97 protein-coding genes and 2 pseudogenes (2 of these 99 cut by a window edge) are annotated in these 115,343 nt (G+C 55.0%); 69 read left to right on the top strand and 30 right to left on the bottom strand.

What is annotated here, in order from left to right; genetic code table 11:
• From LEP6406_RS0205850 to LEP6406_RS0205835, 5 genes and pseudogenes are all read left to right on the top strand, one after another.
• Positions 1–644 carry the 3' portion of an IS5 family transposase gene (locus LEP6406_RS0205850; protein WP_027268711.1) on the top strand. It extends 151 nt beyond the left edge of the window, so 644 of the gene's 795 nt are visible here — the last part of the coding sequence; its start codon lies off the left edge, out of view; it ends in the stop codon at positions 642–644.
• Positions 645–699: 55 nt separating this feature from the next.
• A pseudogene (locus LEP6406_RS34675) lies at positions 700–1,188 on the top strand (serine/threonine protein kinase); the annotation flags it as partial.
• Between the two features lie 84 nt (positions 1,189–1,272).
• Complete coding sequence (locus LEP6406_RS0205845; RefSeq protein ID WP_263971242.1) at positions 1,273–4,236, top strand: ATP-binding protein; 2,964 nt, start codon at positions 1,273–1,275, stop codon at positions 4,234–4,236.
• Between the two features lie 25 nt (positions 4,237–4,261).
• On the top strand, positions 4,262–5,206 hold the full coding sequence (locus tag LEP6406_RS30940) for an IS630 family transposase (protein WP_027268884.1): 945 nt from the start codon (positions 4,262–4,264) through the stop codon (positions 5,204–5,206).
• Between the two features lie 16 nt (positions 5,207–5,222).
• Entirely contained in the window at positions 5,223–7,268 is a 2,046-nt protein-coding gene (locus tag LEP6406_RS0205835) for a GAF domain-containing sensor histidine kinase (RefSeq protein ID WP_008316546.1), read from the top strand.
• A gap of 91 nt (positions 7,269–7,359) precedes the next feature.
• On the opposite strand, the pseudogene LEP6406_RS30935 reads toward LEP6406_RS0205835, so the two are convergent.
• Together LEP6406_RS30935 and LEP6406_RS35590 are read right to left on the bottom strand one after the other, a co-directional pair.
• Positions 7,360–7,505 (bottom strand): annotated as a pseudogene (locus LEP6406_RS30935) (transposase); the annotation flags it as partial.
• Complete coding sequence (locus LEP6406_RS35590; RefSeq protein WP_225886663.1) at positions 7,490–7,588, bottom strand: transposase; 99 nt, start codon at positions 7,586–7,588, stop codon at positions 7,490–7,492. The gene LEP6406_RS35590 and the pseudogene LEP6406_RS30935, both read right to left, overlap by 16 nt.
• A gap of 310 nt (positions 7,589–7,898) precedes the next feature.
• On the opposite strand from LEP6406_RS35590, the gene LEP6406_RS0205825 reads away from it, so the two are divergent.
• The 12 genes from LEP6406_RS0205825 (at position 7,899) to LEP6406_RS0205765 (ending at position 20,146) form a co-directional block, all read left to right on the top strand.
• A complete protein-coding gene (locus tag LEP6406_RS0205825) occupies positions 7,899–8,564 on the top strand; it encodes an SDR family oxidoreductase (RefSeq protein WP_008316547.1) in 666 nt (221 codons plus the stop codon).
• Between the two features lie 371 nt (positions 8,565–8,935).
• Positions 8,936–10,288: a nicotinate phosphoribosyltransferase gene (locus LEP6406_RS0205820; protein WP_008316549.1), complete on the top strand. Its 1,353-nt coding sequence runs from the start codon at positions 8,936–8,938 to the stop codon at positions 10,286–10,288.
• 66 nt (positions 10,289–10,354) lie between these two features.
• Positions 10,355–10,759: a four helix bundle protein gene (locus LEP6406_RS0205815; RefSeq protein ID WP_008316551.1), complete on the top strand. Its 405-nt coding sequence runs from the start codon at positions 10,355–10,357 to the stop codon at positions 10,757–10,759.
• A 33-nt stretch (positions 10,760–10,792) separates the two neighbouring features.
• Positions 10,793–11,482: a nicotinate-nucleotide adenylyltransferase gene (locus tag LEP6406_RS0205805; protein WP_081748028.1), complete on the top strand. Its 690-nt coding sequence runs from the start codon at positions 10,793–10,795 to the stop codon at positions 11,480–11,482.
• Positions 11,443–12,189: an NUDIX hydrolase gene (locus LEP6406_RS0205800; RefSeq protein ID WP_008310223.1), complete on the top strand. Its 747-nt coding sequence runs from the start codon at positions 11,443–11,445 to the stop codon at positions 12,187–12,189. The genes LEP6406_RS0205805 and LEP6406_RS0205800 overlap by 40 nt, the downstream gene beginning before the upstream one ends.
• 38 nt (positions 12,190–12,227) lie before the next feature.
• Positions 12,228–13,232: a DNA-methyltransferase gene (locus tag LEP6406_RS0205795; RefSeq protein ID WP_008310221.1), complete on the top strand. Its 1,005-nt coding sequence runs from the start codon at positions 12,228–12,230 to the stop codon at positions 13,230–13,232.
• An 87-nt stretch (positions 13,233–13,319) separates the two neighbouring features.
• Positions 13,320–13,985: a hypothetical protein gene (locus tag LEP6406_RS0205790; protein WP_008310219.1), complete on the top strand. Its 666-nt coding sequence runs from the start codon at positions 13,320–13,322 to the stop codon at positions 13,983–13,985.
• Between the two features lie 40 nt (positions 13,986–14,025).
• Entirely contained in the window at positions 14,026–15,834 is a 1,809-nt protein-coding gene (locus tag LEP6406_RS0205785) for an NAD+ synthase (RefSeq protein ID WP_008310218.1), read from the top strand.
• 42 nt (positions 15,835–15,876) lie between these two features.
• Complete coding sequence (gene proS / locus LEP6406_RS0205780; protein ID WP_008310217.1) at positions 15,877–17,688, top strand: proline--tRNA ligase; 1,812 nt, start codon at positions 15,877–15,879, stop codon at positions 17,686–17,688.
• The gene (locus tag LEP6406_RS0205775) at positions 17,685–18,485 is read left to right on the top strand and encodes an LmeA family phospholipid-binding protein (protein WP_008310216.1); all 801 of its coding nucleotides are present in this window, start codon (positions 17,685–17,687) and stop codon (positions 18,483–18,485) included. The genes proS and LEP6406_RS0205775 overlap by 4 nt, the downstream gene beginning before the upstream one ends.
• A 107-nt stretch (positions 18,486–18,592) precedes the next feature.
• The gene (tadA, locus tag LEP6406_RS0205770; RefSeq protein ID WP_008310215.1) at positions 18,593–19,069 is read left to right on the top strand and encodes a tRNA adenosine(34) deaminase TadA; all 477 of its coding nucleotides are present in this window, start codon (positions 18,593–18,595) and stop codon (positions 19,067–19,069) included.
• Positions 19,070–19,489: 420 nt separating this feature from the next.
• The gene (locus LEP6406_RS0205765) at positions 19,490–20,146 is read left to right on the top strand and encodes a lysophospholipid acyltransferase family protein (RefSeq protein WP_008310214.1); all 657 of its coding nucleotides are present in this window, start codon (positions 19,490–19,492) and stop codon (positions 20,144–20,146) included.
• A 106-nt stretch (positions 20,147–20,252) separates the two neighbouring features.
• Here the strand turns inward: LEP6406_RS0205765 and LEP6406_RS0205760 are convergent, their stop codons facing one another.
• Positions 20,253–23,060: a cation-translocating P-type ATPase gene (locus LEP6406_RS0205760; protein WP_008310213.1), complete on the bottom strand. Its 2,808-nt coding sequence runs from the start codon at positions 23,058–23,060 to the stop codon at positions 20,253–20,255.
• 403 nt (positions 23,061–23,463) lie between these two features.
• Between LEP6406_RS0205760 and LEP6406_RS0205755 the strand changes: the two genes are divergently transcribed.
• The 7 genes from LEP6406_RS0205755 to LEP6406_RS0205725 all read left to right on the top strand — a co-directional run bounded on the left by LEP6406_RS0205755 (position 23,464) and on the right by LEP6406_RS0205725 (position 30,053).
• Positions 23,464–23,676, top strand: coding sequence for a hypothetical protein (locus tag LEP6406_RS0205755; protein WP_008310212.1), 213 nt, complete (start codon positions 23,464–23,466; stop codon positions 23,674–23,676).
• 379 nt (positions 23,677–24,055) lie between these two features.
• Positions 24,056–25,225, top strand: a complete 1,170-nt coding sequence (locus LEP6406_RS0205750; protein ID WP_008310211.1) for a pyridoxal-phosphate-dependent aminotransferase family protein — start codon at positions 24,056–24,058, stop codon at positions 25,223–25,225.
• 398 nt (positions 25,226–25,623) lie between these two features.
• The gene (rnc, locus tag LEP6406_RS0205745) at positions 25,624–26,400 is read left to right on the top strand and encodes a ribonuclease III (RefSeq protein WP_225886433.1); all 777 of its coding nucleotides are present in this window, start codon (positions 25,624–25,626) and stop codon (positions 26,398–26,400) included.
• Between the two features lie 80 nt (positions 26,401–26,480).
• Entirely contained in the window at positions 26,481–27,533 is a 1,053-nt protein-coding gene (locus tag LEP6406_RS0205740; protein ID WP_008310209.1) for a Gfo/Idh/MocA family protein, read from the top strand.
• A 509-nt stretch (positions 27,534–28,042) separates the two neighbouring features.
• Positions 28,043–29,014, top strand: coding sequence for a 3'(2'),5'-bisphosphate nucleotidase (locus tag LEP6406_RS0205735; RefSeq protein ID WP_263971139.1), 972 nt, complete (start codon positions 28,043–28,045; stop codon positions 29,012–29,014).
• On the top strand, positions 29,011–29,598 hold the full coding sequence (locus LEP6406_RS0205730; protein WP_225886423.1) for a GNAT family N-acetyltransferase: 588 nt from the start codon (positions 29,011–29,013) through the stop codon (positions 29,596–29,598). Before LEP6406_RS0205735 ends, LEP6406_RS0205730 begins: the two co-directional genes overlap by 4 nt.
• A gap of 35 nt (positions 29,599–29,633) precedes the next feature.
• Positions 29,634–30,053 (top strand): Alr5209 family pentapeptide repeat protein, encoded by a 420-nt coding sequence (locus tag LEP6406_RS0205725; RefSeq protein WP_008314585.1) that lies wholly within the window; start codon positions 29,634–29,636, stop codon positions 30,051–30,053.
• 110 nt (positions 30,054–30,163) lie between these two features.
• On the opposite strand, the gene LEP6406_RS0205720 is transcribed toward LEP6406_RS0205725, so the two are convergent.
• The gene (locus LEP6406_RS0205720) at positions 30,164–31,522 is read right to left on the bottom strand and encodes a pentapeptide repeat-containing protein (protein WP_008314583.1); all 1,359 of its coding nucleotides are present in this window, start codon (positions 31,520–31,522) and stop codon (positions 30,164–30,166) included.
• Positions 31,523–32,005: 483 nt separating this feature from the next.
• Between LEP6406_RS0205720 and LEP6406_RS0205710 the strand changes: the two genes are divergently transcribed.
• A complete protein-coding gene (locus LEP6406_RS0205710; protein ID WP_008314582.1) occupies positions 32,006–33,538 on the top strand; it encodes a site-2 protease family protein in 1,533 nt (510 codons plus the stop codon).
• 7 nt (positions 33,539–33,545) lie between these two features.
• On the opposite strand, the gene LEP6406_RS0205705 is transcribed toward LEP6406_RS0205710, so the two are convergent.
• A complete protein-coding gene (locus tag LEP6406_RS0205705) occupies positions 33,546–34,307 on the bottom strand; it encodes a metal ABC transporter ATP-binding protein (protein ID WP_263971138.1) in 762 nt (253 codons plus the stop codon).
• A 77-nt stretch (positions 34,308–34,384) separates the two neighbouring features.
• Between LEP6406_RS0205705 and LEP6406_RS0205700 the strand changes: the two genes are divergently transcribed.
• Positions 34,385–35,503 (top strand): metal ABC transporter solute-binding protein, Zn/Mn family, encoded by a 1,119-nt coding sequence (locus LEP6406_RS0205700; RefSeq protein WP_008314579.1) that lies wholly within the window; start codon positions 34,385–34,387, stop codon positions 35,501–35,503.
• A gap of 94 nt (positions 35,504–35,597) precedes the next feature.
• On the opposite strand, the gene LEP6406_RS0205695 is transcribed toward LEP6406_RS0205700, so the two are convergent.
• Both LEP6406_RS0205695 and LEP6406_RS26730 read right to left on the bottom strand, forming a co-directional pair.
• Entirely contained in the window at positions 35,598–36,140 is a 543-nt protein-coding gene (locus tag LEP6406_RS0205695) for a pyridoxamine 5'-phosphate oxidase family protein (RefSeq protein ID WP_036028191.1), read from the bottom strand.
• A gap of 160 nt (positions 36,141–36,300) precedes the next feature.
• Complete coding sequence (locus LEP6406_RS26730; protein WP_051463623.1) at positions 36,301–37,443, bottom strand: S-layer homology domain-containing protein; 1,143 nt, start codon at positions 37,441–37,443, stop codon at positions 36,301–36,303.
• A gap of 381 nt (positions 37,444–37,824) precedes the next feature.
• On the opposite strand from LEP6406_RS26730, the gene LEP6406_RS0205685 reads away from it, so the two are divergent.
• A complete protein-coding gene (locus LEP6406_RS0205685; protein WP_008314574.1) occupies positions 37,825–40,551 on the top strand; it encodes a DEAD/DEAH box helicase in 2,727 nt (908 codons plus the stop codon).
• Positions 40,552–40,579: 28 nt separating this feature from the next.
• On the top strand, positions 40,580–41,539 hold the full coding sequence (locus tag LEP6406_RS0205680) for a bestrophin family protein (protein ID WP_008314573.1): 960 nt from the start codon (positions 40,580–40,582) through the stop codon (positions 41,537–41,539).
• A gap of 360 nt (positions 41,540–41,899) precedes the next feature.
• Here the strand turns inward: LEP6406_RS0205680 and LEP6406_RS0205675 are convergent, their stop codons facing one another.
• Positions 41,900–44,062, bottom strand: coding sequence for a S9 family peptidase (locus LEP6406_RS0205675; protein WP_008314571.1), 2,163 nt, complete (start codon positions 44,060–44,062; stop codon positions 41,900–41,902).
• A gap of 300 nt (positions 44,063–44,362) precedes the next feature.
• On the opposite strand from LEP6406_RS0205675, the gene LEP6406_RS30005 reads away from it, so the two are divergent.
• The 3 genes from LEP6406_RS30005 to LEP6406_RS33525 all read left to right on the top strand — a co-directional run bounded on the left by LEP6406_RS30005 (position 44,363) and on the right by LEP6406_RS33525 (position 55,781).
• Positions 44,363–46,957: a CHAT domain-containing protein gene (locus LEP6406_RS30005; RefSeq protein WP_008314569.1), complete on the top strand. Its 2,595-nt coding sequence runs from the start codon at positions 44,363–44,365 to the stop codon at positions 46,955–46,957.
• A 335-nt stretch (positions 46,958–47,292) separates the two neighbouring features.
• Positions 47,293–55,524 (top strand): PAS domain S-box protein, encoded by an 8,232-nt coding sequence (locus tag LEP6406_RS32680; protein WP_051463622.1) that lies wholly within the window; start codon positions 47,293–47,295, stop codon positions 55,522–55,524.
• 113 nt (positions 55,525–55,637) lie between these two features.
• Positions 55,638–55,781, top strand: coding sequence for a hypothetical protein (locus tag LEP6406_RS33525; RefSeq protein WP_193364913.1), 144 nt, complete (start codon positions 55,638–55,640; stop codon positions 55,779–55,781).
• A 397-nt stretch (positions 55,782–56,178) separates the two neighbouring features.
• On the opposite strand, the gene LEP6406_RS0205655 is transcribed toward LEP6406_RS33525, so the two are convergent.
• Complete coding sequence (locus LEP6406_RS0205655) at positions 56,179–56,853, bottom strand: response regulator transcription factor (RefSeq protein ID WP_008314566.1); 675 nt, start codon at positions 56,851–56,853, stop codon at positions 56,179–56,181.
• A gap of 327 nt (positions 56,854–57,180) precedes the next feature.
• Between LEP6406_RS0205655 and LEP6406_RS0205650 the strand changes: the two genes are divergently transcribed.
• The 11 genes from LEP6406_RS0205650 to brnA all read left to right on the top strand — a co-directional run bounded on the left by LEP6406_RS0205650 (position 57,181) and on the right by brnA (position 67,905).
• Positions 57,181–57,699 (top strand): globin family protein, encoded by a 519-nt coding sequence (locus LEP6406_RS0205650; protein WP_008314564.1) that lies wholly within the window; start codon positions 57,181–57,183, stop codon positions 57,697–57,699.
• Between the two features lie 70 nt (positions 57,700–57,769).
• Positions 57,770–58,258: a globin family protein gene (locus tag LEP6406_RS0205645; RefSeq protein ID WP_008314562.1), complete on the top strand. Its 489-nt coding sequence runs from the start codon at positions 57,770–57,772 to the stop codon at positions 58,256–58,258.
• Positions 58,259–58,565: 307 nt separating this feature from the next.
• Positions 58,566–59,396 carry a phycobilisome linker polypeptide gene (locus tag LEP6406_RS0205640; protein ID WP_008314560.1) on the top strand — a complete coding sequence of 277 codons (831 nt, stop codon included), beginning with the start codon at positions 58,566–58,568 and terminating at the stop codon, positions 59,394–59,396.
• Positions 59,397–59,579: 183 nt separating this feature from the next.
• Positions 59,580–60,362, top strand: a complete 783-nt coding sequence (locus LEP6406_RS0205635) for a HEAT repeat domain-containing protein (protein WP_008314559.1) — start codon at positions 59,580–59,582, stop codon at positions 60,360–60,362.
• 68 nt (positions 60,363–60,430) lie between these two features.
• The gene (locus LEP6406_RS0205630) at positions 60,431–61,039 is read left to right on the top strand and encodes a HEAT repeat domain-containing protein (RefSeq protein WP_008314557.1); all 609 of its coding nucleotides are present in this window, start codon (positions 60,431–60,433) and stop codon (positions 61,037–61,039) included.
• Between the two features lie 27 nt (positions 61,040–61,066).
• Complete coding sequence (locus LEP6406_RS0205625; RefSeq protein ID WP_008314556.1) at positions 61,067–61,804, top strand: phycobilisome rod-core linker polypeptide; 738 nt, start codon at positions 61,067–61,069, stop codon at positions 61,802–61,804.
• A gap of 68 nt (positions 61,805–61,872) precedes the next feature.
• Positions 61,873–62,790, top strand: a complete 918-nt coding sequence (locus LEP6406_RS0205620) for a transposase family protein (protein ID WP_008314553.1) — start codon at positions 61,873–61,875, stop codon at positions 62,788–62,790.
• A 248-nt stretch (positions 62,791–63,038) separates the two neighbouring features.
• Positions 63,039–65,738: a PAS domain S-box protein gene (locus LEP6406_RS29995; protein WP_263971137.1), complete on the top strand. Its 2,700-nt coding sequence runs from the start codon at positions 63,039–63,041 to the stop codon at positions 65,736–65,738.
• 469 nt (positions 65,739–66,207) lie between these two features.
• A complete protein-coding gene (locus LEP6406_RS0205610) occupies positions 66,208–66,930 on the top strand; it encodes a Uma2 family endonuclease (RefSeq protein WP_008309751.1) in 723 nt (240 codons plus the stop codon).
• A gap of 462 nt (positions 66,931–67,392) precedes the next feature.
• Positions 67,393–67,602: a DUF2283 domain-containing protein gene (locus LEP6406_RS26705; protein ID WP_008309752.1), complete on the top strand. Its 210-nt coding sequence runs from the start codon at positions 67,393–67,395 to the stop codon at positions 67,600–67,602.
• Between the two features lie 105 nt (positions 67,603–67,707).
• Positions 67,708–67,905: a type II toxin-antitoxin system BrnA family antitoxin gene (gene brnA / locus LEP6406_RS35585; RefSeq protein WP_027268873.1), complete on the top strand. Its 198-nt coding sequence runs from the start codon at positions 67,708–67,710 to the stop codon at positions 67,903–67,905.
• A 47-nt stretch (positions 67,906–67,952) separates the two neighbouring features.
• Here brnA and LEP6406_RS0205595 read toward each other — a convergent pair whose 3' ends face one another.
• Positions 67,953–68,513, bottom strand: coding sequence for a Uma2 family endonuclease (locus tag LEP6406_RS0205595; RefSeq protein ID WP_008309753.1), 561 nt, complete (start codon positions 68,511–68,513; stop codon positions 67,953–67,955).
• 238 nt (positions 68,514–68,751) lie between these two features.
• Between LEP6406_RS0205595 and LEP6406_RS0205590 the strand changes: the two genes are divergently transcribed.
• The 3 genes from LEP6406_RS0205590 (at position 68,752) to LEP6406_RS0205580 (ending at position 70,410) form a co-directional block, all read left to right on the top strand.
• The gene (locus LEP6406_RS0205590) at positions 68,752–69,045 is read left to right on the top strand and encodes a nucleotidyltransferase family protein (protein WP_008309754.1); all 294 of its coding nucleotides are present in this window, start codon (positions 68,752–68,754) and stop codon (positions 69,043–69,045) included.
• Positions 69,042–69,398, top strand: a complete 357-nt coding sequence (locus LEP6406_RS0205585; protein ID WP_008309755.1) for a HepT-like ribonuclease domain-containing protein — start codon at positions 69,042–69,044, stop codon at positions 69,396–69,398. Before LEP6406_RS0205590 ends, LEP6406_RS0205585 begins: the two co-directional genes overlap by 4 nt.
• 358 nt (positions 69,399–69,756) lie before the next feature.
• Positions 69,757–70,410, top strand: a complete 654-nt coding sequence (locus tag LEP6406_RS0205580; protein ID WP_008309756.1) for a CHAT domain-containing protein — start codon at positions 69,757–69,759, stop codon at positions 70,408–70,410.
• A 26-nt stretch (positions 70,411–70,436) separates the two neighbouring features.
• Here the strand turns inward: LEP6406_RS0205580 and LEP6406_RS0205575 are convergent, their stop codons facing one another.
• Together LEP6406_RS0205575 and gghA are read right to left on the bottom strand one after the other, a co-directional pair.
• Positions 70,437–70,979, bottom strand: a complete 543-nt coding sequence (locus LEP6406_RS0205575) for a Uma2 family endonuclease (RefSeq protein WP_008309757.1) — start codon at positions 70,977–70,979, stop codon at positions 70,437–70,439.
• A gap of 212 nt (positions 70,980–71,191) precedes the next feature.
• Entirely contained in the window at positions 71,192–73,759 is a 2,568-nt protein-coding gene (gghA, locus tag LEP6406_RS0205570) for a glucosylglycerol hydrolase (RefSeq protein WP_008309758.1), read from the bottom strand.
• A 355-nt stretch (positions 73,760–74,114) separates the two neighbouring features.
• On the opposite strand from gghA, the gene ggpS reads away from it, so the two are divergent.
• From ggpS to LEP6406_RS0205545, 5 genes are all read left to right on the top strand, one after another.
• Positions 74,115–75,614 (top strand): glucosylglycerol-phosphate synthase, encoded by a 1,500-nt coding sequence (gene ggpS, locus LEP6406_RS0205565; RefSeq protein WP_008309759.1) that lies wholly within the window; start codon positions 74,115–74,117, stop codon positions 75,612–75,614.
• 196 nt (positions 75,615–75,810) lie between these two features.
• Entirely contained in the window at positions 75,811–77,520 is a 1,710-nt protein-coding gene (locus tag LEP6406_RS0205560) for a glycerol-3-phosphate dehydrogenase/oxidase (protein ID WP_008309760.1), read from the top strand.
• 161 nt (positions 77,521–77,681) lie between these two features.
• A complete protein-coding gene (locus tag LEP6406_RS0205555) occupies positions 77,682–78,668 on the top strand; it encodes an NAD(P)H-dependent glycerol-3-phosphate dehydrogenase (protein WP_008309761.1) in 987 nt (328 codons plus the stop codon).
• A gap of 158 nt (positions 78,669–78,826) precedes the next feature.
• A complete protein-coding gene (locus LEP6406_RS0205550) occupies positions 78,827–79,612 on the top strand; it encodes a DUF4230 domain-containing protein (protein ID WP_008309762.1) in 786 nt (261 codons plus the stop codon).
• A gap of 58 nt (positions 79,613–79,670) precedes the next feature.
• Positions 79,671–80,462 carry a glutathione S-transferase family protein gene (locus tag LEP6406_RS0205545; protein WP_008309763.1) on the top strand — a complete coding sequence of 264 codons (792 nt, stop codon included), beginning with the start codon at positions 79,671–79,673 and terminating at the stop codon, positions 80,460–80,462.
• Between the two features lie 47 nt (positions 80,463–80,509).
• Here the strand turns inward: LEP6406_RS0205545 and LEP6406_RS35025 are convergent, their stop codons facing one another.
• The 3 genes from LEP6406_RS35025 to LEP6406_RS0205535 all read right to left on the bottom strand — a co-directional run bounded on the left by LEP6406_RS35025 (position 80,510) and on the right by LEP6406_RS0205535 (position 83,430).
• Positions 80,510–80,899 (bottom strand): transposase, encoded by a 390-nt coding sequence (locus LEP6406_RS35025; protein WP_225886661.1) that lies wholly within the window; start codon positions 80,897–80,899, stop codon positions 80,510–80,512.
• A 113-nt stretch (positions 80,900–81,012) separates the two neighbouring features.
• Complete coding sequence (locus LEP6406_RS35020; protein ID WP_225886422.1) at positions 81,013–81,507, bottom strand: IS110 family transposase; 495 nt, start codon at positions 81,505–81,507, stop codon at positions 81,013–81,015.
• Positions 81,508–81,951: 444 nt separating this feature from the next.
• On the bottom strand, positions 81,952–83,430 hold the full coding sequence (locus LEP6406_RS0205535) for a YcjF family protein (RefSeq protein WP_008316947.1): 1,479 nt from the start codon (positions 83,428–83,430) through the stop codon (positions 81,952–81,954).
• 147 nt (positions 83,431–83,577) lie between these two features.
• Here LEP6406_RS0205535 and LEP6406_RS0205530 point away from each other — a divergent pair, with 147 nt between their 5' ends.
• Entirely contained in the window at positions 83,578–83,901 is a 324-nt protein-coding gene (locus LEP6406_RS0205530; RefSeq protein ID WP_008316949.1) for a nucleotidyltransferase family protein, read from the top strand.
• The gene (locus tag LEP6406_RS0205525) at positions 83,888–84,223 is read left to right on the top strand and encodes a HepT-like ribonuclease domain-containing protein (protein WP_008316950.1); all 336 of its coding nucleotides are present in this window, start codon (positions 83,888–83,890) and stop codon (positions 84,221–84,223) included. Before LEP6406_RS0205530 ends, LEP6406_RS0205525 begins: the two co-directional genes overlap by 14 nt.
• A gap of 130 nt (positions 84,224–84,353) precedes the next feature.
• Here the strand turns inward: LEP6406_RS0205525 and ctpC are convergent, their stop codons facing one another.
• The 3 genes from ctpC to ctpA all read right to left on the bottom strand — a co-directional run bounded on the left by ctpC (position 84,354) and on the right by ctpA (position 88,592).
• Complete coding sequence (gene ctpC / locus LEP6406_RS0205520; RefSeq protein WP_008316952.1) at positions 84,354–85,643, bottom strand: carboxyl-terminal processing protease CtpC; 1,290 nt, start codon at positions 85,641–85,643, stop codon at positions 84,354–84,356.
• A gap of 410 nt (positions 85,644–86,053) precedes the next feature.
• Complete coding sequence (locus LEP6406_RS26695) at positions 86,054–87,340, bottom strand: HD domain-containing protein (protein WP_008316954.1); 1,287 nt, start codon at positions 87,338–87,340, stop codon at positions 86,054–86,056.
• Positions 87,330–88,592 carry a carboxyl-terminal processing protease CtpA gene (gene ctpA / locus LEP6406_RS0205510; RefSeq protein WP_027268870.1) on the bottom strand — a complete coding sequence of 421 codons (1,263 nt, stop codon included), beginning with the start codon at positions 88,590–88,592 and terminating at the stop codon, positions 87,330–87,332. Before ctpA ends, LEP6406_RS26695 begins: the two co-directional genes overlap by 11 nt.
• Before the next feature lie 805 nt (positions 88,593–89,397).
• Here ctpA and petB point away from each other — a divergent pair.
• From petB to infC, 4 genes are all read left to right on the top strand, one after another.
• A complete protein-coding gene (petB, locus tag LEP6406_RS0205505) occupies positions 89,398–90,066 on the top strand; it encodes a cytochrome b6 (protein WP_008308771.1) in 669 nt (222 codons plus the stop codon).
• Positions 90,067–90,152: 86 nt separating this feature from the next.
• Positions 90,153–90,635: a cytochrome b6-f complex subunit IV gene (petD, locus tag LEP6406_RS0205500; protein ID WP_008308774.1), complete on the top strand. Its 483-nt coding sequence runs from the start codon at positions 90,153–90,155 to the stop codon at positions 90,633–90,635.
• A 187-nt stretch (positions 90,636–90,822) separates the two neighbouring features.
• Positions 90,823–91,254 (top strand): ATP-binding protein, encoded by a 432-nt coding sequence (locus LEP6406_RS0205495; RefSeq protein WP_027268869.1) that lies wholly within the window; start codon positions 90,823–90,825, stop codon positions 91,252–91,254.
• 131 nt (positions 91,255–91,385) lie between these two features.
• The gene (infC, locus tag LEP6406_RS0205490) at positions 91,386–91,907 is read left to right on the top strand and encodes a translation initiation factor IF-3 (protein WP_081748025.1); all 522 of its coding nucleotides are present in this window, start codon (positions 91,386–91,388) and stop codon (positions 91,905–91,907) included.
• Between the two features lie 105 nt (positions 91,908–92,012).
• Here infC and LEP6406_RS0205485 read toward each other — a convergent pair whose 3' ends face one another.
• Positions 92,013–93,830: a DUF1565 domain-containing protein gene (locus LEP6406_RS0205485; RefSeq protein WP_008308779.1), complete on the bottom strand. Its 1,818-nt coding sequence runs from the start codon at positions 93,828–93,830 to the stop codon at positions 92,013–92,015.
• Between the two features lie 62 nt (positions 93,831–93,892).
• A complete protein-coding gene (locus LEP6406_RS0205480) occupies positions 93,893–95,002 on the bottom strand; it encodes an alkene reductase (protein ID WP_008308781.1) in 1,110 nt (369 codons plus the stop codon).
• A gap of 72 nt (positions 95,003–95,074) precedes the next feature.
• On the opposite strand from LEP6406_RS0205480, the gene LEP6406_RS0205475 reads away from it, so the two are divergent.
• From LEP6406_RS0205475 to LEP6406_RS0205460, 4 genes are all read left to right on the top strand, one after another.
• On the top strand, positions 95,075–95,392 hold the full coding sequence (locus tag LEP6406_RS0205475) for an ArsR/SmtB family transcription factor (protein WP_008308783.1): 318 nt from the start codon (positions 95,075–95,077) through the stop codon (positions 95,390–95,392).
• Positions 95,389–96,180: an SDR family NAD(P)-dependent oxidoreductase gene (locus tag LEP6406_RS0205470; protein WP_008308785.1), complete on the top strand. Its 792-nt coding sequence runs from the start codon at positions 95,389–95,391 to the stop codon at positions 96,178–96,180. Before LEP6406_RS0205475 ends, LEP6406_RS0205470 begins: the two co-directional genes overlap by 4 nt.
• Before the next feature lie 296 nt (positions 96,181–96,476).
• Positions 96,477–97,742 carry a DUF790 family protein gene (locus LEP6406_RS0205465; protein ID WP_317133870.1) on the top strand — a complete coding sequence of 422 codons (1,266 nt, stop codon included), beginning with the start codon at positions 96,477–96,479 and terminating at the stop codon, positions 97,740–97,742.
• Between the two features lie 118 nt (positions 97,743–97,860).
• Complete coding sequence (locus tag LEP6406_RS0205460; RefSeq protein WP_008308787.1) at positions 97,861–98,232, top strand: response regulator transcription factor; 372 nt, start codon at positions 97,861–97,863, stop codon at positions 98,230–98,232.
• Between the two features lie 94 nt (positions 98,233–98,326).
• On the opposite strand, the gene hisS is transcribed toward LEP6406_RS0205460, so the two are convergent.
• The 3 genes from hisS to LEP6406_RS0205445 form a co-directional block, all read right to left on the bottom strand.
• Entirely contained in the window at positions 98,327–99,613 is a 1,287-nt protein-coding gene (hisS, locus tag LEP6406_RS0205455) for a histidine--tRNA ligase (RefSeq protein WP_008308788.1), read from the bottom strand.
• Complete coding sequence (locus tag LEP6406_RS35445) at positions 99,610–100,050, bottom strand: hypothetical protein (protein ID WP_008308789.1); 441 nt, start codon at positions 100,048–100,050, stop codon at positions 99,610–99,612. The genes hisS and LEP6406_RS35445 overlap by 4 nt, the downstream gene beginning before the upstream one ends.
• Positions 100,051–100,112: 62 nt before the next feature.
• Complete coding sequence (locus LEP6406_RS0205445) at positions 100,113–100,400, bottom strand: photosynthetic electron transport-dependent transcriptional regulator PedR (protein WP_008308790.1); 288 nt, start codon at positions 100,398–100,400, stop codon at positions 100,113–100,115.
• Positions 100,401–101,183: 783 nt separating this feature from the next.
• Here LEP6406_RS0205445 and LEP6406_RS0205440 point away from each other — a divergent pair.
• Together LEP6406_RS0205440 and LEP6406_RS0205435 are read left to right on the top strand one after the other, a co-directional pair.
• A complete protein-coding gene (locus LEP6406_RS0205440) occupies positions 101,184–101,747 on the top strand; it encodes a DUF4168 domain-containing protein (protein ID WP_008310571.1) in 564 nt (187 codons plus the stop codon).
• A gap of 7 nt (positions 101,748–101,754) precedes the next feature.
• The gene (locus LEP6406_RS0205435) at positions 101,755–102,711 is read left to right on the top strand and encodes a DMT family transporter (RefSeq protein ID WP_008310570.1); all 957 of its coding nucleotides are present in this window, start codon (positions 101,755–101,757) and stop codon (positions 102,709–102,711) included.
• Positions 102,712–102,871: 160 nt separating this feature from the next.
• Here LEP6406_RS0205435 and LEP6406_RS0205430 read toward each other — a convergent pair whose 3' ends face one another.
• On the bottom strand, positions 102,872–103,933 hold the full coding sequence (locus LEP6406_RS0205430; RefSeq protein ID WP_008310569.1) for a tetratricopeptide repeat protein: 1,062 nt from the start codon (positions 103,931–103,933) through the stop codon (positions 102,872–102,874).
• A gap of 329 nt (positions 103,934–104,262) precedes the next feature.
• Here LEP6406_RS0205430 and LEP6406_RS0205425 point away from each other — a divergent pair, with 329 nt between their 5' ends.
• The 3 genes from LEP6406_RS0205425 (at position 104,263) to LEP6406_RS0205415 (ending at position 107,071) form a co-directional block, all read left to right on the top strand.
• Positions 104,263–105,333 (top strand): CAF17-like 4Fe-4S cluster assembly/insertion protein YgfZ, encoded by a 1,071-nt coding sequence (locus tag LEP6406_RS0205425; RefSeq protein WP_008310568.1) that lies wholly within the window; start codon positions 104,263–104,265, stop codon positions 105,331–105,333.
• Positions 105,334–105,456: 123 nt separating this feature from the next.
• Positions 105,457–106,317, top strand: coding sequence for a hypothetical protein (locus tag LEP6406_RS26690; protein ID WP_008310567.1), 861 nt, complete (start codon positions 105,457–105,459; stop codon positions 106,315–106,317).
• 328 nt (positions 106,318–106,645) lie between these two features.
• Positions 106,646–107,071 (top strand): hypothetical protein, encoded by a 426-nt coding sequence (locus LEP6406_RS0205415; RefSeq protein ID WP_008310566.1) that lies wholly within the window; start codon positions 106,646–106,648, stop codon positions 107,069–107,071.
• 2 nt (positions 107,072–107,073) lie between these two features.
• Here the strand turns inward: LEP6406_RS0205415 and LEP6406_RS0205410 are convergent, their stop codons facing one another.
• Positions 107,074–108,177, bottom strand: coding sequence for a hypothetical protein (locus LEP6406_RS0205410; protein ID WP_008310565.1), 1,104 nt, complete (start codon positions 108,175–108,177; stop codon positions 107,074–107,076).
• Positions 108,178–108,566: 389 nt separating this feature from the next.
• Between LEP6406_RS0205410 and LEP6406_RS26685 the strand changes: the two genes are divergently transcribed.
• The 4 genes from LEP6406_RS26685 to LEP6406_RS26680 are packed head-to-tail and all read left to right on the top strand — an operon-like array spanning position 108,567 to position 111,990.
• Positions 108,567–109,469, top strand: coding sequence for a tetratricopeptide repeat protein (locus LEP6406_RS26685; RefSeq protein ID WP_008310564.1), 903 nt, complete (start codon positions 108,567–108,569; stop codon positions 109,467–109,469).
• 4 nt (positions 109,470–109,473) lie between these two features.
• Positions 109,474–110,742, top strand: a complete 1,269-nt coding sequence (locus LEP6406_RS0205400) for an urease accessory protein UreH domain-containing protein (RefSeq protein ID WP_008310563.1) — start codon at positions 109,474–109,476, stop codon at positions 110,740–110,742.
• Positions 110,705–111,454: a hypothetical protein gene (locus LEP6406_RS33520; protein WP_008310561.1), complete on the top strand. Its 750-nt coding sequence runs from the start codon at positions 110,705–110,707 to the stop codon at positions 111,452–111,454. Before LEP6406_RS0205400 ends, LEP6406_RS33520 begins: the two co-directional genes overlap by 38 nt.
• Positions 111,451–111,990, top strand: coding sequence for an alpha/beta hydrolase (locus LEP6406_RS26680; protein WP_008310560.1), 540 nt, complete (start codon positions 111,451–111,453; stop codon positions 111,988–111,990). The genes LEP6406_RS33520 and LEP6406_RS26680 overlap by 4 nt, the downstream gene beginning before the upstream one ends.
• Positions 111,991–112,041: 51 nt before the next feature.
• Here LEP6406_RS26680 and devC read toward each other — a convergent pair whose 3' ends face one another.
• The 5 genes in view from devC to LEP6406_RS35140 are tightly spaced (at most 59 nt apart) and all read right to left on the bottom strand, a layout consistent with a single transcriptional unit that may run on beyond the window.
• On the bottom strand, positions 112,042–113,223 hold the full coding sequence (devC, locus tag LEP6406_RS0205385) for an ABC transporter permease DevC (RefSeq protein ID WP_008310557.1): 1,182 nt from the start codon (positions 113,221–113,223) through the stop codon (positions 112,042–112,044).
• Positions 113,224–113,228: 5 nt separating this feature from the next.
• The gene (locus LEP6406_RS0205380; protein WP_008310555.1) at positions 113,229–113,759 is read right to left on the bottom strand and encodes a hypothetical protein; all 531 of its coding nucleotides are present in this window, start codon (positions 113,757–113,759) and stop codon (positions 113,229–113,231) included.
• 9 nt (positions 113,760–113,768) lie between these two features.
• Positions 113,769–115,016, bottom strand: a complete 1,248-nt coding sequence (locus LEP6406_RS0205375) for an AAA family ATPase (protein WP_027268862.1) — start codon at positions 115,014–115,016, stop codon at positions 113,769–113,771.
• Positions 115,017–115,075: 59 nt separating this feature from the next.
• The gene (locus tag LEP6406_RS32675) at positions 115,076–115,213 is read right to left on the bottom strand and encodes a hypothetical protein (protein ID WP_155834635.1); all 138 of its coding nucleotides are present in this window, start codon (positions 115,211–115,213) and stop codon (positions 115,076–115,078) included.
• Positions 115,210–115,343: the 3' portion of a DUF3067 family protein gene (locus LEP6406_RS35140; protein ID WP_315874570.1), read on the bottom strand. The gene runs 355 nt beyond the window's last position; only the last 134 of its 489 coding nucleotides appear in the window; its start codon lies off the right edge, out of view; its stop codon occupies positions 115,210–115,212. The genes LEP6406_RS32675 and LEP6406_RS35140 overlap by 4 nt, the downstream gene beginning before the upstream one ends.

Raw genomic sequence — 115,343 nt, 5'->3', positions numbered from 1 at the left:
AGTGGCGGTGCTTACCCCATGATTTCCCGAAGGCCAAAACGGTCTACCATTATTTTCGCCAATGGCGCAATGATGGGGTGTGGGAACACATCAATCACCGATTGCGGGAGTTGGTGCGGTTAACGGAGGGGCGCGAAGCGTCTCCCAGTGCAGCGGTGATGGATAGTCAGTCGGTGAACAGCGATGTCTACATTTCGGAGTCGGTCGGCTTCGATGCAAACAAAAAGGTCAAAGGTCGGAAGCGAAACGTGGTGGTCGACACAATGGGTTTAGTGCTGATGGTTGTGGTTACCGCAGCGAGTCTCCCTGAGCGGGATGGCGCACGAAAGGTGCTAGAAAAAATGCATCAGGTTAGTCAGTGGTTCACTCGCCTGTGTGTCATTTGGGTTGATGGGGGATATAGCGGTAACGATTTCATGAAAGAGATCATGGACCGCTTTCGATGGGTGATTGAGGTGATCAAGCGCCCCGACTGTGCGCAGGGATTTGTGCTGTTACCCAAGCGGTGGGTGGTGGAGCGCACATTTGGCTGGTTTACTTTTTGCCGCCGCTTGAGTAAAGACTATGAGCGCCTACCAGAGACCGCTGAGGCATGGATTTATGTGGCCAATATTCGAGTCATGTTAAGGCGACTAACGTGCTAATTCATACCTACATTCCAGCTTTTCAGACACCCTCTTAGGGACATATCTTCAGTTACAGCCCCTAGATTGGAAAGAGGTACTGGACATCACCCTCCAATTGGCAGATATTCTCCACGGACTCAGCCAACATCGGGTGGTGCATAAAGACATCAAACCCGCCAATATTCTGATTCATCCCGAGTCAAAGCAAGTCAAACTCATTGACTTCAGTATTGCATCCCTATTGCCCAAGGAAACTCAGGAGATTCAAAACCCCAATGTTTTAGAAGGAACCCTGTCCTATATCGCGCCCGAACAAACCGGACGGATGAACCGGGGTATTGATTATAGGGCTGATTTTTATTCCCTGGGTGTAACGCTGTATGAGCTATTGACAGGAACGCTACCCTTTATCGCCGCCGATCCATTGGAACTTGTGCATTATCACATGGCAATGTTGCCCGTCCCTGTTGATCAAGTGAATGCAGCGGTGCCCGGAATGGTGGCAGCGATCGTCACAAAACTGATGGCGAAGAATGCGGAAGACCGCTACCAAAGTGCGCTGGGACTCAAGCATGATTTACAACAATGTTTAACCCAGTGGCAGAAAACAGGGGCAATCGCCCCGTTTGAATTAGGAGAACGGGATGTGAGCGATCGCTTTCTGATTCCCGAAAACCTCTATGGACGGGAAACCGAGGTGCAAACCCTACTCCAGGCATTTGATCGAGTTGCCGAAGGCACTTCGGAACTTATGTTGGTAGGGGGATTTTCGGGAATTGGCAAAACAGCGGTGGTCAATGAAGTCCACAAGCCTATCGTGCGTCAGCGCGGCTACTTTATCAAAGGTAAATTCGATCAATTCAACCGCAGTATTCCCCTATCAGCCTTTGTCCAAGCCCTGCGAGATTTGATGGGGCAACTCCTTTCAGAATCCGATACTCACATCGACCGCTGGAGGACCAAAGTTCTAGCAGCCGTAGGTGAACATGGTCAAGTTTTAACAGAGGTCATTCCTGAACTAGAGCAGATCATTGGCAAGCAAACCCTCGCTCCAGAATTGTCGGGCAATGCTGCACAAAATCGCTTTAATCGACTGTTTCAACAATTCATTCAGGTCTTTACCACTGTCGAGCATCCCCTAGTATTATTTTTAGATGATTTACAGTGGGCAGATTTGGCCTCGCTCCAATTGTTGAAATTGTTGATGGAAAACGGTGGTCACCTGTTAGTGATAGGAGCCTATCGAGATAATGAAGTATCTTCAACTCATCCATTTATCGCAACAGTAGAAGAACTCAAAAAAGACAAAAAAACGATTCACACTATTACCCTAAAACCCTTGTCATTTGATGACACAAATGCTCTGATTGCGGACACCCTACACTGTCCCTTTGACCTAGCAGAACCATTAACTCAACTTGTCAATCGCAAGACTCAAGGCAATCCTTTTTTCACCACGCAATTCCTCAAATCCCTGCACGAAGATGGGCAGATTCACTTTGACCAAAGCCGCCGCTATTGGATCTGCGATATGGCTCAGGTGGATGCCCTTACTCTCACTGATGATGTGGTGGAGTTTATGGCAGACCAGTTACAAAAACTACCGCCCGAAACTCAATCGGTTTTGAAGCTAGCAGCTTGTGTGGGTAATCAATTTGATCTGGCGACCCTAGCCATTGTTTCAGAGCAGGAACCTCAGCAGGTTGCAATCGCCCTGTGGGAATCCTTGCAGGAAGGGTTGGTGATTCCAACCAGCCGCATGTATCAGTTCTTCCAATCCAATCAAGCCGAACACCTTCATAAAGAACAGGATGTCAATCTAACCTATTGCTTTTTGCACGATCGCGTTCAACAAGCGGCCTACTCCTTGATTCCAAATGATCAAAAACAGGCAACCCACCTCAAGATTGGACGATTGCTATTAAGGAGCGCATCTCAGGTAGAGCAGGAGGAAAGGATTTTTGATATCGTCAATCATTTGAATGCCGGGATTGAATTCATTACATCTTTAGAAGAACGTCATCAGTTTGCTGAACTCAATCTCCTAGCTGGGCAGAAAGCACGCTCATCTACAGCCTATGCTGCGGCTGCACAATATTTTCGTACTGGAATTAGTTTGCTCACAATCGAGAGCTGGAAAAATCATTATTCCCTTACTTTATCGCTCTATGAATCTGCGGTCGAAGCTGAATATCTGGACATTAATTTTACTGAGGCACAAACTTTAGCCAATGTGGTCTTGCAGCACACGACTACCTTGCTCGATCGCGTCAAGATTTATGAACTACAAATTCAGATGTATATGGCTCAGGCAGAAATGCCCAAAGCTCTTGAAGCTGGGATTTTAGCACTGGATCTGTTGGGTATTGACTTAGATCAGGCTCCGTCTCTACTAGAGATCAAACTACCTACGATGGCAGAGATGGAATGCTTGCCAATGATGACGGATCCTAATCAGCTTGCAATTCAGCGTATTTTGATGGCCCTTTTCCCATCTGCATACACGACTCAGCCAGCCCTTCTGCCATGCATAGTGACCAAGATGATTGCCTTGAGCCTAGAACATGGTCAAGCTTCTGCCACCGCCAGCGGTTACATCTATTACGGTCTTTTGTTGTGTGGACTTGAAGAACATCTGGATACAGGCTATTACTCTGGATTGCTAGCCCTCAAAACAGTAGAGCGATTTTCTGCAAAAGAACTAGAGTGCCGAGTTAACAATCTATTTAATAGCTTTATTAAACCCTGGAAACAGCCAATTCGAGATACGGTTGATCCATTGGCACGAGCTAGCCAAATTGGATTTGAAACCGGAGATATTGAGTATGCTAGTTATGCCGCAGCTCACGGCTGCACACACTATTTTCTGGCAGGAGAGCCACTAAAACAAGTCCAAGATAAACAGTTTATTGCGCTTGATATTCTTCTACAAACCAAGCAAGATCATGCAATTTACAACGCCAAAGTTTGGCAGCAATTAGTTTCCAACTTGCTTGGCGAAGCACTTGATCCTATGCAGTTGTCAGGTCGGTATTTCGACGAATTAAAGCTTTTGCCAACCTTCTGTTCAGGTAACGATCGCACATTGCCATTCGCAGCTTACGTTGCGAAGTGCATTCTTAATTATTTGTTTGAAGAGTATGCAGGTGCTGCTTATTATGCAAGTCAGGCCACTAATTACTTGGATGCGGTGCCTGGGTTTATTACAGTTAGCACCCATAATTTCTATTATTCCCTTGCCCTGCTCACTCAACATCATAATTTGCCTCGGACGGAAAGTAGCCCTGAAAAAGCCTCACAGCAAGAAATCTCAAATGTGTTGCAGCAGGTTAATGTCAACCAAACCCATATGAAGCTGTGGATGTCTAATGCACCCGCCAACTTTGAACATAAATACAACTTGGTGGAAGCAGAAAAGGCAAGACTGCTCCAGGACTGGCTGTTAGCTGTTGATCTTTACGATCGGGCGATCGCTGGAGCTAGCGCCAATGGGTATATTCAGGAAGAAGCTCTTGCCAATGAACTGGCGGCCAAGTTCTATCTAGAATGGGGTAAGTCCCGTATTGCGCAGGACTATATAGCGGATTTCACAAAGATGTGGTACGAATAGCGGGTAGAAAAAGCGCGAGGAGCCGATGAAGGCCTACAGCACCGATTTGCGACAGAAGATTATTGAGACCTATGAGAACGAGCGCATTTCGCAGCGCCAGTTAGCCCAGCGATTTCGAGTGACTCTAAGTTTTATCGTGAAACTGCTGAAGCAGTATCGGGAAACGGGTGAGCTTGCCCCCAAGACCAGTCCTGGGCGACCGAGGGAACTGGATGAGGCGCAGATGCAGGGGGTTCAAGCCTTCGTTGAAGCGAACCCTGATCTGACCTTAGATGAGCTTCGCGCCGAAGTGGCTCAACAGTATGGGGTGACGGTGAGTCGATCCACGATGTGTCGGGTGATGAAGCGGCTTCAGTTCACCCGTAAAAAAAAAGCCCTTCACCCCAGTGACAAGGTGAGTGATCGGGTACAGCGGTTGCGAGGGGAGTACTGGGATGAGATTCGAGACATCCGAGTTGAAGACTTGGTGTTTATCGATGAGTCGGGGATTAATCTGGGGTTGATTCGGTTGTTTGCCTGGGCGCTGCAAGGCCGACGAGCCTATGGAGAACAGCCCAAGCGGGGGAAGAATGTGTCCCTGGTGGCAGGGTTAAGCTTGGCTGGGGTAGTGGCTTCGGCGGTGATTTTAGGAGCCTTTGACGGCTTGAGTTTTGAGGCATTTGTGGCCACTCGCCTGGTGCCCAACCTTTGGCCAGGGGCCTGTGTCGTGATGGACAACTGTTCCATTCATAAGGACGACATGATTCGGGAGTTGATTGAGGCCGCAGGGGCACGTCTGGTATATCTGCCGCCCTATTCGCCGGACTTCTCGCCGATTGAGAACTTTTGGTCAAAGCTAAAGTCAATTCTCAGGGCACTGGGGGCACGGACTTATCAAGCGCTATCAGAAGCCCTTGAAATAGCCTTTGAGGACATCTCTGAAGCGGACATTAAAAGCTGGTTCACCCATTGCTGCTATTGTGCCGCATAATTATGAAATCCGCTATATGACCCAAGCCTACTACGGCTATGCTCGTTGGGGAGCTAATGCAAAAGTTGCCGATCTGGAACATCGCTACCCGCATTTACTAACCCCCATCTTGCAACAAATAAACCCTTCCCTTTCCATTCATGAAACCGTCTTTGCCACAGGAGATATTACGCCTACTCAATCTAGTTCTAATTCCAATTCTAGTTCTAATCTTGTCAGTTCGCTAGATTTAGCCACTATCCTAAAAGCCTCCCAGACTCTTTCTAGCGAGATCAAACTTGATAAACTATTGGCATCATTGCTCTCTATCGTTCTTGAAAATTCTGGAGCGAGTAAATGTGTGTTGATGCTCCTGCGAAATAACCACCTACTAATAAAAGGTTTAATAATTGCAGGATCTGATCCTGTTGTCTTACAGCGTCTTCCTGTTGAAGATAGCCAGGATATTATTCCCCTAAAGCTAGTTCATAGAGTCGAGCATGATAGTCGAACTTCCGTATTAATAGACGCTAGTGCAGATCCAACTCTCGCCAGCGATCCCTATGTCATTCTTCAGCAGCCTAAAAGTGTTCTGTGCAGCCCCATCTTGCATCAAGGAAAGCTTATAGGCGTTTTATACCTAGAAAACAATTTGGTTAAGGGAGCATTCACAGAGGATCGCGTTGAACTCCTCAATCTGCTGTGTGCTCAAGCTGCCATCTCCTTGGAAAATTCTCGGCTATATGAACAATCACAACAATACTCTCAGCAGCTAGAGAACTCTCTGATGGAGTTGAGAGCCGCAGAGTCTAGCTTGCGAGCATCTCAGAAAAGGCTTCAGTTGTTAGTTCAACAAACTCCCCTTGCGATCATTGAGTGGGATGTTAATCAGCAAATTACTAGCTGGAACCCAGCAGCAGAAAGAATATTTGGTTATACCCAAGAAGAGACTCTGGGTCGTCAAGTACAATTTCTTGTCCCTGAAAAAAATTGGGTCGAATTCGCCAAAATAAACTCCGATCTTCTATCGCAACAGGGTGGCCATCACAATATCAACGAAAACATCACAAAAGAGGGCAAGATAATCTTTTGTGCTTGGTATAACAGTCCACTTGTAAATGAGGATGGCAAATTAATTGGAGTGGCGTCGCTAGTAGATGACATTACCGAGCGCAAAATAGCTGAGATCAAGCTTCAGCAACAGGCCGAAGAATTGGAAGCTGCATTGAGTAATTTGAAACAAGCTCAACTCCAAATGGTGCAAGCGGAAAAAATGGCATCTCTGGGAAATCTCGTTGCTGGGGTCGCGCATGAAATTAATAATCCCATCGGCTTTCTCAATGGCAGTATTAACAACGCTAAGGAATATGCGCGAGATTTGCTCGGACATCTTGCCCTTTATCAGCAACATCATCCTAATGCCGCCGCCCCGATTCAAGACAAGGCTGAAGATATTGATCTGGCGTTCCTAAGTGAGGACTTACCGAAGCTTCTGGAATCAATGAAGGGTGCCACCGATCGCATCAAAGGTATTAGTACTAGCCTACGCACCTTTTCCCGTGCGGATACCGATTGCAAAATCAAGGTCAACTTGCACGAAGGAATTGAGAGTACCCTGCTGATGCTCAAATATCGGCTCAAAGCAAATGAGTATCGGCCTACTATTCAAGTAATTCGAAACTACGGGGAGGTGCCATCTATCGAATGTTTTCCTGGGCAGCTAAACCAGGTTTTCATGAATATTTTGGCAAATTCTATTGATGTTTTTGATGAATCTGCTCAGGGATTTTCCTTTAGGGATTTAGAGGCCCAGCCTCAGATCATCACGATTCAAACCACAGCGTCAATAGCAGAGAATATTGTGGAAATTGGCATTCGTGATAATGGTGCTGGGATGTCAGAAGATGTGAAATTCAAAATATTTGATCATTTATTTACAACTAAAGGGATGGGCAAGGGAACAGGATTAGGATTGGCGATAGCCCGTCAAATTGTGGTAGAAAAACACGATGGGACATTAGAAGTTCATTCAGAGTTAGACCAAGGCACTGAGTTCTATATTCGGCTACCGATAGTGGATTGAGAAGCTAATTCTGCATAATCTGTATGACAATAAGGGTGTAGAGGCAAAATCGCCTCTTCCGGTCTGGTTATGCTGCTTTAAGCGGAAATGCTCACGGCAACAAACCTCTTAACTTGAAATTGTCGAAATTAGAAAAGCCATAACCCAATTGCTTAATCAACTTAAGCTTGTTATTTATTCCCTCTACAACCCCGTTGTTATTCTCAGTTCAAAGTATGATGTCAATTCATCAAACCATGGAATCGATCTGCGACTACCGTCGCATTCGGCATCATCTCTTCGACCAAACTCTGGTAGGGTCTCCACAGGTCTATGCTCACCCCTTTAATCCCCGCAAGGCCCACTGTCAATAGGGCATAGGTGTTCTCTGGCCTTGGCAATGCTTGCAAAGGCTGGCAGTAGTTCTGAGCCAGGTTGATGCACTTCAGACTTGAACTTGCGCACTTCACCCCTTCCTAGCGTTTCTTTCTCTCTCCACTTCTCGCCCTCAGGGGCTCTTTCCCATGTCTAGGTCGGAAGAGCCGGACGTTTCAAAGCCTGGAACGAACAAGGGGCTTAAGCCCCTTGTCCTAATCTGGATGGGCAACTGCTATAACGCTTAGAAATTTCCAAGGAGATCTAGAAAAAACCATGGCAACGTATCTGGTGACGGGGACCAATCGTGGCATTGGCTACGAGTACTGTAAGCAACTCCAGCAACGGGGCGATCGCGTTATCGCCATCTGCCGTACCCCCTCTGAGGATCTAAAAAGACTGGGGGTACAAGTTGAGCCCGATATTGATATCACTGATGACGAATCCATTGCCGTTCTGGTGCAGCGTCTCCAGAACACAGCCTTAGATGTGCTGATCAATAACGCTGGGATTTTCGAGCGGGTCACCCTCGACGGGCTAGATGTTGACAGTATTCGCCGCCAGTTTGAGGTCAATGCCCTCGGCCCCCTGCGCCTAACCCAGGCGCTGCTGCCCAATCTCCAGGCGGGGTCCAAGGTGGTGCTCATGACCAGCCGCATGGGATCCATTGCCGACAATACCTCCGGTGGCTCCTACGGCTACCGCATGTCTAAGGTGGCCCTGTCTATGGCGGGTAAATCCCTCTCCCATGATCTCAAACCTCGGGGCATTGCCGTCGCCATCCTGCACCCAGGGTTGGTCCAAACCCAGATGACGGGGTTCACGGCAAGCGGCATTACCCCCACCCAGTCCGTCACCGGACTTCTGGAGCGTATTGATGCCCTCACCCTGGAAAACAGCGGCACCTTTTGGCACGCCAACGGAGATGTGCTGCCCTGGTAGGTGCACTGCCCTGCGGCCCATTAGCACCACCCCATGAGGGAGTCGTGACTAGGCAGGGGTCGGTAAAGTTGGTTTTCACCAAAAATAGGTGCGAGTTTTCCTGCTGTTATTTCAGCATTCAGACCTACCTTGGCCGACCAGACTGTCCCGTATAAATTGCCTGGAATCGATAGCGGTTCTCACTCGGGTTAATTATAGACAAGGGGCTTAAGCCCCTTGTCCGCCGAGTCCCATCAAGTTGAGGTGACCTCATACATTAGGGAACCGCTATAGATGGGCAACCGCCAAAAAACTGTCAGAAAAATTGGTTTCCCACTTTACTTGGCAAGTATTTATGGTTAAAATAACCATAAGTCACAGGAGGACTTGCCATGCCGACGCCGCCCCTGCTGAGCGCCCCAGAGGATTACAGCCTGCTGACGGATCTGTACCAGATCACTATGACCGCCTGCTATGTCGGGGAAGGGTTGGATCAGCGCCGTGCCAGCTTTGAACTCTTTGCCCGTCGTCTGCCGGAAAATTTTGGCTATATCATCGCCGCTGGCCTAGCCCAGGGGTTGGAATTTCTAAGCCAGTTCCAAATCCGCGATCGCCATTTAGCCGCTCTAGAGGCCACGGGCATTTTCACCCAGGCTCCCCCAGCGTTCTGGTCTCGATTACGCGGGGCCAAGTTCACCGGAGATGTGTGGGCCGTCCCGGAAGGCACCGCCGTCTTTGCCAATGAGCCCCTGCTGCGGGTAGAAGCACCCCTGTGGCAGGCCCAGATGGTGGAAACCTATCTGCTAAATACTCTGAATTATCAAACTCTGATCGCGACCCGCGCCGCTCGTTTACGGGATGTGGCGGGTCCCGAGGCACAATTGCTGGAGTTCGGCACCCGGCGGGCCTTTAGCCCCCAGGCTGCTCTCTGGGCCGCACGGGCCGCGATCGCGGGGGGCTTTGATTCCACTTCTAATGTCCTCGCTGCCCTCACCCTAGGCCGCAAACCAGCAGGCACCATGGCCCATGCCCTGGTAATGGCGATCGCCGCCACCCAGGGCAGCGAAACCGATGCCTTTGACGCATTCCATCGCTACTTTCCCGGTGCGCCCCTGCTCATCGATACCTATGACACCATCGCCGCTGCTCGCCGCCTCGCCACCCAGCACCAGAATGGTCGCAGCGCCCTAGCCGGGGTCCGCCTCGACTCCGGCGATCTGGTCAGCCTCTCCCAGCAGGTGCGGGAACTACTTCCCGGCGTCCCCATCTTCGCCAGTGGAGATCTGGACGAGTACGAGATCCAGCGGCTGAAACAGGCCGGAGCCTGCCTCGACGGCTACGGCCTCGGCACCCGATTGGTGACAGGTACCCCCGTCAACGGCGTTTATAAATTAGTGGACATCGACGGCATTCCCGTCATGAAGGAGGCCCATAACAAAACCACCTACCCCGGATGCAAGCAGATTTTTCGCCCCGCCGACCTCAACCAAGGCGACACCCTAGGGCTGATGACAGATAGTCCCCCGGCCAATACCACACCCCTACTCCAGCGGGTTATGCACAATGGAGAACAATTGTCGCCACCGGAGGATTTAGCCACCATCGCCCAATGCACCACCCACAGCGTCCAAGCCCTACCCCCCGCTGTTCGCGCTATCACCGCACCCACTGTCTACCCGGTGGAGATTTCCCCGGCGTTGGCGGCGCTGCGGGAGAGGACGGGACGTAGGGTATTGGGGTATTAGGGTATTGGGGCGTGGGAAGTGGGCGAGTAATGGGGTGGGGTATTGGGGTGTTAGGGAGGGAAGGGAGTGGGTGAGTTTATTCGACAACACCAAGACTTGAAAGTCTACAAAGTCGCTTTTGCGGCAGCTATGACAATCTTTGAAGTCACTAAAACATTTCCCAAGGAGGAAAAATACTCACTAACCGATCAGATCCGTCGATCGTCTCGTTCTGTCTGTGCCAATATTGCCGAGGCTTGGCGAAAACGGAGGTATGAGGCCGCCTTTGTCTCCAAACTTAGTGATTCTGAGGCAGAAGCGGCTGAAACCCAAACCTGGCTCGAATTTGCCCATCATTGTCACTATTTGAGTCCAGAGGCATCCGCAGATTTGATCCAGACCTATGACCAAATTCTGGCCATGATAGTCACCCTGATTCGAAATGCTTCCCACTGGTCAACCCCTGCCACTAAATCCACAAAAAAACCGTGACGACTTCACCCCCCACCCCGCCAATGCCCCACCATCACCCCTCCTCTAGCCACATCAACGACATACCCCACTCCCCCACTCCCCCACTCCTCCACTCCCCCACCCCCCCACTCCCCCACTCCCCAAATCGCCCTCTTCGGTACCAGCGCTGATCCCCCCCACCGGGGCCATTGTGAAATCCTGCGATGGCTGGCGACCCAGTTTGACCATGTGGCGGTCTGGGCTTCGGACAATCCTTTTAAGGAGCACCTCAGCCCTTTGGGCGATCGCGTTGCTATGTTGCGGTTGATGATTCGGGATATCCCAGCATCGCCGGGACGTATTGCCCTAGATGAGAGTCTGAGCGATTCCCGGACCCTGGTGACGGTCCAGCGGGCTCAGTCAAAATGGCCGGGGGCAACGTTGACCTTGGTCGTGGGTTCGGACCTAGTGCGGCAATTGCCCAAATGGTACGGTGCCCAGGAATTGCTGGCCCAAGTGGAGGTGCTGGCAATCCCGCGCCCTGGTTTTACCCTAGCGGAGGATGATTTGATGGAGGTGCGTCGTCAAGGGGGAAAAATTGCGATCGCGGATATTCCCAAACAATTCGACATATCCTCCAGCTATTTTCGTCAAACTGACGACGCAGAGGCGCTGCCCACAGCCGTCAGAGCCTATATCCATCAAAAAAATCTATATCCACCATGCCCGGAAAACTCCAGAGAAAAACAGCCGACCCATTAGAGGAGGATGCCCTTGCAGACTTCAAGGTCGGGGTGGATAACGTCATCTTCTCGGTGGATACGGACCAAAACCGCCTGCTGGTGCTCCTGGTAATGCGCCATCAAGAACCCTTTGTGGGCTACTGGAGTTTGCCAGGAACGTTAGTACGCCAGGGAGAATCTCTAGAGGATGCTGCCTACCGGGTGCTATCGGAAAAAATTCGGGTCAGCAATCTCTATCTGGAACAGCTCTATACCTTCGGTGGTCCCGATCGGGATCCCCGCGAAGGCCGCGATGCCTATGGGGTGCGCTATCTCTCGGTGAGCCACTTTGCCCTGGTGCGCTTTGCGGAGGCAGAGTTAATTGCCGATGGGGTCAGTGGCATTGCCTGGTATCCCCTCAGCCGGGTTCCTCGCCTCGCCTTTGACCACAACGAAATCCTTAACTATGGCTACCAGCGCCTCCGCAACAAACTGGAATACAGCCCCATCGCCTTCGATGTATTGCCAGAGGTATTCACCCTCGGGGATTTGTACCAGCTATACGTGACGGTATTGGGGGAAGATTTCTCCGATTATTCCAACTTCCGTGCCCGATTGCTGAAGCTGGGCTTTCTGGAAGACACGGGCCAGAAAACCTCTCGCGGTGCCGGTCGCCCCGCCAGTCTCTATCGCTTTGATGCTGCGGCCTTTGAGCCCCTCAAAGACAAACCTATGGTGTTTATTTAACTGTCTTTCAAAACTCCTAACCCAAAGCCCTCAATACCATGAAAGATCGCGCCCCTAGAAATCGTACCCTTACTCTAGAACCTGATGAATTCAGGAAGTTATCACAACGTCTAGTCAAACTTCATCAAAAAGTTGCTCTAGCAGAGATTCTAAATAAAACTCTTTGCCAAGATTTATTGGAAACGTTGAACTATTTGCCTCGAAACTTTGTAGATTTAATGATAATTGATCCGCCCTATAATCTTAACAAGAATTTCAATGGCAGAAAATTCAAGCAGTTAAATGACGAGGAATATGCTGCCTGGTTCGACACCTGGATTTCCCAATTGAAATCTCTACTCAAACCCAACGCCTCAATTTATGTCTGTGCCGACTGGCTAACTTCAGCCGCCCTTTATCCGGTATTAAAACAACACTTCCAGATTAGAAATAGAATTACTTGGGAACGAGAAAAAGGGCGAGGTGCTAAACAAAACTGGAAAAACACCTGCGAAGATATTTGGTTTTGCACGGTAACTAATGACTACTATTTTAACGTTGAAACGGTTAAGCTTAAACGCAGAGTAATCGCTCCCTATAGAACGGATGAAGGTAAGCCGAAAGATTGGGAAGAAACGGAAACGGAAAAATACCGTCTTACCCATCCGTCTAATCTGTGGACGGACATTACCATTCCCTTCTGGTCAATGCCAGAAAATACTGATCATCCCACTCAAAAACCCGAAAAACTCATCGCCAAGCTGATCCTAGCCAGTTCTGAACCTAATGCTGTGGTTTTTGACCCGTTTCTCGGCAGTGGTACTACGTCAGTAGTAGCCAAAAAGCTGGGGCGAAATTTTGTCGGCGTTGAGATTGAGGAGGAATATTGCTGCTTGGCAGAAAAACGTCTAGCTTTGGCGGATTTGGATGCCAGCATTCAAGGTTATTCAGATGGTGTATTTTGGGAGCGTAACTCACTTTCAGATCAAAACAACTCCAAGAAAAATATATCCTCTAGCACTCAACAATCGTCTTTGTCGGAAACACAAATGAGTTTACTATAGAAATCCGAATTGATTCTTGAAGCTAGATTGTTTGTGCAGACAAGATCCCTGTACTACAGATTTTTGCAATTCACAGAGAATCTCTATATGAAACCAACATTTTACTACGGTGGCCATTATCGTGATTTAGCCCTTCAAGTAAAAGATTATTTAAATGATCAAGCTGATTTTCTTTCAATCGAAACTGTCAGAAGTACAAGGACAGCAGGAGATGCCTTGGAAGGCATGATAGCCGATGTATTTAACGACTTTTTAGGAGATTTTTGCCAAGAATATTCCAGGGATTTCTCCAGGAGGGCTATGGCAGACTTGGCCTTCATAGACTCAGAAAATTTTTATACGATTGTCGATGTTAAGACCCATAGGGAAGGGACTGAATTCAATATGCCAAACCTTACATCTGTAGAGAGAATTTCTAGATTTTATGAAAGCAAGACAAATGTATTCTCGTTATTGATGGTCAAATACAAGGTTGAAAGCTTACAAGTAGTTGTCACGGATGTTAAATTTGCTCCAATTGAGTTCCTGGATTGGAGCTGCTTAACTATCGGGGCATTGGGCTGGGGTCAAATTCAAATTAAAAATTCAAATAACATCCAAATTGTGCATGGCTATTCACGAAAGCAGTGGATGCTTCATTTATGCGATCTATTGATGAATATTTTTTATCCTGGAGAGATTCTCAAAATTGAAGGGCGTGTCGGTCGATTTGAACAGGTCAGGCAATTTTGGCTTGACCAACCTGATACTTGAAGTATGGCGTTATTACCACCAATAATTTTACGTGTAAGTTATGTGTAAAGTGAACATCGCGATCGCACAACTCAACCCCGTCATCGGTGACCTGCCCGGTAATGCCGAAAAAATCCTGGTGGCGGCTCAGGTGGCGGCAGATCAGGGCGCACGGCTGATGCTAACGCCAGAACTGTCTCTCTGCGGTTATCCCCCCCGCGATCTACTGCTACGACCGGGTTTCATTGATGCCATGGGAGCAACGTTAGCAGATCTAGCTCAACAACTACCGGACAACTTGGCGGTTTTAGTCGGTTTTGTGGAGCGCAATCCCGAAGCGGAGAATCACGGCGGCAAGCCCCTATTTAACAGCATGGCGTTACTGGAGAAGGGATGGGTACAACAAATTTTCCATAAGCAACTGCTGCCCACCTACGATGTCTTTGACGAAGACCGTTATTTTGAACCCGGTCGTCAGGTGAATCATTTCTCCCTCGCCATTGAGGCAGGGAAGACCCTGCACATTGGCGTCACCATTTGCGAAGACTTGTGGAATGACGAGCAATTTTGGGGCCAGCGCAAATATCCTACCAACCCCATCGCAGCCCTTGCGGATTTGGGAGTGGATGTGGTGGTGAACCTGTCTGCCTCCCCCTTTACTGTGCAAAAACAGGCTACCCGCGAAGCCATGCTAGGCCACAGCGCCGCCCGTTTCGCCGTGCCCATTCTCTACACCAATCAAGTGGGAGCCAATGACGATTTAATTTTTGACGGTAACAGCGTCGCCGTTAATCGGTCTGGAACCGTGGTTGGGCGCGCCCGTACCTTTCAGCCAGACCTGCTGACCTTGACCTACGATCCCCGCCGCCAGGATTTACAGGCTGGAAGCATAACCCCCGCGATCGCCGATGCCAACGCCGAACTCTGGTCTGCCCTGGTGCTGGGGGTGCGGGACTACGCTCAAAAATGTGGCTTTACCCAGGCGGTGATTGGCCTCAGTGGCGGCATTGACTCAGCTCTGGTAGCCGCGATCGCAACCGTGGCCCTCGGCCCCAACAACGTCTTGGGGGTGCTGATGCCCTCCCCCTACAGTTCTGACCATTCCCTCAGCGACGCCCAAGCCCTGGCAGAGAACCTGGGCATCCACCACCAAACCTTGGCCATTGGGGAACTGATGACGGGCTACGATCGCACCCTTGATCCCCTATTCGCAGGTACAGCCTTCGGCGTAGCAGAGGAAAATATTCAGTCCCGAATTCGCGGCAACCTACTCATGGCGATCGCCAACAAGTTCGGACACCTGCTCCTTTCCACAGGCAATAAGTCCGAGATGGCCGTAGGCTACTGCACCCTCTACGGCGACATGAACGGTGGCCTCGCCGTGATTGCTGACGTACCCAAAACCCGTGTCTATGCCCTCTGCCAGTGGCTCAACCAGTCGCAGGCTGGAGCCGAGATCCTACCCTTTCCCTTGCCTAGCACCCCTGTTACTCCGGTAATTCCCCCCAATATCCTCACGAAACCTCCCAGCGCTGAGCTAAAACCGGGCCAGATGGATCAAGATTCCCTCCCCAGCTATGAGGTGCTGGATGATATCTTGGACCGCTTGGTGAAGGGCCACGAATCGGTGACAGATATCGTGGCAGCAGGCCATGATCCCGAGATCGTAGATCGGGTCATTCGCTTGGTGTCCCGCGCTGAGTTCAAGCGCCGCCAAGCTCCCCCGGTATTAAAGGTCACCGATCGTGCCTTTGGCACGGGTTGGCGGATGCCCATTGCCAGCCGCTGGCATCTCCCCACTACCCCCCCCAAGCCCCCAGTTTCCAAGGATCTAGGCTTGCCGCCGTGCAAAACCAGCCCTTCCCGGTAGACTGATTTGAGATGTAGCTTTGGCCAAAAGGACACGGAATCCATGCGACTGTCTCAGATGCTCTTTGTGACCCTGCGGGAAGATCCCGCCGAGGCAGAAATTCCCAGTCACAAGTTACTGTTGCGGGCGGGCTACATCCGGCGCATTGCCAGCGGCGTCTACGCCTACCTACCCTTACTATTGCGGGTGCTGAACAAGGTCTCCGCCATTGTCCGGGAAGAAATGAACGCCACCGGAGCCCAGGAATGTCTGCTACCCCAACTTCAGCCAGCGGACCTGTGGCAAGAGTCAGGCCGCTGGGATACCTACACCAAGGCCGAGGGCATTATGTTCTCCCTGGTGGATCGACGGGAACAGAAGATGGGCCTTGGCCCCACCCACGAAGAGGTGATCACTGCCGTAGCGCGGGAGATGATCCGCTCCTATCGCCAGTTGCCCCTGCATCTGTACCAGATTCAAACCAAGTTTCGCGATGAGATTCGGCCCCGCTTTGGCCTGATGCGGGGCCGGGAGTTCATCATGAAGGACGGCTACTCCTTCCACACTGACGCCGAGAGCCTGAAGCAGACCTACGACGAGATGTATCGAGCCTACAGCACTATCCTGCGGCGCTGTGGCCTTGCCTTCCGAGCGGTGGAAGCAGATTCTGGAGCCATCGGCGGCTCTGGCTCCACGGAGTTCATGGTGCTAGCGGATGCTGGTGAAGATGAGGTGCTGTACACCGAGGATGGCCAATACGCCGCCAACGTGGAAAAGGCGGTGTCCCAACCCCCCGAGGCCGTGGCCTCCCCCTTCACCACCTTTGAAACCCTAGAAACCCCCAACACCCCCACAATTCAAACCCTGGCGGACTTCCTCAACTGCTCCCCCACTCAGATTGTCAAGAACGTCCTCTATCAGGTCGCCTACGACAATGGCAAAACGGTGCTGGTGTTGGTCAGCATCCGGGGAGACCAGGATGTGAATGAGGTGAAGCTACAAAACGAACTGGTGAAGCTGGCTCCCCAGTACGGGGCAACGGCGGTGCTAGCCCTGATGGTGCCCGATGGGGAAGCCCAGGCCAAGTGGGCGACGAAGCCTCTGCCCCTGGGCTACATGGCCCCTAATTTGGGAGATGATTATATTCAAGCGGGGCTGGCGGGGATTGAGCCCAAATTTCTGCGGCTGGTGGATGAAACCGCTGTAGACCTGACCCACTTCGTCACCGGGTCGAATCAATCCGGCTACCACACCGTCGGCGGCAACTGGAATCGGGACTTTCCTAAACCCAAAATCACGGTGGATGTGCGCAAGGCCCAGGCGGGCGATCGCGCTTTGCACGACCCCAGCCAAACCCTACAAACGGCGCGGGGGATTGAGATTGGCCACATTTTCCAATTAGGGACCAAATACTCCACTGCCCTGGGGGCCACCTACACTAATGAGGCGGGGGAAGAAAATCCCTTGGTGATGGGATGCTACGGCGTCGGTGTCTCCCGGTTGGCCCAGGCCGCCGTGGAGCAGTCCTACGACAAGGATGGCATTGTCTGGCCCATTGCGATCGCGCCCTACCAAGCCATTGTGGTGGTGCCCAACATTGGCGATGCCACCCAAATGGCCGCCGCTGAGCAGCTATACCAAGACTTGAACGCAGCGGGCATTGAAACCCTGCTGGATGATCGCGACGAGCGGGCCGGGGTGAAGTTTAAGGATTCGGAGCTAATCGGCATTCCTTTCCGGATTGTCACCGGGCGATCGCTGAAGGAGGGCAAAGTAGAGGTGGTAAAGCGGGCCACCAAGGCATCTCAAGATCTCGCCTTGGCGGATGTGGTACCCACCTTGCAGGGCTGGATTCATGAGGCATTGACCCAGTGATTGAACTCTTCACCATTGTCCTGTCAGGGCTGTTTACCCTGGTGTCCCCCGTCGGCATCGTGGCAGATCACGTCGCTGAGGGGCTAATTCGAGAACGCCTTGTCCGGGCAGATTTTCTCGACGTGCGCATCGACAACGCCCCCAACTTCCAGATTTTGCAGGGCCGGGTAGAGCGGGTGCGGCTGGCAGGACGAGGAATCTATCCGGTGCCAGAGTTACGCATCGACATCATTGATGTAGAAACCGACCCCATCGACATTGACCTACCGGGGGTGCAGCAGGGTCGCCTCGCCCTGGATGCGCCGATTCAATCCGCCGCCCACTTGGTCCTGAAACTGGAGGATCTCAATACCCTGCTCCAGTCACAACGGGTCCAGCAATTATTGGACCAACTACCCTTTAGCCTACCGGGCCAGGTGGGAGCCCGAGAGGCAGACCGCTACCGCCTCACCAATCCCCAATTAGAATTCCTGGGGGGCAATCGCATCCGGGTACGGGTGGATTTGCAAGATCAAGTACTCCAGGAAGCTATTGAAGCCACGGTGGAGTCGGGTCTAGAGGTCGTTGAGGGCCATCGTCTGGTTTTGGTGGACCCTTTGGTAGCGGTAGAGGGTCAACCCGTGCCCCGGCAATTGATCAATCGGTTTGTGGAAGGGGTACAGGACCAACTCACCCTCAAGCAACTGGTCGATCTGGGCATCACGGCGCGAGTGTTGCAGTTTGAAATTACGCCTGAAGCCCTGGATCTGGCGGTATTTGTGCGTGTCGATCCCGACTCTCCCCTTCTGAATCCCTAGGCGCGGCATAAGTGCAGATCATCTCATGGGGGGTGTATAGCCTAACGGCATTCAAGAAAGGGGTAGGGGCGCGGGGCTCCGCGATCAATACAGAATGAGGCTTTTCAATGACTGACGCGACTCTACTGCGACACCAGCGATGGATGGCGCTAGCCCTGGATCTCGCTACCCAGGCGGGAGAGGCGGGGGAGGTGCCCGTGGGGGCGGTGGTGGTAGATGCTCAGGATCGGATTTTGGCCCAGGCGGCTAATCGCCGGGAAACGGATGGGGATCCCACCGCCCATGCCGAGGTGTTGGCGCTGCGGGCGGCGGGACAGTCCCTAGGCCATTGGCACCTGGCGGGCTGTACCCTTTATGTCACCCTAGAGCCCTGCCCCATGTGTGCCGGGGCGATTATCCTCAGTCGTATCGGCCTGCTAGTGTACGGTGCAGAGGATGCCAAGGCGGGGGCGGTGCGATCAGTCCTGAATCTACCGGACAGTGCCGCCTCTAATCATCGACTGGCGGTGTTGGGGGGGATTTTGGGGGTACCCTGTGGGCAACAGTTGCAAACTTGGTTTGCCCAGCGGCGCAAGGAATGCTAGACCGGGGAAACAGAATGCGCTTTCTAGAGTCAAGATCACCATCCCTCAGGGTGAGGAAGATAAACCGCAGTTCTGTCGAGGAGGGGTTTCGGGAAAATACTGGGACACGATACCATCAAGGGCAGTCAGCGGGAGCTGGAAAAACAGTAGCCCAGGACACCCTGCCAACTGTCCTGTCCAGAGACCATCAGTACGGGCTTTTCCCTACCCTGAAGGAGTAGCCGCCACAGCCCATCTCAGTCGTTGGGGAGTATTTCACAGGCAATGGTCGCGAAACTCACACTACCTCTTACCTCTGTGTCCAAGACACAATCTCACCAGACACAATCTCACCCGAAGCCGTCAGACTCCCACTCGTCCACGACCTCCCGCTGTTCTCCCTGGCTCACCCCTCTAATTTATTTTCTGGGGAGACGCTTGGTGTTGCCCACCTACTTTGGTCGCATCACCATTTCCGGTCAAGACAACTTACCTACTCAGGGACCAATCATCCTTGCTCCTACCCACCGCTCCCGCTGGGATTCCATCCTCTTGCCCATGGCGGTAGGGCGTCCGGTGACGGGGCGTGATCTCCACTTCATGGTCACTTCCGATGAGGTTCAGGGTATTCAGGGCTGGTTTATTCGGCGCTTGGGGGGATTCCCGGTTAATACCCGTCATCCCACTATTTCAAGTTTGCGCCACGGTATTGATCTGATGCGGCGGCGGGCGATGCTGGTTATCTTCCCCGAGGGCGATATTTTTCGGGATGGTCAGATCCATCGGCTGAAGCCTGGTCTGGCGCGAATGGCGGTACAGGCGGAGTCGATGCCGGAGCGTCTAGGGGTGAAAATTGTACCGGTGGGAATTCACTATAGCGATCCTTCGGTGGGCTGGGGTACCCATGTGGATGTCTCTATTGGCAAATCCCTGGATGTGGCCGCCTATCTCCAGGATCAACTGCCTTGCGATGGTCTCAAGGTGGCGGCGGCGGCCCTCACGGCGGATCTGACAATTGCTATTACGGATGTGGTTGCCTCCCAACGTCAGGCCCATCAAGATTCTCGGAAATGTGCGATCGCACCCTCCCGACATTAGAGGCTGTTTTAAAAGTCAAAGTCACATTTGTCATTCCGAGAGTAGCAAAGCGGAAGGAGGAATAGTGACGCCAGAGTGACGCCAGAGAACTGTGGCGTCACTATCTTTAGTTTTGAGGATTGAGATGGTTGGCGAGGAGCGCTACCAACGTCATGGGCAGTGCCGCCCCGATACAGATCAGCAGTTGTAGCCCATCCAAAGGCGTCGTCAAAAATAGGAAGTTCATCACCCCCCACTGACTGAAGATGAACTGAAATGCGATCGCGGCTAGAATGCCATAGCCAATGGCAGAGGCATCCCCCCAGGGTACCGCCACCCCCCGCATCTTAGCGACCACACTGTCCCAAAACTGGCTGATGCTAAAGAGATAGATAATCCGCCCCGCTACTAGCGCCTGGATAGCCATAGTGCGGGCCAGGGCTAGGGTCTGCTCCCGTTCCGCACCTGTTCCCATTAGGTCAGGGGCAATCCAGCCCATACTACCTGCACTCTGCCAGACCCACTCGAACATGCCGAAAATCAAAATCCAGTTAAAGAGAGAAATTAACCCAATCCGCTTAAGCAAATTTTTGGATAGCAACGGCTGATTGGGTAGGCGGGGGGGGCGCTGCATCAAGGTGTGGGATTTAGGCTCAAAGGCCAACGGCACCGTCATGGCAATGGAGTTCACCATATTGAGCCAGAGGACTTGCAGAGAGAGAATCGGCAACATATCCCCCCGTCCGATCAGCACACTGAGCAAAATGGTCATGGACTCGCCACCATTTACCGGCAGGATAAAGGCGATCGCCTTCATCAAGTTGCGGAAAACAGCACGTCCCTCCTCCACCGCCGCCTCGATAGAGGCAAAATTATCATCCGTCAAGATCATGTCAGCGGCTTCCTTGGCCACCTCAGTTCCGGCCTTCCCCATGGCGATACCAATGTCCGCCTGTTTCAGAGCCGGGGCATCATTCACCCCATCCCCGGTCATTGCCACTACGTGGCCCTTGAGCTGAAGTGCTTCGACGAGGCGCAGTTTTTGTTCCGGTGCCACTCGGGCAAAAACTGCGCCGTCCTGCACCGCATTGGCGAGCTCGGATTTGTTTTGGGTGGCGAGGTCTTTGCCCGTAAAGGCGAGGATGGGGTCTTCGCTGCTGAGCCCCATGCGCTGAGCAATGGCCGCCGCTGTCACCCGGTGATCTCCAGTGATCATCTTCACCTGGATACCCGCTGACTGACAGGCGCGCACCGCTGCAACCGCTTCGGCCCGAGGAGGGTCGATCATGCCCTGGAGGCCCAGGAACACTAACCCCGTTTCCAGATCGCCATGGTCTACTTGATCCTGCTCAAGGGGCTTGGTGGCAAAGGCTAGCACCCGCAGTCCCCGAGAGGCCATCCGTTCCGCCTGCGTTAGGATGTGGTCTCGATCTACGGGAACTTCTGCCCCGTCCGCCATTAAGATCCGTTCACAGCGAGCCGAGATCGCTTCCGTAGAGCCCTTAACCAACAGGACTCGACCCTCTGGCCCCCGATGCAGGGTGGCCATGTACTGAAACTCAGACTCGAAGGGTAGGCTATCCAGTCGGGGATAGGTCTGCTGCAACTCGGCTCGGTCAAAGCCCGCCTTACGGGCCGCCACTAGCAACGCCCCTTCTGTCGGATCTCCCACAACCACCCATTGCCCTGCTTTATGTTCTAGTTCTGAGTCGTTGCAGAGCATTCCAGTGTGCAAACAACGGACTAAGGGAAGGGGTATGTGTTCGGGGGGAACGGTTTCCTCTTCGCCGTCGCGCACCTCACCAATCGGGGTATACCCCTCTCCGGTAAGAGAATAATGGTGCCCACCGGCAAAAAGGCTCTGCACCGTCATTTGGTTTTCCGTCAGGGTTCCGGTCTTATCGGAGCAGATGACGGTAGCGCTGCCCAGGGTTTCCACTGCTGGAAGTTTCCGGACGATGGCGTTACGGCGGGCCATACGGGAGACGCCAATGGCTAGGGTAATGGTCACCACCGCTGGTAGTCCCTCGGGAATGGCACTGACCGCTAGGGCTACTGCCGCCTCAAACATCTCAATGGGGGAGTTGCCATAGCCGAGGCCGATGACAAAGGTAAAAGCAGCAACGCTGAGGATGATGTACAGCAGGGTTTTGCTGAAGCGATCAAATTTGCGGGTCAGGGGGGTGACGAGAGTGGTGCTTTCGTCCATCAGCTTGGAGATTCGCCCCGTTTCGGTTTGGAGCCCGGTGGCGATTACCCAACCTTCCCCTTGGCCAAAGGTGACAAAACTCCCGGCGTAGGCCATGTTGTGGCGTTCCGCTAGGGGCGTGTCTTCGGGCAGGCACAGATTCGCCTGCTTTTCCACCGCTACGGATTCTCCGGTGAGGGCCGATTCGTTTACTTGGAGATTGCGGCAGCGCACTAGGCGTAGATCTGCGGGCACTTTGTCGCCGGAGGTGAGGAGTACGATGTCTCCCGGCACTAGATCCCGTGAGGAGACTTGCATCATTTGGCCATTGCGGCGGACCATGGCGTCGGTTTCTACCGCTGAGGCTAAGGCCGCGATCGCACTTTCTGCCTTAGATTCCTGCACAAAGCCAATAATGGCGTTGATGACGGTGACACCCCAGATCACCCCGGCATTGACCCATTGCCCCAGCAAGGCTTTGATCAAACCCGCCACCAGCAGGATGTAGAGCAAGGGTTGATTGAATTGCAATAGAAACAGCAGGATGGCAGGCTTACTGGCTTTGCCCTTCAGTGCATTGGCCCCATAATGGCTGAGGCGGGCTTGGGCCTCTTCACTAGAGAGCCCCACCTGCGATCGCACATCTAGCTTTTGAGCGATCGCCTCAGCTTCTAAATGGTGCCAGGGCATCGGTGGACTCGATGGGTCTAAGGATAGGAGTGTCTCTGATTTCCGACCACTGTCCATAGATCTTTCCTGATGAAGCGTCATGTATTTACTGCCGTCCTAGTCTTGCTCAGGCTAGTTTCCCAGGGTATCTGTCCCCGTACTCCCGCTACCACTGGCCCCATTGTTAGAGCGATCTCACCGGATGCCCTCTATCCCAGGGACGAATTCCTTCCCCAAGGGAAAACGTTATGTATGATACAAAATACAACTCTCCCAGATTATGCGGATATTCTAGGGACAAGCGCGAAGTGAAGGACAGAAAACCTGGGACATCCCCGAGGCAACTTGATCTAGATCACGAGTACCCTCAGATCTAGATCTCCAAGCAGTTTTGGGGATATCACGTAGCTCTAGGGCTACCCCCAGTATGATCACTGAAGATCGGTCATTGTGATCTCTCACCATCAGGATGTAACTCAAGATGTCAGTCTTTACCTACTCCTCAATGGACAATACTCCCAACCATTACAACTGGCGCTTACCCAAGCCCAGTGCCCAAGCTAAACTTCAGCCCCTCGACATGAATGCCATGGACGAATTGTTTGAAGCACTTGGCGATCCTCAGGACTTGGAGAAAACCAAAGCCCCAGCCCTGAGTTCCACCGAGTGGCCCCATCCTCCCCAATTATTTTGATCGTCCCTGCCCTCTGGCGAAGCTGGGCTTGGATTTAGACAACGTTATAGTCTCGATAGTCTCGGCTGGGTGCCACTCTAAATTCCCCCAACATCCAGAGACTTTGGCGCTGCAACCCCCTCAGCACGGCATTGGGTTGCTCTGCCCTCAAGCCACTCTGGTGAGCTTTTCGAAATAGTAATTTTGATTTAGTAGAGACTTGAGGACTGTTTAAGCTGGATTCAGAGTATGAGACGATATCTATCAGCGATCCTGCATGAGCTTTAAGCAAGCGTCTTCGCGGGTTACGCTTCGCTTCACCCACGCTACGAATGCCTTCAAAAATTAAATAGGATTGCCATACCACCTCACGGGTTAAAACATCGCAAAATTTAACATTATGCCCTCAATTCTATCTCGCACTACCCCTACTATCAACACCGCCCACCGCAGTTCCCTCGCCCCTCTTGTGGTGCCTGAGCGCCTGCTGCTAGGCCCTGGCCCCTCCAATGCCGACCCAGTAGTGGTGGCAGCCATGGGCCACCAGCCCATCGGGCATCTTGATCCCGCCTATCTGACCATGATGGATGAGGTGCAGACCCTGCTGCGCTACGCATGGCAGACCAGCAACGAGCTGACCTACCCGGTGCCGGGAACTGGATCCGCCGCGATGGAGGCTACCCTGGCAAACGTGGTAGAACCGGGCGATCGCGTTTTGGTCGGCGTCATGGGCTACTTTGGCCATCGCTTAGTAGATATGGCCAAGCGCTACGGTGGTGATGTGCGCGCCATTCACCAATCCTGGGGACAGGTGTTTAGTCTGGAGGCCCTTCGCGCTGCCTTAATCGAACACCGTCCGGCTGTACTAGCCCTGGTCCACGCCGAAACCTCTACTGGAGCACGGCAACCTTTGGAGGGGGTCGGTGCCCTCTGCCGAGAATTTGACTGCCTGCTGATCGTCGATACCGTCACCAGCTTGGGGGGGGTGCCCATTTTTCTGGATGAATGGCAGGTAGATCTCGCCTATAGCTGTAGCCAAAAGGGGTTGAGCTGTTCCCCTGGGGTTTCCCCCTTCACACTGGGGGCACGGGCGGAGGAAAAGCTGGCCCGTCGCAAAACCCCTGTGGCGAACTGGTACCTGGATGCCAACCTGCTGCGAAAGTATTGGGGCAGCGATCGCGTTTATCATCACACTGCCCCCGTCAATCTCACCTACGGCCTGCGGGAAGCCCTGCGCCTGCTAGCGGAGGAAGGGCTAGAAGCCCGTTGGCAGCGCCATCAGAGCACCGCTGAACTGCTCTGGGCGGGTTTGGCAGATCTAGGGTTGTCCTGTCATGTAGAAGAAGAATTTCGCTTGCCGACCCTAACCACCGTCCGAGTGCCCGCCGGGGTAGATGCTAAGGCTATTGCCCGTATGCTGCTGACAGAGCACAACATCGAGATCGGTGGTGGTCTTGGTGACCTAGCGGGTCAGGTCTGGCGAGTGGGGCTGATGGGGGCTAATAGCCACCCCGATCGGGTTGAAACCTTGCTGACGGCCCTAGGCCAGGTGCTCCACAGCAACCACTAGGGCGTGGGGATAATTAATGGGGAAACCCTTGCGGGGTAGGTATGATCACGCCTACCCTAGGGAATCAAGCTAGGGGCTGTAACCGCCCCATAACCAGGAATCTGGTTTTGATTGTCCACAGCCCCTCGTACTGCCTGGTGGAAATAAGCTTACGATTCTGCCGCACCAGCCCAACATTTTCCGGTCCCCTCGCCCCCTGGGAGAGGGCTAGGGCTTCGGCGTGAGCTCAGCCGAACGGTGAGGGGCCGAGGTGTGCCACGATGAAACGGTCAGAGTATTTACGCCGCCCAGTACTAGTCCTCTGCGGCAGAAATAGGCTTGCTATTCTGCCGCGCCCGTCCAACCTGTTCTAGTTCCCTACCCTCTTCCGCCCTCCCCCAGCAGGGAATTGAGTCCTGTTGCCCGATGCCATGATTGCCCCTAACTCCACAGACTTCCTGCTCGATCCGCCCCTATATCTACGGCGTTGCCTTGCCCGCCTCGGACTCCCCGAGACGGTGGCAATTAAGTGGGACTTGCTCGATCAAGCCCTTACCCACGTATCGGTGTCAGCCACCCGCAATAACGAGCAGCTAGAGTTCCTAGGGGATGCGGTACTGCGACTGGCGGCGGCAGAGTTTCTCATGGAGCGCTACCCCGATGCCTCCGTCGGGGAACTGTCGGCATTGCGATCGCACCTGGTTAGCGATCGCATTTTGGCAGAGTTAGCCGAGCGCCTGGGGCTAGAACCCTTTCTGCAAATTTCCGCCAGTGCCGAGGGCGATCAGGCCGCCCGTCCTGCCCGCCTTGCGGACATGATGGAGGCGATCTTGGCGGCGTTATACCTAAGCCAAAACAACCTCAGCTTGGTGCGTCCTTGGCTCGACAACTACCTAGAACCCATGGCCACGGCCCTGCGCCAAGACCCCACCCGCCAAAACTACAAGGCGGCTTTGCAAGAACTCACCCAGGCCCACTACAAAACCCTGCCCCTTTATCAGGTCACCGAAGTCAGCCAAATCCACGGTGATGACCATCGTTTTCGGGCCGAAGTCTGGTTTCAAGACCAATGCTGGGGCACGGGCAAAGGCCGTTCCATAAAGCTGGCCGAACAGGCCGCAGCCCAGGTCGCCTATACCGCCATGCAATCTGGCAGCCCGCTTGGGCCAGATTCTGATCTTAAGACCCGAGACTAGGACCGAAAGTAGGGCGAAAAGTTAAGCGAAGCGCGCTAAGGTGAGTCCTGACATAGAAAATCACCACTAGGGACAGCACTATGGGCGATCGCGTGCGGCTGGCGGTATTTGGCGTCGGACGTTGGGGTGTCAATCTACTGCGGAATTTTCTCCACCTGCCGGATGCAGAAGTCGTGGCAGTGGTAGATCCCCGTGCCGATCATCTGGCCACAATCCGCGATCGCTTTAACCTAGATGCCGCCATCCATCTCAGCACCGACGGGGCCGCAGTCATGGCCCTGCCCACGGTGGATGCCGTCGTCATTGCGACCCCCGCCACCAGCCATTACCCGTTGATCGTCGCTGCCCTGACTCAAGGCAAACACGTTCTTGCAGAAAAGCCCCTGACCCTAGAAGCCGAAAGCTGTGAAGCCCTCTACGCCCTAGCCCAAACCCACCAGCGCCAACTGGTGATTGACCATACCTACCTATTCCATCCCGTGGTTGAGCAGGGGCAGACAGTGGTGGCGGCTCACCGCCTAGGGGCATTGCGCTACGGCTACGCCGCCCGCACCAACCTGGGTCCCGTCCGGCCCGATGTCGATGCCCTGTGGGATCTGGCCATCCACGACATTGCCATCTTTAACCACTGGCTAGGGGAAACCCCCCAAACCGTTGCAGCCCAAGGGCAAGTCTGGCTCCAGCCCCAGGCCCCCAATCCCCACTTTCCCCAAGGACTAGCGGATACAGTGTGGGCACGATTGCAGTACCCCAGCGGCGTCCAGGCTACGATACATCTGAGTTGGGCTAACCCTGACAAGCAACGGCGACTTTGCCTAGTGGGCGATCGCGGCACCCTAATCATGGATGAGCTACAACCAGACCCATTGGTATTACAACAGGGACAGTTTGAACCCAGCGGCGACGGCTACTTTCTGCCCACCTCTCTAGACCGGACGGTGATCTCCGTCCCTGCCGGTGAACCCCTCCAGCAGGTCTGCCAACACTTTCTCACCTGTGTCCAAACCCAGACCCCCAGCGATCGCTCCGGGGGCGCGGTGGCCACAACCTTGGTTAGAACCTTGCAAGCCCTCTCCCAGTCTCTACAGGCCAACGGTGTCCCAGTTGCCGTAACCCCTAGGACTGAAAGGTAGAAGGCAGAGGGCAGAAGGCAGAAGGCAGAAGGCAGAAGGCAGAAGGCAGAAAGGGAAGTCTATGTCACATATAGCGGTTCTCACTCGGGTTAAGTACAGGCAAGGGGCTTAAGCCCCTTGTTCGCCAAAGTGTCATTAAGTTGAGGTGTACCTCATACATTAGGGAACCGCTATATAGCGGTATTGATCTCAATCCAGTACGCCTACGGTAGAGGCACACGGCTGTGCGCCCTCAGGAATGTACGTAATCCATCTGCATATCGCTATAAGGGTTCCTGCTTTAGTAAATGGGTGGTTTTGGCGCTGCCCCCTCACGCCTAGTACAGCGTCAAGACTAAAGATTAGGGTACTCGTAGATTGGGTGAAACGAAGGGTCACCCAACAGCAGTGGGCTAGGTTGGGTTCCGCTAGCGCTGAACCCAACCTACCAATTGAGGATTGACAGAGCACTGGGGTAATTAACAGAGATTACCAACTAGGACAGGGGTAAACTAGGGCTGACCTTTTAAGTGGTAAAGATATCCATGGCCTATGAGCAAGAGCGGGCAGTAGCGGTAGAGGCCGTCATCCTGGCTGCCAAACTGTGTGAAGCGGTGCGGCGGGATATGGTGCCCGAGGCGATGGAAAAGTCTGATAACAGTCCAGTGACCGTGGCGGACTATGGCTCCCAGGCGATCATTTGCTGTGCCTTAGCAGCGGCATTTGGGGCCGACCCGGTGGTGGGGGAGGAGGATGCCGCTGATCTGCGTCAGCCAGAGATGGCCAGTCGCTTACAGCAGGTTACGGCCTTCGTCAAAGCCCACATTGCGGAAGCTACCCCCGACCTTGTGGCTCAGTGGATTGATCACGGCAATGGCAATGTGGGCCGACGCTTTTGGACCCTAGACCCCATTGATGGCACTAAGGGCTTTCTCCGGGGTGATCAATATGCGATCGCATTAGCCCTGATTGAAGATGGCGACTTGAAGGTGGGGGTCCTAGGCTGCCCTGCCTTGGCCTTTGGGGAAGGGGATCCTGGACTGCTATTCGTGGCGGTGCGCGGAGAAGGCACCACGATGCAATCCCTCAGCGATGGTCCAGCCCAGCGCATTCACGTAGTACAGCCAGGGGATACGGAGCGACTGCGGTTCGTAGAAAGCGTAGAAGCCAACCACGGCAACCAGGCCCAACAGCAGGCGGTCGCCAAGGCGGCAGGCATCACTCAAGCCTCAGTCCGCATGGACAGTCAGGCCAAGTACGGGACCGTCGCCGCTGGAGAAGCAGCTCTCTACCTGCGCCTCCCCTCCCCCAAATATCCGGACTATCGGGAAAAAATTTGGGATCACGCCGCTGGTGCCATTGTGGTGGAAGAGGCCGGGGGCAAGGTGACCGACATGCACGGTAAGCCCCTGGATTTCTACTCCGGCGTCAAAATGATGGACAACCGAGGTGTGGTCGTTAGCAACGGAGCCATCCACGCATCGGTGCTATCTGTCCTTTGACCCCACTGCCCGCTATGGCCCAGATTCGTCCCGCCGCTGAACCAGACCTGCCCGCTATTCTGGCAATCTACAACCACGCCATTCTCCACACCACCGCCGTCTACGACTATGCGCCCCACACACTAGCCATGCGTCAGGATTGGTATCGGGCCAAAGTGGCGGCTGGGTTGCCGGTGCTGGTGGCAGAAACGGGGGACCAAGTGGTTGGCTTTGGTTCCCTGAGTCCCTTTCGGGCTTGGGCCGCCTACAAATACACCGTGGAAAATTCCATCCACATTGCCTCCGCAGCCCAAGGGCAGGGCCTCGGAGGGCAGATGCTAGCGGCCTTGGTGGCAGCGGCTGAGGCGAGGGATTATCATGCCATTGTGGCGGGCATTGACGCCGATAATGCTGTGAGCCTGCACCTCCACCGTCGCCAAGGCTTTGAGGAGGTCGCCCACCTGCGCCAAGTCGGCTATAAGTTTGGGCGCTGGTTGGACTTAATCTTTATGGAACGACTGCTCAGTACGCCTGATGATCCGACGGAACTGACGGGCACTACACTGGCAACAGGACTGACAACAGGACTGACAACAGGAAAATAGTGCGTCATCAAGATGATGGCGGAATGGGATAGCAGATGGCAGATATCCAGGTGAATACCAATCAACCCATGGATGATGGCGTGATCACCACGACCAAGGCCCTATTGCGGGCCTATAGTGCCGGTGAACGAGCCTTTACGAATGCGGCGCTGGCGGCGGTGGAACTCATTGGCGCAGATTTGAAGGGGTCAGACCTGAGCTATGCCGACCTGCGGGAAGCTAAGCTCAATCGATCCAATCTGCGGGGGGCAGATCTGAGCTATGCCTGCCTGCGGGAAGCGGATTTAACTGAGGCGGATCTGCGAGGGGCAATGCTGATCGGGACCGACTTGCGGGAAACTCAGTTGGCAGGGGCGATGCTTCAAGATGCGGATTATGATCCCAAGGAGACTCATTTTCCTAAGGGCTTTGATCCGGTTCAGGCTGGCATGAAGTGCGATCGCGCCCCAGGTTAACCCCTTCCCTGAAGGTCTTCCTATGACATCCCATTCAAGCCAGTCCTTCAAGGCAATGTCCATGACGGCTGTGCGCCCAACGCATCGGAGCCTATGGACAGAATGTGGTCTCAGGAGTCCAAGCAGTTGGGGATGCCGTCACAGCCACCGGGAATGGTCTGGCGGGTGGCTTCTCCACCCCAGCGGCAACAATATTGGCGTTGTTCCTCCGATAGGCGCTTGACCTGGAAGAAATTGGCCCCTTCTACCACTGCTCCAGTGTGGGCTCCTGTCCCGTAGTCGGGCAACTCGGTGCGGCTACGGGGAGAGGCTGTTTCGATAGAGCCGTAAAACAGCCGTGTATTCATCAGGTCAGCTTGGTTGAGCAGAGCGCAGTAGAGGATGGCGCGGCTGAGATCGGCGCGGGCTAGATCGCAGCGGCTGAGGTCAGCTCGTACGAGGTTGGCTTCACTCAGTTCAGCCCAGCGCAGATCGCTACCTGCCAAATCAGCCCCCGCAAGGACGGTATTTAGGTCAATCACCCGGACACCCTGGGCACGGTCTTCGGCATAGCCCCCTTCGCCGTCCAGAATGGGGCGGCCTAGGTGCCGGTCGCGCTTCAAGGGCGTCAGCAGTTTTGACCGCGATAAAAAGCGAATAACTTTGGCCTTGCCGGAAGCGTCTACGCTGGTCAGGATAGCGGCAGTGCGGGCTTCCGCAATGATCCGCTCTTGGGGCCAGTCCTCCAACATGCCTTCGTCATCGAGTACCAATTCGGAAATACCCTGAAAGTAGGCGTCAATAGTTTGCTGCTGGGTAATGCGGTTTTGCTGGGTGGTCAGATCGCGGGAAATGACGTACTGCTGCCAAGCTACATAGAGGGCCAGCATCGCCACAAAAATCTGCCCAAAGGCTCCTAAAAAATCCCCTAGGGCACCGACCACCTCCCAGCGAATTGTGCGCCCCCAGACTAGGATGGCTTGGGTCAGACCCACTGCCCGCATGAGTCCAAAGCTGCCAAGCAAGAAAGCGGGCACAACAATGAGTAAGACCTGCTGCTGGGGAGAGAGTCGTACCAGTAGTCCCCGCAGGGAGGGCCATAGGAGCCGCCAAGATAGGCTAACCGTCACTAAAGCCCCGGCCAAAATGAGCCAGTTGCTATCTAGGACAAAGCCCGCCAGCAGTGCCACCATGCCCACCAACAGCGTTAAGGCTAGGGAAGTTGTGGGCTGTACCCACAGTGCGGGGCGCGGGATCATGGCGGGCATATCCCCTTCACGACTCGGTATCGGTTTAGAAGGATCTTGTTTAGAAGAATCTGGGTGATGTCTCCCATCGGTGTTGGCGGCGGAGAAGGGCTTTAGGGCTGGGGCGCTAGACTGCCCATGGGGGAGGGTGCCATTAGATTTGGCGGCATCAGATTTGGCGTCCTGGAAAGCGGGTTCCCCAGGCTCAGCGGTAGGATGAGGGGTTTCAGCGTCAGCAGCCATGGGCGATCATAGTTTCCGATAATACATAGCAATCCCATTTGATTTCTGAAGATCTTCGTAGCGTGGGTGAAGCGAAGCGTAACCCACGGAACAAAACGCTTGCTCAAAGCTCATGCAGGATCGCTATAAACCTTGCCCAAGTCCAGAAGTGGAGTTTCCCCGCCGGGGAAACTCCACTTCTGGACTTGGTATAGATCCCGGATCCCGTAGATTTCGATAAGCAGATCCCGATCCCGATAATCCAGATCTCGATAATCCAGATCCCGATACACAGATCACAATGAAGCCAGAATTCTCGCTCAATTTAGCGCTTCTGAAGCATAGGAACAATGGGAATCCCAGAATGCGAGGGGATATCCGAACGGGATAGTGCGATGGGGCGGGGACTCGACTCAGTTAAAGTATTCAATGTCTGGCAATAATCATCGGTCATCAAGGCCGGATGTATCTGGACCTGAGAACTGGCGCGTTGGGGGTTAGGGCATGATTACCCTGCTGCTTTTGTTGGCTGCGGTGGGATTATTGGGCTGGGGGTTCTATCGAGCTTGGCCCTATGGCAAGCTGGGGCTTTTTGCTTGGCTCCAGTCCGTTGTCTTGATGGCTCCCTGGCTACTCTTTTTTGCCTTGTTTGCCCTGGGGGTATACCTCAACTTGGCGGTGGTGTTGGGGTTAGTTCTGGGCTCGGCGGGTATTTACGTCTATCTAGGACGCCAATTACGCAAACTGGGACAGGCAGAACTGTTGGCCCAGCGGGCAGCAGCACTAACCCAGACCGATGGGGTGACCGATGCCGATGCTAGGGGTCCGGATGAGGTATCAGGGGAGTCAGCAAGTCATGGCTCGGATGATGCGGCAGAATCGACTGCTGGGGCAACTATAGCCAGCAATGCCGTTGAAGCCATTCCCGAGATACCAGCGGCGGATCGCACTGCCCTGGAGGGTATTTTCGGTGTGGATACCTTCTTTCGCACTGAGACGGTGCCCTATCAACAGGGGGCTATTTTTCGGGGTAATCTCAGGGGCACTCCAGAGGACACTCTAATAAAGCTCAACGCCCTGAAGGCGGAGCGGGTGGGAGATCGCTATCGGCTGTTTTTGATCCAAGACCCCAGTAGCAAGCCCGTGGTAGTGGCGTTGCCCAGCGAGACCGACCCCAGCCCCCTGACTACGCCGCAGAAGGTACTGGCGGTAGTGTTGGCGGTGATGACGTTGCTCACTTGTCTGGAAGCAAGTGGCCTGTTGATGGGTATTGATCTGGCGGCCACGCCGAATCAATGGATCCAGGTGTGGCCGGTAGCGGCGGGTATTATTTTCATCCTGGTGGCCCATGAGGTGGGTCATTGGTGGATGGCGCGGTGGCGGCAGGTGAAACTGAGCTGGCCCTTTTTTCTGCCAACTTGGCAGATTGGCTCTTTTGGGGCAGTGACCCGGTTTGAGTCGAACCTGCCAGACCGCAGCACGCTATTTGATGTCGCGATCGCGGGTCCAGCGGCAGGGGGGCTGGTGTCTTTGGTCATGTTGTTTATGGGCTTAGTCCTCTCCCACCCCGGCAGTCAATTTCAGGTCCCAGCCCAGTTTTTCCAGGGCTCGATCTTGGTGGGGGCTTTGGCTAAGAGCGTCCTCGGCTCAGCCCTGTCCCAACCCTTAGTGGATGTGCATCCCCTGACCCTCGTTGGCTGGCTGGGGCTAGTGATCACTGCCCTGAATGTGATGCCCGCTGGCCAACTGGATGGAGGCCGGATTGTGCAGGCTATTTATGGTCGCAAAGTAGCGGGTCGGGCGACGGTCATTACGCTGATCGTGCTCGCGATCGCATCCCTGGCCAATCCCCTGGCCTTATACTGGTCCGTCCTGATTTTGTTTCTCCAGCGCACCCTGGAGCGTCCGGCGGAAAACGAACTGACGGAGCCCAACGACGCTCGGGCAGCCCTGGGACTCTTGGCCCTATTTCTCATGCTGGCTACCTTGGCTCCCCTCACCCCCAGTTTGGCTGGGCGACTAGGCATTGGCGGGTAAGGCCAGGTTAACTGGCCCAGGGCGTAGGCGTAGGCATAGGAGACATCTGACGGTCTGGCATCGTGCGGAAGGCTTCGCCATAGGCTTGGCGAATATTTTCCAGGGTCATTACTGCCTGGGGTTTGTCGTTGGCCAACAGCCGACCATTCAAAAGCAGTAGGCGATCGTACCGTTGTAGTGCCTCCCCCCATTCATGGCAGCTCACCAGCAGGGTTTTGCCTTGGGTTTTGAGTTCAGTAAAGATTTCCAACATTACGGCTTCGGTTCTTTTGTCTATACCCGTAAAGGGTTCATCCAGCAAAAAGAGATCCGCATCCTGGGCTAAGGCTCGGGCCAAAAATACCCGCTGCTGCTGCCCACCAGATAACTGACCGATGGGCCGATGACTCAGCGTTGCCATCCCCACCCGCTCTAGGGCGGCTCGGACCCGTCCCCGCTGTTGTGGCGTGGGGGCATGAAGCCAGCCTGCCGCTAAGGTCTGGGACATGAGGGCCACGGTCCAAGCGGTGGCGGGATAGTCCCAGTCAATCTGCGATCGCTGGGGAACATAGGCCACCTTTTGCCGCTGCCACCGCAGGGGAGCCCCGCGATACAACACCCGTCCCTGGTAGCGCACTAAGCCCAGAATGGCTTGAATCAGAGTACTTTTTCCCGCTCCATTCGGCCCAATGAGACCCACCAATTCCCCAGGAGCCAATTGCAGCGATACCGCCTCTAGAGCCAAAGATCGCTGGTAGTTGACAGATAAATTTTCGATGTCTAACATCATTCAAAGTGGAATGAGAATCGTTCTCAAGCTTGTCCGCTAATCATAGCAAACTTGGTGAGGGTCAACACAGGGACTTTATGATGCGTCAAACCTTGCAGAAAATTGGGAAATGGATGGTCGTTATCGGCGGCCTAGGGCTAGGGCTGGCGGGGTGTGGCGCAAGCACCTCTACCCCCTCCGCCTCTGAATCTGTCGAACCCGACGGCGATCGGCCCTTAGTAGTGGCCACCAACGGGGTGATCTGTGATCTGGTACAGCAGATTGCTGCTGATACCCTCGATCTCACCTGCCTTCTGGAGGCAGGGCAAGATCCCCATGTCTATCGCCCCACCCCCTCCGATCGCCGCGCTATTGAAGAAGCCGACTTGGTGCTCTATGACGGCTATAACTACGCACCGGGGGTGATTCAAATGGTGACCTCGGCCAATACGGCAGGCTCACGGGTGCCCATCTATGAGGTGGCAGTGCCCGAGCCGCTCTTGGCCGCTGCCCACGACCATGACCACGGCCATGATGACCACGGCCATGACGACCACGGCCATGATGACCACGGCCATGACGACCACGGCCATGACGACCACGGCCATGACGACCACGGCCATGATGACCACGGCCACGGGGAAACAGATGCCTTGGTGCCCGATCCCCACGTGTACCAGAGTGCGGTCCACAGCGCCGCGATCGCAGAGGCCATCGGGACAGAATTGGCGACCCTCAACCCAACAGAAGCCGATCGCTATCAAACCCGCACGGCGAAACTGTCTGGGCAATTTCTGGCCTTAGATGACTGGATTCGAGAACAGGTGGCCACCGTACCCGAGGGTAACCGCCAATTGGTAACCACCCACGATGCCTTTCGCTACTTTGCCGATGCCTATGGTTTTGAGGTGGCAGGAGCCTTGAGTGGTCTCAGCACCCAGGAACAGCCCACAGCTGCCCGCCTCACCGCTCTAGTGGAGCAGGTAAAAGCGGCCCAAGTGCCCGCTATTTTTGCCGAATCCGCTACAAATCCCCAAGTGATTCAAACCGTAGCCCAGGAAGCAGGGGTAATGGTGCCCGACCAAGTCCTCTACGTGGCGGGACCAGGGGAAACGGGTTCTACTGGGGAGACCTTGCAGGCCATGCTGGTATCCAACACCTGCGTGATTGTGGTCGGCCTAGGCGGCACCTGCGATCCCGCCTCCGCTCCCGATTAGGGATGTGCCATTAATAGCGGTATCAATTCTGGGGAGAACCGAGTTTTATCGGCTTGTGTGGTTCTTTGGCCGGACTTGAGATTAAGGGGTGATATCAGGGGGCGTGTCCTTGCAACAGTGCTAGATCGAGTTGCACTTTGGTATCGATGAGTTGTGGGCCGATGGCAAGGCGTTCCCCCGTGACCCATACCGCATTGGGACGAAAGTGGTAGATGCGGCGGGGCGAGTCCCCCAGATAGTCTGTTGGGGTACGCTGGGGCCAGTTGTCGGCGCGCTGAAACAGTAGGGTCATGATCTCTGGGATGGCTGCGGGATCCAATTCCCCAGCGGTCCCGGCTAGATAAAGCCCCTGGCCCTGGCCTTCGGCACGATTGCTGGCATAAATTGCGATCGCGCATCGCCCCTGGTTGTCATAGAGGTTCTGGGAATGCTGGGACGCCGTGGCTGAAGACCAGTAAAGATGCCAGTCTGAGTCATAGGCGAAGAATACGGGAGAGGCCCAGGGTATCCCCTCAGGGGAACAGGTGGCGAGGGTGCAGTAATGGACCTGGGTCAAGATATTTCGGGCCTTAGCGATCACTTTAGGATGGTCCCCCTCCTGAGTATCGACCCATTGATTAGCAACAGTGGCGACCATAACAGTGTCCGACAGTCTGAACATGGTCAGGCAAGATGCCTGACCCACAAGAATTGCATATTAATAAGGATCCGGGTCTCTACGCGAATTGGTCAAAGTATAGTCCGGGCATCTCACCGATGGAGTCAGATGCCCGGACTCGCTTCATGAATCAGAACCGTTAGCGGGTGGGTGGAGTCCCCGGTGTGCGGCCATCTTCGTCATTGCTGCCGCCTCGGGGGCTAGAGTTGCCCGGATCACACCCTTCAGGACCGTTGCCGATGCCCTGATTGCAGTTCTGACGCTGACCGTCATCGTCGTCATCGTCATCGTCATCGTCGTCATCGTCGTCATCGTCATCGTCGTCATCGTCGTCATCGTCATCGTCGTCATCGTCGCTGCCGATGACACCTGTGTCAGTTTCCGTAACAGTTGAGGTATTGACGATGTAGGTGGAGGTGATCTCTTCCACTAAGCCCTGGCTAACCATAGCTTGGTACAGGAGGGCGCAACCCTCCGCTCGCGTCACCAGTGAAGACAGATTCAACTGGGAGACGTTGGGGTAGTTAACCATCACCCCTTTTTCCACTAGGGCCGCGATGATGACGCGATATTGGCTGGGGATGGTGTTGGCGTCGGTGAAGACACTGAGCAACTCATCCACACTCTTGCCAGAGGTGACCTCGGTGTAGCCCAGAGCTTGGGCCACCGACACCAACAAATCCAGCTTGGTCATGGTGGCTTCTGGATTGAAGGTGCCACTTTCCACATTCAAAAAGCCCATGGAATAGGCTTGGCGAATGGCACTGTAGGCCCAGTAGAACTGGGATACGGTGCGGAGGGTGGTCACTTCGCGCACAGCGGGCAGGTTAAAGGCACGGCTCACTAAAGCCGCGTATTGGCCTTTGGTAAGGTAGGCATTGGGCAAGAATTCTCCCTCGGGGAAGCCGCTGACTACGTTTACCGCTGCTAACCGATAGATGAAACTACTGGCCCAGTAGGTGGTAGTGATGTCGGTGTAGCTGACCTGGGTTGTGGTGGTCGTTGTGGTGGTCGTAGTTTGACTACTACCGCTGCTACTGCTGCCATCGTCGTCATCGTCGTCGTCATCATCATCGTCGTCGTCATCATCGTCATCGTCGTCGTCGTCGTCCTTAAGCTGAGCCTCCGCCGTTAACTGCGAAAATCCAGGTTGGGAAAAGGGAGATTGTCCCTTGTCGGCAGCCGCTTGAGCGGTGGTCCCCATCAGGACCGGAGCAAATAGGGGCGCAATCAAGGCCGCCAATACCCATAGGGAAATCCCATTTAATAGAGAACGAAGCATTATCTGACCCATAAGTTCACGCACTGATTTTTACTGGCAAATTAGGTAGTCGCCCCCGATGATTCCTGCGCCTTGATCGAGGCCGAATTGCAGGTTTGAGATCATCTCAGTGATCGTTCATGGAGCACCCTCTTGCCTGGATGGCATGACTCCGTTTTCTGCCAGAAGTTTCCCAAAAGGCGATTACGCCAGAATATGGGCGAATTTCCGGCTGTTGCCACGTCATCTCCATACTGTTCAATCCGGTCGATCTGTTTCAGCGCAATTCCTATTCCGAATCTGGGTAGAGGCTCCCAGGGGCAATCAATCTGCTAGGGCCAGAAGTTTCGACACTGCATAGACGCACTAAAATGGCGATGTCCCCAGTTTCCAGGCAGTTCCGTGCGTGATTTGGCCGAATTATTTCCGTTCCCCCTTGATAAATTTCAGCTCGACGCTGTTCACGCATTGGATGAGGGAAAGTCCGTCGTGGTCTGTGCGCCTACCGGATCGGGGAAGACTCTGATTGGGGAATATGCTATCCACCGCGCCCTAGCGAACGGTAAACGGGTGTTTTATACCACTCCGCTAAAGGCCCTATCGAACCAAAAGCTGCGGGACTTTCGGGAGCAATTTGGTTTTGATCAGGTGGGGCTGCTGACGGGGGATACCGCTATCAACCGGGATGCCCCCGTGGTGGTGATGACCACGGAAATCTTTCGCAACATGCTCTATGGCACCCGCATTGGGGAGGTGGGCACCTCTCTGCAAGATGTGGAGGCGGTGGTGCTGGACGAGTGCCACTATATGAATGATCGCCAGCGGGGCACGGTCTGGGAGGAGTCGATCATTTACTGTCCGCCGGAGATTCAACTGCTGGCCCTCTCTGCCACGGTGGAAAATGGCGATCAGTTGACGGACTGGTTAAGTAAAGTCCATGGCCCAACGGAGTTAATTTACTCCACCTTTCGCCCTGTGCCCCTGGATTTTCACTACTGCAATGGCAAAGGGCCGGGGCTGGGACCGCTGTTGGATGCGGACCAAAAGGAGATGCATCCGATTCTGAAGAAGCATCAGCGCCGTCGTCAACCCCAGTCGGGGCGGCGCGATCGCAGGGATGGGGTCAGTCTGCAATACGTGTTGTCCCAGCTCCAGCAGCGGGATATGCTGCCCGCTATTTACTTTATTTTTAGTCGTCGAGGGTGCGATCGCGCCGTCAATGAGATTGGTGATTTTTCCCTGGTGAACGAGGCGGAAGCGGCCCAGCTCAAGGGGATTATCGACGACTTTCTCAAGCACAGCCCCGAAGCCGCCCGTAGCGGTCAAGTTGACCCCCTGTATCGGGGTATCGCTGCCCACCATGCGGGCATTCTCCCCGCCTGGAAAGGGCTGGTGGAGGAACTGTTTCAGCAGGGTTTGATTAAAGTCGTCTTTGCCACGGAAACTCTGGCGGTGGGCATCAACATGCCCGCTCGCACCACGGTCATTGCCAACCTGTCCAAGCGTACCGATTCTGGCCATCGCCTGCTGATGGCCTCGGAGTTTTTGCAAATGTCGGGGCGGGCCGGACGGCGGGGCATGGATGAGCGGGGCAATGTGGTGACGGTGGAGACCCCCTTTGAAGGGGCTAAGGAGGCGGTTTATCTGGCGACGGTGGGGCCAGATCCCTTGGTGAGCCAGTTCACCCCCAGCTACGGTATGGTGCTGAACCTACTGCAAACCCACAATTTAGAAGAGGCACGGGAGCTGATCGAGCGCAGCTTTGGTCAGTATCTCGCCACCCTGCACCTACTCCCCCAGCAGCAGGCCATTGCTGCCCTCAAGGACACCCTAGAGCATCAGCGGGCACAGTTGGTGGGGTTTGATGAGGCGGTGCTGGCGGCCTACGAAAAGGTGCGGGAGCACCTACGGGAAGAAAAACGTCTGCTCAAAATCCTGCAACAGCAGGCGGCGGAGTTGCTGCTGGGGGATATGGGGGCAGCTCTGGCTTTTGCGATCGCGGGGACGATCCTATCCCTCAAGGGCAAACATATCCCCGTGGCCGACCCTATTCCCGCCGTTCTGGTCACCAAGGCCCAGGGATCGGGCCAGTTTCCCTACCTGGTCTGTCTGACCCAAGCGAACCAATGGTATGTGGTCACCGTGGCCGATGTGGTGGGGCTTCATGGCGAATATCCTCGGCTGGTGGCGGTGGATGGTCTCACGCCCCCCATCGATATGCCCCTCAAACCCGGTCAGCACCGCACAGGAAACGATATCACCGCCCTAATTGTCCACCAGATTCCCCAACCGCCTCCCCTAGAAGATACGGCTCCGGAGGTGAAGGAGCAGCTTGATCGGGTGCGGGAGTTGGATCGCCAACTCGCCACCCATCCCGCCCGTCAGTGGGGGAATCCTAAACTGCTGATGAAGCGATGGCGGCAGGTGCGGCGTTTAGAGGCAGAATTGCGCGATCGCACCACCGCCTTGGCCCAGTCCTCTGACCGCTACTGGCAGGAATTCGTCAACATCATGGCGGTCCTCACCCACTTTGGAGCCCTAGAAGCGGACCACCCTACCCCACTTGGTGAAATTGCCGCCGCCATCCGGGGCGACAACGAACTCTGGCTGGCCATTGCCCTAGCCTCCGGAGAACTGGACCACCTCTCGCCCTCCCAACTGGCCGCCGCCTGTGCCGCCCTGGTAGTGGAAAACAGCCGCCCCGATACCTGGTCTAACTACGACCCCTCGGCCTCGGTGCTAGATGCCCTCGGGGGTCTACGAAACCAGCGGCGAGAGCTGTTTCAGATCCAGCGCCAAGAGGACGTGAACGTTCCCATTTGGCTGGAATTCGACCTGATTGGCATCGTGGAGCGCTGGGCCGACATGGGGGAAGGGCAACTCTTTACCCTGCCCGCGTCTAACCCCGAGCAACCAGAGGCGGAGGACGAGGGGGAGGGCAAGGATTGGCCAGACCTCTGCGGCAACACCAGCTTAGACGAGGGAGATATTGTCCGAATTCTGCGGCGTACCCTCGATTTTCTGTCCCAGATTCCCCATGTGCCCCACATTGACGACAACCTGCGGACAACCGCCCGCCGCGCCGTGGCGCTCCTCAACCGTTTCCCTGTGAATGAGGTTCTGCCCTAAAGAATACATCCGATAAGGAATACACCCGATGCTGAGGCAGTTTATTAAAACCATGGCCTGTCGCGAAACCCACCATTGGTTTCTGGTTCTGTTTCGCTGGCAGGGTTCAGTGCTGCCCGCCGTGCTGCCCCGCGCGTTCTGTTGTGCTCTGTTTGGGGCCTTAGTGGCAGATTTCTATCGTCGCGGTTGGGCTATTTCTCTCCCTGTTTTGGGGTCAGTAGTCCCCAGTATTGTTCTGGGGCTGCTGCTGGTATTTCGCACGAACACGGCCTACGAGCGCTTTTGGGAAGGGCGAAAGATCTGGGGCCATTTGATCAACCTAAGTCGTAATCTGGCCCGCCACATTTGGGTCTCTGTAGACGAAAGGGTCGAGGCCGATCGCCATCACAAGATCAATATGCTGCGGTTGCTAGTGGCTTTTGCGATCGCACTTAAGCTGCACCTGCGGTCAGAACCCCCCAACGCCGAACTGGCGGCGATGATGACCCCTGAGCAATTCCAGAACCTACAGGCCATGAATCACCCCGCCCTTCAGGTAGCATTCTGGATGGCCGACTATCTCCAAGACTGCCACACCCAGGGTCGTATCAACACTTACCAACTCGCCGCCATGATGAATCTGATCAACGGCATGGTAGATGCCATCGGCGGCTGTGAGCGCATTCTCAAAACCCCCATCCCCTTGGCCTACAGTGTTCACCTCAAGCAACTCCTCATGCTCTATTGTCTGGCCCTACCGTTTCAAGTCGTAGACAGTATGCACGGTTGGACTGCCCTCATTGTGGGTCTCATCAGCTTCGCAGTTTTCGGCATTGAGGAAATTGGCATTGAGATCGAAAACCCCTTCGGCCATGATCCTAATGATCTGCCCCTCGACCTTATTTGCCTCACCATGAAACGGAATATCGAAGATTTGATTTCCCTGGCCCCCAGTTGTTCTCGCCCCCAGGAAGCAAATTTCTCTTCAGCCGCTCAGCGTCTCTGTTAGGAGAAAACCTAACAAGACCCAGGCAACGCGAGAGGTGTTGGGTCGCGCTGGTGCTTGACTCAACTACAAATTTATAGCGGTTCCCTAATGGATGAGGTACAGCCCAACTTGATAGCAATTCGGGGAACAAGGGGCTTAAGCCCCTTGCCTGTACTTACCCCGAGTGAGAACCGCTATAGGATTGGGCCAGGGGACGGGTTCCTTGAGGACAATCTCCCCCACCCCATTTACTGCTGTCTAGGAACCCGTCCCCTTTGCGGGTCTACCCCAGCACCACCCATCCACTGGGTCAGCGGGGCTTGACCCTGAGGTGCTAACACAGTAAATACACAGACTCCCAACGGTAAAGTTGACAGACCACTAGGGGGTGGTCAAATGGTGACGAAAAAATTCGATTTGCAGTTGGGCTGCAATCCGTTGCAGGCTGATGTCGAAGATGCTGTGACCTACCCCTTCAAACTCATACAGTGTTACGGGGACACCATTGGCATCGATGACATCGTGGAAGTTGCGGGCCATATCCACCTGCAAAAAGTCATCCGACCCGTGGAAAATCATCGTCGGGGTTCGGATCAAGTGGGCGTTGTAGAGGGGCGAGATCTGGCCGTATAGCTCCGGGGCTTCCATGGGGGTCTGCCCCGTCAGGTATGAGAGCAGGGCAGAATAGCCCAACTGCCACTCAGTAAAGGCATCCAGCAGCGAACATTGAGGATTGGCGGCGGCAAATACGCTCGGGAAGCGGGAGATGGCCTGGGCACTGTAGTAGCCCCCATAGGAGCAGCCCGTGACTCCCAACTGGCGTGGGGTTGTCCAACCCTGACTCACCAACTGGCCTGCAATCTCCACCCCCTCCAAAATGTCCACTTGGCCAAAGTTATTGCCGTCTGCCTGGAGTCGATAGGTCTCGGGGCCGAAACCTTCGCGCCCCGCCAAGGGCACCGCCAGGACGGAGATACCAAAATTGGGCAGCAGGTTATAGGGCATCTCCACCTCAACGGCGAACTCGTTGACCATGGAGAACCCTGGTCCCCCCTGTTGCCAAAAAACGATGGGGTTTTGGCGTGGGGGAAAGGCAGCGCCAGCGGGCTGGACTAGGAACCCTTCCCGAGGACCATTGCGGGTTTGAAAGGCGACGGGATTGACCTGAACCCGGTTACTGGAGGCCACATCACGATTGATATCGGTTAACGCCACTGGGGGACTATTGCCATCCAGGGCTAGGGAAAATAGTTCCGGCGGCTGGGTCACGGAGGAAAAGCTGTAGAAGACCGATCGGCCATCGGCGGTGACCTGCCAGGACTCACCATCCACACTACCGGGGGGCAGCGGTAGCGATCGCAGTTCTCCCGTAGGCAAGTCGTATAGGTATAAATGGCGATTTGTCCCCAGCGTGGCATGGAAGATCAGAGTATCCCCATCCACAAATCGCCCACTATTTTCCAAAGGACCGTCCAAGACGGGGTGCTCAATGGTAGTGATGGGAGTGCCATCGATGGCAAAAACCCGGTAGTAGGATCGCTGGGGAAATAGGTAGGTGGGATAGGCTCGTCCCACCACCTGTCCCGGCTCGTGGTATTTCACCAAGACCCGCTGACCATCGGGGCTTATGGCTACCCCCGCCACCACGTCCCCATTGCCATTCCCTACCCCCAGCTCCATTTGCAACGGTTCGGTCTGGGTCAAGTCATAAACCTTAACCTGGCTTTGCTTCAGAAAAACATTGTCCTCAGGGGGGGTGCGCCCGAGGGCATCCTGGCTGACCGGATCTGCCAAATTGGGACTAAAGGGGGTGCGATCGTACAGCGATCGCACCTCAGTAGAGGCAATCAAAACAGCCACCTGCTGCCCATTGGCAGACCAGGAAGGAGGCTGAAGATCGGTCTGGGTAGGAATCCGGCCCACCTCAATCCGCCCCAGGGATCCCAAGGACACCAGGTAAATAATGTCCTCCTCCTCACCGTAGACCTGGAGCGCAAACCCCGATAGGTCTGGGGCCGCCCCCAAAATTTGCCCCGATTCCGCCTCCGTAGGGTACACCGTGGTCCGGGAAACAATGCCCGTAATGCGGTTGATGGAGACAATTTCCCAGGGACCAAAGAACCCTTCCTGGACAAATCGGATCGTCGTATTGTCTACCCAGCGAATGGGTAGGGCAGGGCTCACCACCTCATAGCTCAGGGCTGCGGACTCCTCCAGTTCCCCCGTCTTGAGGTTGAGTAACTGCACAGGACCGTTGCCATATTGGCTGAGGCGGTTGTAGCTGCTGACGATCAGGTATTCGCCATTGGGGCTGACATCGCTAAGGATGATCGGGCTCTGGGCGGCCTGAAGGATGTCGAGACGGTCCTGCTCCGCCTGGTTGAGACTCGGCAGCTCCTCTCCAGCCTCATAAAAGCCATAGGAGCCCACAGGCACGATTTCAGCGGCGACGGGACTTTTGCCCAGCGCGATCGCAACCCCCAACAGCAACAAAGAAAGGGCACAACGATTCCGGGGACCGAGGGGAAAGGAAAGACGGGGCATAGAGGGGAATCCCGGCAATAAAGCCTAAGAGCAGCAATGGTCTCCCTATTTCTATCCCAGAAGGGTTACGGCGTCCCACCATTACGGCAAATTCCTCACAATTTTTCCTTGTCCCTCTCGTCTCTTGCCCTTGTTTATCCCCAGCTCCAGATGGGCATGATCCATCCAGGGATCTACCCAGGGATTTCCTGAAATTCTGCCTTGCCCAGCAGTAGGGATAAAACTCCTGGGATACCCTGGAGAGAACCGAGAGCTAGGCGATGGCCTAGCCAGACTTGCCCCTGAGTCCCGATTGCACCTGTGCCCCAAGAATTTCACCTATCAATCACAAATCTCGGCCACGATCGCTACCTCATTCGCACCGAAGACATGGTGGATGGGGTTCCCGTGGCGGAGGCTTTGGTGACTTGGCCCGTGGACGAGTGGTTAAAGCGATCGCAACCCGCCATGGATGATCCGATCTTAGGGTTGTTGCAAGGACGCTCCCCCAGTGCTCAAAGCACCGGCGAAGATCTGACGGCTCTGGGTAAAGACCTGTACCAGGCGTTGTTTGAGCAGGATGCCATCCGAGAGAGCTGGCATTGCGCCCAAGGCATTGCCCAACACCACCAGCAGTATCTCCGGCTGCGTCTGGGGTTCAAGGATAGTCGCCTGCAACGGCTCCCCTGGGAAGCGCTCCATAGCCAGCGACAGCTTCTAGCAAATCGCATTAACCTAATTTTTGCTCGCTATTCTGCCGAAATGGTGGCAGTGGCCGAAACTCGACGGCCTCCGGTTCTACCGAAGGGAAATCAGCCTCTGCGGGTGTTGATGGTGGTGGCCAGCCCGGATGATCAAACCCGGCTCAACCTGCGCCAAGAGGTGACATACATTCAGAAAAGTCTGAAGGAGACCGCTGGCACCGTGCCTCGGGTCCAAATCACGGTGCTAGAGCAGCCCGATCGCAGTGCCCTGACCCAGGTGCTAGAACAAGGCAACCATCAGGTGTTGCACTATGCGGGCCACAGCGACTTTGGGGAAACAGGGGGCGATCTGCACCTTGTCAATCAACATACCGGCCTCACAGAACGTCTCAGTGGTGAGGACTTAGCGGGACTGCTGGTACACAACAATATTTACTTGGCGGTGTTTAATTCCTGCCGCAGTGGTCATTTGGCGGGGGACGACGCCGAAATGGACTGGCGGCAGCAAAACCTGGTGCAGGCATTGGTGAATCGGGGGGTTCCCAGTGTCATCGCCATGGCGGAGCGTATTCCCGACCCGGTGGCAGCAGCCTTTACCCGGAGTCTCTACAAGAATATTAATGAAGGTTACCCCATTGACCTGAGCCTCAAGTTCACCCGCCAGAGTTTGGTGTCTGAATTTAGCTCCGATCGCCATTACTGGTTGCTGCCGGTGCTGTATTTGCAACCGGAATTTGACGGCTGTTTAACAGAGCGCGATCGCACTGCCGCTGAACGACTCAACCCCTGGGACAACGACGATAATTGGGCTACCCCAGAGGCCCATTCAAACCCTGCTAATGACGCCCTTACCGGACGGGATCCCGGACCTAGCATTGATTTTGAACCTGATGCTAAAACAGCCCCCAACCCTGGGACTGAGATGGATGTCCCATCCAACTTCGATCAAGGCGCAGCCCTACCCCTTTCTCTTCTGGATCCAGATACCTTCACCCCAGAAGACACCAGCCTGGACCCTACCGACGCCAGCGTGGCCCAGTTGGTGGAACAGTTATCCCAACCTGGCTCTGAAGCGTCAACAATAGACATCCCCGATCTCGCCGCCCAGGAAGAAACCCTACTGCCAGACAACTCCCTGAAGCAGGGCTTGGGCATTTACGAAGAAGCCCTAGGTAACTCCCCTGACAACCCAACACCCCCCCCTAGCTATACCCTCCCCGAACAGGAGCGATCGATCCCCCCCTATCGAGGTCTGTACCATACCCCCTTGACAGCTCGCCCCAATCTTGGCGATGAAAACCGTTCCACCTTTCCCCTTTGGATGCTTGTAGCAGGTCTGGGAGTAGCAGCCACCCTGGCTCTTGGTACCATTACCATTCTTGTCCGCACTGACCCCAGGGCCACCCCAACCGCAACCTCTGGGACTATCACCAGCAGCGATCCTGACATTCTGCGAGATCAAGCCCAGACAGCCCTCCAGGCCGGAGACTATCAGACTGCCCAGACCCTATTGACTCATTTGCTAGAGCCCACCGTGCAGGCAAGAATCGGCAATCTCTTAGACCCCAACGAACAAGTCCGCACCCTGCTGGTGGGCTACGAAGACGAACAACTGCTGTTTGTCAAAGGCCGAGCCTATTGGCAAACCTACAAGTTGGAGGTGGGAGAAACGCCGGGATTAGCCCAAAGCCCCACCGCCATTGAAGCCCTCGACACCGCCGCCACTGCCTGGGCCGATCTGGTGGAGCGCCGGACCCTGTCTCCAGAGGGGTTGGTCGCCCTGGGATTTGCCCGCTATGCCCAGGGTCAGGTGGATGAAGCCATTCGTCTCTGGGAGCAAGCCGTGGATAAGGTGGAACTGGATCAGCGATCGCGCCAGCCCGACCCCGCCACAGCCCCCCTACAAGAACCCATTGTGCTCCATGCCTATGGGGGGTTAGTTTTGGCCTACTTCCAGATTGCCACTGCGGATCTAGATGCTGATACTACGGCCAGAAACCGTGCTTTTGCGCTCAGCTATCTAGAGGATTTGCAGAACCTAGACCCCGAGGGCGGGTTAAGCCCGACCACCCTAGCAAATGCTGTTGGCGGCTCTTCCGGCCCCCAATACAGTTGGCTCTGGACAGCGCCCCTGTTGGGAGAATGGTCTACCGCCTATGCCGCCCTGATGCCGGAGCTTGCCCCTGGTACTCAGCCCCAGACCGCCCCCTAACCCACCCTTCACCCTTCGACTCCGCTCAGGTTTCACAAAATCCCTTCACCCTTCGACTCCGCTCAGGTTTCACAAAATCCCTCCACCCTTCGACTCCGCTCAGGTTTCACAAAATCCCTCCACCCTCCCCTCCCCAATATCGGCTACCCGCTCACCGAGCAACCCGGTGACCCATGGATAACGATCGCACTGACCAGCCTCCCAGCTCACCCCCGTCGGGGGGATCGAAACTACACTAAAACCAAATTGTGACCTATGATCGTGACTTCATACATGTGTCTTTTGATACCAGCTAAATTTATGGCTGCGGATAACCCAAACTCATGATTAGGGCAATGAAAGTTGATCTCACAGCGGCGATTGTTCCCAGCCCCCTGACCGTTACACCAGAGACTCTGGTACAGGATGCGATCGCCCTGATGAGCAGCGTGCGCACCCTTTGCTCTACTGACCGCAACCCCACTTCTAATGACAATCTACACCTAGAGCACCGCTCCAGTTGTGTGCTGGTAGTAGTGGAAAACGACCTGGTGGCAGGTATCTTGACCGAGCGGGATGTAGTACGCCTCAGTGCCCAGCAGCAGCCCCTCGATCAACTTTTAGTAGCCGAAGTCATGGCCCAGCCGGTGATCACCCACCGTCAATCTGACCTCACTGACCTATTCAGCACCATTCATCTGTTAAAGCATCATCACATTCGTCACCTGCCGGTGGTGGATGATCAGAATCGCCTGGTGGGTCTGCTCACCCACGAAAGCCTGCGGCAGTTGACCCGCCCCGTGGACTTGCTGCGGCTGCGGCTGGTGCAAGAGGTGATGACCGCAGATGTCCTCTGCGCGGCACCCGATAGCGCCATGCTAGAAATTGCGCAACTGATGGCCGATCGTCGGGTGAGTTCAGTCGTGATCACGCTGCCGGGTGGTAGCACCGATGCCCCCTTTCGGCGGGCGGTAGGGCTGCTAACAGAGCGAGATCTAGTGCAGTTCCAGGCTCTGGGGCTTAGTTTGACCACAACCACGGCCCAAACGGTGATGAGTAGCCCCGTGTTTGCCGTTGCCCCCCAAGACTCCCTGTGGACGGTGCAGCAGGTGATGGAGCAGCACAGAATTCGCCGGGTGATTGTGGCGGGGGAGCAGGGGGAGTTGCTGGGCATTGTCACCCAAACCAGCCTGCTGCAAGCCTTTAACCCAATCGAACTGTACCAACTGGCGGAGGTGCTTGAGCAAAAGGTAGTACACCTAGAAACGGAGCGGATTGCCCTGCTCCAGAGCCAGTCGGCGGAGTTGGAATGGCACATAACAGAGAGCAACCAAGCGATACGGATGCAGGCGGAAATCGATCGCCTGTTACAGGGCTTTGCCCTGGCGACCACCCATCTGATGACCCTCCAAGATGGCCACGAATCGGTACAGGCCGCGTTGGATGCTTTAGGATCTGCCCTCAGAGTCGATCGCAGCTATATTTTTGAAAATCATCCTCACCCCAAAACGGGGGAGATGGTTCTAAGCCAGCGCTGGGAATGGGTGGCTGAGGGCGTAACCCGCCAAATTGACAACCCTGAGTTACAAAACATCCCGGTTGATAAAGTTCTTCCGAACTGGTATCAAAGTCTTTCTCAGGGTCAGACCGTGGGTGGTTTAACCAAAGACTTTCCCGAAGAGGAGCAAGCCCATCTACGGCCCCAAGGCATTGTGTCCATTTTGCTAGTCCCTATTTTTATTGAGGACTATTTTTGGGGCATGGTTGGATTTGATGACTGTCACGAGGAACGGGTTTGGGAAAACAGCACTCAATCGGCCCTGAAGTCGATCGCTGGCACGATTGGCAGTGCCATTGCCCGACGGAGAGCTGAAGCCAATGCGACGTTGCTAGCTAAGCGTCTCCAAGAGGCCCAGCGCCTTGCCCATGTCGGCAATTGGGAACAGGATCTCCAGCGCCATACCTTCTACTGGTCAGAGGAAGTTTTTCGCATCCTCGAAATCGATGCGCAGCAAATCAGTGCTTCCTATGAAACCTTTCTCGGTTTGGTACATCCCGACGATCTCACCCTCGTTGACGAAGCCTATGCAAACCATCTGCGCAGTCGCCAGCCCACTAGCCTAGTGCATCGCCTGCAAATGCCCGATGGTCGCATTAAGTATATGCAGGAGTGGTGGGAAACGACCTATAGTGCTGACGGCGCTCCCCTGATCTCGCGGGGTACAGCCCAGGACATTACCCAACAGCAAGAAGCCGAACTTTGCCGCGAACGGGCCGAAGCCGCTCTGCGCCAAGTAATCGAAGGGACTGCTGCTGTGACCGGGGAAGCCTTCTTCCCTGCCCTAGTGCGCCACATTTCCGCAGCCCTAGGGGTTCGCTATGTTTCGATTGATCAAGCGATGCCAGAGGGCTTTCAAGTCTTGGCCTTTTTTGCCGATGGCGAACTTTCCCCCCCTCTATTTCTGCCCTACAATGAACTCCCCTGTTGCTTCAAATCGCTCCAAACGGGAAGTTGTTGTCACCCTTCGGGGGTGCAAGCGCTGTACCCTGGCAATGCCCTTTTTCATGACCTACAGGTAGACAGTTATCTCGGAGTCAGGCTGCAAAATGCAGCAGGAGATCCCATTGGCAATCTCTGCATTCTCCATGATGCCCCCTTGGCTGATCCGGATTGGGCGCAAACCCTGCTCTCTATTTTTGCTGCCCGTGCCGGAGCTGAACTAGAGCGGTTAATGACGGCGCAGGCCCTAGAACAGCTTAATGGGGAGTTAGAATCTCGGGTGGCAGAACGCACCGCAGCATTGGCTGAACGGGAAGCTCTCCTGCAAGACTTCTTGGATAATGCCAATGACCTGATTCAAATGGTGGAGATTGACACTGGGCGGTTTGAGTTTGTGAATCGCGCTTGGCAAACTGTGCTGGGGTACACCACCGATGACGTGGCACAGTTGACTTGTTTCGATGTGTTAGCGCCGGATTGTCATCCCCACTGCCAAGCGATATTCGCGCAAATGCAATCCGGGGATATCACCCATTTAGATCCGATGGAACTTACCTTTGTGGGTAAGTCAGGGCAACGGGTGGTGGTAGAGGGGAATGTCAACTGTCGGTTTGTCACCGAGGCCGACGGTCGCCAACGCCCCGTCTCTACCCGAGGCATCTTCCGAGATATCACGGCTAGAAAAGCGGCAGAGCTAGAGCTAGAGCGGCGAGAAGCCCGCTACCGTGCCCTGATGGAAGGGGCCAGCGACGCCATTCTGCTGGCCAATCCCGAGGGATACCTGATTGAGGTCAACCCTCAAGCCGTAGATCTGATGGGGTACGAGCACCATGAGTTGGTGGGGATGCACTTCACCCAGCTCCACCCCCCAGAAGCTCTGTCTACTGTGTCAGAAGCCTTTGGATCCTTGGCCCAAGGGGGACGAATAGAGGTTTTAAACTTTGAGATCCTGCGGCAGGATGGGCAACGGGTGCCGGTGGATATCACGGGCTCAGTCATTGAGGTGGGGGAAGAAACCATTATTCAGGGCATCTTCCACGATATTCGGGAACGCCTGCAAGCGGAACAAGCCCTACGAGACAGCGAAATCCGCTTTCGGCGAGTATTCGAGTCCAACGTGGTGGGGATGATATTTGCCGACTTCAGTGGCCACATCAGCGACGCTAATGATCGCTTTTTAGACATGCTGGGCTATAGCCGCCAGGAGCTAGAGTCGGGCTGTTGCCTCAACTGGGCCGACTTAACCCCATCGGAATATCAGGCCCAAGACGAAGCTGTGATCGCCCACCTCCAGCACCACGAGGCCATCACCCCTTGGGAAAAAGCCTACCGCCACAAAGATGGGCATCTCGTTCCGGTGTTGATTGGGGTGGCGGTGCTGTCTCGCGAGGAGGGGAGTTGTGTGGGGGTGGTGGTGGATATTAGCGATCGCAAGCGCTATGAAATCGCCCTGCAAGAATCTCAACAATTTCTGCAAACCATCTTGGACACCGTGCCCCTCTCGGTGTTTTGGAAAGATCGAACCTCCAAATACCTTGGGGCCAACCAACGCTTTCTCCAGGATGCGGACCTCAGTTCTGTCTCAGAATTGGTGGGCAAAACCGACTTAGATCTACCCTGGGGCGCAACTGAGGCAGAAGCCTATCGCGCCGACGATCGCGCCGTCATAGACAGTGGCGAGGCCAAACTGGGCATTGTCGAAACCCTGCACCAAAAAGACGGAGCAGAAATTTGGTTGGAAACTAACAAATTGCCCCTCCGCAATCTGGCAGGAGACGTGATTGGGATTCTGGGCACCTATCAAGACATCACCGAACGTCGAAACGCCGACATTGCCTTACAACGCCAGTTGGTGGTAATCGAAGCCGCTATTAATGGCATCGCTATTCTTCAGAATGAGCGTTACCTATATCTCAACTCCTCCCATGTAGAGCTATTTGGCTATCAAAGTCCTCAAGAACTGATTGGACAAAGTTGGCGCGTTCTCTATTCTCCTGAGGAACTAGAACGGTTTGATCAGGAAATTTGGCCTGCTTTATACGAGCAAATGTCTTGGCGGGGAGAAGTGATGGCAACTCGCAAAGATGGGACCACCTTCCCTGAGCATTTGTCGCTGACACTCTCGCCAGATAACCTCCTGATTTGTGTTTGCGAGGATATCAGCGATCGCAAACAGACAGAAGCAGCCCTGAAAGAGAGCGAACAGCGCTATGCCATGCTGGCTCAGGCAGCACCCGTAGCCATTTTTCGCTTCGATCTTCAAGGGCAATGCACCTACGTCAACGAGCGCTGGAGTGAAATGACCGGGAAACCGATCGCCTCGGCCATGGGCGATCGCTGGCTAGAAACCATTCACCCTGATGATCGGGAGCGCAGCCAGACTGAAACCCAGCAATGGTTACAGTCGGGCACAGTAACAATGTTTCAAAATGAAGCCCGAATTTTGCGCGATGACGGCAGCATTGTCTGGTACTACTGTCAGGTTTTAGTTGAAACCGATGCCAACGGAACACAGACCGGGTACGTGGGCACCCTCACTGATATCAGCGATCGCATGAAAGCGGAACAAGCCCTACGGGACAGCGAGATCCGCTTTCGGCGAGTATTCGAGTCCAACGTGGTGGGGATGCTGTTTGCCGACCTGAGCGGTCACGTTACCGATGCCAACGATCGCTTCCTAGACCTCATTGGCTACAGTCGGGCCGACTTAGAGGCCCATCGCATCAACTGGGCACAGATCACCCCTCCAGAGTACGTTGAAGCCGACCAACGGGCGATCGACCAATTGCAACGCTATGGCGAGATCTTGCCTTGGGAGAAAGAGTACCTGCGCCCAGATGGCCGTCGCGTCGCGGTCTTAATCAGCGTCGCGTTGCTCTCTGCAATTGATGGTCGTTGTGTTTGTGTGGTGGTGGATATTAGCGATCGCAAGCGCTACGAAACCGCCCTACAAGACTCCCAGCAGTTACTGCAAACCGTGCTCGACACCGTACCCCTGTCCGTATTTTGGAAAGATCGGCAGTCGGTGATCCTCGGCTGCAACCAGCCCTTTGCTTCCGCCTCCGGGTTTGCCGAAGTTGCTGATGTGCTTGGTAAAAACAACTTCGACCTCGGCTTTACCCAAGCCGAAGCTGAAAGCTATACCGCTGATGATTACGAGGTGATGACCTCGGGCATTGCCAAGCTAGGAATTGAGGAAACAGTCACCCCTGCGGGCAGCCAACAGCGGTGGATTGAAACCAATAAACTGCCCCTGCGGGACGGAGCCGGGAACGCCATCGGCATTGTCGGCACCTTCCAAGACATCACCGATCGCAAACAAGCAGAAGAGGCCCTGCGGGAAAGTGAAGAAAAGTTTCGCCAACTCGCCGAAGTGGTCGATGCGGTCTTTTGGATTTTGCATCTGAACCGCACTGATCGGGTCTATGTCAGCCCTGCCTATGAGCGGATTTGGGGTCGCCCCTGCACCGAACTCTACGTGACCCCCGATGCCTGGGTTGAGATGATCCATGCCGACGACCGGGAGCAGGTGTTAGCGGCTATTCCCAAACAAATCCAAGGCACCTTCGACGAGGAATATCGAATCATTCGCCCCGATGGCACCCAGCGCTGGATTCATGATCGGGCCTTCCCCATCCGCAATGCCCAGGGAGAGATTTACCGCCTAGCCGGCATTGCTGAAGACATCACCGAGCGTAAACGCAGTGAAGAAGTTATTCGCCAGCAGGCCGCGCGCGAAACCGTACTGCGGGAGATCAGCCAGCGCATTCGCGAATCCCTCGACTTGCAAACCATTTTTGACACCGCCTGCGAGGAAATTCGCACCTGTCTCCAGGCCGACCGGGTGGGCATTTTCAAGTTCTACCCCAACACTGGCTACGACGATGGCGAATTTGTAGCAGAATCGGTGGTGAATGGCCTTTCCTCCGTGGTGGCTATCCGAGTCCATGACCACTGTTTTGGCGAAAACTATTCTACCCTCTATGCCCAAGGACGCTACCAGGTGGTGGATGACATCTACCACCCTGGTCTCACCTCTTACCATGCCGACATTTTGGCCCAGTTTCAGGTGCGGGCTAACCTAGTCATGCCGTTGCTCTGTAACCACGAGCTGTGGGGCTTGCTGTGCATCCATCAGTGTGATGGCCCCCGCCATTGGCACCAATCTGAAGTTGACCTAGGGCAGCAACTCGCCAACCAGTTAGCCATTGCCATTCAGCAAGCCATTCTCTACGAGCAGCTCCAGGCCGAACTGCAAGAACGCCAGCGGGCAGAGTCCACCATCACCCAGCAACTGCGGCAGCAAACAGCCTTGGAGCTGATCCTACAGCAGATTCGCAAGTCCCTCGACCTGCCAGAAATTTTGGCGATCGCCACCCAGCAAGTGCAGGAGCTTTTGCACAGCGATCGGGTGATTGTGTTTCAGGTTTACCACGATGGCCACAGCCGCATCGTCGAAGAAGCCGTCACCCCCGACCTGCCTAGCCTCAAGGCCATGCACTGGGAAGGTGAAACCTGGCCTCTGGACATTCTGGAACACTACTGGCAGGGACAACCCCGCATTGTGCCCGACGTGATGGATGATATTTGGACGGATTGTTTGGTGGACTATGCCCAAGCCGGACAGATTCAGTCCAAGATGGTAGCCCCCATTCTGCAAGAGTTACGCAGTGTCGAGGAGCATCGCTGGGTCTGCCCAGAAGGCAGCAATAAACTGTGGGGGGTGCTAGTGGTCCATGCCTGCCAGACCCAGCGGGTGTGGCAGGCAGACGAGGCCCAGCTCTTGCAGCAAATTGCCAACCAACTCGCGATCGCCATTCAACAGTCCAACCTGTTTGAGCAGTTGCAACAGGAACTCACCGAACGCCAGCAGGCGCAACACCAACTTACAGAACGCAACGAGGAGCTCATCCGCGCCACCCGCCTCAAGGATGAATTTCTGGCCAATATGAGCCATGAACTGCGCACTCCCCTAAATACCATCTTGGGCATGACAGAGAGCCTGCAAGAAGAAGACGTATTTGGGCCAGTTAACCCCCAACAACTGAAAGCTCTGAAAAGCGTCGAGCGCAGCGGTTTACACCTGCTGGAGTTGATCAACGATGTCCTAAATGTGGCCAAGATTGAAGCTGGTCAGATGGAGCTAGACTACACCTCCACTGAGATCGCCCTCCTGTGTCGCTCTAGTCTCACGTTTGTCAAGCAACCCGCCTTCAAAAAGCGCATTCAACTCACCGTCAATATGCCCCCCGACTTGCCAGAGATTACTTTAGATGAACGGCGTATTCGGCAGGTATTGATCAATTTGCTCAACAATGCGGTGAAATTCACCCCCGAAGGTGGACACATCACCCTTGATGTCACCCCCCTCACACCCTCACCACCCAGCAAGGAGCCCCTCTATCTGCGATTTGCCGTGACCGACACCGGCATTGGCATCACCCCTGAAGATCAGCAGCGTCTGTTTCAGCCCTTTGTACAGGTGGACAGTGCCCTCAACCGCCAATACCAGGGCACCGGGTTAGGGTTGGCCCTAGTTAAGCGCATTGTTGAGCTGCACGGAGGGCAGGTCGGTCTCACCAGTGCAGTGGGGGTGGGAAGTTGTTTCACCTTTGACCTACCCTATGGAGTGGAGATCGCGCTGCTGCCCACCCCCCTAGGCCCACAACCAGACTTATCCGCCACAACGCCACTCCAGACGGAGGCGGCCATTCCTGAAAGTAAGGCGCTAATTTTGCTGGCCGAAGACAACGAAGCCAGCATCAGCACGATGGTCAGCTATTTAGAGGCCAAGGGCTATCGGGTAGCAATAGCCAACAACGGCCAAGCCGCGATCGAGAAAGCCCAGCGCCTAAGACCTGACCTAATTTTGATGGATATCCAAATGCCGGGGATGGATGGACTAGAGGCGATTAGCCACATTCGCCGCGATCCAAACCTAGCCGATATACCTGTGATCGCCCTGACGGCCCTAGCCATGTCCGGCGATCGCGATCGTTGCCTTACCGCTGGTGCGACTGACTATTTAAGTAAGCCGGTCAGAATGAAGCAACTGGTCAAAAGGATCCAGACGCTACTAAACCCTTAGGGATGTGCGTCTAAATAAAGTACCGGAACCGTTGAGCACTGATTGTTTGATCAGGTGGTTGATGAGGTGGACACTTACCGTCAGCAACTCGACTCGTTTGAGGATGCCTCAATGTGAGCCTCTGGATTCTGGATACCGACCCTGTTTCACTCTTTCAGCGGGGATATGCTGAGGTGGTTCAGCGGGTCAGTCAGTCAGAGTCCGAGAATCTTGCGATCGCGATCAACAATTCACCGCTGATTGCACTGTACGGCTAAACTTTAGGCAGAACCGATGTCTTAGGTCGTCATGCTGACCTTAACGCTAGATCTCAACACCGCTGCTACCCTTTTGGGCACAGAGCCAGAGTCACTAAGGAGCTATATCTAAAACCCCTTCCTTTACCCGACCGCGTTGCTACTCACTTCCCCTCCTTCGCTAAAACATAATTTGAGAACATCAGGACTGTTGTGGGCGTTAATTATCGTTTCGGCCACTCCGACTGAGCAAGCATTTTTCTCAGTAATCCGTAAACTTTGTGGGACAAGGCTTTAGATCGAATAGTTTGTTTGAACTATCCAGCAAATGGATGAAGGTGGCCGAAACGATGACAAAGGCCGCTGGTTCTACATTGGGTTCGATATACTCCGTAATCCAAGATTAAATCGATGTGACTTAAAGAGACTTAAGACGATAGCCAATGCTATGAACCGTCTCAATAAAATCTTCATCTGCGCCAGTGGCTTTGAGCTTTTTTCTTAAGCTTCTGATGTGGACTTTTATTGTATGTTCATCTGGAGAAGATTCGGTTTTCCAGAGATGTTCGATAATAACGCTACGGCTAAGAACTCGGCGATTATTTCGTAGTAGTAATTCTAACAAACTAAATTCCTTAGGTGTTAGCCGGAGAGGATGGTGATTGTAACTTACTTCATAAGTGCTGGGATTCAATTGTAAATCACCCCATTCTAGGATGGGAGGAGTGATATTGCTGCCTCGTCGGAGAAGAGCACGAATGCGAGCAAACAATTCTCCTAGATCAATTGGCTTGATGATGTAATCATCAGCTCCGGCATCCAACCCGGTAATTTTGTCGCTAATTGTGTCTCGTGCTGTAATCATCAACACTGGAATTTGATAACCGTGGGATCGCAGTCGTTGGCACAGAGTCAGCCCGTCTGTTTCTGGTAACATTACATCCAACAACATGAGATCGTAGTCAAAGGCTTTGACGCAATCCCAGCCTTGCTCACCATCCTCTGCTAAGTCAACAACATACAGATGGTCAGTCATGGCCTCTGCCAGTGTTTCTGCCAGGGGAATATCATCTTCAACTAAAAGGATCCTCATGCGGATCGATATTTAAACCTCATTCAATTTCAGCATAGAGGAAAAGGGACCATGCCCATCTTTAAGAGAGATTAAGGGAAATGCAAGCCAAGCTTCAGGAAGCGCTGCAAAAGGACTTTCAGCCCGATTAAAGGCGAATCTGACGAGAAAATCCGCTGTATATTTGTTGCGTTCTGTAACAGATGACACATTTTCCCTGGTCTTTCCGATTTCTTTACGACTTCCGTACCGATTTTCTTACCTTTCACGCCGTAAGCTCCTAACTCATGTGGATTGAGGGCAAAACCTTCTTACACAGACCCCAGAAAAATTAGGAGACTTTACACTATGTTGGATGCTTTTTCCAGAGTTGTTGAACAAGCCGATCGCCAGGGTTCATACCTGAGTGATACCCAAGTGAACGCTTTATCTGCAATGGTTGCTGATAGCAACAAGCGGTTAGATGTGGTCAACCGTCTGACTAGCAACGCAGCAGCAATTACATCTAATGCTTACCGGGCTTTGGTTGCTGATCAACCCCAAGTCTTTGGTCCCGGTGGTGCTTGCTTTCACCATCGTAATCAGGCCGCCTGCCTTCGTGATTTAGGCTTCATTCTGCGTTATGTCACCTATTCGATGCTGTCTGGTGATGCCAGTGTAATGGACGATCGCTGCCTGAATGGCTTACGGGAAACCTACCAAGCTCTGGGCACACCAGGTGCAACCGTTGCTTCCGGTATTGGGAAAATGAAAGATGCAGCTCTTGCCATCGCCAACGACTCGAATGGCATTACCCAAGGCGACTGCAAGTCCCTTATGTCAGAACTGGCTGGTTACTTTGACCGAGCTGCTGCATCTGTTGCTTAATGTCCGTGATTTTCAATTGTGCTTTTGCCATCGTTTTTCATTTTTGCATTCTTAAGGAGACCTATTAGCGATGAAAACCCCTTTGACTGAGGCAATCTCTGCTGCTGATTCTCGTGGTGCTTACCTGAGTAATACCGAGATGCAAGCAATTTTCGGTCGATTTAACCGTGCTAAAGCTGGTTTAGATGCAGCCAAAGCGTTCAGCCAAAATGGTCAAGCGTGGGCTGAAGCGGCCGCGAACCATGTGTATCAAAAGTTCCCCTATACGACCCAAATGCAGGGCTCTCAGTATGCCTCTACGCCTGAAGGCAAGTCCAAGTGCGTACGTGACATCAGCCATTATCTTCGGACTATCAGCTATTGCTGTGTAGTTGGTGGTACTGGGCCATTAGATGAGTATGTGATTGCGGGTGTGAAAGAGTTTAATGCCGCTCTCGGTTTGTCACCAAGCTGGTATGTTGCTGCACTTGAATTTGTTCGGGACAACCATGGTCTGTCTGGAGATGTGGGTGGCGAAGCTAACATCTACCTCAACTATGCCATCAATGCATTGAGCTAATCACCAGCAAACGGAGAGCTGGGGTTAGTTAACCGCGTTTCTACAGTGGTGTACAACTCAGGATAATCGGAGAATTGAGCTAGGCTACAGACCTTAATCTCCGATTTATTTTTGCAACCTCTTTCCAGTATGGCAATCCTATTTGATTTCTGAAGACCTTCGTAGCGTGGGTGAAGCGCAGCGCAACCCACAAAGAAGTTTACTCAAAGCTCATGCAGGATCGCTATAGAAGATGCAGGACAAGAGTTAACTAATCCTGGTTCCCTTTTTTTCCTAACATCTTGTTGTTATTTATGGAGACGAAATCATGAGCTTAATGGAATCTCGACTGGGGATTGGTGAAGTGATTGATGAGAAAGTTGAACTTCGCCAAAATTGGAATGAAGACGATTTGCAGCAGGTTTTTCGATCTGCCTATACCCATGTATTTGGACGGGAAGGTCTAGCCCTCAGCGAGGCATTTGCCAGTGCTGAGGCATTACTGAGAAATGGCAAAATTAATGTGCGTCAGTTCATTGAGGCCCTAGCCCAGTCAGAGTACTATAAAGAACGCTTCTTCTACCGTAATTCTCAGGTTCGATTCATTGAATTGAACTACAAGCATCTGTTGGGACGCGCGCCCTACGATCAAGCAGAAATTGCTTATCATGTTGATCTCTATGCCTCCCAAGGTTATGCGACAGAGATCGCATCTTACTTTGAAAGCTCTGAATACAACAATGCCTTTGGCGATTTCATTGTGCCTTACTACCGAGGATTTCAATCAATTCCTGGCATGAAACAGGTAGGATTTAATCGGTTGTTTCGGTTGTATCGGGGAAATGGCAGCAGTGACAATGCTCAAGGGGGTGGCAAAAACTCTCGCTTACGGCAGCAAGTTGCATTGAATCTGTCCAATGCCATTGTGCCGCCAAGCTCATCCTTCAGCTCACTAGAATTCCTTACTGGGTTGGGAATGACTCCTGTACGGGGAGACAAGCGAGTGTTTATGGTGGAAGTTATTCAGGGAGCGAGTAAGACCTCGGTTACGGTTCGTCGGAGTCGAACGATGTATGCCGTGCCGTTTGATCAACTATCTACTCGGTATCAAGAAATTCACCAACGCGGCGGCAAAATCGTTCGAATCACGCCCGTCTAATATTGCAGCTAGTTCAGTTACTGGTAAACGTCCCCTAGGTGGGGGCACAAGGGATGCTGGCCGTGAAATCTGGCTTAAACAAGCTTAGCCCGAAGGGGGCGTGGGGCGTTTACAGTTACTGTTTGTGGGCGTATTTTTGTACGCCCTAAATCTCCTTGCCTATTTTTACTGTTTGAAACATAAATGACTGTAACGACTTCTGCAGAACCTGTCCTCTCGGCTGAGTCAGCGATCGCAGCTCTCCAAGGAAATGATAACCAGCTTCGATATTATGCAGCTTGGTGGTTGGGCAAACACCAAATTCAAGTGGCCGGGGAAGTGCTCTGCGACTTACTCCACGATGACGGCTATCGGACGGTTCAGGGTGGGTATCCCCTGCGGCGGCAGGCAGCCCGTGCCCTGGGACAACTCAAACAGGTTGAGGCAGTGCCCGCGCTCGTGGATGCCCTCTGGTGCGAGGAGGATTTACAGTTCCGGGAAGCGGTGATTCAAGCTCTTTCAGCAATTGGTGATCGCCGTGCGGTTGTCCCCTTGTTGCATTTGTTGCGTTCTGGTGAACCCCAACCTTATGAGGCATTGATTGAAGCGTTAGGGCAGTTGCAAGTGCAAGAAGCGTTATCTGATGTGAAGCCATTTTTACAGGATTCCTCAGAACGTATTCAATGTGCGGCAGCTCGCTATTACTATCAAATGACTCAGCAACCCCAATATCTGGAGCGAATTATCCAGAATCTGAACCATATCAATCCCTATTTGCGTTGGGCGGCGGTCTTTGACTTGGGTGCGATCGGGCATCTGGAAGCAGCTCAGGCGATTTTGCAAGCCAATATTGCTAACAGTCTCAAGCTATTAAATCTAAAACGCATTTTAGAAGCCGTTTTGGAAAGTGATCGTTCAACCACCGAAAAACAGAAGGCGACGCAAATCTTGTTTCAGGCGATTGATGGACTGCTATTACAACTTTGAAGCTACTGCGGTTGCAGTTCTACTGCCATGCCATTCACCCGCTCATCCATTGATTCATCTTAACTGTTATGTCATCTCCCAACTCCAAGCAAATCATTTATCAAATCCGCAACACGACTACACCCACAGAGGCAGCACTGTGGCTGAGAATTCTGGTTGAAAACCGTACTCAATCGACAATTCTAGCTCTAATTCAACTTCTGGATCACCATTACACTGAGATTGCGTCAATGTCTGCCCAGGCATTAGAACAGTTTGCACCCGACAGTGTTGAACCGCTCATAGCTGCTTTTGATGACAGTATTGATCACGGAATGCAAGCACGAATTGTCCAAATATTGGCAAATGTTGGGGATGATCGTGCCTTGTTATTACTGATTAATATGGTCGGAGTTGAGATTGCCAACCATTGTCAGGGGAATGTGCGCCGGATTGCCGCACGGGGATTGGGTAAAATGCTGCGCTCCCACCCTTCACGCTGCAATCATCACTCACAGGCGATCGATAAACTCATCTGGGCATTACTGCATACCGAAGACTGGGCACTTCGATATGCTGCTGCTGTTTCCCTAGGGGAAATTGCCACAGATGAGGCGATCAATGCACTCCAGCAAGCATTAGTGCAAGAGAACGATCGCGTCGTTCAACAACGGATTCATCTTCTTTTTTCCACCTAAGCAACCCTCTAAACTCTCACCAAAACAATGACAATTCCTTCTCTCACCTATACCCCTTCCAGTCAAAATCAACGAGTTCAAGGGTTTGAAGTGCCCGGAGATGAGACCCCTAGAATTTATTCGATGGATGACTTGTTGGATTCTTCTGAAATGGATATGCTGATTTGGTCAGCATATAGACAGATATTTAACGAGCAACAATGCATTGCTTACCACCGCCAAGTTGCACTTGAGTCGCAGCTACGAACTCGTCAAATTACAGTTCGAGACTTTATTCGTGGGTTAGTTTTATCTGACTCATTTCGGCGCTTGAATTACGAGGTTAATAGTAACTACCGATTTATTGAAATGGTAATTCAGCGTGTCCTCGGCCGTTCGATTTACAATAATCGAGAGACATTTTCCTGGTCAATTGTGTTGGCGACGAAAGGGCTAAAGGGCTTTGTTGATGCTCTGGTCAACACAGAGGAGTATCTAGAGCGGTTTGGTGACAATATTGTCCCTTATCAGCGGCGGCGCATTTTGACCCAGCGTGTTCAAGGTGAGTTGCCTTTTGCTCGGATGCCTCGCTATGGTGCGGACTACCGTGACAAACTTCCGAAACCATTACCCACAGGTTTATTTGATCAATTTGAGAAGTTTGAACTGCAAGCTTTTATGCAACGGGCAAATTGGACTAGAGCATCTAGAGTAATGCTAATTACCTTTATGATCATTATCTTTTTGCTGCTATTTTCAGAGACCAACCGGCTTTTCTCTTCTTGACCCAATAGACCTCTTAAAGAATAAGCCGAGGGTTTCACAATAGGGAGAGGAGTCGCTGGAGAGGGGTGATGAAACAGGACTTTTTCAATCATCTACTGCATCTGCTGAATAAGCGTCCACAGCAAGGGAAGCGAATGGTGGGGCTAGGCCCAGACGCACTATGGGAACTGTGGCAACGGATCGCAAAACTCAAGGAAGCGGAGGAGCTCGATCGGGCGCAGCGGCCTGGACGGCAACGGCAAGTGGGTGGTGGGCGTAAACGGGATGCCAACGTGTTATGTCGCTTGTTGGTCACATTAATCTACCTGAGACAACACTGGACGATGCAAGCCCTCTGTGAAACCCTGGACTGTGCGGAATCTACCGTGTGCAACTACATTCACGAGATGCTGCCTTATGTGAGTAGCCAACTGCCAGCGAGCTTGTTGGAGCAATGGCAACAGGAGTGCTCCAGTGTAGAGCGGGCTGAACTGGAGAAGTGGTTAGCCGAATTGCCAGCAGGGGACTTGCTGGTGGATACCTGGGAGCAGCCGATTCCCCGTCCCCAAGACTCTGAGGCTCAAGAAGCCTTCTATTCTGGCAAACAGAAGAGCCATACCCGCAAGAATCAACTCATTACCCTGCCGGGAGGCACCGATATTGTTGATGTGGTCATCGGTGAACCCGGTCCTCGCAGTGATAGCAAATTTTTGGAGCAGGCCCAGGCAGAGTTGCCAGGGGCGTTGCGGTTTACAGCGGATAAAGCCTATGTTGGTCGCCGCAACACCACCACCGCGATAAAGAAACCCCCAGGCGGAGAACTGACCCAAGCGCAGAAGGACTTCAATCGCCAGGTCAGCCAACGGCGAGTTTATGTGGAGCACGTCATCCGAGTCATCAAAATCTTCCGCATTGCCAAGGAGGAATTTCGGATGCGCTCTCGGATGTATGAGGAGGTAATCGGGTGTGTCTGCGGACTGGTCCGATTACGGGTTCAGTATGTCTAATTTTCAGCCTTAAGGGGCTGGAAACAGATTGACCTGCCGATTTTTCTTGTTTTTGAAGAGGTCTTTTGAAGAGGATAAAGAGTCAAAATGTAAAGTTCTTTCCCGAAACTATCCCTGCATCCACTCCTCTCACTTAATAATAAGGAGTAAAATTCTAGTCCTATACAATCAGAATGGCGTTTAGTCAGATTATTAATCTAACTCTCAATTCCTTGCCTTGGCTCAGTTCGCTAGGGTTTGGGATTGGGGTGTTTGCGATTGTTCTCTTCGCAATTTATTACGTCCTATCCTGGCAAATCGCCCAGCGACAACGAGCAGAGCGCACGCTACAGAAACAAACAGAGCGAGAGCGACTGGTTAATCAAATTGCTCAGCAGATCCGGCGATCGCTTGACTTGGATGAAGTATTAGCGACTACTGTTGCAGAAGTCAAACAGTTTTTACAAGCTGATCGGGTATTAATCTATCAGATTTCGGAAGACGCTACAGGTAGTGCGATTGCTGAAGCAGTATCCTCCCATTATATCGCGATTTTAGATGAAACTTTTCCAGAAGAGGTGTTTCCTAGAGAATATCATCATGCTTATACCCTAGGCAAAACTCGCGTGATTGCTAATGTTGAACAGTTGGATGTCGAACCCTGCTTGGCGGAGTTTGTTCAACAGTTTGGGGTAAAAGCAAAATTGGTCGTGCCCATCCTTCAAGAAAGACTTGAGAAAGCAGAACCATCTGCATCTGACCCAGCAGTATTACCCACCCAACCACAGCCTAACTCTGCTCCTCCTCTGACCCAGCCTTACCTGTGGGGACTGTTGATTGCCCATCAATGCAGTCAACCACGCCAGTGGCATCCCTGGGAAGTGGAACTAATGCAACAACTGTCAACCCAAATCGCGATCGCTATTCAGCAATCCGAACTCTATGAGCGGTTGCAGCACCTGAATATTGATTTAGAAAATCGAGTCCAACAACGCACCAGAGAACTCTCTCAATCCAATGTATTACTTCAAGCAGAAATTATTGAACGTCAGCAGACTGAAGCCGCCTTACGTCATACCAACCAAACTCTGCAATCGCTGATTGCTGCTTCACCTCGTGCAATTTTTACTGTAGATTTAAAAAACCATATTAGGATTTGGAATCCGGCAGCCGAGCACATGTTTGGCTGGACTGAAGTGGAACTGTTGGATCAACCCAACCCAATTATGCCTGAGGAGTTAGAGGAATATCAAACAATTAAGAATAATGTAATGAAAGGGATTACACCTCCAAGCTTGGAGATTCGACGACGGAAAAAAGATGGCACTCCGATTGAAATCGTTTTTTCGGCTGCTCCTCTACGAGAGAGCAATGGAATCATTAATGGAATAGTCGTTGTCGTTGCTGATATTACCGAACAAAAACGTCAGGCAGAACAGGTAAGGTTACTTCAGTCCGTTGTTGTTAATACGAATGATGCAGTCTTGATTACAGAAGCTGAGCCGATTGATGAACCAGGACCCAGAATTTTGTATGTCAACAAAGCGTTTACCCGAACAACAGGTTACTCTCTTGAAGAAGTAGTCGGTAAAACTCCTCGAATTTTTCAAGGATCTAAAACCGATCGAGCGGTTCTTGATATAGTCCGAGCATCACTATTGGAATGGCGACCGGTGACGGCAGAGGTAATCAACTACCGTAAAGACGGTTCAGAGTTTTGGGTTGAGTTTAGTATTGTACCTGTGGCAGACCGGACGGGTTATTATACCCATTGGATTGCCGTGCAACGAGATATTACCGAGCGCAAGCGCATTGAGCAGGAACTACGTTGGAGTGAAGAACGCTATCGATCGCTTATCGAAAATGCGCTTGATATTGTGGCAATTCTCGAAACAGATGGCATTATTCAATACATTAGTCCCTCAGTTGAGAAAGTGTTAGGCTACTCACCATCTAGTTTGATTGGTAAGAATTTTTTTGAACTGATCCATTCTGACGATTTCGTTGCAACCTGCTACAGCATTACGAATGCAACTAAAAATCCAGAGGTAGCTTTGCCGATAGAATTTAACTGTCGGCATAAAGATGGCTCTTGGCGGAGTTTGGAAGCGATCAGCCAAAAGTTTATCAACGATTCTGAATCTACTCAAGTCGTGGTTAATTCACGCGATATTACTGAACGAAAACGATTGATTGAACTACATACCGCATTAGAGCATGAAAAAGAATTGGGCATCCTGAAAACTCGCTTCTTCTCAATGGCATCCCATGAATTTCGGACACCGTTGAGTACAGCTCTAGCCGCCGCTCAAATCCTGGAGAACTCACCACAAGCTTGGGAAGATGTCGAGAAGCGATCGCGTAACTTTCGGCGAATTCAAGACGCAGTCAAAAATATGGTGCAGCTTCTTGATGACATCTTGACTATCAGCCGAGCAGAAACTGGAAAGTTGGAATTTAACCCCCAATGGCTAGATTTGGAAAAATTTTGCCGTAATTTTATAGATGAAATCCGTCTAGGAGATGCATCTAATCATGCTTTAGAATTTTCGTGTGAAGGGCAGTGGCAAAAAGTTTATATGGACGAAAAATTACTTCGCTCTATCCTGGGAAATATACTTTCAAATGCCATTAAATATTCACCTAAAAATGCTCAAGTTAAATGCCTTTTGAATTTTGATAAGTACAGTTCGATAATTCAGGTTTCCGACCAAGGTATTGGCATTTTAGTTCAGGATCAGAACCAATTGTTTGAACCCTTTCATCGAGGAAGGAATGTCCGCAATATCCCTGGTACAGGATTAGGACTTGTGGTTGTCAAAAAGTGTATTGACTTACATGACGGTAACATTACAATATCTAGTGACATAGACAGGGGCACGACGGTTACTATCATCTTTCCTCACACGAAGCCAGCAGCAGCTAGCCGGGATAGGGAGTGCGATTCGTTGCAGACGAATAACGGTTAGAGCCCGTAAATAACTCTGCCAGCTTGGCTTCCAAATATGAAGCCCTCTAAAAAGCTGAACTGTCCTCTTGATGAGGGTGAAAGTCCCCCCCATCAAACTTGGATGTGACTCCTGATCTGCCCACGATGACCCGACTCGGAATTCGGGAGGTCGAAGCTGGGAGCAAGGCGCAATCAGATACTTGTTGCAAGTGATACTGGCGCTAATCGGACGCAATCTCCAATGCGCCTGCCTCCCCATGGATGCCTACGGAACACTGAACTCCTAGAGTATTGTTCCATTGATAGAGCAGGCGGTTAGCCGAAGCTGGACGGTGGGCAGTTTACAAGCACTAGAGGAGCTAGAAGCGTGCTTCCAGCAGTTTCAGGAAAATGCCCCCCTTCAGTGATGGGTTAAGCCCCGTGCTGGGCGTGGACCAGTATGGCAGCAGACCTGGCTACACTAAACCTATCCCCACCCTCGTATTGCCATGACCCTGGCCAAGGAACCCGGTACCGCTGCGATGGCCAAAGGCCGGTCGAAGACCATCGCCCCTGAGGAGTGGTCTCAGGGGCTTGCGTCCCAAACCGGGGAGACGGTGGTGTTTCCCCCCGGTGACCTCTACAGCGACGAACCGCCCTTGGAAAGCGACCTGCACCGTGACCAAATTGATCTGCTGATTCACCTGCTGCGGTTCCTCTGGCAAGATCGTCAGAACTTCTATGTATCCGGCAACCTGACGATTTACTACAGCCCCAACCAACTGAAGTCTGAGTATTTCCGAGGGCCAGATTTCTTTGTGGTGCTGGGCACCGAGCGCCGCCCCCGCAAGAGCTGGGTGGTGTGGCAGGAGGAGGGCAAGTATCCCAACGTGATTATTGAGTTCCTATCGGACTCCACCGCCACGACCGATCGCGGTCTGAAGAAGCAAATCTACCAAGACACCTTCCGCACCCCGGATTATTTCTGGTTTGACCCCTACACCCTGGAGTTCGAGGGCTTTCACCTGGTGGATGGCACCTATCAACCCCTGGAGCCGACGGAGTCAGGTTGGCTGTGGAGCGAACAATTGGGCCTCTACCTGGGGGTACATCAGCAGCAACTACGCTTTTTCACCGCTGACAGCGACTTGGTACCCAGCCCGGAGGAACGCAATGAAAAACTGGCAGCTAAGTTACGGGAGTTGGGGGTTGACCCCAATACTTTGGCGTAGCGTCTCGCGGCTAAACTTTAGGCAGAACCGATGTCTTAGGTCGTCATGCTGACCTTAACGCTTACACCAAAACGTTCCTTGCCGACACCAGCCCCCAAACCCACGAAAAAGCCTGGGAGCGGGAACCCCAACTGCGGAGTGAGTTAGAGGCGTTACGCAGTAATCTGGAGCAGTATGCCGATGCCCTCGCAGAAATTGCGGGCGTGAGACATTGAAAACGACAGCCTATTTTGAGCAAAAGCTGTTGGAACGTCCTAAAATTCGCCGGGAGTGGTGCGACTTCGTTCTACGAGAACCCATGAAAACAATGACTCAGCCCAATGGTCGAACTAGCGCTTGGGCGGTCATCCCAGAATATGGCGATCGCGTCCTCAGAGTGATCATATTAGAAGATGGTGAAACGCTACATAACGCCTATTTTGACCGTAATTTCCGCGCTCGTTTACAAAGGGGTTTAGAGCCATGAAGGTCCAGTATTTTTCAGACACGGACACGCTCTCAATTCGACTGAATAACAATCCCAGCACAGAGTCGTCAGAAATCGCCCCAGATGTGGTGATCGACTTTGATAAAGCTGGGAACGTTGTCGGCATAGAAATTGACCTCGCCTCGACCAAAGTAGATCTGAAAAACTTGGATTTGAGAGGGTTGCTGACCCCAGAACTGGTTTAAACCCTGCATCCCCCTGGTGCCCTGGCTCTGCCGGGGCACCCGCTGCTGAGGCTCTGCCTCTGGCTCTGGCGGCGGAGCCGCCCCCGGAGAAGCGTTTGACCAAAAATTTGTCAGGGTCAAGAGGACATCATTGATGACCTAGACCTGTCTCAACTCAAACGCCCTGGCCATGAGCAGCAGCGCATAGATATCGACTTCCCAGTCTGGATGATTGAGGCGCTAGATCGAGAGGCAATGCGGCTGGGGGTCAGTCGGCAATCAATCATTAAGGTCTGGCTGGCTGAACGGCTGGAGCAGGTTTAAGGCGCAGGAGCGTTCCGGGAATAGCGATGTTTGCGCCAAATGACCCGCTAGCCCATGTTTAGCCAGCCAAAGATGCGATCGCGGGTGAGAGCAAGATCCAACTCAGGAACAATGGGCAGGACTTGGTCGCTAGCCCAGAGGCTGGGCTGCTGTTGGGGGCGAAGCACCAAAATGCTGCGATCATCGGGATCAATAAACCAGCCCAACTGGCTGCCATGCTCTAGACAGTGAAGGATGTTGCCCAGAACCTTGTTGGGCCTTTGTTCAGGAGAGAGGATTTCAATCGTCCAGTCGGGGGGCAGGTCGAAGTTGTCGGGGATGTCGCCAGTTGGGGTAAAGGGAATTCGCTCCCACTGAAAAACAGCGATGTCTGGAACAATGGAGCGTCCGCCAAAAGTACATCTCAGCTCTGGGAAGGCATAGGCCCGTTTAGCGTCTTCTGCCACTTGGTTAATGGTGCTACAAAGTTTGCCTTGCAAGCGGCTATGGCGTCCCTTGGGCATGGGCTTTTGGGTGATTTCACCGTTGATGTATTCACTGGCAGGCTTGGTTTCTGGCAGTTGCAGAAAGTCTTGCAAGGTCGGTGATTTGGAAGGGGCTTGTACCATGCGACTCTCCGGCAAAGCGACACATCATCGGGTTTCCTAATTTTAATGGCTCAGCTGGTGGCGTGTTTGCAGGTATTGAGGATAGATCCTGAATTCAGATGTAACCTACCGAGGGGGTAAGGTTCGCATCATCTCAGGCGGTACTCTCCCTCGCCCTCCTGGGCAGCTAAACTCCCCCCCCACCCAATCCCCTGCCCCCCTAGAATCAAGGTGTAGTCACCAGGGACGCGACGCAACCATGACCCTATCAGAGGTTCTACAGAAAAATCGGGCTCAGGTTTTAGCCATTGCCGCTAAGCATGGAGCCCATAACGTGCGGGTCTTTGGCTCGGTTGCTCGGGGTGAAGAGACCCGCGATAGTGACATTGATTTTTTGGTGGATTACGACCCGGCCAAGGTGACCCCCTGGTTTCCGGGTGGATTATTGATGGATTGGCAGGACTTGCTCGGTTGCCGGGTAGACATCCTGACGGACCAGGGAATTAGCCCCCTAATCCGGGAGCGGGTGTTGGCAGAGGCTAAGCCCCTATGATCTCTGACCAAGATCGGGTTTATCTGGAGCATATTTTGACCTGTATTGCCCTGATTCAAGACTACACAAGCCATGGCAAGGCTAGGTTTATGGCAAGTGCTCTGGTGCAGGATGCGGTACTGCGGCGGCTGCAAACCATGGCGGAGTCAACGCAGCGGCTATCCGATGACCTGAAGACCCGCGCGCCTGAAGTGGACTGGCGGGCACTGTCTGGCTTTCGGAATGTGTTGGTGCATGACTATTTGGGGGGCATTGATATGAATCGAGTTTGGGATGCTGTGGAGGTGTACATACCAGAGTTGGAAGCCGCAGTCCACAGGCTGATCGCCAATGACGGAGACGATAGTTCCTAGCATCGTAGGCTGGGTCCGTTGACCCAGCAACCGGGGTGTCGCCCTTGAAAGATGCCGGGTCGGCGTTCCTTGACCCAGCCTACGGGGGTTGCTCGATGGAAATCTAAAGAGAGGGGGGGGTGAATAGGTGGATGGGGCGGGGAAGTAGGTACCTTTACGGAGAGTACCTGGGGCCGACATTCCGCCCTTCCAACTGGCACATTAGATATTTAGAACGAAAGCATAAGGATCACGGCAATTTTCTTCGGCCAGATTTTCATTAGTCAGCTCTAATTGAGAATCGACCGCACCTAGTTCAATTGCACTGCTAAACGTTGAAACCCCTGAACTCAAAGGCTTTTAAGGTTAATACCTGAGTGTGACACTTCAAAGTGCGGAATGTGGGCTGAACAATCCCACTGTCCTAGACCAGGGCCGTGCCACCGAGAACGCCCTGAAGCAGGTACAGTCCCCCCGCATTCTCCACATCGCCACCCATGGCTTCTTTCTGGCAGATGTGGAGCGCCCCAATGCCGACTCGCGGGGATTGGGCTTAATTGCCGGGGGTGAGTCGCTGAACCCTAGCGCCCTTGTCGGCATCCCCATCGAGAATCCCCTACTGCGTTCGGGCTTAGCTCTGGCGGGATTCAACACCCGCAGCAGCGGCGATGAAGATGGGGCACTCACCGCATTAGAAGCGTCGCAGTTGAACCTGTTTGGCACTCAGTTGGTAGTGCTCTCTGCCTGTGACACGGGGTTAGGAGATGTGGCCAATGGGGAGGGAGTGTATGGCTTGCGGCGGGCTTTTGCCATTGCTGGAGCGGAGACGCAGTTGCTGAGTCTGTGGCAGGTGGATGATTTTGGCACCCAGAGTTTGATGGCCCGCTATTACGAGAAGCTGATGGCGGGGATGGGTCGCAGTGAAGCGCTGCGGGTGGTGCAGTTGGAGATGATCAACCAGGGGGGCGAGTATAGCCATCCCTACTATTGGGCGGCCTTTGTGCTGGCGGGGAATTGGGAAAGGATGGAGTAGGAGAGGCTGTCTCACCGGACTTGATATCAGGCCATTAACTCATCCACCTGGACTTGGAACCCCAGCATGAGGCGCTGGGTTTTGGCCACCTCATGGGGGCCAAAAATTTCTCGGCTGTCCGCCGTCACCACCACAATCCAGCCACTTTCCGGATATACCAGCCAAACCTCCTGGCTCCCAGAGTCCAGGTACTCATACGCCTTAGCCACCACCTCCTCCGCCAAATCCGTCGGCGAGACCACCTCAGCACAGAGGGGAAAACTCTGGGGCAGCACCTTGGCTTCTCCGTACTGGGCCAGGAGATCTGGGGGCAGGTAGGCCACATCCGGAGATCGCCCTTGTTGGTTGGTGCGGCAAGGGGGCTCGGTATACACTTCCCCGCCCTGTCCCTGGGCCTCAACGTACAAACTCCAGAGGGTGCTCAGTCGTCGCTGGATTTTGCTGTGCTTCAGGGTCATCTCAGATTTCCGAACAAGAAAGCCGTCCACCCATTCGGTTCTGGAGGGTGGGTTTTCTAGCCACTGCGCTAGGGGCAGGGTAATGGGAGGACTCTGGGGGATGGCAATCATGGGGGCAATGGAACGTCGGGAAGTGGCGCGGCAGTTTTTACCCCAGGTTAACCGATGGGGTCAAGGTGGGCGACTTTCAGACCATACCGTGGTACACCTCGGCCCCTCACCCTAGCCCTCTCCCAAGGAGAGAGGGGACCGGAAAATGTTGGGCTGGTGCGACGATAGTGGGCTGATTTACGCCCTGCGGTACTAGATTCCATATCTCCTTCTCAGCCCTCTTGGTTTAGGGCTAGGCGTTCCAGCAAGACCCCCTCCCCATCCTGCAGCGTAAAGGCCCGGAGATCCTTCAAGTCTCGCTGGACATTGAGGCTCGGAGACGCCAAGGTGACCTGCCATTGGGCCATATCCAGTTGCAACCAGTCGCCAGGGTTCACCGTCATCGGTTCGCCCCCCATGTGACTGATCAAAACCACCTCGTTGGGGCGGTCGTCGCTGGGATGGGGTTCCGAACGGTAGCCATAGAAGATGATGCGCTGGTCATCGCTGATGCGGTTAAAGCGATCGCGCCCCGTCAGGTTTTCTCGCAACCAAGGACGCTTCTGGCGAAATTGGCGTAGTTGCACGCCAAAATGGCCAATGGCCGGGTCTAGACGATCTAAATATCGACCGACATTACACATGTCATGGCCATCTTCCATAAAGGCCATGGCAAAGGTTTTGAGTTTAGGCACATCCAACGTTGCCAGAAAACGGGGCAGGCTGGGCTCCTTCAAATCCTCCAGGGACGGCACCTCACAGGCCACCGCATCGCCATTGGCCCCGAGGCAATGTTGGCAAATTTCCGCCACCGCCTGGAGATCGTAGTCCGTTTCCTCCATCGCGTCCCGGAGGGCGTAGGCAAAGCCTCGCAGTTGGTCATAGTCCTGAAAGCCCAGAGCCTTGAGTCGAGGAAAGGTGTCCGCCTCGTCATACATTTCTGGCTCGATCTCCCAGTCCAGAAAACCCACCTCCTCCGATACCACCTTGACCCCATAGCGATCGTCAGTGTTGCGGAAAAAGCCCCAGGGCGTCCCCACCGTGGCATTCAAAAAGTCCATCGGTAGTCCCGGCGAGAAGCCATGGACCCACAGCAACGTGGCGGAATTGTTGTAGGCCCGATGGAGCACTTGGGGGCGAGTGGTGCCCAAATTCCAATTAATATCTGCGTCCAGATCGATCTGATTACCCCGGCGCACTGTGTCGTGGTTACCACAGCCCGTAATCCAGTGATCGCCTTGGAAAATCACCTCACAGACCCGCCGCCATTTGCGATCCCAAAAGCCCTTCACCGTGGGGGTATTGTGGGCGAAAATAAGTGGTCCCCATTGGTAAGAGCCGGGTTTCATCTCCGCCAGTTCTCGATAGGTAGACTTTTCCTCCCAGCCCGGTTCTGGCCAGGGACGACCATCTTCAAAAATGGTGAACATGAGTCGTCGATAGCCCTGGATATCCTGCACCACATCGCTCATGGCGAGGAGGTAGACATCGTCCTGCTCTACCCGACCGGAGAGGGGGTTGAAAAAACGGAAGTCCTGACCACCATCCACCCGAATACCATCGGCCCCGGTGTTGATCTTGCGCCGCTGCATTTCTAGCAAGATGGCCCGCACCTGAGGCAGTTGGTGGTTGAGGTCTTGGCCGTACATGTTGGGGCCTTTGAAAAATTGCTGGGTTAGCAGTTCCAGCCCCTGGTTATCGGAGTGGCCATACACAAGGTCATAAATTACCCCCATCGATCCTTGGGAAAAGTTATGGAGGGTGGCGATGAAGTCCACTACCTCATCGGGGCGTAGGCTCCCTAATACGGCGGGGTTGGTGGCGGAGGAAGCCAGAATCGGGACATCATAACCCCAGTTCTGGGTCTGGGATTTGCGTAGGGTCACCTCAAGCTGGGTGGATTGGGCTTCGTCGGTGAGGGGTGACTCGTCACCGGGGGCAGCGGTGCGGGGAATTGCGAATAGCTCGTGGTCGATGTTGGCATCTTCCCGGCGGTATTCGATGGTGGGCTCTATGGGCAGGAGTTGCACGGCCTCGTACCCGGTATATACCGCTTCGGCAGGGGTGAGCAGTTCTCCCGCTGCTAGTTTGTCCGAGATGCGCTGAAAGATGCGGGTCAACCCTGCCAGGGTGCCTTCGGGGGAGGCGGTGGGTACGTGGATTTGCAGAATATTGGTGGGGGCAGATACCCGAGGAATTTCGGCATCGGGGATGTTCTTGGGTGCGGCATGGCGACGAAAGTAGGCTAGGTCTGGCCGCTGTCGCTGGAGCAGTCGCGTGTCGTAGACTTCGGCGGGGGCAAAGATGCCGTAGGGGGTGGATTTGGCTAGGGGATCACGAATGATATGGACTCGCTGCTCAGCGTCTACGTGGCGCAGCCAGTAAAAGGCCCCGGCGCGATCGCGCTTTCCGGCCTGTACCCCCGCCACCACGGCCCAGACAAATTCTCCCTGCTGGGCTACGGGAACGCGATCGCGCTGAAACAGAATTGTCTGCTGATCGGCCTGAAACCGAATGGGCTCCAAGGGCGTAAAAATTTCCAACTCCAGGGTTCGCTCTGACTGGATCACATCCGCAGCTAACTCCGGCGTCCAGAAGCCAAACTCCGTCAGCCCATCTCGCCGGGGATGGGCTCCCAAACGCTTGGCCAGCCGCTGCCCCCGGCCAAAATAGGTATCATCAGACCCCATTACCGAAGCCGCCCAATGGAGCAAAGTTTGGGTTTCATCCTCCACAAGATAGATAGGGGAGGAATTTACAGGGGGTAAATCAGACGTGATAGACGCGGTCTTAACTGCCACAGCACCTAATTCTCAATACCAATTTTCAATGTAACTTTCAATGTAACCAGTCCTGTTACCAACCGAACCCAGCCAAAGATTTAAGAACATTTAGCAGGGAATGGGCAAAGCTAACACGCTTATTCTGATGAGCGTAAGGAGACTTTGCCACCCCCATCGCTCGCAAATATGCGCCATTGCTCCGATTTCCCGGCAAAAATCTATCCCCCGTCAGAGGCCCAGAGACCCTTTTACGGGATTGAATAGGGTGGAAAGGAGGCTAGATAGCAGATCTAGCGTAGATCTAGCCCTGCTCCGTCCCCAGGGATCAGACCCACCATATATCCGTATATCCGTCATCAGGAGACCGCCTGTCATGAAATCTTCCCTAGTCATCCTTTACCATCGTGAACCCTACGACGAGGTTAAGGTTGACGGCAAGATCGTCTATCGCGATAAGAAAAGCCCCAATGGCATTGTGCCCACCCTCAAAACCTTCTTTGCCAATGCCAAAAGTAGCACCTGGATCGCTTGGAAGCAGGTGCCCCAAAAGCAGCAAAACGACTTTGAAGAGCGGGTGACCATGGAAGGTGGCAACGAAAGCTGTGTGGTCCGCCGGATTCCCCTTTCAGCCCAACAGGTTCGGGAGTTCTACCACATCACCGCCAAGGAAGCTTTCTGGCCGATTTTGCACTCCTTTCCTGAGCATTTCACCTACGAAAGCTCCGATTGGGAAAATTTTCAGCAGATCAACCGCCTCTTTGCCGATGCTGCTTGCGAAGATGCGGCGGCGGATGCCCTGATCTGGATCCATGACTACAATCTGTGGCTAACTCCGTATTACATCCGGCAAAAAATGCCGAATGTCAAAATTGCCTTCTTCCATCACACCCCTTTCCCCGCCGCCGATGTGTTCAACATTCTTCACTGGCGGCAGGCCATTGTGGATAGCCTGCTGTGCTGCGACCTTTGCGGCTTCCACATTCCCCGCTACGTGGAAAACTTTGTCTCTGTGGCCCGGAGTTTACGGCCTGTGGAACTGGTAGAACGCGGTCCCGTCCGCTCCGCCTTTGTGCCCTATGGTCAAGCCCTAGCGGAGCCAGAAATGACCACCCAACTGCGCTATCAGGGGCGCACTGTGCATCTGGACGCCTTCCCCGTGGGCACTAACCCCCAGTACATCGCCGATACGGTTAACTCCCCCAAGGTGCAAGCACGGGTGGAGGACATTCGTAAGGACGTTGGCAACAACAAGCTGATTGTCTCGGCGGGGCGGGTGGATTATGTCAAGGGCGCGAAGGAAATGCTGCTGTGCTTCGAGCGGCTGCTAGAGCGTCGCCCTGAGATGAAGGGCAAGGTGAATCTAGTGATGACGGCGGTGAAGGCGGCTGAGGGGATGCGGGTGTACAAAAATGCCCAAAGCCAGATTGAACAGTTGGCGGGCAAGATCAATGGTCGCTACGCCAAGCTCAACTGGACCCCAATTCTCCTCTTTACAGAGCCGATTCCCTTTGTGGATCTGATGGCCTTTTATCGCACGGCGGATATTGCCTGGATTCCGCCCCTGCGGGATGGACTGAACCTGGTGGCGAAGGAATATATTTCCGCCCACCAGGGACAGGACGGAGTACTGGTGCTGTCGGAGTTTACCGGATCAGCGGTGGAACTGCCTCAGGCGGTGCTCACCAATCCCTATTCCGATAAGCACATGGACGAATGCATTGACAAGGCTCTAGACATGAGCCCCGAGGAGCAGCGGGAACGGATGACCAAACTCTACGAAGCGGTACGCCGCTACGACGTGCAGGAATGGGCCAATCACATGTTCCGAGAGGCCAATGCTACAGGACTCGCCCTAGAGCCTGCGTTAGTCTAGGGACTCGCAGGAAAATAACGTACCCGCTGATTGGACTTTTTCCCTTCGTTCAGCCCTCGATCACTGAAGGTTGAGCGAAGTCAAACCCTGGTCACTTGGCACACTATTAACTCGTGATCCCCTGGTCTTCTGTTCAGAATTGATTGAGGCGGTGCACCGCCTCAATCAATGCCCTCCAACAATTTTTCTTCAACCCATGCGAGATCTCCAAGCCCTTCAGCGCCGTGACTACGACCTGATTGTGATTGGTGGTGGCATTAATGGTGCGGCCACTGCCCGAGACGCAGCCCTGCGGGGCTTGTCTGTCCTCCTAATTGAGAAGGGGGACTTTGCCAGCGGCACCACCAGTTGGTCTACGCGCCTGATTCATGGTGGCCTGCGCTACCTGGAATATTTTGAGTTTCATCTGGTGCGGGGATCTCTGCGGGAGCGGGAAATCCTGCTCCGTACGGCCCCCCATTTAGCTAAGCCGATCCAGATGACAATTCCCATCTACAAGCAGGGTTCTCGCAGCTATTGGGAAATTCAGGCGGGGATGATTCTCTATGACCTGCTCAGTTATGACAAGAGTTTGCCCAACCACCGCATGTTGTCGGCCCGGAAGTTGCGGCAGTTGTTCCGTTCCCTGGATGCGGAACAGTCCTGTGGGGCGGCTCAGTATTACGATGGGCAGGCGGCTTACGCGGAGCGTCTGTGTTTAGAAATTGTGCTGGATGCCCAGGTAGCGGGGGCGGATGTCCTCAACTACGCTACGGTGACGGCGCTGGGTCGGGTCGGCGATCGCATTACCGCCCTCACTGCCCATGACCAGATCGCCGATGAGTCCTTCACGGTAACTTTGTCGGAGACCGCTGTGGTGGTGAATACCTCTGGTCCTTGGGTGGATCAGGTGTTGGGGCTGGAGCAAGGTCAGGGTGCGGAGGCGGTTCTGGGTCGCGATCGCAAAATTGGGGGCACCAAGGGTAGCCACATCATCGTGGATCCCTTTCCTGGAGCCCCCAGCGCCGCTCTCTATATTGAGGCCAAATCCGATGGCCGCCCCTACTTCATTACCCCTTGGCTGGGGCAATACCTGATCGGCACCACGGACCTGAAATATGACGGCCCCCTAGATCCCCTCAAGGCCAGCAATGACGAGGTGGATTACCTCCTGCGGGAAACCAATCAGGTGATCCCCACGGCCCGTCTGACACGGGCGGATGTGCGTTTCACCTACTCCGGCATTCGCCCCCTGCCCTATGTCGGTGAGGGCAAAAAGGCCGGCAGCATTAGCCGCGACCATATTCTCTACGACCACGGTAAGGATGGGGTGGTAAATCTGGTCTCCTTGATCGGCGGTAAACTCACCACCCACCGTCAAGTCGGGGAAGAGATGACGAATTGGGCCTTTCAAAAGTGGGGAAAGACGGCTCCCCCTAGCCCCACCCGCGATCGCGCTCTACCGGGCTGCATCTGGCCCGATGATCCCCGGCGGGCGGAGGCTGCCGCCCACTACCGCACCCTAGTCCCCGCCTCAGTCCTAGAGCACCTATTCCAAATGTATGGGGCACGGGCGCTAGAGGTGCTGGCCTTGGTAGAGGATGCCCCCGACCTCGCTACCCCGATTGTGCCCGGTCTGCCCGATATTCAGGCCCAGGCCGTCTATGCCATCCAGGCGGAAATGGCCCACACGCTACTGGACATTACCCGCCGCCGCACCACCCTAGCCATGCAGGCCAACTATGGCCACGACGCCTTACCGAGCATCGTCGCCGCCCTCCAGACCCACTGCGGCTGGACCACCGCCCAATCCGAAATTCAAATAGCTCAACATCAAGCGTTTATGGAAGCCAATTGCATTCCCGACTATGCTCTCGATACCCCTGCGGTCCCGTCCCAGGCAGTCGGAGTCGTTGCATCTGGGTAGGGCTGACAGTTGCTGCTATGACCCCAAGATGCGGTTTCTGGTAGCGAAAATCCCATCTTACGAAATCCCAATCTCGTAAGGTTGCACGGCTATGCAACCCATGCAGGGAATTTCTGTTCGAGCAAAATCCTTCGGTTTCGTAGTCCCTTTAGTTTTCTACCATGCCTGTGATGCCAAATGCCCCTTCTATCCTTTCTCTAGATGCTGAGGTTGTCCAAACTGAATCCGTTGAGTTGACGGTGATCGGGGCGGGAGCCTGGGGATCGGCCCTAGCGTCCCTAGTTCAGAAAAATAACCATACCGTCCGGTTGTGGTCCCGTCGCAGTGAGATTTCCCTAGGGGAAGCGGTGGATCAGGCCCAGGTGATTTTGTCGGCGGTGTCGATGAAGGGGGTGCCGTCGGTGGTGGCGCAGTTGCGGGACATCGATATTCCTCCAGAGACGATCCTGGTGACGGCCACCAAGGGTCTGGACCCGGAGACCACCCGTACCCCGTCCCAAATGATTCAAGCCGCCTTTCCTGATAATCCGGTGGTGGTGCTGTCGGGGCCAAACCTGTCCAAGGAGATTGAGCAGGGCCAGCCCGCTGCCACCGTGGCGGCTAGCCTGCATCCGGCGGCGGCTGAGGCGGTGCAGTATCTGTTCTCTTCCGATACCTTTCGGGTGTATAGCAGTCCCGATCCCCTGGGGGCAGAGTTGGGGGGGACGCTGAAGAATGTGATCGCGATCGCAGTTGGCGTTTGCGAAGGGCTGAATCTGGGGGCCAATGCCCGGTCGGCGCTGATCACTCGGGCGCTGCCGGAGGTGATCCGCATTGGTACCCACTTGGGAGGACAGCCGGAAACCTTCTTTGGCCTGTCGGGTCTGGGGGATATGCTGGCCACCTGCACCAGTGTCCTTAGCCGCAACTATCGGGTGGGCTATGGGTTGGCCCAGGGTAAGCCCCTGGCCCAAATTCTGGAGGAACTGGGCAGTACGGCGGAGGGGGTGAACACAACCCAGGTGTTGGTTGCGATCGCAAACCGCGAAGGTATCCCCGTCCCCATTGCCCGCCAAGTCCACCGCCTGCTACTGGGCAAAATCACCCCCCAAGAGGCGGTAGAAGCCTTAATGGAACGAGACCTAAAGCCAGAAGCCTGCGATTTGTGATAGCTGCCGCCCGTCCCCTATTCATATAGGGGCAATTCATATAGGGACAGTTGGAGGAATTGGTGAATAGTGGCAGTCCTGGGGAGCTTTAGGGGAACTTTATTGGTACCCTCGTAGCCAATGGGTCTCTACTGTCTTCTGCTGAAGCCACCTCCACCATGCAAGTTAAGCCGCCCAGCCACGACACGCCGCCCCCACCCTACAGTCAGTGGGGCTACCAAAGCCCGCCGCCACCGCCGAAAACACCCCTGATCCTCAGAATATTGAAGGCTCTTGCGGGTAGCCTGTCGGGGGGGATGTTGGTGTTGGGGATTATTGTGGGCATTGGCCTGTGGCGCTCGGGGGAGCAATTCGTCAACGGCATTAAGATGGCCTTGACCCCCCAGCCACCTCAAGAAGAGGTGGATGTGCGCACCGTTGTCGTCCAGCAGGTGCGGGGGGCCAGTGAACTGACCACAGCGGTGTTTGCTATGGAGGCTGTCGTACCCGCCACCAGCAGTCGCACCGTGGCCAACTATGAAATTGGCAAAACCACCCTCATCTACGTGGCCTATGGTGAGGTGCGGGCAGGGGTGGACCTGAGCGAAATCACCGCCGCCGATGTGCGGGTCAATGGTGAGACGCTGCGGGTGATTTTGCCGCCGCCCAAAATTTTGGACAGCAAAATCGATGTCAGCCGCTCTGATGTCTATGACTACAGCCGGGGCTTTCTGGGGCTGGGACCTGACCGTGCTCCAGAACTCCAGGGCCAAGCCCAGGAAGCAGCGCTACAAAAGGTGATGCTGGCGGCCTGCGAGGAGGGAATTTTGCAGGAGGCCAGTGCGCGGGCGGAGCTAGTGGTGGCCCAGCTCTTGGCCCACACTGACTTTGGCACCGTGGAGGTGGAGTCCCGTCTGCCGGAAAATACGGGCTGTGCAACGGCAGCAGCAGGCGCGCTACAGTGAACGGGGCCAGTCCTGAGCTGGTCTCAGCCCTGGCCTTAGCGCTACCCCGAGAATTGCCATGCTAGAGCTCTATCAGTTTTCTGCCTCCGCCTACAGCGAGAAGGTCCGTCTTATCCTGGACTACAAGCAACTGCCCTACCGCACCGTGGAGGTAACGCCGGGGGTAGGTCAGCTTGAGGTCTTCCATCTATCGGGACAGCGCCAGGTTCCCGTCCTTAAGGATGGCTCGGAGGTGGTGCCCGATTCAACTGCGATCGCACGTTACCTCGATGACAAATATCCTGATCGTCCGCTACTGCCCTCGGAGCCCCAACAGCGGGGTCTGTGCCTTGCCCTAGAGGACTGGGCCGATGAATCCCTAGGGGCAGCGGGACGCAAGGTGATGGTGGGAGCCTTTAACCAGCATCCCCGCTTCCGCACGGCGGTGCTGCCGGCAACGACACCAGATTTGCTCAAAACCCTGGTGGAGGCGGTACCGGGGGATGTGCTCAGCTTTTTGGGGACGGGGGTGGGCTATGGCCCCGAAGTCATCAAGGCCGCTACTCGCAGTCTGAAGCAGGCATTAGAAGCACTGTGCTTGATGTTGCAGGACCGCCCCTACCTGGTGGGGGAGCACCCCACCCTGGCGGATTTCGCCGTGGCCGGAATGTCCTTCTACCTGAAGTTTCCAGCCTATCGCTATGTAGATCTGCCGGAGGGAATTTGTGATAAAGGGGTTCCTGGTCTGGCCGATGACGCCAATTATCAGCCCTTTTTTGACTGGCGCGATCGCCTCTATGCCGACTACCGCCAGGTTCGCACCCATGAACCCGCCGCCACGGGTCCCACGACCATTCCCCTAGATGACTAGTGGTCTGTCAAGCCTAATTTTGTAGATACTGTGTTAGCGCCTTAGGGTCAAGACTGCTGAGGCGCTAGCTTTTTGGGGTCAAATTCCTGTCCAGAGGACAAGACCGCATAGATCACACGAATGAGCTTGTGCATCACCGCCCCCACCACCGCCATCTTGTGCTTGCCATTGCCCAAGAGCCGTTGGCGAAAAGCTCTGACCTCAGGGCAATGACGCATCAGACTCAGCGCTGGGAAAAAAAGAGCTTCGCGCAGATGAGCATTGCCAATTTTGCACAACCGCGCCTTGCCATTGATAGAAGAGCCAGACTGATGCTCCTGGGGAGTCAACCCAGCAAAAGCCGCCAGTTGAGCGGCAGAGCCAAAGACCTTAATCGAGCCAATTTCCGCCAGGATAATGCTAGCGCTATGTTCAGCAATGCCAGTAATGGAGGTCAACAAGCGGCAGGGCTCCGCCAACGATTCCTCCCCTTGAATATGCTGCTGGCAGCGCTCCTTGAGAGCCTTAGCCTGTTTTTCGAGAAACTCGATATGGGCCTCAATATCCGTTCTCAGTTCCGAGTCACGACAGAGCTCAAGGCGATTTTCTCTTGGGTGAGCATCTGCTCCAGCGCCTTCAGACGGCGGGTGAGGCTCTGGAGCTGGGCGATCGCCGCTGGCGTGGGATGCCACAGACTGGGCTGGATATCTCGACAAAAGCGGGCAATCAGGGCGGCATCAGCGGCATCGTTCTTGGTGCGGCTGAGTTGACTTTTGGCATACCCCTTGATGCGGGCTGGGTTGACGATACTGACCTGGTGGCCCTGCTCATGGAGATAGGTAGCTAAGTCATGGCCATAGATGTTGGTCGCCTCCAGACAGGCATGAATTGCCCCGAGAGCATTCCCTTGGAGCCAATGGCTCAACTGCTCAAAGCCGCTGGGGGTGTTGTCAAACTTGGCGTGTTTAGAGGATTTGCCATTACGCTTACCACCACTCAGTAAAGCTACGTCAAAGGTGGCTTTGCTGATATCAATACCGAGGAAGATGATGGGGGCTGTACTCATTGGACTGGCTCCAGAGAATAGAGGTTGGCAGGGGCTCAACAATCGCACTATCCTTGCTAAATTCGAGGTGCCCAGTCGGGCCGCTCATGATACTGTCCAGGCTGATTGGCGATGCCCTTGGGGGAGGGGGGAGGCTCAATGAATCTACGAAACAAGCTTGAAGGCTTGGGGTTGGGTTCGGAGTTCTCCCCTGACGGTCTGCTTCCAAAATAACTCTCGATGGCAGGCCGCTTACATACAAGGTTGGGTGCAGCGCTAGCGGAACCCAACATGGCCCACCGCTGTTGGGTGACCCTTCGTTTCACCCAATCTACGCAGACTACGAAACCCTGAAAATCAAACCTGATGATGCACCAGCCCAACATTTCCCGGTCCCCTCGCCCCCTGGGAGAGGGGCCGAGATGTGCCACGATAGAACGGTTAGAGTACTTACGCCGCCCAGTACTAGCGATCTCGCTCCATGTGGTCAATTGCGGTTTTCACAAAGTCTTGGATGAAGGCTTCTCGGCGGTTGATCTGAAACTGTTGCTCCACCACCGCGCCGATGCCCCCATCGCCCCAGTCCTGGTTTTGCTGAAAGTAGGTGATGAAGCTCTTGCCCGCAATCCGGGTCAGGTAGGCAGCGCTGGCCCCCTGCACCGCCCGACTCGCGATCGCGGTAGCCAGATTGGCCTGCATCCCCACCGCCAGCAGATTCATTGCCCCCTTGACAATACCCAGGCTGGTGAGGGTGCGGGCTAGGGTCAGGGCTAGGGTCTTGCCCTCCTCAATCGATAGATCACAGCGGTAAACCCGTCCCAGTTCCACCACCATCTGAGCATTGATCGCGGCTGTCGCCAGCAGGTCCACTAGGGGCAGGGGCGTCGCCGCCACTACCCCGGCGCTGATCCACTGGTAGCGATCCACAATGCGATCGCTATCCTCCCGGCGCTGGCGATCGATGAGCTGGCGGGCTTCTGCCCCCAACCGCTGTGATCGCAGCAAAATCGTATCCGCCATCAGACTTGCCCCCTCCGCCCGTAGTACTGCCGTCAAGCGCTGTTCCAAGGGCCACAGGTCAGGATCCATTTGGGTCATACCCCCGCTGGCCAGGGGGATGGGCTGGGGGTCGGCGGCGATATCCACCACATCCTCGGGATCTAGGGCGGTCTGGAATCGCGATCGCACCCGTGCCAAAATTTCTGCCAAATCCTCTTCAGGATAGAGATCCGCCTTGTTGAACACCACCAGCAGCCGCTTGCCCATCGCCAGCAGAGATCGCGTCAAAGCATATTCCGACTGGCGCAGATCATCATCAATGACAAACAGCAGCAGGTCCGCCTCCGTGGCCAACTGACGCACCTGGGCCTCCCGTCCCGGCCCCTCGGCGCTAGCCTCTAGTAATCCCGGTGTATCCGTCAGCCACAGGGTTTGGTCCACACCGGGGAGGCGTAGGGGATAGGTGGCAGCAATGGTGGTGCTGCCCAGGGGGGCGGCGACTTCCCCTACAGCTTGACCCAGGAGACGATTCACCAGAGCGGTTTTGCCCACGGAGCCGACGCCGAATACGACAACCCGGATATCGCGCTGGGCTAGATTTTCACTCAACTGCTGTGCTCGCTGTCCCAGAGCTTCGCGGGCCACTTGGTCTTGGATTTGGGCCACCTGCTGGCTGAGGGCGTCCAAGGCGGTATGGGTTGCCGCCACAGTTTCCTGGGGCAGGGTGGGGACGGGGCGAGATTTCCGGGGGCGCAGAAATTGCCTGCCATAGAAGAAAAGTGCGATCGCACCCATCCCCACCAGCAGCAGAAAAATCTGAGCCAGCAGCGGTGACATTAGCGCCAGCGCCGCCTGCACCCGCACAATAAAGTCCACCAACCACAGACCCATACCCAGGGCCAGCAAACCCCCGAGGGCGATTGCCAATCGGCGCAGTCGTGTCATTACCATCCTCCATGACCCAAGATGAGTTATTGCGCCCGATTGACCCAACCACCTACAAGAGATATCTCCTGAATTGTAGGGAGGCTAACGGGTGTGGTTACCCTAGGATGGAGATATTGCTGGTTGTGAATAGGACAGCCTTGACCGATGGCACTCCAGGTGAGCAATTTTTCCTTATCCGATCAAGCGGTGGCAGAGTTCTGTCAGCGGTGGCAGGTGCAAACGCTAGCCCTATTTGGGTCTGTCTTGCGACCAGATTACAGCCCTAACAGTGACATCGATATCTTGATTACATTTTCCCCAATAGCCAAGCGAGGGCTATTGACCCTAGCGAAAATGAAACATGAGCTAGAAGACATGACTGGACGCAAGGTGGATCTAGTGGTTCGGCAGAGCGTCCTTGATAGCGCTAACTGGCTGCGACGGCAACATATCCTCAACTCAGCTCAAGTTATCTATGAAGCAAGATAACGCAGCCCTGTTGGATATTTTTCATGCTGCCCAGAGAATCTTGGCATTTTCAGCGGGACTAGAGCCATTGGCCCTAGCAACAAACCTGGAAAAGCAGTCTGCAATTCTCTACCAGATCATTGTCATCGGTGAAGCAGTGAAGCGCCTGTCTCCAAAGTTTCGCAACCAGCATCCGGAAATCCCCTGGAAGGATATTGCTGGAATGAGAGACATTGTTGCCCATCAGTACGACCGGGTTGACTTGAATGATCTTTGGTCAGTCCTGAAGTCGGATATACCTGAACTGTTGGCTATGATCCGCCCCCTACTAACATCAATGTGATTCAGGATGAAGACGCATAAGAGGATCCACTGAATCTTGATAGCAGTCGCTATGGCGGCCAAAGCATTTTTAGAATGAAATAGCCTTGACCGCCACCGTTTCTGGTCGTCGAATTGAGTTGGGTCTAGAACTAATTCCCTACACTGCTAGCAGTTTGGCGGGTAGTCCGCACCACCTCCGTCAATACCTCCAGCGCCCGAGCATACTGGGGGTCATCGCCCGTACCGATCAAAGTGCGATCGCTGGCCAGCAATTCCTGCGCCTCATCCGATAACTCTAAAATAATGTCGGGTTCAATCCCTAACTTATTGATGTCGCGACCACTGGGAGTCAGATATTTCGCCACTGTAATCGCGAGGCCAGAGCCATCAGGCAGACTACGCACCGACTGCACCAAGCCCTTACCAAAGGTTTTAGTCCCCACTAGTTGGGCGCGTCTGTTGTCCTGCAACGCCCCCGACAGAATTTCACTAGCACTGGCGGAGCCGCCATCTACCAACACCACCAAAGGCTTGTCCGTCAAAGCTCGATTGCTGGCCGCTTCCTCATCCACCACGCCTTGACGGTCCACTGTGGAAACAATGGTGCCTTCACTCAGCCACATGCGGGCAATCTCAATGCTGGAATACAGCAACCCCCCTGGGTTGGAGCGCAGGTCTAGGATGTAGCCCACGATATTGTCGTTATTCAGGGTCTCAATGGCTTCACTCATTTCCTTAGCAGCATTGGCACTGAACTGGGTCAGGCGGATATAGCCCACCCGCCCCGCCGGACTGTCTTGGATAGAGTAGCGCACCGGATGAATCTCAATCCGGGCTCGGATCAAGTTAAAGTCAATGATTTCTTCCCCCCGACGTATCGTCAGGGTCACCTCAGACCCCACCGTGCCCCGAATGCGGCTTACCGCGTCATTCAGGTCCATGCCCTCAGTGCTCTCGCCGTCGATGGCGGTAATCACATCCTGGGAGCGTAGTCCCGCCTCAAAGGCAGGGGTGTCTTCAATCGGAGACACCACCACGATCTCCTTAGTCTCTTCTTCCTGGCTGATCTGAATTCCGACCCCCGTTAGCTCTCCGGAGGTATCCACCTGCATGTTACGGAACTCTTGGGGATCCATGAACCGGGTGTAGGGATCCCCCAGGAGTTCTAACATCTCCCGGATTGCAACGTAGGCGTCTTCGCGGGTGGAGTAGTCGGGTTCTAAATATTCAGTGCGGACTGCTTCCCAATCCACCTGATTAAAGGTGGCATCCACATAGGTGCGATCAATGAGCTGCCAAACTTCATCAACCAGTTCCTTGGGGCTTTCTTCAAAAAAAGCTTTGCTCTGGGAAAAGTGCAACCCTGCGCCAGTGACCGTCACGGCAGCAACAGCCAGGGCCGTTGCCCCAACAACAAGTCCACGCTTCGCGATCGCCATATCCGAATTCCTCTGGGCAGTTCCTTTGGGCAGCTAAGCCCCAATCTAACACAGGGTTTCTGTGGGGGTAGCAACAATCTGAACGCAGTCATTCTAGTCCTGTTGTGCCATTCCTGCTGCGCCAAAAAGCCAGATCACAGACTGTCCCTTGTAGGCTGGAAATTAAGGGCAAGCCTGAGTTCGACTTTGAGTTGATACCCCCCCCAGCCCATCTCCCAGTCCATTAAAAATGGACTGGGAGATGGGCCGGGAATTTTGAATTCCCGGCGGGGTGACAGCGCTGATACCGAATTGACGTAAGGTCAAAGAATATGGTCTATATTTCACCCTATCGCCCATTGCCTTGCTTTTCTTGTTCCCTGCCTGCGGCTGGGAACCTCCAAGAGGCTCTGCCTCGGGTCGATGATTTTTTAGATGGAATACTCTGAGCCGGAACCCTCTAGCCAGAATGCGACAAAGGCGGTGAGATCTGGGGGATAAATAAGCCAGGTCCGGGCTTGGATCTGGGTTAGGGGGGCGACCAAGGGCGAGACTTGATTAATGTCTTGGGCCTGATTGTCCACCCAGATCTGGATACCTTGTTGGTAGAGGGTGTAGCCCCGGCTGTGGCTGTGGCTAAAGCCGCAGTAAATCTCTGGCGATCGCGCCTGTTGCTGTAGTGCCTCTTGCACAGTCGCCAATAGCCTCTTCCTAGCCGCTGCCGACAAGTGAGATACCTCCCGCGCTTTGAACAGATCTCGGTCTAAAAAGCGGCGACAGAGATCCGCTAGGGGCGCGGTGGCGGCGGTGGCCGCCGCCCGCCACCGATGGAGATGGTAGGTAAAGACAATGTCATCGGCGGAGAGATAGGTGTCGAGGGACCAATCGGCGGCGGGCTGACGGAGCCACTGACCGACGGTGTCATCGACCTGGATGTCTCCTGCTGCCAGGGCTTGACGGGCCAGGGCAAAGGCTTGGTGTAGCATCCAGGTGGCGGCTAGGTTTTTGGGATGGTTGTACACCTGGGCATACATGAAATAGCGCACCATCAGATAGTGTTCCACCGCCGCCAACCCCTTCTGGCGGACCACCATCTGTCCCGTAGTGGGGTCCATGGCCAAGGCATTTAAGATGCGGTCTAGATCCAGATGGCCGTAGGAGGCTCCGGTGAAATAGCTGTCCCGCATCAAGTAATCCAAGCGATCGCAGTCGAGCTGGCTGGAAACCAACTGCCAGACCAACGGCAGGGGGTGTTCATGGGTATAGACCGAGTCAATGGCGGGGGCCAACTCGGGGCTGTAACGGTCTAGGCGCGATCGCACCGACACCGCCTCCTGCACAATCCGTCGTGTCCAGGTTTCATGGTGAAACTGAAACAGGTCTTCTGCTGCATGGCTAAAGGGACCATGCCCAATATCGTGGAGCAGGGCGGCACAGAGTACCGTGGCCCGATGCTCCTGCAAGTTGGGATAGGTCTGGGCCAAGGTGTCAAAGGCACGACGGGCTAGGGCCATTACCCCTAGGGCATGGGTAAAGCGGGAACTTTCCGCCCCGTGGAAGGTGAGGCTGGCGGGTCCGAGTTGGCGAATACGCCGCAGCCGTTGAAAGGGGGGCGTGTCGATCAGGTCAATTAGTAACGCTTCCACGGGATCTTGGGCATCCAGGGTGATGGCCCCGTGGAGTGGGTCGTGGTAGGTGCGGCGGCGTTTAGGAGACACGCGCGATCGCAACCCGTTGCGTCAGTAACTCCACCGCCGCTTGGTATTGGGTGTCCGCCGCCGTCGCCACCTGGTCCCGGCCTAGGGGCGCAAGACTCACCCGCTGGTCGGGACGAATACCCGAGCGATTGATGTCGTGGTGGGCAGGGGTTTCGTACTTGGCTACCGTTACCACCAACCCCGAACCATCAGAGAGATCAAAAAGGGACTGAATTAAACCCTTACCAAAGGTAATGCCCCCCACTAAAACCGCCCGCTGATTGTCCTGGAGCGCCCCGGCCAAAATCTCGCTGGCACTCGCGGTGCCCTCATTCACCAAGACCGCTAGGGGAGCCTGGGTTAGGGCTGCTCCGGTGGCGGTATAGCTGTCCAATACCCCCTGACGGTCTACGGTGTAGACAATCGTGCCCTCCTCTAGCCACTGACGGGCGATTTCAATGCCAGCGGTGAGTAAGCCCCCCGGATTGTTGCGCAGGTCCAACACATAGGCATTGGCCCCCTGAGCCTCTAGGTCTTTAATCGCTTGGGCTACCGCCGTGACGGCATTGGCATTGAACTGACTCAGGCGAATGTAGCCAATCCCCAATCCATTGTCTAGGGTCTGAAACTGGACAGTGACGGGGTTGAGACTAATGCGATCGCGCTTCAGTTCAAACCGCTGTTCTACAGGCTGTTCTAAGGACGATGGCGCGGCCCCCCCAGGGCGCAGCACCGTCAAGACCACCGTGCTCCCTAATGGTCCCCGCATTCGCTGGGCCGCTTCATCTAGGGTCAAGGTGGTGGTGGCAACATTATCAATAGAGAGAATGCGATCGCGGGGTTGCAGGCCCGCCGCCGCCGCCGGAGATCCCTCCACCGGGGCAACAACTTGCAACGTGCCATCCTGCTCATCCTTGGCAATCTGTAATCCCACCCCCGTCAGCTCCCCTGAGGTACTGGTTTGCAGACTGCGGTACTGCTCCGGGGGCAACAGTCGAGTATAGGGATCCCCCAGCGTCGCCAACATCTCGTCAATAGCCCCATAGGTCTCTTCCCGCGTCTCTAGGGGTTGTTGGAGCCAGCGCTGACGCACAAACCACCAATTCTGATGGTTAAAACTTTCATCAATATAGGCACGGTTGACGATGCGCCAGACCTCAGAGAGCAACTGATGCTCATCCGTAAGAGCATAGGCAGGCTGAGATCCCCAGCCCAGCCAGAGCCCAGCCACCAGCATCAGAATGCTCAACCCGCGCACGACGTATTTTCCCATAGTGATTAATTGTAAACCGAGGGCAGGGTGATGGGGTGTGGGCGAAGCCTGCCCGAAGGGCTTAGGGGTGATGGGGTGATGGGGTGTGGGCGAAGCCTGCCCGAAGGGCTTAGGGGTGATGGGGTGATGGGGTGTGGGCGAAGCCTGCCCGAAGGGCTTAGGGGTGATGGGGTGATGGGGTGTGGGCGAAGCCTGCCCGAAGGGCTTAGGGGTGATGGGGTGATGGGGTGTGGGCGAAGCCTGCCCGAAGGGCTTAGGGGTGATGGGGTGATGGGGTGTGGGCGAAGCCTGCCCGAAGGGCTTAGGGCTTAGGGCTTAGGGGTGTTGGGGTGTTGGGGTGTTGGGGTGTTGGGGTGTTGGGGTGTTGGGGCGGGTTTAGCTCGTGTCTACTGGGAAATCCCAGATGGGAGGATCAAAACCCGCCCTACCCAGTGCCGGGAAATCCAGAAATCCAGGATTGAAGTAAATCCCGTAGGGGCTTGTGGTTGCCCTTGTGGCCGGGTGACCCGTGTGGGGGTGACAGGTGACAGGGAAGAACCGTAGGGGCGGGTTGGACTCTTATTGGCTGGGGAATCCAGCATGGGACTGGGGAATCTAAAAATGAGGAGACAGGGTAAAGTTTTGCAACAGGATTTTCATTTGGCGAATACAAAGCCTTCTTCGGCCAGATCTCGTCAAATTCGGATATCCCGGCTGGTCGCCTGCTCTGAGGCCATGAAATCTATGCCCCCCAAGGAATCGGGGCCGTTTCAACTGTGTTACATTTTTAGGGACTGCACTGCATAGATTATTAGCTCCCCGCTTCATGTTTACAAAGCAAGTAACGAATTCAAAAGCCTACCAGTGGTTTAATGAGCGGCTGGAAGTGCAGGCGCTCGCCGATGACATCTCCAGCAAGTACGTCCCCCCCCACGTCAACATCTTTTATTGTCTCGGGGGAATTACTCTAACCTGCTTCGTCATCCAGTTCGCCACTGGGTTCGCGATGACCTTCTACTACAAGCCGACGGTCACCGAAGCCTTCTCCTCCGTTCAATACCTGATGACGGACGTGAATTTTGGTTGGCTGATTCGCTCCATCCACCGCTGGTCCGCCAGCATGATGGTGCTGATGATGATCCTCCACGTTTTCCGTGTCTATCTCACTGGCGGTTTCAAAAAACCCCGCGAACTGACTTGGGTGACGGGCGTCGTCCTAGCAGTCATCACCGTAACCTTTGGGGTAACGGGGTATTCCCTCCCCTGGGACCAAGTCGGTTACTGGGCTGTGAAGATCGTCTCCGGTGTTCCCGGTGCGATTCCCGTCGTAGGCTCCACCATTGTGGAACTCATGCGCGGTGGAGAAGCCGTAGGCCAAGCCACCCTGACCCGCTTCTACAGTCTGCACACCTTCGTACTGCCTTGGGCGATCGCGGTGTTCATGCTGCTGCACTTCTTGATGATCCGCAAGCAAGGCATTTCTGGCCCCCTTTAGGCCAGGGATGGGCACTACGCTAGCAACCTAGCGCTATCAGCTTCGTTTTCATTAAACTGTCTGTACCTAATCTGAGTCGAAACGCTATGGCAACTATCAAAGAGCCGGATCTAAGCGATCCTAAGCTGAGAGAGATGTTGAAGCAGGGCATGGGGCACAACTACTACGGTGAGCCCGCTTGGCCCAACGATTTGCTCTATATCTTTCCCGTTGTTATTCTGGGCAGCATCGCCTGTTGTGTGGCCTTGGCCGTCCTTGACCCCGCCATGGTGGGTGAGCCTGCCAACCCCTTTGCCACCCCCCTAGAGATCCTGCCGGAGTGGTACCTGTATCCCACCTTCCAGATGCTGCGGATTGTGCCGAACAAGCTGCTGGGTATTGCGGGCATGACCGCCATTCCCCTGGGCTTGATGCTGGTGCCCTTTCTGGAAAACGTCAACAAGTTCCAAAATCCCTTCCGTCGGCCCCTAGCGACGGCGGTTTTTCTGTTTGGCACGGCCTTTACCCTCTGGCTCGGTATCGGTGCAACTCTGCCGATCCGCGAATCCTTGACTTTAGGTCTGTTCTAGAAAAACACTTGTGGTTCTGGAAAATACCTGTCCTTTTTCTTAGGAAAACGGACGGGTATTTTTTTTGATGCCAGGATTCCGAGAAACCTGAGACTATTGTGGAGGTAGTGTTTCCGACAGAGTCTATTAGCGCCACAGTGGAGTGGATCGCCATGGCCCAGGAATGGGCTGGGAGGGGGATCGGGAATTGACTTACGGCAAAGCAATGCACCTAGTGGTCGAAAGTCGTCTGGAAGCCTTGCTGAAGGTTCAACGGTGGTTTAAGGAGGTGTGTACGTCTCTGGAAGCGGAGATGCCCTGGGTCAGGGATCGGTTTGATTACCTGAATCTGGCTCTGGCGGAGGGGTTTACCAATGCGGTCCGCCACGCCCATGCGGCCTTGCCTCCAGAAACCCCCATTGATATTGAGGTCTCCCTAGCGATCAATCGCGTTGATATTCACATTTGGGACCGGGGCCAGCCCTTTGACCCTACGGGGCTGCCGGAGCCGGAACCGGGCAGTCTTTCCCAAACGGGTGGCTATGGTTGGTTTCTGCTGCGCCGGGTGACGGATGAGGTCAGTTATCGCCGCACCTGCGATCGCAATTGTCTGGCCATTACCCAGTACGCTCCGCCATAGGTACAGAATTGTTACCAGAACGGGGAAAGACCCTTAATTCTCCCTTTAGAAAGAGGCGCAGCGCAGCATCTTAAGCTAACGTGAAAGCACAATAACTTTAATAAGTTCGCTGAGCTAAGGAGCCTAGTGCCATCGTTAGAAGAAGTCTTGACACCCGCCGCGTTCGTCCTGAACAGCCCAATATCAACCACAACATCAAGGCCCCTGCCGTGTTGTTGATTGACCACGAGAACAATAATCGCGGACTCATCGACACCCGAGATGCCGTGGCAATCGCCCAAGAGGCAGGACTGGATTTGGTTATTGTGTCAGACGGGGCAGAGACCCCCGTTGCCAAAATTCTCGACTACGGCAAACACCAGTACCAACAAAAGAAGCGTCAGAAGCAGAGTGCTAAGCCCACCATGAAAGAGGTGAAGCTGCGCCCCAATGTGGATGATGCCGACTATGGGATTCGTATTGAGCGGGCCACCAAGTGGCTCGACAAGGGCGATCACGTCAAATTTCAAGTTCGCCTGCGGGGTCGCGAACACCAGCACCGCGATCGTGCACGGGATCTTTTGCAACGCATTGTCGATGACCTCAGCCAAGTCGCCAAGGTCCAAACCTTTGACCAGCAATCGCTGATTGTACAACTGGTGCCCAGTTCGTAATTGTCAACCTAAGTTTTTCGAATCATGATTCGATTGCATTAAAAGAGCGCGGCCCTAGGGCCGCGCTCTTTTAATTTGGATTAATTTGGAGCCTAGGCTCAGTCCCTAGGGCGTGTACTCAACCTGGGCTCTGAAACCACTGGCATTTAGCCAGTCAGCAGTACGCTGAGCCTCCTCCTGGGTATTAAAGGCTCCGGCCTGCATCATGGATCGACCATTCACTCGCACCTGGAAGGTATCGGGTACCAGCGATCGCAATCGGGTTCGGGCCACCTCGTCATCAGCCTCCACAAAAACGCGGTAATAGAGGCCCAAGGAAGATGCCCGCGAGGGGGGGGGCGGCGGACCACCGGGGGTCAGCGTTCCCAGAACAACACTGGGAGCAGAGCCCCCATTCCCCACAGGAATACTGGCACTGGGCACCGTCAGGATGTTACTAGACAGGGAGCCCTGGGGAGCTGTGCTAGGGGTGGGCAGGAGCGCGGTAGCGCTACTAGGCACTGGCGGTAGATCCCCGACGGAAGGGGCAACGGGAGCGGAGGAAGCTGGAGGGGGAATGACGGCAATCTCGATGGCATCAGCCCCCACTGTATCGTTGGCTACCGCCGTATCGTTGGCTACCGCCGCTGCCTGCTGGGCGGCGCGATTGGCCTGGATGCGTGCCCGCAACGATGCCTGTCGATCGGCGATCTCAGTATTAACCTCAGCAGTCTCCGCCTCAGGGGGGCTGCTAACGGCAATTTCCACTGGAATTGCATCTCCGCTGCTGGGGGTTGGGGACTGAGTTGCAGCATCCAGCGGGGTGATAGGGGGGGGGACGGTCACAGAGGCTGGGGGACGGGTTGCCCGTGGAGCGATGGGAATCTCCTCCACGGGGGCTTGGAGAGCAGCGGGTGCGGGATCTCGTAAGGTCGTTGGGGCAGCGGCAGACTCAGGGATGTTTGGCAGTGCTGCCACCTCGATTGGGGCTGGGGCCTCGGGCGTCGCCGCTAGATTTATCGCAGGGCTGGATGGAGGCGGGGCAGCGGCCACGGGCACAGCACCAGGGCTGGCTTGGGGCCAAGGGGCGTAGTCTAAGACGCTATTGCGACGATTGTCACTAATTTGGTTATTGCTCAGGATGGGCTGGGCGTCGGCATGAAGCACAAGTCCATCCTGGTTGCGGGTGATACGATTGCCCTGAATTTGGGGTGTCGCTGCCGGAGCCACCACAATGCCTGTACCCGTATTTTCAAAGATATTGCCCTGCACCTGGGCCGAAGAGGGGCCGTTAATCACCAGTCCCGCTTGGCCATTTTCCAGGAAAAAATTGCCCTGGATGACGGGGCTGCCTGCTCCGGCAATGTAAATGCCGGTAGCTCCACTGCCTACAAAGGCACTTTGTAAAATCACCGGGCTGCCCGCCTCAATCCAAAGGCCGTGGCCGTTGGGATGGGGATTGTTGACGGTAACGTTGGCAAGGCCAGCCCCGTCAGCCCCCAGCAAAGTGACGTTACGGAGTCCCTGACTGGGGGTGAGGTAGCTGCTGGTGCCCTGGATCACCACTTCGGCCAAGTTGGGGCTGGGGTTGCCCTGGAGGGTGATTCCCGGTCGCAGTTGAATGGGAAATTGCTCCCCACTGCGATCGCTATAGATGCCCGCCGCTAGGACAATTACCGTATTGGGCTGGGCAATAGTGAGGGCATGGGTAATGGTCTGAAAGGGCCGCATCTGGCTCCCATTTCCCCGGCGATCATCCCCGGCGCTGGCATTGACGTAGATTACCGTGTAGCCACTGGGCTGCTGGGCGATTACCGTTGCTGGGGGGGGGGTCGCCTCTGGGGCTGGGGTTGCGCCGTGGGCGACCTCCGGTGTCCCCAGGTTGAGGCCACCGATAAGGCCGCCGACACAAAGGACTGTCGATAGGAGGAAACGATTGACCATGGATTGGCTTTGCCCCAAGAGGAAACTCGCTCCACTTCTTATCTCAGATCCAAGAGTGCCGTTTAGGTTGTCAATAAAACTTCATCTTTCAGGGCAGGATAATCGGTATATCCATGCTCATCGCCGCCATAGAAGGTGCTGGGGTCTGGTTCCGTTAGCGGTGCATTGAGGGCAAAGCGCTTGGGCAGATCCGGGTTGGCAATAAAGAGCTTGCCGTAGGAGACAGAATCCGCCTCTCCAGCGGCGATGACTTGGTGGCCCTTGGCTTGGTCGTAGTCCCAGTTCACCATCAGGTGCCCTGAATAGAGGGGCCGAAAGTCCTTGCTGGGAACGGGAGTGCCGCCGTGGCGGAGGTCGGCTTCACTGGGATCCAGCAGGTGTAGGTAGGCTAGATCTAGGGCATCTAGCGCCTGAATCGCATAGCCAAAGGTGGCCCGAGGATCGCTGTCGGCCATGTCGTTAAAGGTACTGCTGGGGGAGAGTCGAACCCCGACGCGATCGCGGCTCCAGACCTCCACGACTGCCTGGGTTACCTCCAGAAGCAGACGAGCTCGATTTTCCACCGGACCACCGTAGGCATCGGTGCGATGGTTACTGCCATCCCGCAAAAACTGATCCAGTAGATAGCCATTGGCCCCGTGTACTTCGATACCATCAAAGCCCGCTGCTAAAGCATTCTTGGCCCCCTGGCGGTACTGGTCGATGATGCCAGGAATTTCGTCTAGTGCTAAAGCTCGGGGGGTGACAAAGGGTTGCATCCCCGCGTAGGTCATGGCTTCCCCAGCAGGGGCGATGGCGCTGGGGGCTACGGGTAACTCACCCCCATGAAAGGAGGGATGGGATACGCGCCCCACATGCCACAGTTGCAGAAAGATCAGTCCTCCGGCTTGGTGCACTGCCGTCGTCACTTTGCGCCACGCTTCTACCTGCTCTGGGTTGTGGATGCCGGGGGTCGCGGGATAGCCAACGCCCTGGGGAGAGACCTGGGTGGCCTCGGTGATGATCAGCCCAGCGGAGGCTCGCTGTTGATAGTAGGTGGCGTGGAGATCTAGCGGTATATTCCCGGCCCCGGCCCGGTTACGGGTCAGGGGAGCCATGATGATGCGGTTGGGCAGTGTGTAGCGTCCCAGTTGCACCGGAGTAAAGAGATTGGGTTCAGGTGTTGTAGCCATGGGGTGCTAAATTCAATAGTTCAATTTAGTCGAACAATTAGACGATAGTCTGTCCTGTGGGATAATGCAACCATGCGACCGATTTATCACCCAGACATCACGGAGATCACTCTGGAAGGTGTGCTGTATGCCCTCGGGGATTCCGTGCGCCTTGCCATCGTTACCCGCCTTGCCGCTGAGGGAGAGTTGTGTTGTGCCGCGATCGCGGCACCCGTGGCTAAATCCACCCTCTCCCACCATTTCAAAATTCTGCGGGAGGCGGGGGTGGTCTACTGCCGCAAACAGGGCACCCAACATCTGAACTCCTTGCGTCGGGAGGAGCTAGAGGCCCGTTTTCCCGGTCTGCTGGCGACCATACTGCAATCCGCGAAGGAGACGACACCGTCATGATGACCGCTGATGATACCTTTGGGGCCAAGTTTGGGGCAAGGTTGCACAATGGACATGCTCTCGTAGTGGGGGCAAGCCAGGGCATTGGTCTGGGTTTTGTCAAGCACCTGCTGGTGGATCCTCGGGTGGAGCGGGTCTATGGCACCTATCGTCAAATCGAGACGGCGGGTGGGCTACTGGCGCTGGCAGATCACCCCCAACTGGTGTGCCTACCCCTAGATGCCACGGATGAGGAGCAAATTGCAGCGATGACGGCCCAACTACAAACCCGCAGCGATTGCCTTGATCTGGTCATCAACTGTGTCGGCTTTCTCCACTCCGCCACTATTCAACCGGAGAAAAGCCTACGCCAGATCAATGCCGACCATCTGCTCCGGTATTTCCAGGTGAACAGTATTCCCACGGTGCTGCTGGCCAAATATCTGCTGCCCCTGCTCAAGACCAGTTCCGCCAGTGTCTTCACCACCATCTCCGCCAAGATTGGCAGCATTAGTGACAATCATCTCGGCGGCTGGTACGGTTACCGCGCCTCTAAGGCAGCCCTCAATATGTTCCTGAAAACCATCGCCATTGAATACCACCGCAAGAGCCCCCATACCATCGTCGCGGCCCTCCATCCCGGTACCACCGCTACCCGCCTCTCGGCCCCTTTTCACCGCACCGTCCCCCCAGAGAAGCTGTTTCCCCCAGCCCGCACGGCCCAGCAACTAATGGCAGTGATCGACAGCCTCACGGAAACCAATAGCGGCGAGTTTTTCTCTTGGGACGGCAGTCCCCTACCCTGGTAGAGAGGCTAAGCACCGGCTAGAATTTCCCCGCCAATCCGAACCCACGGGATCCCCATTCCTGTCACCCCCTGCCTTGGGCGCGAAGCCCCGCGACCCTACGGGTGCATACCATTACTGGATTACCCGGTACGGGGTAGGGCGGGTTTTGAACCTCCCATTCTGGATATCCCAGCCAATACGAGCTAAACCCGCTCCTACAGACACATTCTGCACTGGGCGCGGAAATCGCGCCCCTACCCACCCCAATACCGGTCACCCGGCAACAAGGGCAACCACAAGGGATTGCCCCTACGGGAATAACCCCAATACCCCAATACCTCACACCCTCACACCCCCGGAGACCGCCTACGTTACCCTCTGACCTCCTGATTCACCGCCCCCAAGGCGAATCTATCTACCCCAAGCGTTTGCAGATCGTGGGGGAGAATCTTGCGATCGCAACTACCCTGATTGACCTATTCCAGGCCCACCAAGGACGGACCCAGGGGGATCTAAATGAACAACTCCAGAGTCTGGAGGGGGATGACACCGACTATCGGGTCAAGCGGGGGCTGGCCCATATTCTGCGCTCCAGCTTCAGCACCTTTGAGGCGGTGAGTCCCCTAGAGCCTGAGATGCTGCGGGAACGAGTATTTGCGATCGCAAGTCAGACGGTTCCCAGTCCCGAAGCCACCCAGCAGCACCTGGCCCACCTAGCCCGCCACCTCGGGCAAGAACTAGAGCAGGAAATTACCCCAGAACAGGTGCGCCAGGGCCTCTACGCTGACCTTAAGGAAAACCACATCCTCACCGCCTTTGAAGCCCCTACCCCCGAAGCCTTGCTACACCGCTACAACTTGTCCCAGGTCCAGGGCATTTTCTACAAAGCGAGCCAGGTGGTGCTAAATGTCCACCGCAATGATCCTGGCGAATACAAGCTGATGTTCCGCTATCTGAAGCTGTTTCGCCTCATGGCCTACATCGAGGGGGATGCAGACCACGGCTTCACTGTCACCATTGACGGCCCCACCAGCCTCTTCAAGGCCAGTACCCGTTACGGGCTGGATATGGCCAAGCTCATCCCTGCCATTCTCCACGTCACCCGCTGGAGCCTCACCGCCACGTTACAAACCCGCGACAACTACAGCGATCAGATCCGCGATCTCCGCTTCACCCTAGCAGCGAACTGTGGCCTGGTATCCCACTATCCCCCCGGCAAGCCCTACGACAGCATGGTGGAGGCATCCTTTGCCAATCGCTGGCCCCAAAGTACCCCTTGGCAGTTAGAGCGGGAGGTAGACCTGATTCCCATTCCCGGCAGCGTCATGATTCCTGACTTCCGCCTGGTACATCCTGATGGCCGCACCTTTTTGTTGGAGATTGTCGGCTACTGGCGACCTGAGTATTTACGGAAAAAATTTGCTCAGGTTCATCTGGCGGCACGGGATGACTTGATTTTGGCCATTTCGGAGCGCCTGAGTTTAGACAAGGCAGGGGTGAATTTGAGTCAGGTCTCGGCGCGGGTGGTGTGGTTCAAAAACAAGCTCACCCCCAAAACGGTGCTGGATTGCCTTGAGCGCTAATGAATATCAGCGGTTTTTGTCAAGGGGGTGATTGCCTACCAGAATTTCGCCATAATACAGAGACGATGCCGTAAGGTATTGAAGCAAAGGGAGCGTATCGGAGCCGCAGGTCAACACCATGAGCACTATCCTGATTGTGGATGACAGTTCAGCCCTACGGGAGATGGTGGCCGGTCTGCTAATTCAAGCGGGAATGACAATCCTAGAGGCCAAGGACGGGATTGAGGCCCAGAAGAAACTGGCAGCCACTACCCCAGACCTCGTAGTTCTGGATATCGTTATGCCCAATATGAACGGTTATGAACTTTGTCGTTGGATCAAAAATAATCCCGGCACCCAAGATGTGCCAGTGGTAATTTGCTCCTCTAAGGGTGAGGAGTTTGATCGCTATTGGGGCATGAAGCAAGGGGCCGATGCCTATATTGCTAAACCCTTCCGCCCAGATGAAATGTTGGAGACCGTCAAACAGCTCCTCCGCAGCAAAGCTTAGTACTGGGCGGCGCAAATACGGCAATGTAAATCCCTCCCCCTGTTGGTCCTCACCTTAAATGCCGCTCCCAGGGTGGAAGCGGCATTTAGATTCTTCATTGGGGCTGCTGAGCAGTAAGGATTTGCGATCGCAACCCATCCACATTCGCCAAGAGATCCCCTTGGGACTGGGCTGCCTGCTCCCCCGTTGCCAACCACTTCACCTGCACCGTTCCCTGGGTCGCCTCCTCATCTCCGAGAATGAGACAGACGGCAGCACCACTGCGATCGGCCCGCTTAAATTGCTTGCCAAAGGCGGCTCCGCTGAGGTCCATTTCCACCGCCAAGCCCGCCTGACGTAGACCGTGGGCGAGGCGCAGGGCAGCGGCTTCAGCGGCCTCCCCTCGGGAGACCACATAGACATCCATCGAGGTTGCGGGGGCATTTTGGAGTTGCTTCAGCAACAGCGTGAGGCGCTCTAGGCCAATCGCCCAGCCAATAGCGGGGGCATCTGGTCCCCCCAGTTGGGCTACAAGGCCATCGTAGCGACCGCCCCCGCACACCGTAGCCTGGGCTCCCAGATCAGCGGACTGAATCTCGAAGGCGGTGTGGGTATAGTAGTCTAGGCCGCGCACCAGTCGGGGGTTGAGCTGATAGGGAATGGCCAGATTGGTGAGGAACTGCTGTACTCGCTCAAAGTGGCGCTGAGAGTCATCGCTGAGGTAATCCCCCAGACTAGGAGCCGTTTGAACGATGGCTTGGGTGGTTTCGTCCTTACTGTCCAGAATGCGTAGGGGGTTACGCTCTAGGCGGTCTTGGGAGTCGGCGTCTAGGTCTGCACGGTAGGGTGTGAGGAAGTCGACCAGGGCCTCTCGGTAGCGCTGGCGATCATGGCGATCGCCCACGGAGTTCAAATCCATGGTCAAGGATTGGAGACCCAAGGTTTGCAGCAGGCTATGGGCAAGGGCGATCACCTCCGCATCGGCGCGGGGGTCGCGACTGCCGATCAGCTCCACATCCAGTTGGTGAAACTGGCGCTGGCGTCCCGCTTGGGGCCGCTCATAGCGAAAGGCGGGGCCGATGTGCCAAAGACGCTGCACACCCCCCTGGGCTGTGAGCTTGTGCTCAATTAGCGATCGCACCAGCCCCGCCGTAATTTCTGGCCGCAGGGTAATAGAGCGCTGCCCCCGGTCTTCAAAGGTGTACATCTCTTTGCCCACCACATCGGTAGCCTCGCCGATGCCTCGGGCAAAAAGGTCAGTCTGCTCAATCAGGGGTGGGCGAATCTCCCGATAGGCAGCACGCTGCAAACTGTCGCGGGCCACCGTTTCTACCCACTGCCAAAGGGGTGTTTCCTCCGGCAGAATATCCCTTGTACCCCGTAGCGCCTGAATCGTTGTCATACCTTTGTTGTCAGGTTCTCCCACTGGCCATAGCGATCGCCATAATAGGCCAAAACAGTTTCTATCTGGGGTTGACAGTGGTCAGCGGCGGCCTCGGCGTAGCGAATCCACAGACCCCCCACCTGGCTTTGGAGGTAGTCAAACTGCTGGGAGGTTTGGGGCACCAGTCCGGTTTCGACACCCTCAATCTGGCGCAGATGAGCGGCCACCTCTCGATATACCGCTAGGGGTAGGCGTAAGCTACAAAGGCGATATTCAATTTTTTTGGGGGTCTCTTGGGGCTCCCCTAGAACTGCTGGGGGACTGGCCTCTTCGGCGCTGGCGCAATCGGGGAAAGGGGCGGTATTGCTAGAGGGGGCGGCGGCCCTGGGGAGAACCGCCTCTGGCGATGGTGGGGTGGACTTGTCGTTAGCCGACTTTTCGTTAGCCATAGTCATGGATCATCGTCATCAGTAGCCGCCCTTCGCTGTTGCCATGGACACCGGATTCAGGACAACCCCTAGGGGTTTTCGGTGCTGGGATCGAGTTCGGGCAGAGCACAGCAGTTTACATCATTGATGCAGACCTTACCCCAGCGCAATGCCCAGCGCACCAGCGCCACCCGGTTGACGGTGGCGGTTTTGGTCAGAATGTTGCTGATATGGTTATCGACAGTCCGTTTGCTGATTTCTAACTTTGCGGAAATTTCTTGGTTGGTGAGTCCAGCGGCGACCAACTCAACAATCTGCAACTCGCGCTCCGAGAGGGTGCCCTGGCTATAGGTGGGGGGAGGCTCGTTGCTTGCCATAGGTTGTTAGAGCTTCGATATGTATATATGCCTATTTTACTGTGTTTACTGCTTATTCCTGGGGGTGAGGGTGGGGGAGTGGGGGAGTGGGGGAGTGGGAGCAGGATCCCTCCTTGCTGAGGGATCGAGATTCCTCTCTCCGTTTCACGATGCTCGGAATGACAGGCTTATTGTCATGTTAAGTACACTTGTCATGTTGAGCGGAGTCGTAGACGCGAAGCGGCTTCTCTGGGAGTAGCATCTCGGTCTAACGACCCAGATCGAGATTTCTCCCTTGCTTCGGAATGACAGGCTTATTGTCATGTTAAGTACACTTGTCATGTTGAGCGGAGTCGTAGACGCGAAGCGGCTTCTCTGGGAGTAGCATCTCGGTCTAACGGCCCAGATCGAGATTCCTCCCTGCGCTCGGAATGACAGGCTTCCCTCTGTTTCTTCCGTGCATTACCCAACATTTTGGGTTGGGTCGGTTGCTCCGGAGGAGCAACCTAGTCGTAGGGTGGTTGTCCTTGTTGCCCGGTGACCCGGTGTATAGCCTAACGGCATTCAAGAAAGGCGTTGGCGAAGTCACTCCCTGGGAGTTAGCCTGCCCGTTGGCGAGTAGCCTGCCTTTGGCATAGGGCTTAGGGGTAGGGGCGCGGTTTCCGCACCCAATGCAGGGCATCGCCCACCAACCCAGGTATTGCGCTCAGACCCTCGCACTCTCATAACAGGATGCTCCAGTGGGTGGGTGCTCGATATTGGAGTAGATAGGTGGCAATTTTGAACTGTAAAGGGGATGGACGGATGTTAGATCGGTTTCTGGGACTGGGGGCATTGGGCTGGGGTTGGTTCGCTTCCTGGGAGATGGGCTTTTGGGTCACTGTGGGGAAGGCGGTGGTCTGGGGTTGGCAATGGTTTTGGTCGGTGGTGGCTGGGCTGGGCTGGACGGTGCAGGGGGGCTGGCGTCCGTTGTTGAGGGGTGGGCTGGTGGGGATTCTGGTGGGCAGCTTGGTGTTTGGGCTGGGGATGGCTCCGGCGGGGGCGGACTCGGAATCTGAGTCTGTGTTGCCGGAGCCTTTGGCTTCGGAGGTCAATTCCTCTGATATTCCGTCGGAAAAGGTGACTCAATTTGTGTCGGCCTATATGCAAGTGGTGAATCTGATCGATAGCCGCAGTGAGGAACTGGAGCGTGCTCAAACGGAGGCGGAATCTCTGCGGCTCCAGCAGGCGATTCAAACTGCGGCCTATGATCTAATTGAAGAGACTGGGCTGACACGCCTAGACTATTGGCAACTGCTGGGGCTGGCGAATACTGATACAGAATTTCGCGATCGCGTTTTGGCCCAGTTAGAAGAGCGCGATCGCTAAATTTGCCATGCTGGGCTACTTAATTGTTCTCTCTTCGTCCCTATTTTTCTGCATCCAAAACGTGGTGGTGCGGGTGTTGTTTACCGAGCAGCCCGTCATCGGCTTGGGGATGATTGGGGGCTATGTACCACCGACCCTGGGCAACTCCTTTCTGTTGCTGTTTTTGCGAATGCTACTGGCAGTGCCCTTGATGGCAGCACTCTCCAAGGGGCTTCATCCTAAAATTTGGACTGACCTGTGGCATTTGGGCCACCCGACCCAGCGGCGTGCCCTGTTCCACAGCCTGGTGGGCGGCGGGCTGATGTTTGCCTACTTGGCGCTTTTGTATCTGGCGGTGGGGCTAGTGCCCACGGGAATTGCCATGACCCTGTTTTTCACCTTTCCTGTTTTCACTGCCCTCTTTTCCTGGGGGCTATTTGGCAGTCAACCCTCGTTCTTTCACTGGGGCATTATGACCTGTGTGATCGTGGGCAGCGTCATGACGGTGCCGCCCTCGGATCTGACTTGGAGCGGCGGTAGCACTTGGGGGTTGGTGATGGGAGTGGCCTCCGGGGTGGCCTATGCTCTGTACACCGTCAATGCCCAGAAAGCCTTTGAGATGATCCATCCGGTGCTGTTCACCTGGATGAGCTTTGCCGTCACCTTGGCTTTGGCGGGACTGTGCCTCGTGGGCAATCATCCAGAGGAGATGGCGTCCCTAGAGTGGGGGCCGCTGTGGATCGGTAGCCTGCTGTCGGGGCTGGTCACCTTCGGTGGCCATGTCCTCTACAACTCTGGGATTCGTCTGGTGGGGGCGACGGCAGCGGCCATGGTGGGGGCCAGCAATCTGGCGTTTACCGTGGTGTTGGCCTGGTTCATGATTCAGGAAACCCTAGGTCCAGTGCAGGTGCTGGGGGTGATTTTGGTGACGGTTAGTGTGGCGGCTTTGAGTGGAGAGCGACGGGGAAACGCGCCTACTGAATAGCGATCTAAGTAGGTGGACATAATTAAATGCTGTCATTCCGACGAAAGGAGGAATCTCGAACTCCGTCAACGACCGAGATGTCTCGACTTCGCTTCGCTCCGCTACTCCCTTGGAGTCGCTCCGCAGCATGACAGAACTACGTTTATTGATGTCCACCTACTTAATTATCCTGGGTATCGACCTGGGCTATTAGGGCTGTGATCTGGTTGCTGAGGTCGGTCTTGCCCTCAGCCAGGAACTGGCGACGGGCGGCGGTGAGGTGATTGCGGGCTTCTGTTTTTTCACCCTGCATTATTAGGACTAGGGCGAGTTGGGTGTGGGCATCCATATCCTCGGGGTTGGCTTGCAACCGATCGCGATAGGTTGCGATCGCGTGCTCCCGCTTAGCGGTACCCCCCGTTACTAGGGTGAACAGATCCTTGAAGTTGGGAACCAGGGGATGTTCAGAGTTGGTGCTGGGCGGGGCGAGACCGAGAAACGTGGAGATGCGTTCCCCTGTTCTTTGCTTCTCGTCGTAGCCAGAGCTGTAGTAGGGCGTTAGGGGAATGACCTCTCCTGAATTCAGGACCAAACTGAGGCGATAGGTGGTGCTGCCTTTGCTATTTCGAGAGGATTCAATGCGGGTGCTGACGATAGCCCGTAGCGGATGCTCAATGCGCTTGACCCCCAACACCCCGCGCTGGGTGAGGGTAAATTGATTGGCCAGTTTATCGAGATCCACCGTGACGATCTGGCCAAAGACCAGAATGATCACCAGAGCAACTCCGGTAAAAATGCCGACGAAGAGGAGCCCGAACCAGGCATCATTGTGCTGGATGAGCAGTTGGGGTTGGGCTGAATCTTGCAGAAACTGGTTGATGTCAGCGGCTTGCTGTCGATGGCGTTCCTCCCCAGAACTGGAGTAGCTGCTCAAGGGAATGCTGTCTTCGCGGGTCCGCAGTATCACTTGATAGGTGGGACTGCCATCGCTACCGCTGGAGACATTTACCTCGGCCCCTTGCAGTTCTGCCAAGGGCCAGGTTTGACTCTGCTTGCGCAAAAGGGTGGTTTGGGTCAGCTCACATTGACCGGGTGGAGGATTGCGATCGCAGAGTAGACTTTGGCTCCCCAGAAACAGGCTGGGTAATAGACCCGCCACCCCAAAGATGCTGCCAAGCAGCCATAGAAACCAAGGACGCAACTGTAGCGTGAGGTGACTAGAGGTCTCTTGAACAACCTTCATGACACTTGTCGAGATAAGTGAGATCCAGATCCCCTGATTATCCTCAACATTTCCCCCAATGCTCCATCCCTGAGCGGATGCAGTCGACGGATTTTCCTGGAGGGCATTACCGAGGTGGCCTAGAAGAGGCGGATCCCCTGAACAGTCTCTCCTTCAACGCCTGAGGTTCTCCTTCCGCGCAGCCCCAGGCCGCTGACCCCCAGAATATCCCGCCCAGTAGAGTAATCTGTTTTTGGGAAGCACAAGTTCTGGACAGCACCGGGACGTAGGGGTACGGATAAAAGCTCCCTATCACCCTTCCCGCCACAGGTTTCTTTTTTCGAGGTGTCATGGATACTCCGCTGCAAGCGTTGCAAAGCCAAATGGGAGCCGTGTTTGCCCCAGAAGTAGGGCTGGCTGTGCCCCTCAGCTATGGCAACGACGATGCAGCCTATGGGGCCGCGAGATCGGGGGTAGCCCTGGTGGATCGCAGCCATTGGGGCCGACTGCGGGTGAGCGATCGCGATCACCTGCGCTTTTTGCACAATCAAACCACCAATCAACTGCAAACCCTCCAGGCAGGCCACCAATGCGACACCGTGTTTGTGACCCCCACAGGCCGCACCCTAGATCTAGCCACGGCCTACGTTGATGACGGGGCCGTGGTGCTGCTGGTCTCCCCCGGACAAGCCGCCGCTCTTCTGGAGTGGATGGACCGCTATGTCTTCTTTGCTGACAAGGTTCAGCTCACTGACGAAACCGAGACCACCGTTACCTTGACCCTGATTGGCCCCGAGAGTGCCAACCTATTGCAGGGCTTGGGCCTCTCTACGCAGGCGCTCCCCGCCGCCCAACGGCATATTCTTGTGGATTGCCAGGGCATTTCCTGTCGCTTGGCGGCGGGGAGCGGTTTGGGGCTTCCCGGCTACACCCTGACCGCCGCCGCCGCCGAGGCCGCCCCCCTGTGGTCGGCCCTCATCGCGGGCGGCGCAATCCCCCTGGGGGAAAAGCGTTGGGAGCAACTCCGCCTTGAGCAGGGACGGCCCATTGCGGGGGCAGAGCTAACAGCGGATTACAATCCCCTAGAGGCAGGGCTCTGGGCAGCGGTGTCCTTTGATAAGGGCTGCTACATCGGCCAGGAAACCATCGCCCGCCTCCAGACCTATCAGGGGGTGAAACAGCAGCTTTGGGGTCTCAGCCTAAGTGACCTGGTGCCCTCTGGCACGGAGATTACCCATGGGGGAGTGCGAGCAGGACGGCTCACCAGCGTCATGGCAACCCCCACCGGGGTCAGGGGGTTGGGCTATCTCCGGACTAAGGTGGGCGGGGCAGGGCTCACGGTTGAGGTGGGGACTGCCACGGCTACGGTCCTAGAGATTCCCTTTGTCTCTCGGGGGTATTTGACCCTAGGGGCGAACTAGGCGGTCTGGGGCTGTAATGGGATGGCACTGGGGTTAGGGAGGGAACGTTTGTCGGGAATTCAGGGGAACTCAGGCTAAAGTTAGGGCGCACGCTCTTCAAGTTCTTCCCTGAGGTCATCACCCATGGCAGTTCTACTAACCTGGCCTAACCGAGTTATTGCGATCGCGCTATTGACCCTCATGGCCTGTGGATCCGATCCCCAGAATGTCACCGAACCCTCTGCTTCCAGCGTGCCTTCCAATGGCGTTTCCAGTCCGGCTTCCAGCCCTGCCCCCGTTACTCCCCCCCCAACCGCCGTCGCCAGTGCCCCCGCCTTGGCCCCCGGCCCAAAGTGCTACGAGACGACAACCGACACCCTCACCGCAGCGGTGCGCCTGACGGTCGCCAGCGATGGCACCGTGACCGGAGACGGCCTCGGCACCGTTCACGATGAATCCAACAGCTACTACACCTCCTACCGCGAAGTTCTAGCGGGTACCCTCAGCGGTGATCAACTGGCCCTAGAGATCACCACCTGGATCGAGTATGACCAGCAAGAAAACGAGGCCACCTGGACTGTGACCCCCGATCGCCTTGCTGATGGCAGCAACACCTTTAGTCCGGTGGCCTGTGAGGCATTGCAGGAGCGCTTCACCGAACCAACCGGCGTAGAAGGCACAGATTTATTGGCCTATGCCACCAATATCAATACCCAACGGGTGCAGTTTGCCTCCGGCAGCAGCGAGACGGTGGTAAGCAATAGCGTGGTTCGGGGGGACCGAGATGTGTATCTGCTCGGAGCCAGTGGTGGACAGGTGATGATCCTCTCCATTAGCGCCCTGGAAGATAATGCCGCCTTCGATGTGGTTGGCCCCTCGGGCTGGGTGCAAGTGGTGGAGGGAACCAATGAAGAGGTCTTTTTGCCCCACACTGGCGACTACCAGGTGATTGTGGGCGGCACCCGAGGTAATGCCAGCTATGACCTCTCCATTGCGATTCGCTAAGAATTTGGCCCTGAATCCGTTGACTCGGGCATCAACGTCAGCCGAGACAATATTGGTTCCAAGGAATTCAGGAGCCAGAAGCCAGTACTCTCCTAGATTCTGGCTCCTAACTTCTAATTCCTGAATCCTCTCCAGGAGATTTGTCCCGCTTTGAGTTGATACCCATTGACTCATTGCCAGGGGATTCGCCAAAACTGCGCCCAATCGTTACCATTAGTATCTTTGGGTCTCAATCAGACCGCGATCGCTGTCACGATATGGATATTCAAAAACTGAAAGGCGCTGGCAGGCGCTGCGATAATCAGATCACTAGCGACTGCAATCCAGGATGAAACTTGACGAAGCCACGATTCAAACCCTCGGCAAATCCCTGAGCTGTATTAACCCGGAGCTGATGAAAGGTGATGCCACTGGGGCCAGCGAACGCCTCTGGTATCAGGGCAATGAGCCCTATTTCGACATCATTGTGGAACGCAGTCAGGACGAAATTACTTGGTTCCAAATCACCCTACGCGGGCGGGTGTTGTCTTGGCGTAGCGGCCAAGACTATCTGCAAACGGGAGAAACGGACGAACTAGATGTGTCCGCAGAGGCGGCTAACTATGCCGCCAGTAAAACCATTCGCGATGGCTCCGAGACCAACTGGCCCTTGGTTAAGACTGTGCAGGCCATCGTGGCCACTCGTCCCGAAGATCCCCTTCTGCATCAGCTTGATCGCCTGATTCAGTCCCAAATGCCCGCTGGCTCCCTGTAAAGCTAAGGCTTGGCTAAGGCTTGAATTTCTCGTACTGCCTGGTGGACACCATTGACATTAGGAACAGCGGGCTCAGGCTGGACCCAGGGTAAGCGGGCTAGGATCTGGGCAATCATCCCCAGGCAATGGGCAGGGTTACTGGCGGTAAAGCTGTGTCTACAACTGCGATCAAACTGGCGATCGTACCGCCGGGGCAAGGGCAGGGCAATGAGAGGCTTCCCCAAGGCAGCACATTCGTAGGTGAGGTTGTAGCCACCGCCGCCGATGACGATATCGGCAAGTTGGAGTACTTCAATACCCGGCCAGTGGGTGATCCACAGATTAGGGGGACAGGTCGGTGGGCAACGATGGGCAAGGCAGCGCACCGTGCAGTAAGGATGGGTTTCGGCGATCGCCCGAACTAACTCCCCAAATAGGCTTAACTCGTCGGGGCGACCTGTCGCGCAAATGAGGATAAGGGGCTGGTCACCCTGTAGACGATAGCGATCGCGCACGGTCTCACGCATTGCGCTTAGCTCATGGCTCTCCCGCAATAGCCAAGGCGCGGTCAACCTAGCCTGGGGCAAATGACGCAGTGGCGCACTCTCTTCGCCGGGAACCAGGATGCGGTCGTAATGCTGCTGGACAAAGCCGGGAATCTGTTTGGCAGCAAGGTAACGGGGATCTAGGTCACGATGCACCAAAATACGGGGCATCTCCAGTGCTGGCAGCAAGTCCGCTAGCTCCCCCACTAGTCCTCGGGGAAAGGTATCGACGATCAGGCAGTCCGCAGGATGTTGGGTAATCCAGTGGTGGATATAGGGGGGGACACCATTCACCGAGAGTCCCTCGGGCAGGCCGTGCAGGGTGATATCAGACCGCTGAAGGGAGGCTTGCACCGTCGCGGTGTAGGGACTATTGACCAGAATGTCTACGAAATGGGGGACTGCCTGGGTCAAGGCAATGGCTCGATTGAGGTGTCCCCAGCCGCCCCCCAAGGCATAGATCAGCCAACGGTTTTGCCGCCGCTCTTTTTCTAGTTCTAGTTGCGCTGCGGTGTCTCCCATTTCTGGATATTGCGTCAGATATTGCGTTGCCCTGGGGTCATGGGACAGGCCCGAAACCATTGGCTCAAGCTATACCTTATCCCCCAGTTCCTTGTAAGTAGGTGGACATAATTAAATGCTGTCATTCCGACGTAAGGAGGAATCTCGGACTCCGCCAACAATCGAGATGTCTCGACTTCGCTCCGTTACTCCGTTGGAGTCACTCCGCAGCATGACAGAATTACGTTTATTAATGTCCATATTTTCCGGTCCCCTCTCCCCTTGCGAGAGGGCTGGGGTGAGGGGCCGAGGTGTACCACAATGAAACGGTCAGAGTATTTACGCCGCACAATAGCCAGTAGCCTTACGATTGCGTAAGGCTACTGGCTATTGTGCGGGCAGTGATGAACAAAAGGTTCCCCTTAGGGGAGAGATCTCGATAGGCTAGAGGAGTTCTCTGCTCCGACCCTATGATTTTCTTTTCTGATACCGCTGTATCTTCTCCCGACTTTTGGGCTACCACGCTAAAGGTGCTGGTGCGGCTATTTTGGGTGGTGCTAGTGACTGCCTTACTGTGGGCAGTGCCGCTAGCGCGTCCCGCCATGGTCTTTGACTGGTCTCAGGCCATCGCGGCTACTGACCTGACCCATCTCTCCCCCGCTGACATTGAAGCCATTGCCAGCCTGCGGGAAAAAGCCTTTGCCGCCAGTCAGGCGGGGCAGTATGATCGGGCGGAGGCATACTGGGGCGATCTACTGGAGTTTTTGCCCGAGGAAGCAGCTATCTGGAGTAATCGTGGCCTGGTGCGGGCTAGCCAGTTGCACCTGCGGGAGGCGATTGAGGACTATGGCCAGTCCATTGCCCTAGCCCCCGAGGCTCCCGATCCCTACCTAAACCGGGGGGCAGCCTACGAAATGCTGGGGGACTGGGAGGCCGCGATCGCGGATTACAACCAGGTGCTGGCCCTAGATCCTCAAGAGGCGGCAGCCTACAACAATCGCGGTAATGCGGAGGCGGGGCTGGAGCATTGGGAAGCTGCGATCGCGGATTACCGCACCGCCGCTGATCTAGATCCAGAATTCGCCCTAGCGCGGGTCAACTATGGCCTTGCCCAATATCAAATAGGAGACATCAAACCCGCGATCAAGACCCTACGGGCGGTGGTGCGCCGTTATCCCAACTTCACCGATGCCCGAGCGGCCCTCACCGCCGCCCTGTGGGTGGACGGCCAACAAGGGGAAGCGGAAAGTCACTGGGTCGCCGTCTCCGGCTTAGATAGCCGCTATCGGGATTTGGACTGGATTCGCACCATTCGCCGCTGGCCCCCGGCGGTGGCTGACGCCCTGGCCCAGTTTTTGGCCTTGGAGGGGTAGAGCCGTGCTGGATCTGGTTCTCGTGGCCAGCCTGGGATTCCTAGGCAGTTTTGGTCATTGCCTGGGTATGTGTGGCCCCATCGCCATCGCCTTTTCCCTAAGCGCCCCATCAGATAGCCCCCAGGCGAATCCTACGGGACGGGACTCAGCTCCCTCCCGCTGGCAGCAGTTGGGCTTTCACCTGGCCCTAAATCTGGGGCGACTGTGCAGCTATATGCTCGTGGGAGCAGCCATTGGAGGGCTGGGCTCGGTGTTGGTGGCGGGGGGCACCATGGCGGGGGTGGGCAGTCCCCTGCGGCGGGGAATTGCCCTGGCCACAGGACTGCTGCTGATCTGGTTCGGGTTGCGCCAAGTCGCTCCCAGCCTATTGCCCCGCCTACCCTTCCTCCATCCCCTCCAGGGGGCGATCCATAATCGCCTCCAGGGGGCCATGGCCCGGATGTCCCAAGGAAATCGCTGGTGGACTCCAGCCCTGCTGGGGCTGGGGTGGGGACTGGTGCCCTGTGGCTTTCTCTATGCCGCCCAAATTAAGGCAGCGGCTACCAGTTCCGTGTTGGGGGGCGCAGCTACCTTGGGAGCCTTTGGTCTGGGGACGCTGCCGATGATGGTGGCGGTGGGGGCCTCCAGTGCTTGGCTTAGCCGCGATCGCGCCAGTCAGCTTTTTCGCCTTGGGGGTTGGATCACCCTGGGCATCGGTGTACTCACCCTGACCCGCACAGGGGATTTAATGGTGGACTACACCGGCCACCTGGCGCTGCTGTGTTTGGTTCTGGCCCTAATTGCCCGCCCCATTAGCAAACTGTGGCCAGGGCCAAGGCAATATCGACGGCTGCTGGGGGTGGGAGCCTGGGGGCTGGCCCTGGCCCACACGGTCCACATGCTGGAACACAGTTGGGGCTGGAACCCCGCCGCACTAAGGTTCATGATGCCCCAACACCAGTGGGGCATCGTCGCCGGGGCGATGGCCCTAGCGATAATGCTACCCTTGGCCCTCACCAGTTCCCCCCAGGCCCAGCGCTGGTTGGGGACACAGTGGCGACGCCTCCACCTCCTCAGTCTTCCTGCCCTGGGGTTGGGGGTGCTCCACTGCATTCTGACGGGGTCTAGCTACCTGGGCACAACCCGCTGGCAGGGATTGCCCCTGATCCACACGGGGCTACTGGTGGGACTGGCGCTGATGGTGCTAGCAGTGCGATCGCGCCGAATTTGGTCTTTGTTGAATCTGGAAAAGTGGTATGTCTCTCCCAAATCCTCTCCCCCCCTCCAGTCCTAAACGACCCAGTGATGCCTCAGGATTTAGGTCGGCAATCGGGAGCCTCAGCCTCCTAGTCGTCTTCTCAGTTCTAGCTGCCACCCTAGCCCCCGCCCTAGCCCACCAAGTCCAGGTGGCCCAGGATGTGGGAGCCACCCTACATATCGAGCCCAACGACATGCCCCAGGCTGGAACCCCCTCCCAGGTGTGGTTTGCCCTGACGTTAGCGGGGGGACAGTCGGTGCCCCTAGCAGACTGTGACTGCACCCTCATCCTTTACGATGCCCAAGGTGCTGTGGTAGACAACCCCACCCTAGAACCCGTCTCCGCTGAAGACTATCGCCAAATTCCGGGGGCAATGGTCACCTTTCCCACGGTGGGAGCCTATGAACTGGTGCTGGCGGGGCAACCCCAGGGCTCGGGGAACTTTACCCCCTTTGAACTCCAGTTTCCGGTACTGGTGGCAGCGGGGCAGACTGTAAAAGCGGGGCAGACTGTAAACCAGACTGCTGCATCCGGTACTGAGCCTGAGGATGCAGTGGAGACGACTGCTGACACAACGGCTCCGGCAGAAACCCCTGCTTCATCTGGGGAACCCGCCGGGGCCGCCCCTACGTCGTCTAGAAATGATGCCCCTTGGGGATGGCAGCTTCCGCTACTGGGGGCTATGGTACTGCTGGGGGGCACGGGAACTGTGCTCTATCGCCTGCGATCGCGAGGACAAAAACCATGACCATAGGCTGGATGAAATGGATAGGCGCAGGGTTAGGACTGCTGGGGGGGCTGGGCTTAGGGCCACTCTCCGCCACTGCCGCCGACCGCATCGTACTCACCTACGGCTCCCTAGCCATGGAGATTCCCATCGCTGAGCTAGATACCCTAGCGACAACGGGGGAAGTCTCTGAAGATCTGTCCCAACTCCTGGGGTTGGCTAATCAGGAACCTGCCGCCTTGCAAAAGGTGCTCCTAGAACCCGTCAGTGTTAACCCCACGGTATTGAATATCGCCCTCAATACCCCCGCCGGAGAGCGTCTGCTAGATCTAGTCGGTGAATCGATCCAACCCCTCTCAGGTGTTGATGGTCGATCGGCCCTGCGGGCCGCAATTTTGGCCTCCGCAGCCGATGGAGAACTGTCCCTCCTTGAAGTTCTGCGGGTCTATCCCAGTCCCGATATTGTCGTGCAGGGCGATCGCCTGATTTCAGCCTACGGTGAAGTCCTAGAGGCTATTGGTCCCTGGCTGAGAATTCTCACTCTGGGCCAGTTCTAGGGGCTAGTTCTAGGGGCCAGTTCTGGCCCCTAGTTTTCAGTATCACAGACCTCACAGACCAAACACATCCGCTGGGTCAGCATCTTGGACCTTGCGAACTGCGATCGCGCCAGAAATCAAACACATCACATAGGTCATGGCATAGAGCACCACCACCCGCGTCAACGTCATCTGAAACAGGAGCCCCGTCACATTTCCCGTAGCCTCATACAGCAGATTCCCCACCAAGAAACCGGGGATAAAGCCCAGGGTTGAGAGAATCAGCGCCTCCTGAATCACCACCCAGAAGAGAAAACCATTGCTGTAGCCCATTGCCTTGAGCGTGGCATATTCCGCCCAGTGGTCAGCCACATCGGTATACAGGATCTGGTAGACCAAAATGATGCCCACCACAAAGCCCATCGCAGTCAGCAGGCTAAACACAAAGCCAATATTCGTGTTCTCTTGCCAATACCGCCGCTCCCGCTCCACAAAGCCCTCCGGTCCATCCCGCGCCAAAATCAACACATCCTTGGGCAGTTGATTCTGAAGTACCGCCACCAAGCGATCCACATCGGTACCAGGAGCCACCTTGATCAGCCCCACATCCGCCGTAGCAAAACTGCGCTCATCTTCCTCTGGTCCCCGATTGGCAAAGTACCGCAGAAAATTCACATCGCTCATGATCAGATTGCCATTGCCCGAGGCAAAGTCAGTCCCCAGGGAAAACGTCCCCACGATGCGAATCTCCCGCTCCGCCAGTTCCGTCGTAATACCCGCCTCCGCTGGACCCAATTCAGCCCGAGCCCGAGTGTCAATCAGAGCGGTATTGAGCTGCTGAAGCTGGCTGCGATGGGCGGTAATTTCCGCCATGGGTAACACCGGATCCGCCAAATTAAAGGCCAGCACTCGCACCGGGCGAGTCCGCTTAGTCTCGGGATTTTTCCAGTTGGCGTCGCTGAGGTAAAGGGCGTAGGCATCCGTTACCCCCTCAAAGGCACGGGCCTGATCTAATCGGCGGCGGGCAAAAGAAATCGGCACAAACATGTTGCTTTTAAGGCGATTCACCATGATGATTTCGCCGTTGAGCCGTGACAAGAGCTGAAGCTGGCTGTCGTACAGGGCATTCATAAAGCCCGTAAACAAAAACATCAGCAGCACCGCAAACCCGACCCCCAGCAACGAAGTGACAAACTTGAGGCGATCGTGGGTAAGATTTAGCCACGCTAGCGGCGTCCGCTTGGAAAACAACATGCAGATCAATGCTCCTCTTGTCTCTGTCGGCGTCGCCGCCGCCGAAATTCTTGAGATGGCAGTGGTTCTAGCGCTTTCAACCCTGAATCCCCAGTCAGTATTTCCACTTCATACCCTAGCCTTACATAATGATCGGCGACGGATTTGATCGCCGCATCCCCTAAGGAAACCCCTTGCACCACTAGATCGGGCCACTCATCTGCTATCTGCTTGAGTCCAGCAGCATCCCACAAATCCTTCTGGCTGGTGAAAGCAGCCCAAGGCGTAGTTTCATCGGCAGCCTGTTTCATAATGTTGGCCAGAGCTAAGGCCAGATCCCGTCGCCTCGGCCTAAGCTGAGCAATATGATTACCGGTTTCAATGATGCTAGCAAGGGGTAAAACCAGGGTGGCTCCAGCGGCAATCGCTTGCTCCAGATAGGGCTTTAGACGGGACAGGTTCCAGCGATCGCTATCAGGGCCACAGCTTTCCTTCCCAGGGATGTTCAGCCAAACACAGAGGATGGAGGTGTCCAGAATCAAGACCTTCTGTGGCATGGGTAGCCCCTAGCTAGCCCGCTCTAGGGTGCGCTCAATCAACCCTTGGCTGGCAGCTTTCCCCAAAGGACCCGAGGCAAGAAGTTTGGGCAACGCTTGTAAATCCTCCAAGACTGTTAACTTGCTATCTCCCGTATGGGGATCGCGATGGGCCACAACGACAGAGCGGACTAGTTCTAGGGCCAATTCATCCAGCAAGGCTGGGTTATGGGTGGTGATCAGCACATCAATGTGGCGCTGATCACCAATCTCCAACAACATCTTTAATAAAAGCCCCGATCGGGATGGATGCAGGCCATTGTCAACCTCCTCAATGACGACTTGACTGCCTTCCGGTCGAGTCAGCAAAGCGGTTAAAATCGCCAAAAATCGTAGGGTGCCATCGGACATGCCACGGGCATCAATAATTTCAGCCTTCTGATCGCTGACCCAAGTTTCTTCGCAGTACAACATGGCATCAGCCCCGAACTTGCCCACAGGTTCCGCCCAAACTCGACGCACATCCCGTTCTGGCAACTGGCTGACATACTTAGACATCGTAGTTTCGAGCTGATGTTGCTCATCATCGCTGAGCGCGGCCAGCACCCCAGCAATATTGGAGGCATCACTGTAGAGGTACTCCGTTAAGGGAGAATAATTTCTCATTTTGGAGGGAATGGGATCTAAAATCAGGATTTCTTCCAAAATACTGGCAACCCGATCAATCCCTTCCGTAATATCTTTGCGTAGACTGGTTAATCCGCCCAGTTGACCTAGGATTGAGGTGGAGCGGTGCATTTCCTTGGGCGTACCGCTTTTCTCGTTGTAAAGTCTAGCGGTAATGCTGGGACTATCGGCGGCCACTTCATCGGTTTCAAAAAGATGAATTTGATAAGGATTCTTATCAGTTCTTGGTCGTTTACGAATGCGATCTAGGGACTCAGCAACGAGTTGTACCCTAGGTAGCGTTTCAACGGTAATCCGATATAGGTAATCCGTCCTTTCATCTTCAGAACCAATCAAGATCTGTAGGGTAAATTGGGTTTCGGGCCTGAGGGCTGCCCATTCAATGCCACCTCTCAGGGGAAGAATTTGAGGATCTCCTGCCAGGGCTGATTGGAGATCTTTTCCCTGAGCCATCCGATTTAAGAATGCCAAACCATCCAGGGCATTGGACTTGCCGCTAGCATTAGTGCCAATCAACACTGTCAGGGCTTCGATGTCCAGCTCTGCATATCGGAAGCTTTTCCAGTTCTCGAAAACGAGTTTTTTTAGCATTTCATTATTGGGGGAGCGGCAGGTTGTCTCTCCCACGTCCTGGATAGGCCCCATGTTAACTAAAACACGTCGGCAGGGTCGGCGGTGACAGCCTTGCGGACGGAGATCAGGCCAAAGGTTGGGCTGGTGCGACAATAGTGGACTGATTTACGCCCTGCGTTACTAGGGTGCTGTTCTGGCGGGGTAGGGGGGGTCAAAAATCTAAGAGCCACTCGGAGGCGCGTTCCCCTAGATCGAGGGGAATGCTGACCGCTTTGCCGAGGCGGGGGCGATCGCGGGTTTCGGTAATGGCGGTACGAACATGGTCTGCTTGCCCCCAGCCCATGA

The sequence above is a fragment of the Leptolyngbya sp. PCC 6406 genome, from assembly GCF_000332095.2.
Lineage (GTDB): Bacteria > Cyanobacteriota > Cyanobacteriia > Phormidesmidales > Phormidesmidaceae > PCC-6406.
This window is presented reverse-complemented; position numbering and strand designations above follow the sequence as displayed.

Coding starts and splice junctions, on each gene's coding strand:
- LEP6406_RS0205740 (WP_008310209.1), top strand. CDS start 26,481: ATGGGCGATCGCGTGCGGCTGGCGGTATTTGGCGTCGGACGTTGGGGT.
- LEP6406_RS0205645 (WP_008314562.1), top strand. CDS start 57,770: ATGAAAACCCCTTTGACTGAGGCAATCTCTGCTGCTGATTCTCGTGGT.
- LEP6406_RS0205725 (WP_008314585.1), top strand. CDS start 29,634: ATGGCAGATATCCAGGTGAATACCAATCAACCCATGGATGATGGCGTG.
- LEP6406_RS0205440 (WP_008310571.1), top strand. CDS start 101,184: ATGTTAGATCGGTTTCTGGGACTGGGGGCATTGGGCTGGGGTTGGTTC.
- devC (WP_008310557.1), bottom strand. CDS start 113,223: ATGTTGTTTTCCAAGCGGACGCCGCTAGCGTGGCTAAATCTTACCCAC.
- LEP6406_RS0205575 (WP_008309757.1), bottom strand. CDS start 70,979: ATGATTGCCATCCCCCAGAGTCCTCCCATTACCCTGCCCCTAGCGCAG.
- LEP6406_RS0205415 (WP_008310566.1), top strand. CDS start 106,646: ATGAAACTTGACGAAGCCACGATTCAAACCCTCGGCAAATCCCTGAGC.
- LEP6406_RS0205635 (WP_008314559.1), top strand. CDS start 59,580: ATGACTGTAACGACTTCTGCAGAACCTGTCCTCTCGGCTGAGTCAGCG.
- LEP6406_RS0205640 (WP_008314560.1), top strand. CDS start 58,566: ATGAGCTTAATGGAATCTCGACTGGGGATTGGTGAAGTGATTGATGAG.
- LEP6406_RS0205485 (WP_008308779.1), bottom strand. CDS start 93,830: ATGGTCAATCGTTTCCTCCTATCGACAGTCCTTTGTGTCGGCGGCCTT.
- LEP6406_RS26680 (WP_008310560.1), top strand. CDS start 111,451: ATGACCATAGGCTGGATGAAATGGATAGGCGCAGGGTTAGGACTGCTG.
- LEP6406_RS0205545 (WP_008309763.1), top strand. CDS start 79,671: ATGCTAGAGCTCTATCAGTTTTCTGCCTCCGCCTACAGCGAGAAGGTC.
- LEP6406_RS0205700 (WP_008314579.1), top strand. CDS start 34,385: ATGATGCGTCAAACCTTGCAGAAAATTGGGAAATGGATGGTCGTTATC.
- LEP6406_RS0205680 (WP_008314573.1), top strand. CDS start 40,580: ATGCTGAGGCAGTTTATTAAAACCATGGCCTGTCGCGAAACCCACCAT.
- LEP6406_RS0205595 (WP_008309753.1), bottom strand. CDS start 68,513: ATGGTACAAGCCCCTTCCAAATCACCGACCTTGCAAGACTTTCTGCAA.
- ggpS (WP_008309759.1), top strand. CDS start 74,115: ATGAAATCTTCCCTAGTCATCCTTTACCATCGTGAACCCTACGACGAG.
- LEP6406_RS0205430 (WP_008310569.1), bottom strand. CDS start 103,933: ATGAAGGTTGTTCAAGAGACCTCTAGTCACCTCACGCTACAGTTGCGT.
- LEP6406_RS0205445 (WP_008308790.1), bottom strand. CDS start 100,400: ATGGCAAGCAACGAGCCTCCCCCCACCTATAGCCAGGGCACCCTCTCG.
- LEP6406_RS0205470 (WP_008308785.1), top strand. CDS start 95,389: ATGATGACCGCTGATGATACCTTTGGGGCCAAGTTTGGGGCAAGGTTG.
- LEP6406_RS0205560 (WP_008309760.1), top strand. CDS start 75,811: ATGCGAGATCTCCAAGCCCTTCAGCGCCGTGACTACGACCTGATTGTG.
- LEP6406_RS0205655 (WP_008314566.1), bottom strand. CDS start 56,853: ATGAGGATCCTTTTAGTTGAAGATGATATTCCCCTGGCAGAAACACTG.
- LEP6406_RS0205375 (WP_027268862.1), bottom strand. CDS start 115,016: ATGCTAAAAAAACTCGTTTTCGAGAACTGGAAAAGCTTCCGATATGCA.
- LEP6406_RS0205650 (WP_008314564.1), top strand. CDS start 57,181: ATGTTGGATGCTTTTTCCAGAGTTGTTGAACAAGCCGATCGCCAGGGT.
- LEP6406_RS33520 (WP_008310561.1), top strand. CDS start 110,705: ATGTCTCTCCCAAATCCTCTCCCCCCCTCCAGTCCTAAACGACCCAGT.
- LEP6406_RS26730 (WP_051463623.1), bottom strand. CDS start 37,443: ATGCTTCGTTCTCTATTAAATGGGATTTCCCTATGGGTATTGGCGGCC.
- LEP6406_RS0205550 (WP_008309762.1), top strand. CDS start 78,827: ATGCAAGTTAAGCCGCCCAGCCACGACACGCCGCCCCCACCCTACAGT.
- ctpA (WP_027268870.1), bottom strand. CDS start 88,592: ATGGGAAAATACGTCGTGCGCGGGTTGAGCATTCTGATGCTGGTGGCT.
- LEP6406_RS0205620 (WP_008314553.1), top strand. CDS start 61,873: ATGAAACAGGACTTTTTCAATCATCTACTGCATCTGCTGAATAAGCGT.
- LEP6406_RS0205710 (WP_008314582.1), top strand. CDS start 32,006: ATGATTACCCTGCTGCTTTTGTTGGCTGCGGTGGGATTATTGGGCTGG.
- LEP6406_RS0205750 (WP_008310211.1), top strand. CDS start 24,056: ATGCCCTCAATTCTATCTCGCACTACCCCTACTATCAACACCGCCCAC.
- LEP6406_RS0205610 (WP_008309751.1), top strand. CDS start 66,208: ATGACCCTGGCCAAGGAACCCGGTACCGCTGCGATGGCCAAAGGCCGG.
- LEP6406_RS0205755 (WP_008310212.1), top strand. CDS start 23,464: ATGTCAGTCTTTACCTACTCCTCAATGGACAATACTCCCAACCATTAC.
- LEP6406_RS0205410 (WP_008310565.1), bottom strand. CDS start 108,177: ATGGTTTCGGGCCTGTCCCATGACCCCAGGGCAACGCAATATCTGACG.
- tadA (WP_008310215.1), top strand. CDS start 18,593: ATGACTGACGCGACTCTACTGCGACACCAGCGATGGATGGCGCTAGCC.
- LEP6406_RS0205530 (WP_008316949.1), top strand. CDS start 83,578: ATGGCACTCCAGGTGAGCAATTTTTCCTTATCCGATCAAGCGGTGGCA.
- LEP6406_RS0205475 (WP_008308783.1), top strand. CDS start 95,075: ATGCGACCGATTTATCACCCAGACATCACGGAGATCACTCTGGAAGGT.
- LEP6406_RS32680 (WP_051463622.1), top strand. CDS start 47,293: ATGAAAGTTGATCTCACAGCGGCGATTGTTCCCAGCCCCCTGACCGTT.
- LEP6406_RS0205785 (WP_008310218.1), top strand. CDS start 14,026: ATGTGTAAAGTGAACATCGCGATCGCACAACTCAACCCCGTCATCGGT.
- LEP6406_RS0205695 (WP_036028191.1), bottom strand. CDS start 36,140: ATGGTCGCCACTGTTGCTAATCAATGGGTCGATACTCAGGAGGGGGAC.
- LEP6406_RS0205460 (WP_008308787.1), top strand. CDS start 97,861: ATGAGCACTATCCTGATTGTGGATGACAGTTCAGCCCTACGGGAGATG.
- LEP6406_RS35445 (WP_008308789.1), bottom strand. CDS start 100,050: ATGACTATGGCTAACGAAAAGTCGGCTAACGACAAGTCCACCCCACCA.
- LEP6406_RS0205705 (WP_263971138.1), bottom strand. CDS start 34,307: ATGATGTTAGACATCGAAAATTTATCTGTCAACTACCAGCGATCTTTG.
- LEP6406_RS0205535 (WP_008316947.1), bottom strand. CDS start 83,430: ATGACACGACTGCGCCGATTGGCAATCGCCCTCGGGGGTTTGCTGGCC.
- LEP6406_RS30940 (WP_027268884.1), top strand. CDS start 4,262: ATGAAGGCCTACAGCACCGATTTGCGACAGAAGATTATTGAGACCTAT.
- LEP6406_RS0205760 (WP_008310213.1), bottom strand. CDS start 23,060: ATGGACAGTGGTCGGAAATCAGAGACACTCCTATCCTTAGACCCATCG.
- LEP6406_RS0205835 (WP_008316546.1), top strand. CDS start 5,223: ATGACCCAAGCCTACTACGGCTATGCTCGTTGGGGAGCTAATGCAAAA.
- LEP6406_RS26690 (WP_008310567.1), top strand. CDS start 105,457: ATGGCAGTTCTACTAACCTGGCCTAACCGAGTTATTGCGATCGCGCTA.
- LEP6406_RS26685 (WP_008310564.1), top strand. CDS start 108,567: ATGATTTTCTTTTCTGATACCGCTGTATCTTCTCCCGACTTTTGGGCT.
- LEP6406_RS0205525 (WP_008316950.1), top strand. CDS start 83,888: ATGAAGCAAGATAACGCAGCCCTGTTGGATATTTTTCATGCTGCCCAG.
- LEP6406_RS0205820 (WP_008316549.1), top strand. CDS start 8,936: ATGCCGACGCCGCCCCTGCTGAGCGCCCCAGAGGATTACAGCCTGCTG.
- LEP6406_RS0205425 (WP_008310568.1), top strand. CDS start 104,263: ATGGATACTCCGCTGCAAGCGTTGCAAAGCCAAATGGGAGCCGTGTTT.
- LEP6406_RS35020 (WP_225886422.1), bottom strand. CDS start 81,507: ATGAGTACAGCCCCCATCATCTTCCTCGGTATTGATATCAGCAAAGCC.
- hisS (WP_008308788.1), bottom strand. CDS start 99,613: ATGACAACGATTCAGGCGCTACGGGGTACAAGGGATATTCTGCCGGAG.
- LEP6406_RS0205380 (WP_008310555.1), bottom strand. CDS start 113,759: ATGCCACAGAAGGTCTTGATTCTGGACACCTCCATCCTCTGTGTTTGG.
- LEP6406_RS0205625 (WP_008314556.1), top strand. CDS start 61,067: ATGACAATTCCTTCTCTCACCTATACCCCTTCCAGTCAAAATCAACGA.
- LEP6406_RS0205435 (WP_008310570.1), top strand. CDS start 101,755: ATGCTGGGCTACTTAATTGTTCTCTCTTCGTCCCTATTTTTCTGCATC.
- LEP6406_RS0205800 (WP_008310223.1), top strand. CDS start 11,443: ATGCCCGGAAAACTCCAGAGAAAAACAGCCGACCCATTAGAGGAGGAT.
- proS (WP_008310217.1), top strand. CDS start 15,877: ATGCGACTGTCTCAGATGCTCTTTGTGACCCTGCGGGAAGATCCCGCC.
- petD (WP_008308774.1), top strand. CDS start 90,153: ATGGCAACTATCAAAGAGCCGGATCTAAGCGATCCTAAGCTGAGAGAG.
- LEP6406_RS0205825 (WP_008316547.1), top strand. CDS start 7,899: ATGGCAACGTATCTGGTGACGGGGACCAATCGTGGCATTGGCTACGAG.
- LEP6406_RS26705 (WP_008309752.1), top strand. CDS start 67,393: ATGAAGGTCCAGTATTTTTCAGACACGGACACGCTCTCAATTCGACTG.
- LEP6406_RS0205795 (WP_008310221.1), top strand. CDS start 12,228: ATGAAAGATCGCGCCCCTAGAAATCGTACCCTTACTCTAGAACCTGAT.
- ctpC (WP_008316952.1), bottom strand. CDS start 85,643: ATGGCGATCGCGAAGCGTGGACTTGTTGTTGGGGCAACGGCCCTGGCT.
- LEP6406_RS0205675 (WP_008314571.1), bottom strand. CDS start 44,062: ATGCCCCGTCTTTCCTTTCCCCTCGGTCCCCGGAATCGTTGTGCCCTT.
- LEP6406_RS0205630 (WP_008314557.1), top strand. CDS start 60,431: ATGTCATCTCCCAACTCCAAGCAAATCATTTATCAAATCCGCAACACG.
- LEP6406_RS0205480 (WP_008308781.1), bottom strand. CDS start 95,002: ATGGCTACAACACCTGAACCCAATCTCTTTACTCCGGTGCAACTGGGA.
- LEP6406_RS0205790 (WP_008310219.1), top strand. CDS start 13,320: ATGAAACCAACATTTTACTACGGTGGCCATTATCGTGATTTAGCCCTT.
- petB (WP_008308771.1), top strand. CDS start 89,398: ATGTTTACAAAGCAAGTAACGAATTCAAAAGCCTACCAGTGGTTTAAT.
- LEP6406_RS0205555 (WP_008309761.1), top strand. CDS start 77,682: ATGCCTGTGATGCCAAATGCCCCTTCTATCCTTTCTCTAGATGCTGAG.
- LEP6406_RS0205585 (WP_008309755.1), top strand. CDS start 69,042: ATGATCTCTGACCAAGATCGGGTTTATCTGGAGCATATTTTGACCTGT.
- LEP6406_RS0205590 (WP_008309754.1), top strand. CDS start 68,752: ATGACCCTATCAGAGGTTCTACAGAAAAATCGGGCTCAGGTTTTAGCC.
- LEP6406_RS0205720 (WP_008314583.1), bottom strand. CDS start 31,522: ATGGCTGCTGACGCTGAAACCCCTCATCCTACCGCTGAGCCTGGGGAA.